118 protein-coding genes and 2 tRNA genes (1 of these 120 running past the window's edge) are annotated in these 115343 nt (G+C 35.8%); 79 read left to right on the top strand and 41 right to left on the bottom strand.

From position 1 onward, the window contains the following. The 3 genes from MBBTH_RS01505 to MBBTH_RS01495 all read left to right on the top strand — a co-directional run. Nucleotides 1-230 carry the end of a DUF6891 domain-containing protein gene (locus MBBTH_RS01505; RefSeq protein ID WP_116591361.1) on the top strand. The gene continues 364 nt to the left of window position 1, outside the view, so the window shows 230 of its 594 coding nt (coding positions 365-594); the start codon falls outside the window, past its left edge; the stop codon is at nucleotides 228-230. Next, nucleotides 227-823, top strand: a complete 597-nt coding sequence (locus tag MBBTH_RS01500) for a hypothetical protein (RefSeq protein ID WP_243409616.1) — start codon at nucleotides 227-229, stop codon at nucleotides 821-823. Before MBBTH_RS01505 ends, MBBTH_RS01500 begins: the two co-directional genes overlap by 4 nt. A 239-nt stretch (nucleotides 824-1062) precedes the next feature. Beyond that, nucleotides 1063-2082 carry an adenylosuccinate synthetase gene (locus MBBTH_RS01495; protein WP_116591277.1) on the top strand — a complete coding sequence of 340 codons (1020 nt, stop codon included), beginning with the start codon at nucleotides 1063-1065 and terminating at the stop codon, nucleotides 2080-2082. A gap of 107 nt (nucleotides 2083-2189) precedes the next feature. On the opposite strand, the gene MBBTH_RS01490 is transcribed toward MBBTH_RS01495, so the two are convergent. From MBBTH_RS01490 to MBBTH_RS01480, 3 genes are all read right to left on the bottom strand, one after another. Continuing rightward, nucleotides 2190-3374, bottom strand: coding sequence for a coenzyme F420-0:L-glutamate ligase (locus MBBTH_RS01490; RefSeq protein ID WP_116591276.1), 1185 nt, complete (start codon nucleotides 3372-3374; stop codon nucleotides 2190-2192). Between the two features lie 374 nt (nucleotides 3375-3748). Then, the gene (locus MBBTH_RS01485) at nucleotides 3749-4504 is read right to left on the bottom strand and encodes a HesA/MoeB/ThiF family protein (RefSeq protein ID WP_116591275.1); all 756 of its coding nucleotides are present in this window, start codon (nucleotides 4502-4504) and stop codon (nucleotides 3749-3751) included. Nucleotides 4505-4509: 5 nt separating this feature from the next. Beyond that, entirely contained in the window at nucleotides 4510-5523 is a 1014-nt protein-coding gene (locus MBBTH_RS01480) for a 7-cyano-7-deazaguanine synthase (protein WP_116591274.1), read from the bottom strand. Between the two features lie 498 nt (nucleotides 5524-6021). Between MBBTH_RS01480 and MBBTH_RS01475 the strand changes: the two genes are divergently transcribed. Continuing rightward, the gene (locus MBBTH_RS01475; RefSeq protein ID WP_116591273.1) at nucleotides 6022-6222 is read left to right on the top strand and encodes a MoaD/ThiS family protein; all 201 of its coding nucleotides are present in this window, start codon (nucleotides 6022-6024) and stop codon (nucleotides 6220-6222) included. Nucleotides 6223-6225: 3 nt separating this feature from the next. On the opposite strand, the gene MBBTH_RS01470 is transcribed toward MBBTH_RS01475, so the two are convergent. Further along, nucleotides 6226-6840 carry a class I SAM-dependent methyltransferase gene (locus MBBTH_RS01470; RefSeq protein ID WP_116591272.1) on the bottom strand — a complete coding sequence of 205 codons (615 nt, stop codon included), beginning with the start codon at nucleotides 6838-6840 and terminating at the stop codon, nucleotides 6226-6228. Nucleotides 6841-6889: 49 nt separating this feature from the next. On the opposite strand from MBBTH_RS01470, the gene MBBTH_RS01465 reads away from it, so the two are divergent. The 5 genes from MBBTH_RS01465 (at nucleotide 6890) to MBBTH_RS01445 (ending at nucleotide 12678) form a co-directional block, all read left to right on the top strand. Further along, complete coding sequence (locus MBBTH_RS01465) at nucleotides 6890-7825, top strand: ABC transporter substrate-binding protein (RefSeq protein ID WP_116591271.1); 936 nt, start codon at nucleotides 6890-6892, stop codon at nucleotides 7823-7825. 113 nt (nucleotides 7826-7938) lie between these two features. Next, complete coding sequence (locus MBBTH_RS01460; protein ID WP_116591270.1) at nucleotides 7939-8736, top strand: class II glutamine amidotransferase; 798 nt, start codon at nucleotides 7939-7941, stop codon at nucleotides 8734-8736. Continuing rightward, nucleotides 8729-10129 carry a glutamate--cysteine ligase family protein gene (locus MBBTH_RS01455; RefSeq protein WP_116591269.1) on the top strand — a complete coding sequence of 467 codons (1401 nt, stop codon included), beginning with the start codon at nucleotides 8729-8731 and terminating at the stop codon, nucleotides 10127-10129. Before MBBTH_RS01460 ends, MBBTH_RS01455 begins: the two co-directional genes overlap by 8 nt. A gap of 39 nt (nucleotides 10130-10168) precedes the next feature. Then, nucleotides 10169-11557 (top strand): glutamate--cysteine ligase, encoded by a 1389-nt coding sequence (locus MBBTH_RS01450; RefSeq protein WP_116591268.1) that lies wholly within the window; start codon nucleotides 10169-10171, stop codon nucleotides 11555-11557. Nucleotides 11558-11706: 149 nt separating this feature from the next. Further along, the gene (locus tag MBBTH_RS01445; protein ID WP_116591267.1) at nucleotides 11707-12678 is read left to right on the top strand and encodes an ABC transporter substrate-binding protein; all 972 of its coding nucleotides are present in this window, start codon (nucleotides 11707-11709) and stop codon (nucleotides 12676-12678) included. A 40-nt stretch (nucleotides 12679-12718) separates the two neighbouring features. Here MBBTH_RS01445 and MBBTH_RS01440 read toward each other — a convergent pair whose 3' ends face one another. From MBBTH_RS01440 to acs, 3 genes are read right to left on the bottom strand one after another with little or no spacing between them, the layout of a single operon-like run. After that, nucleotides 12719-13345: a DUF447 domain-containing protein gene (locus MBBTH_RS01440; RefSeq protein WP_116591266.1), complete on the bottom strand. Its 627-nt coding sequence runs from the start codon at nucleotides 13343-13345 to the stop codon at nucleotides 12719-12721. Further along, the gene (locus tag MBBTH_RS01435) at nucleotides 13335-13697 is read right to left on the bottom strand and encodes a hypothetical protein (RefSeq protein WP_243409614.1); all 363 of its coding nucleotides are present in this window, start codon (nucleotides 13695-13697) and stop codon (nucleotides 13335-13337) included. Before MBBTH_RS01435 ends, MBBTH_RS01440 begins: the two co-directional genes overlap by 11 nt. 58 nt (nucleotides 13698-13755) lie before the next feature. Beyond that, nucleotides 13756-15852: an acetate--CoA ligase alpha subunit gene (gene acs, locus MBBTH_RS01430; RefSeq protein WP_116591265.1), complete on the bottom strand. Its 2097-nt coding sequence runs from the start codon at nucleotides 15850-15852 to the stop codon at nucleotides 13756-13758. A gap of 298 nt (nucleotides 15853-16150) precedes the next feature. Here acs and MBBTH_RS01425 point away from each other — a divergent pair, with 298 nt between their 5' ends. Continuing rightward, a complete protein-coding gene (locus MBBTH_RS01425) occupies nucleotides 16151-17071 on the top strand; it encodes an MJ0548 connectase family domain-containing protein (protein ID WP_116591264.1) in 921 nt (306 codons plus the stop codon). Nucleotides 17072-17084: 13 nt separating this feature from the next. Beyond that, nucleotides 17085-18035, top strand: a complete 951-nt coding sequence (locus MBBTH_RS01420; protein WP_116591263.1) for an MBL fold metallo-hydrolase — start codon at nucleotides 17085-17087, stop codon at nucleotides 18033-18035. Here the strand turns inward: MBBTH_RS01420 and aroC are convergent. Next, nucleotides 18011-19105 carry a chorismate synthase gene (aroC, locus tag MBBTH_RS01415; RefSeq protein WP_116591262.1) on the bottom strand — a complete coding sequence of 365 codons (1095 nt, stop codon included), beginning with the start codon at nucleotides 19103-19105 and terminating at the stop codon, nucleotides 18011-18013. The genes MBBTH_RS01420 and aroC overlap by 25 nt on opposite strands. A 119-nt stretch (nucleotides 19106-19224) precedes the next feature. Then, nucleotides 19225-19641, bottom strand: coding sequence for a hypothetical protein (locus MBBTH_RS01410; protein WP_116591261.1), 417 nt, complete (start codon nucleotides 19639-19641; stop codon nucleotides 19225-19227). A 139-nt stretch (nucleotides 19642-19780) separates the two neighbouring features. On the opposite strand from MBBTH_RS01410, the gene hemB reads away from it, so the two are divergent. The 11 genes from hemB (at nucleotide 19781) to MBBTH_RS01355 (ending at nucleotide 28494) form a co-directional block, all read left to right on the top strand. Next, complete coding sequence (gene hemB / locus MBBTH_RS01405; RefSeq protein WP_116591260.1) at nucleotides 19781-20785, top strand: porphobilinogen synthase; 1005 nt, start codon at nucleotides 19781-19783, stop codon at nucleotides 20783-20785. Continuing rightward, on the top strand, nucleotides 20782-21660 hold the full coding sequence (locus MBBTH_RS01400) for a triphosphoribosyl-dephospho-CoA synthase (RefSeq protein ID WP_116591259.1): 879 nt from the start codon (nucleotides 20782-20784) through the stop codon (nucleotides 21658-21660). The genes hemB and MBBTH_RS01400 overlap by 4 nt, the downstream gene beginning before the upstream one ends. 285 nt (nucleotides 21661-21945) lie before the next feature. Continuing rightward, nucleotides 21946-22269 (top strand): DUF2085 domain-containing protein, encoded by a 324-nt coding sequence (locus tag MBBTH_RS01395; RefSeq protein WP_116591258.1) that lies wholly within the window; start codon nucleotides 21946-21948, stop codon nucleotides 22267-22269. Between the two features lie 14 nt (nucleotides 22270-22283). Beyond that, on the top strand, nucleotides 22284-22811 hold the full coding sequence (locus MBBTH_RS01390) for a hypothetical protein (RefSeq protein WP_116591257.1): 528 nt from the start codon (nucleotides 22284-22286) through the stop codon (nucleotides 22809-22811). Between the two features lie 15 nt (nucleotides 22812-22826). Beyond that, nucleotides 22827-23564: a hypothetical protein gene (locus MBBTH_RS01385; RefSeq protein ID WP_116591256.1), complete on the top strand. Its 738-nt coding sequence runs from the start codon at nucleotides 22827-22829 to the stop codon at nucleotides 23562-23564. Between the two features lie 129 nt (nucleotides 23565-23693). Further along, the gene (locus MBBTH_RS01380; protein ID WP_116591255.1) at nucleotides 23694-24311 is read left to right on the top strand and encodes a TetR/AcrR family transcriptional regulator; all 618 of its coding nucleotides are present in this window, start codon (nucleotides 23694-23696) and stop codon (nucleotides 24309-24311) included. A gap of 1 nt (nucleotide 24312) precedes the next feature. Further along, nucleotides 24313-24927 carry a GNAT family N-acetyltransferase gene (locus tag MBBTH_RS01375; RefSeq protein WP_165814005.1) on the top strand — a complete coding sequence of 205 codons (615 nt, stop codon included), beginning with the start codon at nucleotides 24313-24315 and terminating at the stop codon, nucleotides 24925-24927. 2 nt (nucleotides 24928-24929) lie between these two features. Next, the gene (locus tag MBBTH_RS01370) at nucleotides 24930-25661 is read left to right on the top strand and encodes a flavodoxin family protein (protein WP_165814004.1); all 732 of its coding nucleotides are present in this window, start codon (nucleotides 24930-24932) and stop codon (nucleotides 25659-25661) included. A 35-nt stretch (nucleotides 25662-25696) separates the two neighbouring features. Next, on the top strand, nucleotides 25697-26080 hold the full coding sequence (locus tag MBBTH_RS01365) for a putative zinc-binding protein (protein ID WP_116591252.1): 384 nt from the start codon (nucleotides 25697-25699) through the stop codon (nucleotides 26078-26080). Nucleotides 26081-26179: 99 nt separating this feature from the next. Next, nucleotides 26180-27721, top strand: coding sequence for a phenylalanine--tRNA ligase subunit alpha (pheS, locus tag MBBTH_RS01360; RefSeq protein WP_116591251.1), 1542 nt, complete (start codon nucleotides 26180-26182; stop codon nucleotides 27719-27721). Beyond that, nucleotides 27721-28494, top strand: a complete 774-nt coding sequence (locus MBBTH_RS01355; protein WP_116591250.1) for an exodeoxyribonuclease III — start codon at nucleotides 27721-27723, stop codon at nucleotides 28492-28494. Before pheS ends, MBBTH_RS01355 begins: the two co-directional genes overlap by 1 nt. A gap of 10 nt (nucleotides 28495-28504) precedes the next feature. Here MBBTH_RS01355 and MBBTH_RS01350 read toward each other — a convergent pair whose 3' ends face one another. Further along, on the bottom strand, nucleotides 28505-29200 hold the full coding sequence (locus MBBTH_RS01350) for a TIGR02253 family HAD-type hydrolase (RefSeq protein WP_116591249.1): 696 nt from the start codon (nucleotides 29198-29200) through the stop codon (nucleotides 28505-28507). A 36-nt stretch (nucleotides 29201-29236) separates the two neighbouring features. Next, on the bottom strand, nucleotides 29237-29920 hold the full coding sequence (locus MBBTH_RS01345) for a DNA polymerase domain-containing protein (RefSeq protein ID WP_116591248.1): 684 nt from the start codon (nucleotides 29918-29920) through the stop codon (nucleotides 29237-29239). A gap of 188 nt (nucleotides 29921-30108) precedes the next feature. On the opposite strand from MBBTH_RS01345, the gene MBBTH_RS01340 reads away from it, so the two are divergent. From MBBTH_RS01340 to MBBTH_RS01310, 7 genes are all read left to right on the top strand, one after another. Next, nucleotides 30109-30453, top strand: coding sequence for a hypothetical protein (locus tag MBBTH_RS01340; RefSeq protein ID WP_116591247.1), 345 nt, complete (start codon nucleotides 30109-30111; stop codon nucleotides 30451-30453). Nucleotides 30454-30521: 68 nt separating this feature from the next. Beyond that, a complete protein-coding gene (locus MBBTH_RS01335; RefSeq protein WP_116591246.1) occupies nucleotides 30522-30821 on the top strand; it encodes a hypothetical protein in 300 nt (99 codons plus the stop codon). Nucleotides 30822-30825: 4 nt separating this feature from the next. Beyond that, nucleotides 30826-31062 carry a hypothetical protein gene (locus tag MBBTH_RS01330; RefSeq protein ID WP_116591245.1) on the top strand — a complete coding sequence of 79 codons (237 nt, stop codon included), beginning with the start codon at nucleotides 30826-30828 and terminating at the stop codon, nucleotides 31060-31062. Nucleotides 31063-31255: 193 nt separating this feature from the next. Beyond that, nucleotides 31256-31630 carry a 30S ribosomal protein S8e gene (locus tag MBBTH_RS01325; protein ID WP_116591244.1) on the top strand — a complete coding sequence of 125 codons (375 nt, stop codon included), beginning with the start codon at nucleotides 31256-31258 and terminating at the stop codon, nucleotides 31628-31630. Nucleotides 31631-31742: 112 nt separating this feature from the next. After that, nucleotides 31743-32762 carry a hydrogenase expression/formation protein HypE gene (gene hypE / locus MBBTH_RS01320; protein ID WP_116591243.1) on the top strand — a complete coding sequence of 340 codons (1020 nt, stop codon included), beginning with the start codon at nucleotides 31743-31745 and terminating at the stop codon, nucleotides 32760-32762. Nucleotides 32763-32771: 9 nt separating this feature from the next. After that, entirely contained in the window at nucleotides 32772-33167 is a 396-nt protein-coding gene (locus MBBTH_RS01315; protein ID WP_116591242.1) for an RDD family protein, read from the top strand. A 29-nt stretch (nucleotides 33168-33196) separates the two neighbouring features. Next, a complete protein-coding gene (locus tag MBBTH_RS01310; RefSeq protein WP_116591241.1) occupies nucleotides 33197-33835 on the top strand; it encodes a hypothetical protein in 639 nt (212 codons plus the stop codon). Here the strand turns inward: MBBTH_RS01310 and MBBTH_RS01305 are convergent, their stop codons facing one another. Together MBBTH_RS01305 and cas4 are read right to left on the bottom strand one after the other, a co-directional pair. Then, entirely contained in the window at nucleotides 33836-34285 is a 450-nt protein-coding gene (locus MBBTH_RS01305) for a thermonuclease family protein (RefSeq protein ID WP_116591240.1), read from the bottom strand. Further along, nucleotides 34282-34968 carry a CRISPR-associated protein Cas4 gene (gene cas4, locus MBBTH_RS01300; RefSeq protein ID WP_116591239.1) on the bottom strand — a complete coding sequence of 229 codons (687 nt, stop codon included), beginning with the start codon at nucleotides 34966-34968 and terminating at the stop codon, nucleotides 34282-34284. Before cas4 ends, MBBTH_RS01305 begins: the two co-directional genes overlap by 4 nt. Nucleotides 34969-35032: 64 nt before the next feature. Here cas4 and MBBTH_RS01295 point away from each other — a divergent pair, with 64 nt between their 5' ends. Both MBBTH_RS01295 and MBBTH_RS01290 read left to right on the top strand, forming a co-directional pair. Next, complete coding sequence (locus tag MBBTH_RS01295) at nucleotides 35033-35893, top strand: SPL family radical SAM protein (protein WP_116591238.1); 861 nt, start codon at nucleotides 35033-35035, stop codon at nucleotides 35891-35893. Nucleotides 35894-35917: 24 nt separating this feature from the next. Then, nucleotides 35918-37195, top strand: coding sequence for a DEAD/DEAH box helicase (locus MBBTH_RS01290; RefSeq protein ID WP_243409613.1), 1278 nt, complete (start codon nucleotides 35918-35920; stop codon nucleotides 37193-37195). On the opposite strand, the gene MBBTH_RS01285 is transcribed toward MBBTH_RS01290, so the two are convergent. Genes MBBTH_RS01285 through MBBTH_RS01265 form a run of 5 tightly spaced genes read right to left on the bottom strand, consistent with a single transcriptional unit; the run spans nucleotide 37196 to nucleotide 41606 of the window. Continuing rightward, a complete protein-coding gene (locus MBBTH_RS01285) occupies nucleotides 37196-37999 on the bottom strand; it encodes a DUF7839 domain-containing protein (protein WP_116591359.1) in 804 nt (267 codons plus the stop codon). It lies immediately after the preceding gene. Nucleotides 38000-38059: 60 nt separating this feature from the next. After that, a complete protein-coding gene (recJ, locus tag MBBTH_RS01280; RefSeq protein ID WP_116591236.1) occupies nucleotides 38060-39469 on the bottom strand; it encodes a single-stranded-DNA-specific exonuclease RecJ in 1410 nt (469 codons plus the stop codon). Between the two features lie 2 nt (nucleotides 39470-39471). Beyond that, nucleotides 39472-39741, bottom strand: a complete 270-nt coding sequence (locus tag MBBTH_RS01275; RefSeq protein ID WP_116591235.1) for a signal recognition particle subunit SRP19/SEC65 family protein — start codon at nucleotides 39739-39741, stop codon at nucleotides 39472-39474. A gap of 4 nt (nucleotides 39742-39745) precedes the next feature. Then, nucleotides 39746-40840, bottom strand: a complete 1095-nt coding sequence (gene glf / locus MBBTH_RS01270; RefSeq protein WP_116591234.1) for a UDP-galactopyranose mutase — start codon at nucleotides 40838-40840, stop codon at nucleotides 39746-39748. A 4-nt stretch (nucleotides 40841-40844) separates the two neighbouring features. Continuing rightward, the gene (locus tag MBBTH_RS01265) at nucleotides 40845-41606 is read right to left on the bottom strand and encodes a uroporphyrinogen-III synthase (RefSeq protein WP_116591233.1); all 762 of its coding nucleotides are present in this window, start codon (nucleotides 41604-41606) and stop codon (nucleotides 40845-40847) included. Between the two features lie 127 nt (nucleotides 41607-41733). Between MBBTH_RS01265 and MBBTH_RS01260 the strand changes: the two genes are divergently transcribed. The 4 genes from MBBTH_RS01260 (at nucleotide 41734) to metK (ending at nucleotide 45692) form a co-directional block, all read left to right on the top strand. Continuing rightward, nucleotides 41734-42198 (top strand): flavodoxin, encoded by a 465-nt coding sequence (locus MBBTH_RS01260; RefSeq protein ID WP_116591232.1) that lies wholly within the window; start codon nucleotides 41734-41736, stop codon nucleotides 42196-42198. Then, entirely contained in the window at nucleotides 42191-42706 is a 516-nt protein-coding gene (locus tag MBBTH_RS01255; RefSeq protein ID WP_116591231.1) for a flavodoxin family protein, read from the top strand. The genes MBBTH_RS01260 and MBBTH_RS01255 overlap by 8 nt, the downstream gene beginning before the upstream one ends. Nucleotides 42707-42905: 199 nt before the next feature. Further along, a complete protein-coding gene (locus tag MBBTH_RS01250; protein ID WP_243409607.1) occupies nucleotides 42906-44336 on the top strand; it encodes a DUF3100 domain-containing protein in 1431 nt (476 codons plus the stop codon). 180 nt (nucleotides 44337-44516) lie between these two features. Continuing rightward, the gene (gene metK, locus MBBTH_RS01245) at nucleotides 44517-45692 is read left to right on the top strand and encodes a methionine adenosyltransferase (RefSeq protein ID WP_116591230.1); all 1176 of its coding nucleotides are present in this window, start codon (nucleotides 44517-44519) and stop codon (nucleotides 45690-45692) included. A gap of 63 nt (nucleotides 45693-45755) precedes the next feature. Here metK and MBBTH_RS01240 read toward each other — a convergent pair whose 3' ends face one another. The 7 genes from MBBTH_RS01240 to MBBTH_RS01215 form a co-directional block, all read right to left on the bottom strand. After that, nucleotides 45756-46154: a hypothetical protein gene (locus MBBTH_RS01240; RefSeq protein WP_116591229.1), complete on the bottom strand. Its 399-nt coding sequence runs from the start codon at nucleotides 46152-46154 to the stop codon at nucleotides 45756-45758. 316 nt (nucleotides 46155-46470) lie between these two features. Beyond that, nucleotides 46471-46623 carry a hypothetical protein gene (locus MBBTH_RS10850; RefSeq protein WP_165814003.1) on the bottom strand — a complete coding sequence of 51 codons (153 nt, stop codon included), beginning with the start codon at nucleotides 46621-46623 and terminating at the stop codon, nucleotides 46471-46473. A gap of 23 nt (nucleotides 46624-46646) precedes the next feature. Next, complete coding sequence (locus MBBTH_RS01235) at nucleotides 46647-47105, bottom strand: hypothetical protein (RefSeq protein ID WP_116591228.1); 459 nt, start codon at nucleotides 47103-47105, stop codon at nucleotides 46647-46649. 428 nt (nucleotides 47106-47533) lie between these two features. Beyond that, complete coding sequence (locus MBBTH_RS01230) at nucleotides 47534-48295, bottom strand: Cys-Gln thioester bond-forming surface protein (protein ID WP_116591227.1); 762 nt, start codon at nucleotides 48293-48295, stop codon at nucleotides 47534-47536. Between the two features lie 1056 nt (nucleotides 48296-49351). Beyond that, nucleotides 49352-49918, bottom strand: coding sequence for a hypothetical protein (locus tag MBBTH_RS01225; protein ID WP_133241924.1), 567 nt, complete (start codon nucleotides 49916-49918; stop codon nucleotides 49352-49354). Continuing rightward, nucleotides 49911-50639, bottom strand: coding sequence for an ImmA/IrrE family metallo-endopeptidase (locus MBBTH_RS01220; protein WP_116591225.1), 729 nt, complete (start codon nucleotides 50637-50639; stop codon nucleotides 49911-49913). Before MBBTH_RS01220 ends, MBBTH_RS01225 begins: the two co-directional genes overlap by 8 nt. Further along, complete coding sequence (locus MBBTH_RS01215; protein WP_116591224.1) at nucleotides 50632-50964, bottom strand: helix-turn-helix domain-containing protein; 333 nt, start codon at nucleotides 50962-50964, stop codon at nucleotides 50632-50634. The genes MBBTH_RS01220 and MBBTH_RS01215 overlap by 8 nt, the downstream gene beginning before the upstream one ends. A gap of 1392 nt (nucleotides 50965-52356) precedes the next feature. On the opposite strand from MBBTH_RS01215, the gene MBBTH_RS01210 reads away from it, so the two are divergent. The 5 genes from MBBTH_RS01210 (at nucleotide 52357) to MBBTH_RS01190 (ending at nucleotide 56018) form a co-directional block, all read left to right on the top strand. Further along, nucleotides 52357-52596 carry a DUF2188 domain-containing protein gene (locus MBBTH_RS01210; RefSeq protein WP_116591223.1) on the top strand — a complete coding sequence of 80 codons (240 nt, stop codon included), beginning with the start codon at nucleotides 52357-52359 and terminating at the stop codon, nucleotides 52594-52596. A 35-nt stretch (nucleotides 52597-52631) separates the two neighbouring features. Continuing rightward, nucleotides 52632-54353: a DUF6119 family protein gene (locus MBBTH_RS01205; protein ID WP_116591222.1), complete on the top strand. Its 1722-nt coding sequence runs from the start codon at nucleotides 52632-52634 to the stop codon at nucleotides 54351-54353. 470 nt (nucleotides 54354-54823) lie between these two features. Continuing rightward, a complete protein-coding gene (locus MBBTH_RS01200) occupies nucleotides 54824-55105 on the top strand; it encodes a hypothetical protein (protein ID WP_116591221.1) in 282 nt (93 codons plus the stop codon). 26 nt (nucleotides 55106-55131) lie between these two features. Then, complete coding sequence (locus MBBTH_RS01195; protein ID WP_116591220.1) at nucleotides 55132-55569, top strand: hypothetical protein; 438 nt, start codon at nucleotides 55132-55134, stop codon at nucleotides 55567-55569. A gap of 5 nt (nucleotides 55570-55574) precedes the next feature. After that, nucleotides 55575-56018: a hypothetical protein gene (locus MBBTH_RS01190; protein WP_116591219.1), complete on the top strand. Its 444-nt coding sequence runs from the start codon at nucleotides 55575-55577 to the stop codon at nucleotides 56016-56018. Nucleotides 56019-56026: 8 nt separating this feature from the next. Here MBBTH_RS01190 and MBBTH_RS01185 read toward each other — a convergent pair whose 3' ends face one another. From MBBTH_RS01185 to galU (MBBTH_RS01145), 9 genes are all read right to left on the bottom strand, one after another. Then, nucleotides 56027-57025 (bottom strand): DUF4238 domain-containing protein, encoded by a 999-nt coding sequence (locus tag MBBTH_RS01185; protein ID WP_116591218.1) that lies wholly within the window; start codon nucleotides 57023-57025, stop codon nucleotides 56027-56029. 31 nt (nucleotides 57026-57056) lie between these two features. Next, nucleotides 57057-58703 carry a UvrD-helicase domain-containing protein gene (locus MBBTH_RS01180; RefSeq protein WP_116591217.1) on the bottom strand — a complete coding sequence of 549 codons (1647 nt, stop codon included), beginning with the start codon at nucleotides 58701-58703 and terminating at the stop codon, nucleotides 57057-57059. After that, complete coding sequence (locus MBBTH_RS01175; RefSeq protein ID WP_165814002.1) at nucleotides 58696-60666, bottom strand: ATP-dependent nuclease; 1971 nt, start codon at nucleotides 60664-60666, stop codon at nucleotides 58696-58698. Before MBBTH_RS01175 ends, MBBTH_RS01180 begins: the two co-directional genes overlap by 8 nt. A 294-nt stretch (nucleotides 60667-60960) precedes the next feature. Continuing rightward, a complete protein-coding gene (gene galU / locus MBBTH_RS01170; protein WP_116591215.1) occupies nucleotides 60961-61803 on the bottom strand; it encodes a UTP--glucose-1-phosphate uridylyltransferase GalU in 843 nt (280 codons plus the stop codon). A gap of 457 nt (nucleotides 61804-62260) precedes the next feature. Further along, on the bottom strand, nucleotides 62261-63205 hold the full coding sequence (locus MBBTH_RS01165) for a Kiwa anti-phage protein KwaB-like domain-containing protein (protein ID WP_116591214.1): 945 nt from the start codon (nucleotides 63203-63205) through the stop codon (nucleotides 62261-62263). After that, complete coding sequence (locus MBBTH_RS01160; protein WP_116591213.1) at nucleotides 63192-63779, bottom strand: hypothetical protein; 588 nt, start codon at nucleotides 63777-63779, stop codon at nucleotides 63192-63194. Before MBBTH_RS01160 ends, MBBTH_RS01165 begins: the two co-directional genes overlap by 14 nt. A 145-nt stretch (nucleotides 63780-63924) precedes the next feature. Beyond that, nucleotides 63925-64794 (bottom strand): hypothetical protein, encoded by an 870-nt coding sequence (locus tag MBBTH_RS01155; protein WP_116591212.1) that lies wholly within the window; start codon nucleotides 64792-64794, stop codon nucleotides 63925-63927. Then, the gene (locus MBBTH_RS01150; RefSeq protein WP_116591211.1) at nucleotides 64791-65258 is read right to left on the bottom strand and encodes a hypothetical protein; all 468 of its coding nucleotides are present in this window, start codon (nucleotides 65256-65258) and stop codon (nucleotides 64791-64793) included. Before MBBTH_RS01150 ends, MBBTH_RS01155 begins: the two co-directional genes overlap by 4 nt. A 191-nt stretch (nucleotides 65259-65449) precedes the next feature. Beyond that, entirely contained in the window at nucleotides 65450-66292 is an 843-nt protein-coding gene (gene galU, locus MBBTH_RS01145; protein WP_116591210.1) for a UTP--glucose-1-phosphate uridylyltransferase GalU, read from the bottom strand. A gap of 420 nt (nucleotides 66293-66712) precedes the next feature. On the opposite strand from galU (MBBTH_RS01145), the gene MBBTH_RS01140 reads away from it, so the two are divergent. Beyond that, on the top strand, nucleotides 66713-67756 hold the full coding sequence (locus MBBTH_RS01140) for an acyltransferase family protein (RefSeq protein ID WP_116591209.1): 1044 nt from the start codon (nucleotides 66713-66715) through the stop codon (nucleotides 67754-67756). A 31-nt stretch (nucleotides 67757-67787) separates the two neighbouring features. On the opposite strand, the gene MBBTH_RS01135 is transcribed toward MBBTH_RS01140, so the two are convergent. Further along, a complete protein-coding gene (locus MBBTH_RS01135; protein WP_116591208.1) occupies nucleotides 67788-68786 on the bottom strand; it encodes an acyltransferase in 999 nt (332 codons plus the stop codon). A 114-nt stretch (nucleotides 68787-68900) separates the two neighbouring features. Here MBBTH_RS01135 and MBBTH_RS01130 point away from each other — a divergent pair, with 114 nt between their 5' ends. Then, entirely contained in the window at nucleotides 68901-69947 is a 1047-nt protein-coding gene (locus MBBTH_RS01130; protein ID WP_165814000.1) for a glycosyltransferase family 2 protein, read from the top strand. Between the two features lie 9 nt (nucleotides 69948-69956). Here MBBTH_RS01130 and MBBTH_RS01125 read toward each other — a convergent pair whose 3' ends face one another. Continuing rightward, nucleotides 69957-71387: a flippase gene (locus MBBTH_RS01125; protein WP_116591206.1), complete on the bottom strand. Its 1431-nt coding sequence runs from the start codon at nucleotides 71385-71387 to the stop codon at nucleotides 69957-69959. Nucleotides 71388-71536: 149 nt separating this feature from the next. Between MBBTH_RS01125 and MBBTH_RS01120 the strand changes: the two genes are divergently transcribed. The 13 genes from MBBTH_RS01120 to MBBTH_RS01060 all read left to right on the top strand — a co-directional run bounded on the left by MBBTH_RS01120 (nucleotide 71537) and on the right by MBBTH_RS01060 (nucleotide 84821). Further along, nucleotides 71537-72376 carry a LicD family protein gene (locus MBBTH_RS01120; protein WP_116591205.1) on the top strand — a complete coding sequence of 280 codons (840 nt, stop codon included), beginning with the start codon at nucleotides 71537-71539 and terminating at the stop codon, nucleotides 72374-72376. A 33-nt stretch (nucleotides 72377-72409) separates the two neighbouring features. After that, the gene (locus tag MBBTH_RS01115) at nucleotides 72410-73378 is read left to right on the top strand and encodes an NAD(P)H-dependent glycerol-3-phosphate dehydrogenase (RefSeq protein ID WP_116591204.1); all 969 of its coding nucleotides are present in this window, start codon (nucleotides 72410-72412) and stop codon (nucleotides 73376-73378) included. 12 nt (nucleotides 73379-73390) lie between these two features. Further along, nucleotides 73391-74086 carry an IspD/TarI family cytidylyltransferase gene (locus MBBTH_RS01110; RefSeq protein ID WP_116591203.1) on the top strand — a complete coding sequence of 232 codons (696 nt, stop codon included), beginning with the start codon at nucleotides 73391-73393 and terminating at the stop codon, nucleotides 74084-74086. A gap of 31 nt (nucleotides 74087-74117) precedes the next feature. Next, nucleotides 74118-74939, top strand: a complete 822-nt coding sequence (locus MBBTH_RS01105) for a LicD family protein (RefSeq protein ID WP_116591202.1) — start codon at nucleotides 74118-74120, stop codon at nucleotides 74937-74939. A 123-nt stretch (nucleotides 74940-75062) separates the two neighbouring features. Next, nucleotides 75063-76370: a phosphoenolpyruvate mutase gene (gene aepX, locus MBBTH_RS01100; RefSeq protein WP_116591201.1), complete on the top strand. Its 1308-nt coding sequence runs from the start codon at nucleotides 75063-75065 to the stop codon at nucleotides 76368-76370. Beyond that, nucleotides 76367-77098, top strand: coding sequence for a metallophosphoesterase family protein (locus tag MBBTH_RS01095; RefSeq protein WP_116591200.1), 732 nt, complete (start codon nucleotides 76367-76369; stop codon nucleotides 77096-77098). Before aepX ends, MBBTH_RS01095 begins: the two co-directional genes overlap by 4 nt. 9 nt (nucleotides 77099-77107) lie before the next feature. Further along, complete coding sequence (locus tag MBBTH_RS01090; RefSeq protein ID WP_116591199.1) at nucleotides 77108-78112, top strand: NAD-dependent epimerase/dehydratase family protein; 1005 nt, start codon at nucleotides 77108-77110, stop codon at nucleotides 78110-78112. Nucleotides 78113-78121: 9 nt separating this feature from the next. Next, entirely contained in the window at nucleotides 78122-78892 is a 771-nt protein-coding gene (locus MBBTH_RS01085; protein ID WP_116591198.1) for a DUF6564 domain-containing protein, read from the top strand. Between the two features lies 1 nt (nucleotide 78893). Continuing rightward, entirely contained in the window at nucleotides 78894-80075 is a 1182-nt protein-coding gene (locus MBBTH_RS01080) for a saccharopine dehydrogenase NADP-binding domain-containing protein (RefSeq protein WP_116591197.1), read from the top strand. A 12-nt stretch (nucleotides 80076-80087) separates the two neighbouring features. Further along, nucleotides 80088-81206 (top strand): phosphonopyruvate decarboxylase, encoded by a 1119-nt coding sequence (gene aepY, locus MBBTH_RS01075; RefSeq protein WP_116591196.1) that lies wholly within the window; start codon nucleotides 80088-80090, stop codon nucleotides 81204-81206. 19 nt (nucleotides 81207-81225) lie between these two features. Further along, nucleotides 81226-82065: a LicD family protein gene (locus tag MBBTH_RS01070; RefSeq protein WP_116591195.1), complete on the top strand. Its 840-nt coding sequence runs from the start codon at nucleotides 81226-81228 to the stop codon at nucleotides 82063-82065. Nucleotides 82066-82123: 58 nt separating this feature from the next. After that, a complete protein-coding gene (locus tag MBBTH_RS01065; RefSeq protein ID WP_116591194.1) occupies nucleotides 82124-83176 on the top strand; it encodes a UPF0104 family protein in 1053 nt (350 codons plus the stop codon). A 154-nt stretch (nucleotides 83177-83330) separates the two neighbouring features. Beyond that, on the top strand, nucleotides 83331-84821 hold the full coding sequence (locus MBBTH_RS01060) for a sodium-dependent transporter (protein ID WP_116591193.1): 1491 nt from the start codon (nucleotides 83331-83333) through the stop codon (nucleotides 84819-84821). Between the two features lie 48 nt (nucleotides 84822-84869). On the opposite strand, the gene MBBTH_RS01055 is transcribed toward MBBTH_RS01060, so the two are convergent. Further along, nucleotides 84870-85073, bottom strand: coding sequence for a hypothetical protein (locus MBBTH_RS01055; RefSeq protein ID WP_133241923.1), 204 nt, complete (start codon nucleotides 85071-85073; stop codon nucleotides 84870-84872). A 99-nt stretch (nucleotides 85074-85172) separates the two neighbouring features. Here MBBTH_RS01055 and MBBTH_RS11060 point away from each other — a divergent pair, with 99 nt between their 5' ends. The 8 genes from MBBTH_RS11060 (at nucleotide 85173) to MBBTH_RS01015 (ending at nucleotide 92334) form a co-directional block, all read left to right on the top strand. Continuing rightward, the gene (locus MBBTH_RS11060; RefSeq protein WP_243409604.1) at nucleotides 85173-85550 is read left to right on the top strand and encodes a flagellar protein, FliL; all 378 of its coding nucleotides are present in this window, start codon (nucleotides 85173-85175) and stop codon (nucleotides 85548-85550) included. Nucleotides 85551-85555: 5 nt separating this feature from the next. Then, nucleotides 85556-85840, top strand: a complete 285-nt coding sequence (locus MBBTH_RS01045) for a hypothetical protein (RefSeq protein WP_116591191.1) — start codon at nucleotides 85556-85558, stop codon at nucleotides 85838-85840. Between the two features lie 117 nt (nucleotides 85841-85957). Further along, nucleotides 85958-86686, top strand: coding sequence for a phosphoribosylaminoimidazolesuccinocarboxamide synthase (purC, locus tag MBBTH_RS01040; protein WP_116591190.1), 729 nt, complete (start codon nucleotides 85958-85960; stop codon nucleotides 86684-86686). Further along, the gene (gene purS, locus MBBTH_RS01035; RefSeq protein ID WP_116591189.1) at nucleotides 86687-86953 is read left to right on the top strand and encodes a phosphoribosylformylglycinamidine synthase subunit PurS; all 267 of its coding nucleotides are present in this window, start codon (nucleotides 86687-86689) and stop codon (nucleotides 86951-86953) included. A gap of 8 nt (nucleotides 86954-86961) precedes the next feature. Next, nucleotides 86962-87606 carry a phosphoribosylformylglycinamidine synthase subunit PurQ gene (gene purQ / locus MBBTH_RS01030; RefSeq protein ID WP_116591188.1) on the top strand — a complete coding sequence of 215 codons (645 nt, stop codon included), beginning with the start codon at nucleotides 86962-86964 and terminating at the stop codon, nucleotides 87604-87606. Nucleotides 87607-87615: 9 nt separating this feature from the next. Next, a complete protein-coding gene (gene cobA / locus MBBTH_RS01025; RefSeq protein WP_116591187.1) occupies nucleotides 87616-88332 on the top strand; it encodes a uroporphyrinogen-III C-methyltransferase in 717 nt (238 codons plus the stop codon). A 5-nt stretch (nucleotides 88333-88337) separates the two neighbouring features. Next, entirely contained in the window at nucleotides 88338-90122 is a 1785-nt protein-coding gene (gene glmS, locus MBBTH_RS01020) for a glutamine--fructose-6-phosphate transaminase (isomerizing) (RefSeq protein ID WP_116591186.1), read from the top strand. 352 nt (nucleotides 90123-90474) lie between these two features. Continuing rightward, nucleotides 90475-92334 carry an MSCRAMM family protein gene (locus MBBTH_RS01015; RefSeq protein ID WP_116591185.1) on the top strand — a complete coding sequence of 620 codons (1860 nt, stop codon included), beginning with the start codon at nucleotides 90475-90477 and terminating at the stop codon, nucleotides 92332-92334. Here the strand turns inward: MBBTH_RS01015 and MBBTH_RS01010 are convergent. Continuing rightward, the gene (locus MBBTH_RS01010) at nucleotides 92324-93541 is read right to left on the bottom strand and encodes an MnmC family methyltransferase (RefSeq protein WP_116591184.1); all 1218 of its coding nucleotides are present in this window, start codon (nucleotides 93539-93541) and stop codon (nucleotides 92324-92326) included. The genes MBBTH_RS01015 and MBBTH_RS01010 overlap by 11 nt on opposite strands. 157 nt (nucleotides 93542-93698) lie before the next feature. Here MBBTH_RS01010 and MBBTH_RS10800 point away from each other — a divergent pair, with 157 nt between their 5' ends. The 10 genes from MBBTH_RS10800 (at nucleotide 93699) to MBBTH_RS00965 (ending at nucleotide 102970) form a co-directional block, all read left to right on the top strand. Beyond that, a complete protein-coding gene (locus tag MBBTH_RS10800) occupies nucleotides 93699-93914 on the top strand; it encodes a hypothetical protein (protein WP_133241922.1) in 216 nt (71 codons plus the stop codon). A 328-nt stretch (nucleotides 93915-94242) separates the two neighbouring features. Then, nucleotides 94243-96222, top strand: coding sequence for a tRNA guanosine(15) transglycosylase TgtA (tgtA, locus tag MBBTH_RS01005; protein ID WP_116591183.1), 1980 nt, complete (start codon nucleotides 94243-94245; stop codon nucleotides 96220-96222). 8 nt (nucleotides 96223-96230) lie between these two features. Beyond that, nucleotides 96231-96899 carry a class I SAM-dependent methyltransferase gene (locus MBBTH_RS01000; RefSeq protein WP_116591182.1) on the top strand — a complete coding sequence of 223 codons (669 nt, stop codon included), beginning with the start codon at nucleotides 96231-96233 and terminating at the stop codon, nucleotides 96897-96899. Between the two features lie 77 nt (nucleotides 96900-96976). Next, nucleotides 96977-97050 (top strand) — tRNA-Gly (locus MBBTH_RS00995). A 10-nt stretch (nucleotides 97051-97060) separates the two neighbouring features. Further along, nucleotides 97061-97134: transfer RNA gene (locus MBBTH_RS00990), tRNA-Gly, on the top strand. Between the two features lie 145 nt (nucleotides 97135-97279). Beyond that, on the top strand, nucleotides 97280-98317 hold the full coding sequence (locus MBBTH_RS00985; protein ID WP_116591181.1) for a hydroxymethylglutaryl-CoA synthase: 1038 nt from the start codon (nucleotides 97280-97282) through the stop codon (nucleotides 98315-98317). A gap of 12 nt (nucleotides 98318-98329) precedes the next feature. After that, nucleotides 98330-99487 (top strand): thiolase domain-containing protein, encoded by a 1158-nt coding sequence (locus MBBTH_RS00980; protein ID WP_116591180.1) that lies wholly within the window; start codon nucleotides 98330-98332, stop codon nucleotides 99485-99487. Nucleotides 99488-99514: 27 nt separating this feature from the next. Beyond that, nucleotides 99515-100360: a DUF1848 domain-containing protein gene (locus MBBTH_RS00975; protein ID WP_116591179.1), complete on the top strand. Its 846-nt coding sequence runs from the start codon at nucleotides 99515-99517 to the stop codon at nucleotides 100358-100360. A 190-nt stretch (nucleotides 100361-100550) separates the two neighbouring features. Beyond that, nucleotides 100551-101489 carry a DUF1848 domain-containing protein gene (locus MBBTH_RS00970; RefSeq protein ID WP_116591178.1) on the top strand — a complete coding sequence of 313 codons (939 nt, stop codon included), beginning with the start codon at nucleotides 100551-100553 and terminating at the stop codon, nucleotides 101487-101489. Between the two features lie 179 nt (nucleotides 101490-101668). Next, nucleotides 101669-102970 (top strand): hypothetical protein, encoded by a 1302-nt coding sequence (locus MBBTH_RS00965; protein WP_116591177.1) that lies wholly within the window; start codon nucleotides 101669-101671, stop codon nucleotides 102968-102970. A gap of 161 nt (nucleotides 102971-103131) precedes the next feature. Here MBBTH_RS00965 and MBBTH_RS00960 read toward each other — a convergent pair whose 3' ends face one another. Further along, nucleotides 103132-103749 (bottom strand): DUF3800 domain-containing protein, encoded by a 618-nt coding sequence (locus MBBTH_RS00960; RefSeq protein ID WP_165813999.1) that lies wholly within the window; start codon nucleotides 103747-103749, stop codon nucleotides 103132-103134. Nucleotides 103750-103895: 146 nt separating this feature from the next. On the opposite strand from MBBTH_RS00960, the gene MBBTH_RS00955 reads away from it, so the two are divergent. Further along, nucleotides 103896-104876, top strand: a complete 981-nt coding sequence (locus tag MBBTH_RS00955; RefSeq protein WP_116591175.1) for a coiled-coil domain-containing protein — start codon at nucleotides 103896-103898, stop codon at nucleotides 104874-104876. Nucleotides 104877-105170: 294 nt separating this feature from the next. On the opposite strand, the gene MBBTH_RS00950 is transcribed toward MBBTH_RS00955, so the two are convergent. Beyond that, nucleotides 105171-105962, bottom strand: a complete 792-nt coding sequence (locus tag MBBTH_RS00950) for a hypothetical protein (protein ID WP_133241921.1) — start codon at nucleotides 105960-105962, stop codon at nucleotides 105171-105173. Between the two features lies 1 nt (nucleotide 105963). After that, nucleotides 105964-110688, bottom strand: coding sequence for a right-handed parallel beta-helix repeat-containing protein (locus MBBTH_RS00945; protein WP_116591173.1), 4725 nt, complete (start codon nucleotides 110686-110688; stop codon nucleotides 105964-105966). A 601-nt stretch (nucleotides 110689-111289) separates the two neighbouring features. Here MBBTH_RS00945 and MBBTH_RS10970 point away from each other — a divergent pair. The 5 genes from MBBTH_RS10970 to MBBTH_RS00920 all read left to right on the top strand — a co-directional run. Further along, nucleotides 111290-112483 (top strand): hypothetical protein, encoded by a 1194-nt coding sequence (locus MBBTH_RS10970; RefSeq protein ID WP_207773303.1) that lies wholly within the window; start codon nucleotides 111290-111292, stop codon nucleotides 112481-112483. 1 nt (nucleotide 112484) lies between these two features. After that, nucleotides 112485-113588, top strand: a complete 1104-nt coding sequence (locus MBBTH_RS11055; RefSeq protein ID WP_243409601.1) for a hypothetical protein — start codon at nucleotides 112485-112487, stop codon at nucleotides 113586-113588. A gap of 51 nt (nucleotides 113589-113639) precedes the next feature. Continuing rightward, nucleotides 113640-114038 (top strand): hypothetical protein, encoded by a 399-nt coding sequence (locus MBBTH_RS00930; RefSeq protein WP_116591172.1) that lies wholly within the window; start codon nucleotides 113640-113642, stop codon nucleotides 114036-114038. Nucleotides 114039-114110: 72 nt separating this feature from the next. Beyond that, a complete protein-coding gene (locus MBBTH_RS00925) occupies nucleotides 114111-114389 on the top strand; it encodes a hypothetical protein (protein ID WP_116591171.1) in 279 nt (92 codons plus the stop codon). 152 nt (nucleotides 114390-114541) lie between these two features. Continuing rightward, nucleotides 114542-115343: transposase (locus MBBTH_RS00920; RefSeq protein WP_133241920.1), on the top strand; the 802-nt coding region annotated here is incomplete at its 3' end.

Genomic DNA, 115343 nt, shown 5'->3' with positions numbered 1-115343 from the left:
AGCTGAAAATCACCTTTGGCGATTTTGAAAATGATGAAGCCAAGGCGTTGGAAATCGGAAAGACAATTTCAAGATATTTGAAAGAGGAGAATTTCACCATCGATTGGGATGAAAGCGTTAACAACCAGATTGAAATTAATCCTTTTATATGGGACAAGTCCTATGATGGTGATAAGGAATATGAGATTGAAGGGGCATATGAAGTGTTTACAGCAAATCAGGTGTTATGATGAATGTAAGATCTTTAAAACTAATCCGTGATGTAATCATCAATTCAGGCAAATGGACTTCCATAGAGATAGCTCAGGATTCCGTATATCTTGAGTTCAAGGATGTGGAGCTTGGAACTCCCAAGCATGATGAGGAATTCTCACTGACCGTAAGGTTTGCGGAGGATTCATTTTTTACAGCTTTTTACAATAACATTTGGGACATTGATTTCCTCTCCAGGTATGATTATAAGAATCAGCTGTTGAGTGAGGAAGTGTATTTTGAGGTCAAGGACATCAAGTTCATTGACTTTGAATATCTCAATACCTTTTTCTACAATTTCAAAAGGGAAAAGACAGTTTCAAGCCGTGACGATTTTGATATTCACAACATCCGCAATGACTTTTTCCTGCTGGTCGAAACAAAGGAGATCGCTTTTGTCGCCGGCGGAAACTATATGGATTTCTTCACACCATCCGAAAGGCTTGATGATGCCTCATTGAGGGAACTGTCCAATCAGTGGATGCTTTACTTTTTGAATTACCACATGAAAAGGAACCTTATCAAGGACCCTATGTGTGAAAATCATCCGTTGATGCATACAAAGAAATAACTTTATTTCATTTTTTTCCATACTTGTCATTAAATCGATTTGACGAGTATTTAATTTATTTTATTTTTGTTTAATTATTGAATTATTCATTATTACTTTGAATAAATGAATAGTTATCGGCAATCACCATTCCGTTTTTTGAAGTATATTCAAAAAGTTTTTTAATTATAAATGACATAATATTATTGTTATGGAAATTCAATGAAATTTTCAACATTAATTTGATAAGGAGTTATTAAATGACTTGTAGTATTTTAGTTGGTGGCGCATGGGGTGATGAAGGTAAGGGAAAATGTATCACTTACCTCTGTGACAACGACAAGCCGAACATTATCGCTCGTGCAGGTGTTGGACCAAACGCAGGACACTCCGTTGAATTCAATGGAGAGAAGTACGGTTTGAGATTAACCCCATCAGGTTTTGTACATACTGACGCTAAACTTATGATTGGTGCAGGAGTTTTAGTTAATCCAGATGTGCTGTTCAATGAATTTGAAAACTTAAAAAAATATAATATCAAGGAAAGAATGTGCATTGACCCGAGATGTGCAATTATCACAGAGGATCACATGAAAAGGGACAAGGCATCAGAACATTTATCTAAAAAGATTGGAAGTACAGGTTCAGGTTGCGGACCTGCAAACTCAGACAGGGTATTAAGAACTGTTGGACTTGCAAAGGACGTTCCGGAACTTGAGGAATACCTTACAGATGTGTCAGTTGCATGTAATGAGGCTATTGACAACGGTGAAGAGGTGTTCATCGAAGGCTCACAGGGTTTTGCCCTTTCACTTTACTACGGTTCATATCCGTATGTGACAAGTAAGGACACCACAGCATCAACATTCGCTGCGGACGTTGGTGTGGGACCTACCAAAGTCGATGAGGTCATCACCGTATTCAAATCCTACATTTCCCGTGTCGGTGAAGGACCGTTCCCAACTGAAATGACTCAGGAAGAGGCAGAAAGCAAAGGTCTTGAGGAATATGGTGTTGTAACAGGAAGACGCAGAAGAATCGGTTACTTTGACATGGAACTTGCAAAGGAATCATGCAGAATAAACGGTGCAACCCAAATCGCATTGACTTGTGTCGACAAGCTCTTTGACTGTGCACGCGTTCAGGACTATGGCCAATTGTCTGCTGAAACAAAGGCATTCATTGAGGATATTCAAACCGAAACCGGCGTACCGGTAACCATCATTTCAACCGGACCGGACTTAAAAGACACAATCGACTTGAGAAAAGAATTATTATAATTCTTTTTCATACTTTTTTTTTTTAATTTCAAACTATTTTTAAAAAGAGATTTTTTGTTTTTGAAACTATTTTTTATAAAAAATAAAAAAAGAGAGGGTTTCGACATTTAGTCGTTAGCTAAATTATCGAAGTATCCTTGAATGAAGATAACTGGTGTTCCCTTATCTCCGGAACCGCTGGTCAGGTCACATAATGAACCGATTAGGTCGGTCAATACTCTAGGAGTTGTTCCTTCGGTAATCATTTGTCCAGTTAAATCTGCATCTTTGTTTTTGATTTCTTCTTTAATTGCTTCTTTTAATTCGTCGCCTTTCAAATCAGCGAACTTATTATCAGAAACGTATTTTAATTTAATTTCATTTGGATATCCCACTAATCCACTGGTATGTGCTGGTGAAACGACAGGGTCAGCCAATTCCCAAATCTTTCCAACAGGATCCTTGAATGCTCCATCACCGTAAACCATGACTTCAATTTGCTTGCCTGTAATGTCGATTAATCTTTTTTGGACTTCGTTTACTATTTTGTCACCTGTTATTGGGAATAATTTTAATTTTTCTTCTGTTGCTTTGTTGGAACCGAGTAATCCGAAATCAGGGTTGTGGCCGGAATCTCCAATTGGTTCAGTTAAGATTTGGTATAATCCGTAAACGTTGGCACCTAAGTCTTTAAGAGTCTTGGTTGACTTTTCTCTTGTGTGGATATCACAGGTCAATACGTCTGTGTTATAGTCAAGGATTGTCTTTATGTCATTTGAGAATACGAACTCAACTTCACAGTCTTCACTTTCAATCAGTTCACGGTAGAAGTCAATCATGTTAATTCCGGTGAAAGGGTGTATCCATGTGCCGAAATGTTCCTTGTATTCGTCTTCGGAAATGACGCTTGCCAGATTGAATTCGCTTTTGTCTAAAAGGTCTTCGTCTAGAATTCCGTTTCCAACTTCGTCTGCAGGGAAGGAGGTCAATAATGTGATTTTATCCATTCCTCTTGCAATACCTTTCAAGATGATTGAAAATCTGTTTCTGCTTAAGATAGGATTTACCACTCCAATGTTTTTGGATGGGAACTTGTTCTGCAAGTCTTGTGCTACATCATCAACAGTCACATAGTTTCCTTCTGAAATACCTACAACTGCTTCGGTGATTGCAACGATATCCTTATCTTTGAATTCAAATCCTTCACTTTCCTTTGCTGCCATCAATGAATCTACAACTATTGTGGCCAAATCATCATTTTCTTTAATAATCGGTGTCCTTATTCCACGTACTACAGTACCAACACATCTCATTTTTTATTACTCCTAATAAAGTATTAACGTTATGCTGGAATGAAACTTCCAACAACCTATTAACTTTATATTTTTAATCCATATATAAAGGTTAAGATTTATTGGACATTTGTGCGGATATGTTCAGCAATGTAATTTGTAAATTATTGGGTGTTATTCATATAAAATTGAATTAAAATTCTATATTGCTTCATTGGATAATATAATGGTGGTTATTTATTTAATATCACTTAAAAAATACTTTAACCATAAAAACAAGATATGAAAAGAGGTTATGAATGATATTTGTTGTTCAATTTAATCTTCATTCTGTTCTTGAATGTTAAGGACTTGGTTGGTGTTGAAAAGATGGTGGTAAAAATTAAAAAAAGAATTTAGAGTTCATCTAATGAGAATGAACCTAAATCAAGTAAGTCAAATGTCAATATTTTTGGAGCTACGGTGACTTTGCCGACTCCGGTTATTATCTTATAGGCTTCCATTGCCTCAAGACAACCTATTAAGTTTGGAGTAGGTCCTATGACCGGTGGAACGCCTGATGTGACATTTTTCAATGCTTCAACTGTTTCATCATTCAGTTCCTTGCCGAGTGAAGGAAGGTTGAACATTTCCTCGTATGTCTTGTCGCTGTTAGGCAGGAATACAGTGATTTGGCCGAGGGTTCCGTGTATTGCTCCGTGGATGTATGGTATTCCCTTTTCCTTTGCTTTTCTTGACACGATGACTCTTGTCAGGACATTGTCAAGGGCGTCAATGACAATATCGGAATCTCCAATGACCTTGTCGATATTGCTTTGATCAACATGCTCATTATATGTGGTTACTTTTACATAGGGATTTATAAGTCTGACCTTTTCAGCAGCGACAGCTTCCTTATCAAGGCCCAAATCAGCTATTGAAGCCATGGTCTGCCTATTCAAGTTTGACAGGTCAAATGCGTCCTTATCAACAAGAACCAATTCTCCGATTCCCATTCTTGCAAGCATTTCAATGGTTTCTCCACCGATTCCGCCACAACCAATAACTGTGATTTTTGCGTCTTTAAATCTTTCCTGTTCGCTTCTAGTTACTATACTCATTTGACGGGAAGCTATTTCCCAGTATCCGTCACCTATGTATCTTGTTGGCATGTTATTCACCTAATATTTCTTCTTAATTTTGATAAGATTTCCATAAATGCATCTAATGCATCCTCATAAGTTTCATAATTGTTTCCACTAATCAATCCGTTTTGGTTAATTGTAATGTTTTCTAGTTCTATTTTGTTTTCGCTTTCATTAATAATTTTGTCTTTAATCTGCTTTCCTGTCTCTTCAATGTTTATCGTGAACGGTAGTTGATATGAAAATGACAGGTTCCCATAGTCAATGGCTATGTCCTCATCATCATCAATTTCGCACAGGTTTAAAACGATTTTCCCAAAGCCCTGCTCTTTTAATTCATCATTGATTTGATTATATTTGCCATCTTTGAATATTTCATCCAAACTGTCCACTTCAACAATCGCAAGTTCATCATTGTCCCTGACCTTGACAATTTCACAGTCTGTCTTGAATAGGATGTAATCCTCACAATGGCTTATCCTTTCGATTTTCTCATTTGTGGTTTTGGTGTTTGTCGGAATTCTGGTTGCAAGGCATGTTGTTGATCGGGAATATGGAATGCCGTTCTCATTGAGATATTCATGAATCTCCTTTGAAGTCAGCTTGGCTTCAATTAAAGGTGTTTCAAATTCCTTTGCATATGTAACAAGAATTCCTGGCCTGTCTATGACCAAATCGCTGATGTTGTTGCCGTCGCAGACGAAATCAAAACCCTTTTCGATTGCAAGCTTTTTGATTTCACTGTACATCAGGTTGCGGCATGTGAAGCATCTTTTTGAGTCGTTTGACAGGAAATACTCGTCATCGTAAAAGTTGATGTCGATTATCTCATGTTTAATTCCAAAAGATTTTGTAGCCTTTTTGGCATTTTCAATGAAGCCGGTAGGGAACAGATGATTGTCTATTGTTATTGCCAATGTGTCTTCAGCCACTTTTGAGGCCAGATAGGCTATAAGTGTTGAATCTGCTCCTCCTGAAAAGCCAATCGCTACCTTTTTATCTTTTAGGATATCTCTAACAATATTGATTTTCTCTTCTATGCTCATTGTATCATTTCTTATATTTGTCATTGAAAATTTAAATAGTTGAGAGCATCAGGTTTTGATGCTCTTGAATTAATGAGTTATGGAATCATTATTTATGTATTAATTTTTTAAGGAGTTAATAACTCATTAATCAGATTCAGCTATAACTTGGTATTAGTGATCTTCCTGTTGTTTTAATGGGAATTGCGGAATTGGCAGTTATTTTCAAGTTATAGCTGTTAATATTGCCCGAGATTATGGAAAAAACTGTTTTGACATTGAAATATAATTATATAACAATAGTTATTTTTTCCATGTCATTAAGTTAGTATATATTCATATATAAATATTTTGAATTTTTTAATCAAGCATAAATGTGGGAGTGATTTTTTTGACTTTGTTTACAATGCTATAGAAATATTTAAAAAACAAGAGAATAATATAACAATTGTTAATAATCATGATTTGAATTTTAGCCCTAATGGCTATTAAAACACAAATCGAATCGTAGGTGATAAGATGGATTTCAACTTAAAATACAAGCAAATCAATGAAAAAAGACAACTGAAAGAAAACTACACCATTAAGGACCTTCTGGATGACCTGGAATTGTCCTCCCAGACAACAGTTGCAAAGCAGAACGGTGAACTGACAATAGAGGACAGCACAATAAATGACGGTGATGAGATTCAATTGGTTCAGATAATATATGGTGGATAGTAGTTATTTTTGTGCAATAACTACTAAAATGTAATCGTTTTCCTTAACGTAACTTTCAACACTTTTAAAACCGGCATCAAGAAGATATTCTTCAAGTTCAGGAGCGGTGTATACGCTCATTCCCTCAACCTCGGCCAGCCATTTTTCATCATCGGGATGATTGCCGTCTGTTCCCTGTGCAATCATGAACTGTCCATCGGGCTTTATGATTCTTGAAACTTCTTTGAATGTATTTTTGATGTCAGGCCAGAAGTAAATGGTTTCAAATGCACTTACCAAATCGTAACTCTCATCATCGATTGGCATGTCGCTCACATCCGCCTGGATAACGTTGCATCTTCCGTTTTCCACGGCTTTTCTGTTCTGTTCAATGGATGCCTTCACAGACACTTCTGAATAATCCAATCCGTCAACATTGTTTTTTGTCAATTTCAAGAATTTCTCGATATTCACTCCTCCGCCACAGCCTATATCAAGGATTTTATCATTATTTCCCACATTAACGCATTCAAATGCAAATTCGGAAATCTCCTTGTGGTTTTCGTTCATATTGCTAATGGTTTCAAAGCCTTCCTCGCCGTGAGGCTTCATGCACTGTGTGATCTTTTCAGCTACCATAATCAAAACCTTTAATAATTTTTCAAATATATTTAATATTGGTGATTAAATGGATAATAAAATTATCGCAATTATTATAGCAATCATTGTGGTTGCTGTCGGTGCATTCCTAATATTTGGAGGTGGCGGTGAAGAGGTGACAATCGGTTACCTGCCATCTGACCACGATGCGGCACTTTTTGTTGCGGATGCACAAGGTAAATATGCAGAAAATGGAATTAAGACAAAGCTTGTCCAGTTCAACAATGGTGGGGACTTGATGACCGCCATGGCAAGCGGTGATGTTGACGTGGGTTATGTCGGAATTACTCCTGTATTGTCTTCAATAGCCAAGGGAGTTCCGGTCAAAGTGATTTCAGCAGCCCAGACCGAAGGGTCCGGAATTGTGGTTGCCAAGGATTCAGGAATATCTTCCGTTCAGGACTTGGCAGGCAAGAAAATAGCGACACCTGGTGAGGCCTCAATCCAGCACATGCTGCTCACATATTACCTGGAGCAAAACGGCATGTCAATTGATGACTTGAAAGTTTCAGCAATGAAGGTTCCTTCAATGAATGACGCACTTAAAACAGGTAAGATTGATGGTATGATCACTTTCGAACCATACGTGTCAATTGCCGAGAAGAACGGAGCTAAGGTTTTAACAGATTCAGCAGACATTTTGCCTAACCATCCATGCTGTGTTGTTGTAGCTTCCGACAAGTTCATTGAGAACCATCCTAATGAGACCCAAAAAATATTGGAAATCCACAAGAACGCAACCGACTTCATCAACAGCAATCCTGATGAGGCTGCAGCATTGCTTCCGAAAGACATTGTAAGTGATGTTGAGGTTGAGAAAAAGGCCATGGCTGGCTTCCCATTCATATCCGGTTTGGATGATTCATATAAACAGGATGTAATGGACTTCATGGATTTGGAAGTCGATTTGGGTATCTTGAAAAAACCTATTTCTCAAGATAAGATTTTCTGGGAAGGCAGTTAATTCAACTGCCTCTCAATTCTTTTTTTAGCAATATTTATATATGCCAAAATTTAATATAACATATGTTATTGCAATATAACAATTGTGATAAACCAATTATAGGAGGAGAATCAATGTGTGAAATTTTTTGTTTTAATTCAAATACGCCAAAACAAATAAATGAATGTCTTGAATGTTTTTATAATCACTCTGAAGACCATCCCCATGGCTGGGGATTGGCAACTATGAAATCAAATGAATTTGTTATTAGAAAAGAACCTATAAAAGCAACATGCAGTCAGAATTTAAAAGACATATTGTCTCATCCTGTGGTTGGAAAAAACGTATTCGCTCACATCAGGTTAGCTACGGTAGGTGAAATAATATCTCCCAATTGCCACCCATTTATCGAAGCAGATGATAACAACAGGTCATGGATGTTAATACACAACGGAACCATTTTCGATTATCCGGAACTTGACAAGTACGCGGATAAGGAAAATGGAGACACTGATTCTGAGCGAATATTACTTTACATTATTGATAAGATTAATGAATTTGAAAGCTCAAAGGGAGCTCCCTCAACCATAAAGGAACGCTTTAACCTATTGACAGATATAGTTGAGGACCTGTCAAAAAACAATAAGCTGAACCTGATGGTATATGATGGGGACCTGACTTACATTCATTCTAACATGAGAAATTCTCTATACTACCTAAAAAGTGATGAAGGCTTTTTGGTGGCTTCAACTCCCTTGAATGATGATGAGAATTGGAAGGAAGTTGAATTGAACAAATTATTCGGTTTAATCGATGGCAATATAATTTTTGAAAGTGGGGAACATGAAAACGAGTTCATTTTTACAGATGCTCACCAAAAGGCCATTGAGGAATTTTTAAAAACAGTCCATAAGGATGATATTGATGATTAATGAAGAGAGAATTAGGGATAAGCTTTATGAGGAGTTTATCAAACCGACCAATCAGGATAAGAATTTCATAGGCATTGAAATCGAGATTCCCATAATCAATCTTGACAAGAAGGCGGTGGATTTCGATGTCGTTCACACAATCACAGACAAGTTTCAAAAGCAGTTCAATGATTTCAAGGCGGATGGAATTGACTATGACAGCAATGTCTTTGCCTTGAAAAACCCTAAAAATGAAGATATAGTCTGCTATGACTGCTCATACAACAACATAGAGTTTGCAATGGGTCGTGAAAAGGAGCTGTTTTCAATAAATGAAAGATTCAGCGAGTATTATGCATTCGTTAAGGAATCATTTGAAGAGTACAACCATACGTTAACAGGAATGGGAATCAACCCGTACAGGAAATATAACATCAACGAGCCAATACCTTCAGAAAGGTATCTGATGCTTTATCATCACTTGAAGTCATTCAGCAATTATGAAAACATCCCTATGCACTTCCATAAGTATCCGGAATACGGAATGTTTTCATCAGCCTCCCAGGTTCAGCTGGATGTCACAAGGGAGAATCTGATACAGACAATCAATGTCTTTTCAAAAATTGAACCGATCAAGGCGTTATTGTTCTCCAATTCCGTGTTGTATGGTGAAGATGATAAATACACCTGCTTCAGGGATGCTTTGTGGGAATATTCCACCCATGGGGTAAACCCTCACAATATCGGGGTCTATGATGTCGACTTCAAGGACATCAATGACCTTCAGGCATATCTTGAATCCCTGAACATCTATTGCGTGATGCGCGATGGCGCATACATCAACTTCCCGTCCATGAACCTTCTGGAATACTTCAAGCAGGATTACGTTTCAGGCGAAATCTATTGCGACGGAGAATATCGTAAAATCGATGTTAAACCTTTAATCAGTGATATAAAATATTTAAGACCATTTAAATTCATCAACCTGACTTTCAGGGGCACAGTCGAATTCAGAAGCATTTGCACCCAACCGATCAGGGATTCCATGTGTGTGGCTGCATTCCACATGGGATTGAAGGACAAGCTGGATGAGCTGGAGGAAATTGTCAGCAAGGACAACGTGTTGTATCACAGGGGATATACCGCAGGCGAACTCAGAAAGCTTTTGATTCAGGACAAGCTCCCGGAATTCATAAATTTAGACTGTCTGTGCGACCTGTCAAGGGAAATCGTTGACTTGGCATGTGACGGGCTTGAGCAGAGAGGCATTGGAGAGGAAATATTCCTGAATCCGTTATATGACCGCATCAAAAGACGCTCAAATCCGGGAAAAGACGTAATCAAGTCAGTGAATAACGGAACAGAAATCGAAAAAATTATTGAAGATTACGGAAAATTGGGCATAACTATCTAAACAATGAAATACAAACTTTAACTTAAGTGGTGAGTTTAAGTGAATTTTAAAAGTTTAACCAAAATACCCACAAATGAAATATTGGAAGGTTCATTTGGAATAGAATGGGAAAGCCTGCGCGCAAATGGGGATGGTGAGTTGTCATTAACACCTCATCCAGAGATATTTGGCGATAAATTTACAAATCCTCTCATCACAACTGATTTTTCAGAAAGCCAGATTGAAATTATCACTCCTGCATTCGACACAATCGATGAGGCATTTTCCACATTTTCACTGTTATCCGATTTGGTTAACTCATCCCTTCCGGAAGACGAGTATCTTTGGTTCCAGTCAATTCCATGCATACTGCCCTATTGGGACAAGATTCCCATAGCGCAATACTCAGAGGAGGGTGAAGCCTCTCAAAAGTACCGTGAGGAACTGGCCAAGAAGTATGGAGTCAAAAAGCAAATGATTTCAGGGGTGCATTTCAACTTTTCATTCAGCGACAACTTTCTTAGGAAACTGCACTATCTTGAAGACCCTGAATTGCCTTTCCAGGAGTTCAAGAATAAGGTTTACCTGAAAATAGCCAGGAATTACCTTAGGTACTGCTGGCTGATTATCTATTTGACCGGATGTTCAATCGGGTCTCATAAAACCTTTTCCAATGAGTGCATTCACCTTATGGATGCCAAGGATGAGTACGGCAGCTATTATTCAACCAAGGGACCTTCATTTAGAAACGCTTCCTGCGGATATAAGAATTTAAAGGATTTGTATCCGTCATATGACTCCGTTGAGGATTTCACCAATGACATCCAGAAGTTTATTGACGATGGGGACCTCTCAGAGGCCAAGGAGCTGTATACTCAAATCAGGCTTAAACCTAAAAATCCAAAGGACATGTTGAATTCCTTGAATCAGGATGGAATCGAGTATATTGAGATAAGGACCCTGGACATCAATCCGTTTTACAAGTGCGGTCTTGTCCTTCATGACATGACATTTCTGCATCTGTTTTTAATCTACATGTACATCAAGGAGGAGTCCGATTATCCGCTTTGGCAGGAAGAGGCCAAGATAAATGAGGAGAATGTTGCCGAAAAGGCATACGTTGACTCAATGAGGCTGTTGAGGGACGGCGAGGAGGTCACCTTAAGAAGTTGGGCCGCCGATATCATAAACGAGATGTATGGAATGTGCGAGGTTTTGGGAATTGACCACATGAAGACATTGAGCATGATGATGAACAGAATTGCAAATCCTGACCTGACATACGGAAAGAGGCTGTTGAAGCTGATTGAGAAGGAAGGATATATCAACGTGCACATGGAACTGTCCAAAAACAATAAGAATGTAAGCATTCTTAATTTGAAGAACATCGGTGAGGTTGATTGTGCAGAGTATGAAAAATATGTCAATATCGCCTTAGTTGGCAAATAATTTTTGCATAAAGTATATATATTAATTTTTCAATAGTTTTAATGGGGATTCAAATATAACAATTGTTAATAAATTTAGGCAATTTATATATAACAGTCTACTTAAAATTAATAATTGTAAATTAATTTAAATTAATTACGGTGAAAAAAATGAATAAAAAGATTACATTTGTTTTAGTGTTGGCACTTGCAGCATTTCTCGTAATGGGTTCTGCCAGTGCAGGTCTCTTTGACTTTTTAGGTGGAGGAGACGACACTGTAAAGATCGGTTATTTACCTTCCGATCACGACGCTGCCTTATTTGTGGCAGACGCACAAGGTTTATATAAAGAAAAAAACATTTCCACTGAACTTGTTCAATTTAACAACGGTGGAGATTTAATGACCGCTATGGCTAGTGGAGACGTCGATGTGGGTTATGTGGGAATTGCTCCTGTGCTGTCCTCAGTATCATCCGGCGTTCCTGTAAAAGTGATTTCCTCCGCTCAAGTAGAAGGTAGTGGAATTATTGTAACTGATGATTCCAATATCAAAAGCGCTCAAGACTTAGCTGGAAAAACTATCGCAACTCCTGGTGAAGCATCCATTCAACACGTATTGCTCTCAGCATACTTAAAAGCTAATGGAATGTCTTTAGATGATGTTAACGAGTCTGCTATGAAAGTTCCATCTATCAACGACGCTTTAAAAACCGGTAACCTTCCTGCAGCTATTACTTTCCAACCTTATGTAAGTCTTGGGGAAACCGATGACAACATTGATGAATTAGTTGATTCATCCGAAATCATGCCAGGACACCCATGTTGTGTTGTTGTAGCATCAGACGACTTCATTAAAAATCATGAAGACACTGCAAAAGATATTGTAGCAATTCATGAAAATGCAACCACTTTCATCAACGAACAAATCAAAGCTAATAAGACTGACGACATAGTCAAATTATTACCTGAAGACATCGTTGCTGACCCTGCTGCTGAAGCTGACTCATTACAAAGCTTCCCATTCATCTTTGGTTTGGATGACACTTACAAAGCAAACGTGGATGCATTCCAACAATTAGAAGTTGACTTAGGAATTTTAAACGAAACAATTTCCCATGAAGATTTATATTGGGAAGCATAGTTGATTCAAACTATGCTTTTATTTTCTTTTTTTTTAAAAACTAGTTTTTTTCGTATTCGGCTCTCAGTTTAGCCATGGCTTTCTTTGTTTTTTCGTCTGAAACCTTTTCGATAACCCTCTGGTTTTCGATTAGTCTGTCCATATACGCCTTTCTTTTTTCATCATCGACAATCTTGTATCTTGAGAAGCTGACAAGCCCCTCAATAAGACCGCTCATTCCACGGTTGTATGCCTGTGCATTTTCATCGTTTATGACGACTTCCCTTATCTTTCCGTCGATGAAGTATATGCTGTTGTCCCCCTTGATTGGGAAATTTTCAGGGGTCTTGGCCTCAACGTTTTCAACATCCACAATAATGTAAGCAGGGGTGTTTTTAATGATGGCTATGTCCTCATCACTGGTGAAATATTCATCGCCTAAGCAATCTAATGTAGCATAGGTGAAAACCAATGGATCTTGTGTAACGTTAACTACATATTCATTAGTATATAGGATATTTTTCAATGTTTTTGACCCTTCGAAGATGTGGCAGTGAACCTTGTCACCACCCAAATAAACAAATGCGAAAGCCGCCGCATTTTTGACTCCATCCCTGCTGACGGTTGTTGTAATGCATTCGTATTGCAAGTCCTTTTCAATACCTAGTTTACTCAAATCAATAGTCATTCAAATCAATTCCTTTAAATTCCTTGGCAATCTTGTTTAGGTTTTCAAACACGTTTAAAAGCGATTTCACCGAACTTTCCAATTCATCGTTGTCGATGCTTTTCAGAGCATCTATGTATTGTGGGAATGCCTGTTTTCCGTTTGCAAAGAACAGGTAATACTCGTTTAAGTTGACCTCATCCTGATTCAAGTCATCGACGATGTCCAAATATATCTTTTGCAAATCCTCATAGCTTTCCTCAAACAAGCTTCTGATTTCCAAAACATCCGCATTGTCCTCCAATTTCTGAAATGCAGTGTTCAATCGGATTATGGAAATGGTATATGATTCCAAATCTATTTCACCATACATAATGTCACCGGGCATGGTTTAAAAAAATAAAAAAAGAGTAATTTCTCAAAATGAGAAATTATAATTTGATTTTAATATCGAGAGCGGATGAACCTTCTTCGTATACGAATATTGGGTTGATGTCCAGCTCGGATATTTCTGGGAAGTCTAAGGTCAATCTGGCTACTCTTTTGATAGCTTCCTTAACCTCTTCAACATCGCAAGGTGCTTCTCCACGGTATCCTTCAAGCAGTTTGGATACTTTGGTTGAAGCAATTTGCTCTTCAATTTCCTGTGAGCTCATTCCTTTTGCAAGGTTGAATGATACGTCCTCAATAAGGTTAACGTAGATTCCGCCCATACCGAATGCGATCATAGGACCGAATTGTTTGTCACGAATCATACCTACAATGACTTCTTCACCGGAATCCATCATTTTTTGCACTTCCACTCCGTCAGGAACGATGTCAGGGTGTGCAGCCTTAGCATTGGCAATGATTTCCTCATATGTTGCCTTTGCCTCTTCGGCGCTGCTGATTCCAACTTTTACACCACCGATATCTGATTTGTGCAGAATCTTGTCGGATGCGATTTTGAGCACGACAGGGAATTCCATTTCTTCTGCAAGTTCAGCTGCTTCATCAGCACTTGTTGATAATTTGATAGGTGCTGCTGAAATTCCGTAAGCTTCAGCTACAGCGTATGCTTCACTACCGAGTAGTGTGTCTCTGCCGTCTGCTTTAACTTTGTCGAAGATCGCTTTAACTGCATCCTTGTCAACGTCATCAATCTTTTCGATTACATCATCGTATTCGCGTTCTTCCAGTCTTGCGAATTTGACCATTGCTTCTAAAGCGGTCACTGCGGTTTCAGGGAATACGTATGTTGGAATACCGTTTTCTCTTAAGGCGTCGTTTGCATCTTCGAAGGATGGTCCTCCCATGTTGACGACAATTACAGGTTTGTCAAATTTGTTTTTCTCTTCGATGATTGCTTCGGCAATTCCATCAGGGTCAGCGGATGCTGTTGGACAGACCATTACGATTAGGCTGTCAACGTCATCATAGCCTAAGACAAGTTCTAATGACTCTTTGTATCTGATTACAGGTGCGTCACCCAATACGTCAATAGGGTTTTTCGCACTTCCTTCTTCAGTAACGCATTCTTTAAGTTTTGCAGTGGTTTCCTCATCAAATTGAACAAGGTTTAAACCGGCTTTTTCCATTGCGTCCACGGTTAAAACTCCTCCACCGCCTGCGTTGGTAATGATAGCTACGTTATCTCCTTTTGGAAGTGGTGCTTTTGAGAATGCCAAACCGAGGTCGAAGAGTTCAGCCATAGTTTCCACACGCATGATTCCTGATTGGTGGAATGCTGTATCGAATGCAAGGTCACTGCCCGCCAATGCTCCTGTGTGTGAGGATGCAGCTGCTGCTCCAGCACTGCTTGAACCGGATTTGAGCACGATAATCGGTTTTTTGTGTGCGGTTTCCCTCATGGTTCTTACAAAGTCATCGTCATCTGAAATGGATTCTAAGTAACAGATGATAACATTGGTCTCATCGTCTTCAGCCAGGTATTGCAATAGCTCGATTTCTGATACTCCGGCCTTGTTTCCTAAACTTATTACTTTACTGAATCCAATTCCGGAGGTTACGCTCCAATCGATAATAGCCACCATCATTGCTCCACTTTGGGAGATGAATGCCATGTTTCCGGTTGGAGGCATCATTTGTGAAAATGATCCATTTAATGGAGTGTGAGAATCGGTTATTCCTAAACTGTTTGGTCCGATAATATTTATACCGTATTCTTCACCGAGTGCAGTTAATTCAGCTTCTAATTTTGCTCCTTCTTCACCCACTTCTTTAAAACCAGCAGTAATAACAACCATGTTTTCTATACCGACTTCACCACATTCCTTAACGGCAGTGTTTACAAATGGGGAAGGAATAGTGATAATCACTAAATCAACTTTTCCAGGTACGTCCTTAATGTTTGGATAAGCGGTTTTTCCAAGAATTTCTCCACCTTTTGGGTTTACCGGATATATTTCTCCCTCGAAACCATCGTTAATGAGGTTATCAACAATGATATATCCTACTTTTCCAGGGGTATTGGAAGCTCCAATAACAGCCACAGATTCAGGTTTAAACATCTTATTGAGATCTTTCATAAGTTTTTCTCCTGTCGTTTTTTGTATATTCATGTTAAATTATCATGATAAATAATTAACAATTAATATAATAATATATAGGTCATGTTATTATTTAAAGATATTGCTTATTCTTTCAAAATTCCTAATATTTTTGTTCTAACTGTTTTAATTGTTTATATTTATTTTTAAAATCAATGAAATCAACGTTTTTTCAAACTTATCATTAAACTATATAATGTATGATAATTAAAAATATATATAAATAATAAATTAATGATATTTTAAGAATTTTAAAATATCAATGTTAGGAGATATTATGAGCTTAATTATCGCTTATGTTGGAAAAAAAGGATGTGTAATGGCGAGTGATAAAAGAAAGATAGGATATTTCGGTGATAAAGAAAATTTAAAAAAATTAGAAGACGAATTATACAGTGGAAAAATTACTGCAGATGAGGATTTCCTGAAAAGGGCGAAGGAACTGGGAATTTCAATAAAGATTACTGACGATGCCAGCAAATTGAAGATAATCGGAAACACCATTCGTGGAGAAGTAAGCACAAAAGGAACATTTGAAACAAGAAGAAGACGTATCTACGGGACCACATCTGGTTACCAGATTATAGAGCTATTGGGATCAGACACACAATCCCGTAAGGCAGGAAAGAACGGAGTCATCATCTTCGGTAATGACTATGCAAAGCGTATGGCTGAAACATTTATTAAAAGAGAATGGAAATCTTCCCAAAGCCTAAGGTACATCGGAGAGATCTTCCAGGGCATAATAGAGGACGTCGCCTCCAAGACACCTACTGTCGGAAAGAATGTCGACGTGATGATTCAGCATCCTGAGTTCAATGAGAGGGAAGCCCAAAAGCATCTGGACATCACAATAGACCATGACATAAAGGTCTTGACCAAGTTCAGACAGGAGCTGACAGAACAGATTGTCCAGCAACAGATTGAGATTGACATGGTCAACAAGATCATGAATGAGGGCACAGTCGGAAAAGTGGTCAATATCGACGACAACATGCTTTTCGTGCAGTTGGACAAGAAGGTTCAGGCTGTTGACGAGAACTGGAAACAGCTTGCGGGCCCAGGCCAAAACGTTTTAATGTTTACAGAAAGTGATAACGTAAAGATAGGAGATAAAGTTGTCATTGAGAATGAAGACCTGTGCCTCAAGAAGGACAAGTCCTCTCTAAAGTGTGATGTAATTTTATGCTCATTATGAATGGGGTTTTTAAATGAAACTTACATTTTTAGGAAGTGGTGGTGGAAGGTTTTCCGCCATCAGCCAGCGAAGAATGACTGGTGGATTCAGAATTGACAACTTGGGTGGCAAGAACTACCATGTTGATCCTGGTCCTGGCGCATTAATCAGAACATACCAGTTCGGATTCGATCCGCGTAATTTGAGTGGGGTCATAGTTTCACATTCCCACACTGACCACTACAACGATGCGGAGATTCTGATTGAGGCAATGACCAAGGGAATGACCAAAAGGACAGGTACAATCATAGGAAGCGAAAGCGTCCTGAAGGGATATGAAAAGTGGGGCCCTTGCATTTCAAACTATCACAAGTCAAAATCAGATAAGTTGGTTTTAAAGCCTGGTTTCACCAACAAACTGGACAACATTACCATTAAGGGTACCAAAACCACTCATGGAGATCCAACAGGCTCAGGATTCCAGATAGACTACAACGGCTTCAAGCTATCCTATACCTCAGATACAGGCTACTTTGATGGTCTGGCAAATGAGCATAAGGGTGCTGACATTCTGATTGCAAGTGTCTTAAGGCCGGGAAACAAGTCCATCAACGGACACATGTGCACACGCAATTTCATCGATTTGATCAATGAGGTCAAGCCGAAGGTTGCGGTCATGACACATTTGGGGCTTAAGATGATTTCAAGCAATCCGGTTACTGAGGCAAAAAAAGTGTCCAAGGTCACTGGCGTCAAGACAATAGCTGCATTTGACGGATTGTCATTCAATGTGAATTACAATAATCCGAAAAGATTCAGGCTGATTTCACTTAAGGATGTCCAGTCATCAATCCACAGTACAAGCCACAATCTCTATGAAAGTGAAAAAAAGAATTCCTATCAGCTGGCTTTCAAGCATCAGGAATTCGATGAATTGTCCATTATCAAGAACAGTAAAAATCAAAATTCCAAGTTTGAAGGATGAATGAATCCTGAACGAATCATATGGTCTGCTAGGATGATTGCAGTGCTGGATTCAGCCACAACGGTCACTCTAGGACATATGCAGGGATCATGTCGTCCCTTAATTTCTATTTTTTTGTTTTCCATCTTTTCAAGGTCAATGCTGTCCTGACATTTGGAAATTGATGGTGTAGGCTTAACGGCAATTCTGGAAACGATAGGCATGCCGTTGCTCATTCCGCCAACGATGCCTCCTGAATTATTTGTTTTTGTTGTAACTTTGCCGTCATCTATTTGATAAGCGTCATTTATTTCAGAGCCGGTATGTGCAGCAACGTCAAATCCGAGGCCAATCTCAACACCTTTAACCGCTCCGATATTCATTAGGATTCTTGCGAGGTCTCCGTCAAGTCTGTCAAAGACAGGTTCTCCAAGTCCTGCAGGAACATTGACTGCAATGGTTTCAACGATTCCTCCAACGGAATCTCCTTCCTCTTTTTTGGATAAAATCAGCTCTTCCATTTCTCCTGCAGCATCAGCATCACCGCAGCGAACAGGATTTTTCTCAATATTCTCCTTGATTGTATTGAAGTCCTGTGGTTTTGCTTTTATGTCTCCGATTTGGACAACATGTGAGACAATCTCAATGTTTTGTGTTTTCAATAGTTTTTTGGCTATGGCTCCTCCAATAACATGTCCGATAGTTATCCTGCCGCTTCCACGGCCGCCGCCATTGTAATCGTAGTTTCCGTATTTCATCATCCAGCCGTAATCCCCATGGGATGGGCGTGGAGTGTTTTTGAACATGGAATAGTCTTTTGAATGTTGGTTTTTATTGAAAATAACTCCTGTGATTGGTGTTCCATCTGTTTTGCCTTCAAATATTCCTGAAAGAATCTGGATCTCGTCGGCTTCCTTTCTAGGTGTGGTCACACCACTTGTGCCAGGTTTTCTTTTATCGAGTTCCTTCTGGATATCTTCGGCAGTCAATTCTAAGTTTGCAGGGCATCCGTCAACAATGGCTCCGACCGCCGGGCCGTGACTTGCTCCGAAACTTGTGATTCTAAATTTTTCTCCTATTGAATTTGACATGTTTGACCTCTTTTGTAAATATATCTTTTAAATCATATTTAAATTTGTAAAAATTTCAAATAAAAACAGTTGCTTTGCAGGTCAAAAAAATGAAAAGGCAGATTGATTTTTCAATCAATCTAAAAATCTATTGTGTCCAACATGGATTCAACGTCTTTAACTTCCATTGTTGAGTTAATTAAGACCAAATGTGATTCATCAATATATGATACCAGTTTGGTGCCGTCTGGGAATTCCATTACACTGTAATTTCCGTCTTCATACATTTTGGTTCCGGCATCCGCTGTAAATGATGGGAAACTTCCGGAATAGTCTTCCTTGTCGGTGTATGAGACTGTAATGCTATTTTTTTCATCAATGTATACTGCTCCACTTTCATATGTGTCGTTCACTTTCTTGAATGATGCATCTTTTGGAACATCCATCTTGAAATGGCCGTCAAAGTCGTGGGTTTGCAAATCAATCGCACTGACTGCGGTTAAGAGAAACATTGCGACGATTGCCAATACCAGTAGATAACTTGTTGTTTTCCTCATTTTAAATCACCTTAATTGATTTTTTGTTGATTTTCAATAATTAAGTTATGTGAAATATTTTTTTTACATCAGATAAGCAATTTCATCATGTGAAAAGTTAAATAATTTTAAAATAAATAAAGTTAATTAAGTGATTATTATGGTTTTTCCAATTACAAGAATGAGAAGATTAAGAAAAAATGCAAAGATAAGAAACATTGTCCGTGAAACTAAGCTTGAAAAAGACGACCTGATTTATCCAATCTACTTTAAAGAGGAGCTCACAGGCATGGAAAAGGAGGAAATCTCTTCCCTTCCAGGAGAATACAGGTATTCTTTAGATAGCGGTGTCGAATTTGCAAAGCAGCTTGAGGCTAAAGGATTGAAATCAATAATTGTATTTGGAATTCCAAAAGAGGACACAAAGGATGAGATTGCAACCCCTGACTATTCCGCAACAGGAATCGTTCAAAAGGCGGTCAGAAGGCTCAAGAAGGAAACCGACCTTGTTGTAATTACAGACGTGTGCCTATGCCAGTACACTTCACACGGCCATTGCGGAATGATTGTTGAAAACGACGATACCGATGACGGCATTGAAATTCTCAATGACGAATCCTTGCCTTACATCGCAAAAGTGGCCCTGTCCCATGCCGAAGCGGGTGCGGACATTGTTGCGCCTTCAGACATGATGGACGGAAGGGTTGGCGCAATCCGTGAGACATTGGATGAAAACGGATTCTACAATGTAATGATAATGTCCTATTCAGCAAAATACGCTTCAGCATTCTATGAGCCGTTCCGTGTGGCTGCATGCTCATCACCACATGCCGGAGACAGGAAATCCTACCAGATGGATCCTGCAAATGCGGTTGAGGCAATCCGTGAATGCGAACTTGACGTAATTGAGGGATGTGACTTCCTGATGGTGAAACCTGCACTTCCATACCTTGATGTTGTCCGCATGGTAAGGGACGAGTTCATGTTGCCGTTGGTTGCATACAACGTAAGTGGGGAATATGCAATGCTCATGGCAGCCATTGAAAAAGGATTTCTAACAGAAAGGGCAATCACCGAATCATTGCTTTCAATAAAAAGAGCTGGAGCAGACTTAATAATCACTAACTTTGCACCATACTTACTTTTGAATGATGTGATAGAATGAAGGCGTCAGAAATTGCAAAAATAGCTCAGATTGCATCAGCACTTGAGGTAAGCGGATATCCTAAACCTGGAAATGTCCACAGGACTCGTGATTATGATGACATGGTCTTTGAGGACTTTGTGATAAGTGGAATAGTAATTGGAGACTCAATACGTGAGGCATGCACTGATGTGGATGTTGAAAACCCTCAATTGGGTAAATACATTCTTCAGGCAGTGGCCGAAACCGACAAGTGGATTAAGAACAACACCAACTTGGGAATTGTCATGATGACAACCCCGATTGCGGTTGCAGCTGCAATCAGTGACTCATTCGATGAGATAAGGGAAAACATCAAGTTGGTCATGGGAAACACTTCAGTTGATGACGCATGCGATTTGTATGATGCAATCAACATTGCAGATGCCGGTGGAATGGGAGATCAGGATGAGTATGACGTTGCAAGCGACAATGCTAAAAACGAACTTAGGCAGAACAACCAGACAATGTATGACGTTTTGAAAATCTCAGCTCCTTGGGATATGCTTGCCCGTGAAATGACCAGCGACATGCCTGCTGTTTTTGAGATAGGATATCCTATCTACCATAAGCTGAAAGAGGAAAAGACCCAAAACGAGGCTTGCCTTTTGACATTCCTGACAATACTGTCACATGTTCCTGATACATTGATTTCAAGAAAATATGGGGATGAGGAAGCCCTTAAAATATCATTGATGACTCGTGACTTGCTTAAAATGAAGGATTCTGATGATTTCATGGAATTGGTTGGCCAATTTGATGATTATCTCTTCAGCAACAAGTATAATCCGGGAACAACTGCGGATTTGACAGCGGCTTCAATTTTTGTAAGTTATCTTAAATCCAATTTTGAATGATTGTTCAGAGAAATTCTCTGAATATGTTTTTTTTAACTTTTTTTGACATATATTTTTTACATTTCAACTATGATTGACCTATAAAAGTATATAACTTTAAATATTTTGCTAAATAGAGTATTATATATCTTAAAATTGAATATTTAAGAGGATAATCAATTGCCTTTTTAATTTTTATAAATTGGAGAGGTAAAAGAAAATTGACTTAATTATAGTCGGCATATGGTAGTTAAATGTAAATCGCACTTCATGATAGTGTATATTTCCTAATGATTTTTGATTAGAATGGATGTTACATATTTGATTTGTCATAGAAGGCCTGAGAGAAGTTTTCATATTAAGGGACACCAATTTCCGGTTTGTGCCAGATGTACAGGATTCTATATCTCAGTTATTCTGTATTGCATATACGCTTTTTTTAATTATATAGATTATTCTATGCAGTTCCTGATTTTTGCAGTGTTGCTATTGATTCCTGCTGCAATCGATGGTTTCACTCAATATTTTGAGCTTAGGGAAAGCAACAATACGTTAAGACTTATTACAGGCTTGTGCGGCGGTTTAGGTTTGATTATTCTGATCAAGGCATTTAAGTTTTATTTTCTTTAGTGTGGAGGAATTTTATGAATAAGGTTATAAAACTTTTGTTTTACAAAACTTATGAAGATAGATTGTCTAAACTTAAAGTAATTTCCTTTGTATGGTTTATTTTTTGCTTTATTGTGTACGCCGTCCAAGGTTCTATTTTAAGGGCGCTTTTCGGCGCATTAATGTGGACAGTTCCTATATTTTCAATAGGTTTGATAATTCGAATATTGTTTGTAGATAAGGATGAGGCTCCTTCTCAGATAGAGGCTCAATCTAATGTAGTGACTGAATCCAGTGTAGAAACTCAACCTAGTGTTGTGACTGAATCTATTGTGGAAGAAGAATCTAGTGTTGAGGCTGAATCTGGTGTTGATGTGGATTCTAGTGTTGAGGCTGAATCTGGTGTTGATGTGGATTCTAGTGTTGAGGCTGAATCTGGTGTTGATGTGGATTCTAGTGTTGAGGCTGAATCTGGTGTTGATGTGGATTCTAGTGCTGTGGAGGAATCTATTGCAGAAGAGGAATCTAGTGCTGAGGATGAATCTAGTGAGGATTCTCAATGATGGATGTGATTACATATGAGTTTAAAGGATTTTAGAGACGATTGGGAAACTTGGAGCAAAGGTAAGAAAATTGTATCAATCATTATTGGATGCTGTATTTTGACTTTAGTCTTTTCAGCCATCTTCGGTATTTTCACACCGGATATGAATACTTATGAGGATAGTGGCGATTTTAACAGTGATCCTGATGCTTTCTTCGAGATAAATGAAGAGGACATTCCGGTTAAAAGTTCTAATATTGACATAACTGACCAGCAAACAAAAAGTAGCTCTTACGCTTATTTCTATGAGAGTACAGGGGAATATGCTGAGGCAGCATATACAACTTACACTGCTGAGGATATCCTGGTTAAAATGGACTTGAGCAAAATCAAATTGACAAACAACAGTGTGACTGAATATTCCGTATTCTTCGGCGATCCTGATGTCTACAATACAACTAATTTGGTTGACGACCTTTCAACACTGATCAAATCTGACGATGTGTCCATATCTTTGGATTGTTATGATAAAAAGGATAATTTCGAACGTTCATATGATCAGAATGATTTGAAGGTTTCAGTGAAAGATGGAATACTGACCTTGAAGTTTTCCGATTCAAGTACTTCCGATTTCCATACCAAATACAGTCATGATGTACACCTTGATCATGCACGTGTAAAAATCAGTGGAGTATTGAACAGCACCGACTATTCTCGTCCGGTAGACTTCTACCTTGTTTCAGAGGATATGCCGATTACAGCACATACATAATGGATAATTTTTAAATTATCCCTTTTTTTTCTTTTCTTTTTTTTAATTTCACTATCACTAAACTAACAATCGTTAGTTTTATATGTCCCATCAATAGAATATTAACTAACAAGCGTTAGTTTTGATATCATGAACAACAAGGAAAAAATTTTTCAAGTCTCAATCGAACTGTTCTCAAAATATGGATTTGATGGGGTGTCTGTCCGTCAGATTGCTGGAGAAGTTGGAATAAAGGAAAGCTCAATATACAATCACTACTCAAGCAAACAGGAGATATTGAATGCCATCTTTGAGTATTACATTGATGAAATGGTCAGCGATGAAATACCTTTGGAGCAGGCAAGCCTGAACCTGGACAAGGGCTTTGACTTTTTCTACAAGGCAGGCTCCGACGCATTCCTCTCCAAGCTTAAGGAAGAGAGGATGATGAAGATAACACGATTGCTTTTCATAGAATCCTATCACAACGATGAAGTGAGGGATTTCCTAAAGAAATCAATAATTGAGGCACCAGTCGAGGGATGGATTTCCCTGTTCAATCTGATGAAGGCGAAAAATCTAATCAGGAAGGATTGCGATGTGCGCCAGCTCTCAGAATCGTTCTTCTACTATGGAATGTTCTTGTTATATGAACATTTCTTCTTGAACTATCCTGAAGACGATGAAAAGTTTCTTGAGGAATTTCTAGTCAAGACCGAAAGGCATGCAAGGACAATTTTCGATTCTGTTAAACTGGGGGATGATTAACATGAGGATTAGGCTTGAAAGTGAAAACGATTACATGGAAGTTGAGGAACTTGTGAGAGACTCCTTCTGGAACGTATATCGTCCGGGAGCATATGAGCATTTCATAGTGCATAATTTGCGTGATGATGAAAGCTTTTTAGAAAATCTGGCATATGTCATCGAAGAAGACGGAAAGATAGTGGGCCATATCAATTATTCAAGAGGCACAATCAGCTATGAAAGCGGAATTGTTCCTGCGGTCGTATTGGGTCCCCTTGCAATCAAGAAAAGCTGTCAAAATCATGGATTGGGCTCAAAGCTGATCGATTACACATTGCAAATAGCTCAAGGCGATGACATTCCATTCGTTCTTGTGATAGGCGATGAGAATTACTACTCAAGATTCGGTTTTGTGAGCGCATCAAAATATGGACTCTACCTGGACGGAACGGATTTGGATGATGAGAACCCCTTTTTCATGATTAGGGTATTTGATGAAAGTAAGGTCAAAAAGGAATTGGGAATATTCAGAAATCCCGATGTCTTTGATGTGGATGACGATGAGGTTGACGAGTTTGACTCTCAATTCGAATATAGGGAAAAGCTGGTTCTTGACACACAGCTTAAGGAGTTATGATTATGAAATATGTTATTATTAATGGTTCACCAAGGCGTAAGAACACCTGGAAAATGGTTGAGCAGGTAAAATCCAATTTAAATGGGGATTTTGAGGAAATACATCTGATGAAGGAAAAGATTCCGTTATGCAACGGATGCTTCAAGTGCATTGTCGAAAGTGAGGAGAAATGTCCCCACAGGGACATAATCAAGCCGATAGTCGACAAGATGATGGATGCCGACGGCATCATCGTTGCCAGTCCGGTCTATGCAATGAACGTGACAGCCCTTCTGAAGAATTTCCTTGACCACACTGCCTATTTCTATCACAGGCCCGAATTCTTCACCAAAAAGGCATTGGTGGTGGTTTCCACTGCGGGGGCAGGCCAGAAGGACGTGGCTAAATACATCGATGAGACCTTAAGGCACTGGGGCGTTAATAAGGTCTATAAGATCACTTACGCCTGCGGAGGAAAGGACTCAATTGATGCAAAGGCCATCAATGAGGTTTCACGGAAGTTCGCAAGGGATGTGGAATCAGGGAAGCTGCACAATCCAAAGCTTGGAGACATTGTATTTTATGACGTTTGGAAAGCCATGGCATGCTCAAACGAACCTATTGAAGCGGATAGGGAGTTTTGGATTAAAAATGACTTGATTAATAATGACTTTGCTCCCGAAATCAAGCTGAATCCTCTGAAGAAGGCATTTTCAAAAATGATGTTTTTCGTTTTAAGCAAATTTATTAAATAGTAAAAGAGATAATAAATATTTTCCAAGGTGATATTATGGTGGATAGGATTGCTTTGGCTCCCTGCAACGGCATGAGCCCCAATGGATTGGTGTCCCGCGTTGCTGTTGGGGACTGCAGAAATGAGAATGATAATGCAATATCCATTTGCATGGGTTCCACTTCAGCCGACATCGAGGGAAAGAATGATGAGATGCTTAAGAAATATCCGATTGTTGCTGTCAATGGATGTCCCAACGGCTGTGTAAACAAGATTCTGGCAAACAAGGGAATCGATGTGGCAGGAACGGTTGCTGTCAATGAAATCCTGGAGGGATTTGATGTATCTGCAAGGGACCCCTTCAGATTGGACAGTGAAGCCGAAGAGTGTGTGAAAATAATCAAGGATGAATTAACCAAAACAATCAATAAAATTTCATGATTGTTTATTTTTTACTTTTTTTTCAAATTTAGCACTATATTTATAAATTAATTTAAACATATATTATCATATTATTAATCTATAAATTATGGTGTTTAAATGAGTGAGGATATTAAAAAAACCATTAGTGAATTACATATCTATGAAAAGAAACTTTTAAAGGAACTGGAAGCAAATCCAGAAGCAACCCCGAGTCAAATTGCTGAAAGTACAGGCATGGACATCAAATCAGTCATGAGTGCGGCAGGGTCACTTGCATCCAAGGACATTATCGAAATGCACAAGGATGTACAGAAAATCTATTCACTGACCTCTGACGGACTTGAATATGCCGAGCATGGACTTCCTGAACGTAGGATATTGGAAGTCTTGGCTGAAAAGAAAGAAATCAGCATGAAAGACTTGTCCAAAGAGGCGGGCATCGATAAAAAAGAGGCAGGAATTGCTCTTGGATGGCTGCGCCAAAAGAACTGGGCTCAAATTGATCAGGGTGTATTGAACATCACCGAGTTGGGTAAGGAATTTGCAGACAAGGCTGGCGTTGACGAAAAGGTTCTGGATTACCTTAAGGCAAATGCAGATGGAGTAAAATTATTCACTGATGATTTATTAGATGGTTTTAAAAAATTGACCGGTAGGAAAAACATTTTAAATGTAAAAAAAGAAACCTCACATTCTTTTAAAATCTTACCGAAAGGTGAAGAAATCCTTAAAATAGGTTTCACCATTAAAGAACAGGCTACACAACTGACTCATGAACACTTAAAGGACGGAGAATGGAAAAGCCTGGAATACCGTCCATATGACATTAATGCAGAAGCACCATTGGTTTTCGCAGGTAAAAAACACCCATTAAGGGAAATCATTGATGAGATTAGGGAAATTTTCCTGAACATGGGTTTTGTTGAGGACAATGGGGAATATGTGGAATCCGCATTCTGGAACTTCGATTCACTTTTCCAGCCACAGGACCATGCAGCCCGTGAAATGCAGGACACATTCTATCTTAAAAATCCGTTGACCTGTGACTTGCCTGACGATGCCCTTGTAAAGCTCACAGCCGAAACTCATGAAACCGGTGCAGATACAGGATCCATCGGTTGGCAATACGACTGGAGTGAGGACATTGCACGCCAAAGCGTCTTAAGGACCCACACCACAGGAATATCCACTAAACACCTCTTCGAGCATGAGCCACCAATCAAGATGTTTTCAGTCGGCAGGGTGTTCAGAAGAGAAACCTTCGATTACAAGCACTTGCCTGAATTCCACCAGGTTGAAGGGCTTGTCTGCGGTGAAGGAATAAGCTATCAAAACCTTTTGGGTACATTAAAAGAGTTCTATAAGAAGCTAGGTTTTGAGGTAAGGTTCCGTCCGGCCTACTTCCCTTACACATACCTGTCCACAGAATCCGAGATTTATCTCGAGGAAAAGGGAAGCTGGATTGAGCTCGGTGGTGCAGGAATGTTCAGGCCAGAGGTATTGAAGCCTTTAGGCATCAACCAGCCTGCACTTGCATTCGGTATGGGTATCGAAAGGCTGGCAATGATCAGATACGATGTTGAAGACATCCGTATGCTTTACAAAAGTGACATCAAGTGGCTTCGTGAAGTCCCTATCGATAGGGGAGTTAGATTATAATGTCCATTAAGCTGGTTTCTTGGAATGTGAACGGCATCAGGGCGGTTTCAAAAAAGGATGAGTTTTGGGACTGGTTTGACAATACCGATGCGGACATTATCAATTTTCAGGAAGTTAGGGCTACCCAGGATAAGATTCCTAAGAAATTGGCTGACATAGATGGATTTCATCAGGCATTCAATGAGGCTGAAAAGAAGGGATACAGTGGAGTCGGAACATACTCCAAAATTGAGCCTGTCGAGGTCGTCAAGGGCCTTGGCGTTGAGGAGCTTGACAGTGAAGGCAGGGTCTTGAGAATAGAGTATCCGGACTTTTTCCTATACAACATTTACTTCCCGAACAGTGGAATGAATGCCAAAAGACTTGATTTTAAGGTTGATTTCTGCAATGCATTGCTGGAACAGCTCGTCGAGCTGAAGGACGAAGGCAAGAACCTTGTCATAACCGGCGATTACAATATTGCACACCATCCTATTGATGTTTACAATCCTAAAAACTGTGAAGGAAAATCAGGCTATCTTCCTGAGGAACGTGCATGGTTGGATGAATTGGAGCAAGCCGGATTTGTTGACACCTTCAGGCTCTTTGATGAGGGCGAAAACAATTTTACATGGTGGAGCTACCGTACCCGTGCCCGTGAAAGGAATGCCGGTTGGAGACTGGACTATTTCTATGTAAATGAGGAAATAAAAAATAATGTAAAATCAGCCGAAATATTGGCTGACATATATGGCTCCGACCACTGTCCGGTAACCTTGGAACTTGAATTTTAGATATTGCCGGCTATAATATGGTGTTGACATCGCCGATATCTTCAACTATTGTGATGTCAAGTTTTTCTCTTTTTATGTATTCTCTGTCCTCTTCTGTAACGTCAGAGTTTACAAGGATGGCTCTCATTCCCGCATTGACTGCACCCAAGGCGTCCGGTTTGAATTTGTTGCCTATCATGACGGATCTTTCGGGATTTCCTTTCATTTTTCTAAGGGCAACATCAAAAATAAGTTTATTAGGTTTTTCCTTGCCCACTTCTTCTGAGGTTATTACCTCATCAAAAAATGAATGTACGTTGAGCCTGACTAGTTTTTCCCATTGTTTGATGGTCAGTCCGTTTGATATGACCGCTAGACGGTATCCCTGACTTTTGAGATATATCAATGTGTCGATGGTTTCAGGGAATGGCCTTAAAAGCGCCATCTTAACGTTGTGGTATGTTATCATTCCAAGTGCCACAAGCATAGGGTCCTCATGGCCCAAAACGACCTGGGTCAGCACATTGAAGTGCTTGCCGTAATTGGATCCCTTTTCACGGATGATTGTCTTTAAAACACCGTATGCCTCATCCTTGTCAAGCGGCAATCCGTTATCGACCATAAGTCCGATAGCTGCTTTTCTTGCGGTTTCGGCAAAATCTGAAGTGTCAAGCAATGTTCCATCTATATCGAAAAAAACTACTTTGTCATCATCATTCTTAATCATATGATGTTTATATATATTTTAAAAATATTTAAATTTTTAGAAAAATGCGTCAAGACTTTGCTGGACTTCACCGGCGGCCATGTCCTCAAGGTCCTTTTTAGTATAGCCGAATGAGTACATGATCCTTTCAACTGCAGGAATCAACTGATTGTTGATGTAGTAGTCCTTGTCGTATTCGTATCCTTCGCTGTATTCGTATGGAACTGCCCTTTGGCTTATTGAGCCTTTTCCCTTAACGATTATGTATTGTATGATGGTTCCTCGGCTCACTCTGATTCCGTGCTCCTCTATTTTTCGGGCGGCCACGACATGCGGTCCTACCTGCTTGTATTGGTTCAATGGCTTGGTTATCTGTGTGTGGATGATGAGCTCCTTCTTGTCAACATCACCTTTCTTAAGTCTTTTTAATACTTTTTTGACTTCCTTGATGGCTTTGTCGGAATCCCCTTCCTTGAGGATTGCCATGAGTATTGCCTCTTGTGTCTTTTTGACAATTGGCGCCCAGTCTCTTCTGACCAGTTCAAGTCCCTTAGCTATGATTTCGCCGTCTTCAATCACGGCATATCTTTTTTTGCTGACAAAGAAGCCTCTTCTGTAGAATCCCTCATATTCCAGTTCCATGCTTTCCGGAAGTGTTGAATTGAGATATGCGAGGAATTTCTGGGCCTGCTCCTTGATTTCAGCCTCAAGAGCCAATTGTTCTTCAGTCTCTACAACCATTTTGACACCTAATTCTACTATATTCTTAGTTGTTATAATATTTTTCTAATGCAATATTTTTCACTGGGAGCAATTTTATTGCTTTAATTGTTAATTATTGTCCTTAAATTTATTCTTATTACTTTCCAAATGCTCTCGGACATTCGTTATATGTTATAAGAGATATACTATGTTTGAGGTTTGATATTATGGAAAAAAGATTGATTTCAAGCTATGACGAAGAAAGTGACACCTTTGTTGGAAAGGTTGTCGGCGAACATGGATACGTTGCGGATTATGGCATTTCCGACGATATCTTTTTAAATATCGATAAGAACAACATGCCAACTTCCGTTTTTGTAAGAAATGCATCAGAGGTTTTCAATGTTTCAGGAAAATCTTTGCAGGACGGCAACGTTAGGATCTGCATCAGCTGCAATGATGAATGCCTGTCATTCAGGATGTTTGTTGAAAACTCTGAAATCTGCTCCTTAAGGCGCAGGAATGATTTCGGCATTCCGAGTTTGCAATATCTAATGGACTGTAACATCTAAGTTACATTCCATTCTATTGCTTAACGTTTAAATATGACTTAATTAAAAATATAAAACGAAGTGATAATATGAAAGATGAAAATGTCAATATTGATTCTGTTGATGAAATAGTTATTGTCGTACCCGAAGAAGCCATCAAGGACGGGGAATTGGAAATAGATTTGGATGAATTGGGAATTGATGTTGAAGAGTTAGGCGAAGACGTTAACATCGTGATTCAAGTTGAAGGCGAAGGAGAACTTGAAGGGGATATCCTGGTAGACGATGATGATGGGGATATGCTCGACGAGCCTAATGAATGGTACTTTGATGATGATCCGTATAATGTAGTTTACTACGAATTCCCTGATGAGGACGATGAGGAGTAGTTGAATGCCACAGGAAATCCCATACTACTCTCTTGACGAGGAAGGCAACTCACAATCCCTCAGTTATGGCGAGGCATACATCGACGATGGAGATTTGAAGGAATTGCTCCTTGAGCTTTTGGGGGATGACGTTTCCCAGGAGGAAATCCAGAAGATTCTTGAAGCCGCATCCGATGAGAATCTGAGCGAAGAGGAATTCGACGAGTTGCTCGATGAATTCATTTTGAAAAATCAACATTGATTTTCTTATTTTTTCTGTAAAAAATAAAACATTTATATATAATGATAAATTAATATTTTATTATCATTATTCTTTAAGGCTCTTTTTTGCTCTCAATAATTAAGCTATTAATAATCTTGCAAATAGCCTAATTGAAAAGAGACTTACAGACAGCGATTATTATATTACATATTATATTTATTTAGGTGAAATAATGGCAATTTCTCAAGGAAAATCAACTAGAAGTCCATCCGGTGCAAGAAATGTTGCAAACCGTGGAAAAAGAAAATCAGAATTAGGAAGAGACCCAGCTGAAACTAGGTTAGATGAAAAAAGATTAAGAAAAATCAGAACCCGTGGTGGAAACGAAAAACTCAGGTTAGCTACCGGCAATAAAATCAACGTTACCGACGCAAACGGTAAAACCAAAGTCGTTGACATTCTCGGAGTAGTTGAAAACACCGCAAACCCTAACTACGTAAGAAGGAACATCATTACCAAAGGTGCTATCGTAGAAACCCCTGAAGGTAATGCTAAAGTAACATCCAGACCTGGTCAAGACGGTGTTATTAACGGAATTTTAATTTAAGGATTCTATCTTTAAATTCTCTTTTTTTATTTTAACTTTTTTTTCATAATTTTATATACTTGTTTTAACAAATACTATTTCATTAATATTATTTTTAATTATAGGAGATAAAATGTCAGAAGATAAAATTAGTATGAATCATGGTGCTGGCGGAGAAGTAATGGCTAATTTGATATCCAGCACAATTTTAGATAATATCACCAAAAAAAGTGTCAATGGTGGTATTAGCTTAGACGCCTTAGATGATGGGGCTTCCATCCCAATGGGAGATTATGAGATTGTAATGACCACTGACGGTCACACAATAGATCCTTTATTCTTCCCTGGTGGGGATATCGGAAGGATTTCCGCCGCTGGAACAATCAACGACGTTTCAGTTATGGGAGCCAAACCGTTGGCTATTTCAAACGCAATCATCATGCAGGAAGGATTTCCGATAGAGGATTTGGATAAAATCATAAAGTCCTTGAACGAGACCTGTGAGGAAGTTGATGTGGCAGTAATTACCGGAGACACAAAGGTAATGCCTCAGGACAAGCTTGACGGCATCGTGATGGTGACAACCGGTATTGGAATAGCGAAAAAAGGCGAAGTAGTTCGTGATTCAGGTCTTGAAGTCGGTGATAAGATAATCGTTACCGGAAGCCTTGGTGACCACGGAATGAGCCTGATGTCATTCAGGGAAGGTTTCGGATTTGACACCGATTTGAAATCAGACGTTGCTCCAATGTGGAATATAATTAAAAGTGCTTTGGAAATTGGTGGAGTTACCGCAATGAAGGATCCTACCCGTGGAGGATTTGCCAATGCAATCAATGAGATGGCATCAAAAGCGGGCGTGGGAGTCGTTCTTGAACAGGAAGCTATTCCAATCAGGGAGGAAGTTCATGCGGTATCTGAAATGTTAGGCATTGACCCATTTGAAGTAGCCAACGAGGGCAAAGTTGTCATGGGCGTTAAGGCAGATAAGGCCGAAGCGGTTCTTGAAGCAATCAAAGGCGAAAAATATGGTGAAAATGCAGCAATAATCGGTGAAGTTGTCGAAGGGGATTATGTTGTTGTAAACACCCCTATTGGTGGTGAAAGGATTCTTGAGGCACCTATAGCGGATCCGGTTCCAAGAGTTTGTTAAGGTGAAAATATGAGTGTTTTTTCAAAAAGAGTTTTTGCTTACATTCTTGACTTTATTGTGGTTTCAGCCCTGATGTGGGTTGTGTCCTATTTCATTTACATGCTTGTCGGTGCAGGCAATGTTCATACAATATATGATTATTTACCTTTCTTTGTTGCTGTCGTGATATTGCTATATTTCATTTTATGTGAGAAATTAGCCGGCGCAAGCATGGGTAAGGCTATAATGAGGCTTGAAGTCAGGTCCAAAAATGGAGCTTATATCTCCTGGCCACAGGCTATTGTACGCAACTTGACTAAGATTTATTGGATTCCAATCATTTTCGATTGGGCAATCGGTAAACTCTTAAAGACAGATAGGGTTTTAAATAACATTACTAGAACTGTTGTAATTGACGTGAGTTAATTACACTTTTTTCTTATTTTTAGAGAGTCATGATTAAAAGGGTTCAGGTCTTGTGGTATCTCAACAAGGAAGATTTGGAAAACTATTGCATTGATTTTAAGGAATACAAGTCCCATAAGCTTGACGGATACGAAATAGTCGATGTGGATGAGGATTTAATCTATGACCTGTGTGACCGTGATCCGGACAGGTTGGAGCCTTTGGGATATTTTCAAAACGTAAAGGAACTTGAAAATTACCTTGCTGAAAGCATTTCCAACAATGAGTGGGAATTGGAGCTTGATTCTCCCGAGCTTAAGGCAAAAATCCAGAGGGCCATCGATTCGGTTGAATTCGACGGTGAGGATTACTACATTTCCATCGGTGACGGCATAGGTGAGAAAAACAATAGGATTGCCAGCTGGTTTGATTCCCTTAGACGTGAGTATAACTCATCATCAAAGGACAATGTTTGGGTTTTGGCGGTAACCGGCTATGACCCATATGACTTGTCATTGACAGGCAAGACCCTTTCATTTGTTCTTGCCGACATCCTGAACGTTAACGAGTCTTCACTCGACAAGCTCATTCCGAACAAGGGCAGGATAAGCGTTGAAGAGTGGAACGAGATTCTGGACAGGGTGTATAAGAAAAACAAAATCCATTTGGGATTGAATAGGGTAGTATAATCAGACTTCTCCTTTTTTGAATTCGCTAGGCTCGAAATATGACATTTTGGCAAGGCCATTGTCAAGAAGCTCTCCGTTTATGTCGCAGTCCTCAGTGTATGCTATGGCCAGTGTTCTTCCATAGTCGTCCTGTGGCTTTTTATCGTCGATATCCAGATACACTGTTTTTCCAAGACAATTGTCCTTGACGAACTGTGTTGCCTCGGCTGTGGGTGAGCCCACCTGTGTCAGCTGCACCTTTCCGACGCCGTATACCTGTATGGTGTTTCCATCAATGACCTCCACGCATTTTCCTGACTTTTCATAGGACACTGTCCTGTTTTCTATTGTCAGCGTGCCTGTTTGGTTCTGTGATGTATTGTTCTCACTTAGGAATGTGTTGGCTACCGTGAATACGATTGTGATTAGGAATATTGCCAGTAGGATTATTGATATTGTTTTCTTGTTCATTTTGCATGCTCACAGTTGTTTTTGAATCTGCAGGATCTGCATTTTTTAGGATTTTTTGTCGGAACGAATGGTCTTGTTCCGTCAATGAGCCCCTGAATCCTGTCGATTGTGAACTTGATTTGCTTTTCGACTTCAGGTGTGAATATTTCTATCCAGAAGAGGTTTTCCGTTCCCCTTTCCCTAAGGGCTCCTTTTATTTTTCTTTCTTCACCTGTCATGTCCTTATATGCAAGGCAGTATGCCCTCACCTGGTTCATTGTTGACTGGTATGGTGTTCTTCCCGGTTTGTCGTCGATTATCACAATCTCATCAGGTTTCATCCATATCTCGTCAATGTCTCCCCTTATTCCGTAGTTCGGAGCGATGACTGTGACTTCCCTGGACATTGATGCCTCTGTCTTTGATGCCTCGACGGCGTCCTCGAACTTTGAGGGTGTTGAGTCCTGCTTGAATATCTCCTCAAGCTCGTGGTGTATCTTGCTTCCCTGTGTCATTGCAGGTGTAGGTTGTGTTTCTATTCCTTTCATGTTTTCGAGATATAGCTGGTACTCGCAATATCCTTGCTGGTTGAGCCAGCTAATCGGGAAATTGTTTTGACCTTCAATTATCTTGACACCTTTTACTGAAGGATGGTCTTTAATCTCATATTCCTTATCGTATTCGGTAATGTTTTTTTGTTGCATAATTTAGTATCTGTCGATTTTAGTATAAGGCATTTTTTATAGTAGTATATGTAAATGTTAATTCATGCATTATGTAACTGCAAAGGGCATTTTCACATCTGATTATGGAATCAACATGTACCGTGGCTGCACCCACGGATGCATATACTGCGATTCAAGAAGCAAGATTTATCAGATGAACCATAAGTTTGAGGACATCGAGGTTAAGGAGAATGCCATTGAACTGCTGAAAAAGGAGCTCATCAAGCGCAAGCCCTGCATGATTGGAACCGGCGCAATGACCGACCCGTACATTCCTCTTGAAAGTAGACTGGAGTTTGTTCGAAAGGCCCTCAAGCTGGTTTACAGATACGGATTCGGATGGGCATGCATCACAAAATCCGATTTGGTGCTGAGGGACATTGACCTTCTTAGGAAAATCAACGAAAAGACAAAGGCGGTGGTTCAGGTGACCATAACCACAGCCGACGATGAGCTGTGCAGGCTTGTCGAGCCCAATGTATGTCCCACATCCCGCCGTGTTGAAGTCTTGAATAAGCTCAATGAGGCAAACATTCCCACAGTGGTCTGGCTATGCCCGATATTGCCCCACATAAACGACACCGAGGAAAACATCAATGCGATTCTTGACTGGTGCATCGATGCCAATGTCAAGGGAGTGCTGAACATGGGAATGGGCCTGTCCTTGAGGGAAGGAAACAGGGAGTACTTCTATGAGATGCTTGACGAGAGGTTCCCCGGCGTGAAGGAGAAATATATCGATGAATTTGGAGATAGCTATTTCATCCACAGCAAGGACAACCGCAGATTGAGGTCGATTTTAAGGAAAAGGTGTGAGGAAAATGGAATAATGCATAATCAGGATGAGATATTCTCATATATGCACGAGTTTCCGGAAAAATCCGTTCAATCAAAATTATTATAAACTTGTTTTTTAAATATTATATTAATGAATTTCAATGATTTAAACATTTCAGACGAACTGAAAAATGCCATTGAGGATATGGGCTTTTCTCAATTGACTCCAATTCAAAAACAGTCAATACCTCATGCTTTAAAGGGCAAGGACATTATCGGTCAGGCCCAGACAGGTTCGGGCAAAACCCTGGCCTTCAGCATACCTATTCTCAATAAAATTTTCATTCCCGACAGGTCCCCTCAGGCCATTGTCATGTGTCCGACAAGGGAGCTGTCCATGCAGGTTGCCTCTGAAATCGAGAAACTTGCATCCAAGATTAAAAAGTTCAAGGTGCTTGCCGTCTATGGAGGACAGCCAATCGGAAAGCAGACAAGGGTGCTGAAGAAGGGAGTCCATGTTGTTGTCGGAACTCCCGGCCGTGTAATCGACCATATCGAAAGGGGAAACCTGGATTTGATTGGTGTTGAAAGCGTTGTGCTTGACGAGGCCGACGAGATGCTTGAGATGGGTTTCAGGGAGGACATTGAGATAATCCTTTCAAAAATCCCTTCACAAAGGCAGACACTACTGTTTTCAGCAACAATACCGTCTGAAATAAAGCAGATTGCAAAGAAATATCAAAAGGACCCTGAATTCATCAGGATTGCCGATAAGAAGAAAAACATTCCAAAAATCAAGCAATACGCATTCAAGTGCGATATAAGGGATAAGTTCGACGGATTGACAGGGCTGATTGATGCCTATGACGTCAATCTGGCATTGATATTCTGCAACACCAAGAAGAGTGTGGATTATGTTGCAAAACATTTGAAAAAGCAGGATTTTGCCGTTGACAGTCTACATGGGGACATGACCCAGAAGACACGCGACAAGGTGATGAACAAGTTCAAGAATGGCAATATTTCTATTCTAGTTGCCACCGATGTGGCGGCGCGTGGCCTGGACATTGACGATGTGGGTGTCATAATAAATTACGATGTCCCTCAAAATCATGACGATTATGTTCACCGAATTGGAAGAACCGCCAGGGCAGGCAAAAGCGGTCTTGCATTCATGCTGGTTTCAAAGGATGAAGTTCAGCGCTTTAAGAATATCCAGAAGGCAAACAACACCAAAATCATTGAAAGGGAATTGCCCACGCCTCAGGAATTAAATGAAATCAAAAATAGGCAAATATTGAAAAATGCTGAAAGAGTAATAAAAAATGAGAATATTGAAGAATATATTGAAATAATTAAGCAATATTCTTCAAACGATAGCTATTTGGAGATATCCGCAAGCCTGTTGAAAATGATGAGTGAAAAATAACTATAGTGCGCCATCAATGATGTTATATTTGATTTTTTCACTTTCAAGTTCACGGGTGAATGCTTTGCTCATGTCACCTACGACGATTGCAAGGACATTCAAACCTTTACGGGCGGCATTTGCGGATGCCTGCGGTGCGGCATATTCAATGTCTATGCTTATTCCTAACTTGTTGGTGACTGCACGTGATACTGTACCTGCCACTGCAACCTTGTTGAATATTTCATTGTTATTTGTGCCTTTTTCATAAACGTTTTTAATCAAGTCCAAGTCACATTTTTTGGATCCGCCGTCCTTGATGGTCGGAACGTTGATGACAGTAACTTCACCGACTTTCATGTCTATGATTCCGGTTAGGTTGGTTAATGAAACGTCCATATTCTCTTCAGCATCGTCTAGAACGATTCCTGTTGCGTTTTCTTCTTTTTTATGAGCGTATAAAACACCATCGTCCATGTATAATCCTACAATGTCGTCCTTTTTAAGTTCTTCTTTTGCGATTGCAGGCCAGATGGTTTTATAGTGGTTCATTGTTTCAAGCACTGAATCGGAGTATTTCCTAAGACTTATTGCGTCTTTTTTGACCTTGTCAATACCTGATTGTGTAATCTTATATGGTGATCTTCCGTCTTTGGAAGTTATATAGCCCAATTCGGTTAATGTTTTTATGTTTTCTGAAACTGCTTGTATTGTAATCCCTAATTTTTTAGCCAAATCTTTTTGTTTGAGATGAGGGTCTTGTTTGGATATTTCACTTAGTATTTGGAAATGTGTAAGAGCTCCTCTTTTTTTAAATGCCTTCATCATTTTCATTCCTCAATTGTAATTGATTAATTACTATTTTTATCTTTATAGTATATAAACTTAATTTATTAATTTTCCATTAAGTTCGTTGTTAAATCTTGATAAAAATTCTTCTTTTTTCTCAAGAGGAATGTAAGCTCCGCAAGCCATTGAATGGCCTCCTCCTGTACCTCCGACATCACCTGCCACTTGACGAATGATGTTACCGAAGTGTATTCCATCGTAGGATAAGAGTCTAGAGCATCTAAGTGAAACTTTTAGCCCGTCACTTTCTGTTTGGGTAAATCCTATGATTGGTTTTTGCCAATTACAATATCCTAGTATCATTCCGGTGATGGTACCCACAATCTCTGGCTTAATGCCAGTTCCGTCAAAGTATTGGAGGTTTTCGAGTTCAATTATATTTGACTCAGCATCTGCAGTCACTTTTTCAATTGCCTGGGCTATGTTTCGTCTGTGTTCAAGGCTGACCGCTTCAAGGTCATCAAGTGATTCGATTCTATCTCCTTTCAGCACTTCCATGGCAATCTCCTCTTTATGGTTTCTTCCGCAAGCGTTCATGGCTGTTGAAAATTCAGAAGCGTCCCTCAGGAAACTGCCTTTATCTTCCTGTAGGAATGTGTAGGAATCCCCAAGTATGAGCCTTGAGATGTATTTCACATATTTGCCCGGAACGGCCTGGGAAATGCTTCTTGACAGATACTGGTAAAGCTTTTGCTTATCCTCCATTGTAAGTTGACCCAATGTTTTTCTCTTGTGCTTTTCCTCAATTCCAAGTTCCTCCAAAACCGCCATGGTCTCATTGGTGTTGTTTGTTATCGGAAGCTTGACGTCACTGAAATAGGATAAGGCCACGAATAACGGTCGTGTCTGCCTTCCATAGATGTTGAGGTCGTTTTTGTTCACTTCAAGGTATCCTCCGTCGATTGCGTCCTGCTGGATAATCTCATTCAGACCCTCGAAATGGCCGGTGGTTGTGTTTTGCATGTCTCCCACTGCTGAGAGTAGTCCAATCCAGCTTAGGTCATCATAACCGAATTCCTTTGAAAGGAAATAGCACAGTCCCCCTCCGCACACGCAATATGAGCCGTCAATTCCATGATGAATAGGATTGATTTCAAGGTATGTGTAGTCCTTGCCTTCCCTATAGTCAAGGTCCCTGAGGGGAGGGTGGTGGTCCAGGATGATGATCTTCTGGCCATTTTTGGCGTTCGTATCGATTCTCTGTCCGGAACCCAAATCGGAGAATATTGTCAGCTCATGTGTCAGCTCGATGTCATCCAGCACATCAAGATTGACAAATTCGATTTCATGTTCCTTGTTCTGTCTGTCCAGTATTGTTGATAGTATTGCGCCTGAACATATTCCATCACAGTCGATATGTGAGTACACTTTAATGTCATCTGATGAGGTGATGATTTCACGCGCTTCGGCGTATTGTTCAGACATTAGTTGTGGCATTTGCATAATAATCAGTTTCTCATTTTCTTAATTTCCAAGCTTATTGTTCGTATCAATTCGAGTTTTGTTCCTTCCCATTCAACAAGCGCCCTTCCTGACTTTTCATACCATTTTCCAGGATAGGCGTTTTCTTTTTGGATGCTGTGGGAAAGGTTAAGTCTTTTAAGTGCTCTTTCAATGTCGTTTATTGTAGGGTCTGAAACGCAGTCGTCCTTTGCGATCTTACGACCTTCATTAAGTGTCAAGTTTTTATTCATGTACTGTGGCCAAATTGCAATCATGTTATCACTTTATCTCGTTTTCAAATATTTCCAGTGCATCTTTAACAACTAAATCCATATTGTAGTATTTGTATTTAGCGAGTCTTCCTGCAAAAATCACGTTTTCTTCCTTCTCCATTTCCGCTTCGTACAACTTGAATTTGTCAAGGTATTCCTGGGTCGGATATGGGTAGCATTTCTCACCATTGAATCCGGGATATTCCTTCATAATGGCGGTTTTTCCCTTAACTTCCTGTCCAGTCAATTTTTTAAACTCGGTTATGCGGGTAAAGTATGGATGGTTTGGATAATTTACAACACCAACTTCCTGATAGGAGTCTTCGTCCAGTATTTCATAAACGAAGTTCAAACAGCGATAAAGCAGTTCTCCGTATTTATAGTCATAGAAGTAATCGATAGGTCCAGTGTAAATCAGCTTTTCATAGTTGATTCTGTGGATGTAATCCTTATAGTCAGCCTTGAGTCCGACATGGATCTTGTCGGATTTAATCATGTTTTCACACATCTTTGTAAACCCTTCCTTTGGCATTCCCTGATATGGGTCGTCAAAGTAGCGTGTGTCATGATTGAAACGGAATGGTATCCTTGATATTACAGAGGGGCTTAGATTTGCTGCGGATGTTCCCCACTGCTTTTCGGTGTAGTTCTTGAAGAGCTTGTTGTATATGTCCCTTCCTGCATTCTTTAGGACGACATCTTCGGAACTTTTAACCTCATCAATGTCTTCCTTGTGCTCATCTATCCATTCACGCATTGAGTTTTCATCCAAATCAAGGCCATATAACTGGTTCAATGTGTCAATGCAGATCGGCATGGGCACGAGTTTGCCGTCAACGCAGCTCAGGACCCTGTGCACATAATCTGTCCATTCCGTGAATTGGGACAGGTAGTCATGAACCTTTTTCTCTTTGGTATGGTAAATGTGAGGACCATATTTTTGGATTAAAAGACCGTCCTTGTAGAAATCATAGACATTTCCACCGATATGGTCACGCTTTTCAATAATTAACACTTCTTCATCCAATTCATTTGCAATTCTCTCAGCTATTGTAAGTCCGGAAAGCCCAGCTCCGACAATAACGTATTTATAATCACTCATATAATCATCCATTTAGTTTTTCGAATAATAATTCCATCATATCCGGAACGGTGTAGGTATCCGGGTAAATGTAGGCAATGTCATACTTGTCCAAAACCTTTGCGGTAATCGGACCGATGCTTACGGTCAATAGATTGTCATTCAGCAATTTAGCAAGCTTTTCCTTGTCGTCAGCTATCTTGAAGAAGTTTTCAACTGTCAGCGGGCTTGTGAATGTTATTGCGTCAATTTCCATGTTTTCGATTTTTGAAATCAGTTCCTTGACCTTCTCGTCATCCATTGGGAAGAGTGACTTGTAGGCTTCTGCAAGAATCACTGTGTTTCCAAGCTCCTCCAATCCTTCAGGCAAGGTTGATCTTGCGGAGGCGGTTCTTGGAATTCCTATTGTCTTGTCTGTTATTCCTCTTTTGGCAAACTCTTCAACCAGGCCTTCCGCTGTAAAGTCATCAGGCATCAAGTCAACCTCAACGCCCTGCTTTTCAGCCAGTTTTCCTGTCTTATTACCTATGACTGCTAGCATGCAGTTCAGATTTTCAATGAAACCCGGATAGAACTTGTTCAGGGAAACGATTGTTGTCGGTGAGGTGAAAACAATCCAGTCCAGTTCGTCTTTTCTGGCCACCAGCTCCTTCAGGGATTCGGTGTTGACCGGTTCCAAATCAAGTGTCGGTGCGAGAAAGGCTTCTCCACCCAATTCCTCAACAATCTCACAGGCCTTTTGCGCCCTGTCGATTGGTCTTGTTATTGCAATGACGGGTTTTGACATTTTTTATTACCTTCACTAATTTAATAATGTAATATATTATCTTTTAGGTTGTTTATATTATTTTTTAAAATTGTTGTGAATGTAAACAATTATATAATATGAAATCATATTTTTACATGGTGATAAAATGAGTAATGTATTGGTAGCATACTTCTCCGCAAGCGGAGTAACCAAAAGAGTGGCTGAAAATATAGCAGACGAAAACGGCTATGATTTGTTTGAAATCAAGCCTGTGGAACCGTACACTGCCGCTGACTTGGATTATATGGATAAAAAATCAAGATCAACAATTGAAATGAATGACAGGGAATTCAGGCCACCTATTGTAGAGTCATGTGACGTGAGCCAGTATGATACTGTCGTCATCGGATTTCCAGTATGGTGGTACACCGCACCTACAATCATCAACACCTTCATTGAAAGCGTTGATTTGAGCGGAAAGACCATCAAGGCCTTCTGCACCTCAGGAGGAACAGGAATCGACGGATGTGTCAATGACCTGAAAAACGCATATCCTGAACTCAACTTCGCAAAGGGAATGAGATTCATGGGCAATGTGAGTGCTGCAAAGGAATGGATTGAAAATGAGTAAGAAGGTAATTGTAATAAGTTCATCCCCAAGAAAGGGGCAAAATTCAGATACATTATGTGATGAATTCGTCAGGGGAGCCCTTGATGCAGGTCACGATGCCGTGAAATACTTTTTGGAGGACATTGAATTCTCATCATGCAAGGCATGCTATGCCTGCAAGACCCCTGAGATGAAATGCGTTCAGGACGATGGAATCGCACCGATTCTTGAGGACATGCTCGAAGCTGACGTGGTGGTCTACGCAACTCCTGTCTATTACTATGAGATGTGCGGAACCCTGAAGATGTTTTTCGACAGGTGCTATCCTGTATTCAGGCATCTGGAAAATCAGGACTACTACATCATCATGGCTGCAGGAAGCAGTTGCGGCGATGCTTTGATTGGCATTAAAAGCTTCATCGGCTTTTCAGTTAATCCAAATATAAGGGAAGTCTTCGAAGTCTTTGGAAACGTCAAATCACAAAAGGATGTTTTAAAAGAAGTTTATGAAGCAGGTAAAAACTGTTAATCATTAAAGTGGGGAAAATTAGTTTCCTCAATCTATTTTTTTTAGTTTACAAATCCATTTGTTCAACTGTTTTTTAGATTGAATTTCAATCATTTAGTAAAATTTTTATGTTATGTTTGCATTAACTTTAATTGTCTATGAATATTTTAATAGAATATGATAATTTAGGAGGTATTCTATTTCCGATGAGAAATCGCACATGCATGAGGTTCAGAAGTACGGCAAACACATGCATGAGCAGAAATTTAAAGAACAGCGCATGCGTGCAATAAATAGATTTAAACTTCACAGATACAGAAGACGAGCGGATGTTATAATCAAAAGGAGGCCTCCATGGAGAGAGAACCTTTTAAATATTGTAGTGTTGATTCTGGTTATCATTTCAATGTCCATTGGTGTCATAGAGATTAAGATTACTGACACAATCAGTTTTTTATTATTGCCTTTAATCTACGCTTTGGTATTGGGTTTAGCCCTCTTTTTGGCAAAGCCATTTAAATATATTGATGTTGAACAGGCTAAGGTGGCTGAGGGGGCCATGGTCATACTTATTGGTGTTTTGATATGTAAGCTGGCTATTTCAAGTGGCCAGTCCATCGGCGTCATTTTAAAGGTGGGTCCCGCTTTAATCCTTCAGCTTCTGGGTGATTTGGGAACTCTTATAGCATTGCCGGTTGCATTGCTTTTAGGTTTTAGAAGAGAGGTAATCGGTATGGCAAGTTCAATCTGTCGTGAACCTAACCTGGCAATCATCATTGACAAATACGGTTTCAAATCTCCTGAGGCACGTGGGGTTCTGGCCATTTTCGTAATCGGATCAATTATCGGTACTCCTTTCATCAGTTTCCTGTCAAGTATGTGTGTTTCAATTATACCTTTCCACCCTTATGCCTTTGCAATGGCATCAGGTATAGGAAGTGCAAGTATGAATGCTGCGGCATTGGTTCCGCTGGTGCATATGAATCCGGGCATGGCTACCCAGCTGGAAGCTTTTGCAGGATGCAGTAACATTCTCTCATTCTGTCTGGGAATTTACATGTGTCTTTTCATTTCATTGCCTCTTGCGGAAAAATTGTATAAGTGGCTGTCTCCGGTTTTAGGTGACGGCAGCGCAAGCATTGCTGATAGTGAATATGATGAAAGTGAGGATGTTGAAGACGATTCAGTGGACGGTTTGAGTTTCGGAAAACTTAAAAGATGGTCAACATTGCTTTTGGCATTTTCAATCATTGTGGCCGTTGGTAGTGTTGTAGGTTATCATGTGTCATTTGTTGATGCGTTCATTGCAATGATTATCATTTCAGTCATTACAATCATAGGTATGTCTCTTGAAAGGATTTTCCCTTTCCACGTTCCATCAATCATCTTTATAAGTTTAATTGGTTTGATCGTGGCCATACCGGGCGTTCCGACTGCTGATTTCGTTACTCATTACGTTTCCCAAGTCGAACTGACCACCATCTGTACCGCATTCCTTGCTTATGTCGGTATTTCAATCGGTAAGGACTGGGAGGCATTTAAGAAAATCGGTTGGAGAGGAATCATTGTTGCTTTGATTGTAATCTGCGGAACTTATCTTGGTTCAGCAACAATTGCAAACATAACATTATTCTTAACAGGTATGATCTAACCTGTTTTCTTTTTTTCTTTTTTTTTAAGATGAACTATTTGGTTTATCTATTTAGTGGGGAGTATTTTTTTAAATGTTTAAATATGATTTAATACAAATATTAAAATAATATATAATGATTATTGCATATTTTACAAATGAAATAAATTTGTAACATTTAATGCTTTTATTGGTGATAAAATGAGCGAAGTATATAGAACATTTACATCAGAATCCGTAACTCAAGGACACCCAGATAAGGTTGCAGACATAATCTCTGATGCAATATTGGATGCATATATGGCAGGAGATAAGAATTCACACGTAGCATGTGAAACCTGTGTGACAACCGATTTTGCTATGGTATTCGGTGAGATAACCTCAAACACTGATTTGTCCGATGAAGATATCGAAAAAATCATAAGGGACACAATCATTGAAATAGGTTATGACAAGCCGGAATTGGAATTTGACGGACATTCCTGTGAAGTCAAAAACAGGCTCCATGCACAATCCCAGGACATCAACCAGGGAGTTGACAGGGGAGATGAGGAAACCGGTGCAGGAGATCAGGGAATGATGTTCGGTTTTGCAACCAATGAAACCGATTCATTAATGCCATATCCAATTGATTTGGCACGTAAATTAACCAATAAGTTAACAGAACTTCGTGAAAGCGGAGAACTTCCATACTTAAGACCTGACGGTAAGGCACAAGTGTCAGTTAATTATGATAAGGATGGAAACGTATTGTCCCTTGATGCAGTGGTATTGTCCACCCAGCATGACGAGTCAATGTCAGACAATCAGGAACAATTGCACGAAGACATTAAGGAAAAGCTCTTCAAGGCAGTTATCCCTGAAAAATTGATGACTCCTGATACCAAATATCACATTAACCCAACAGGAAAATTCGAAATAGGCGGTCCGCATGGTGACGCAGGTTTGACCGGACGTAAAATCATCGTAGACACCTATGGAGGATATGCAAGACACGGTGGAGGTGCATTCTCAGGTAAGGACTGCACAAAAGTGGACAGAAGTGCATGTTACATGGCAAGATACATCGCCAAGAACATCGTTGCAAGCGGCCTTGCAGAAAAATGTGAAATCCAGGTATCCTACGCTATTGGAGTCGCCGAACCGACTTCCATCATGGTCGACGCTTTCGGAACCGAAAACAAAATAGATGACATCAGCTTTGAGGACATTGTGCGTGAAAACTTCAAGTTGACTCCTGACGGAATCATCGAAACCTTAGGTTTACGTGACACCCAATACAAACAGACCGCAAAATACGGTCACTTCGGTATTGAAGGTCTTCCATGGGAGAAAACCGACAAAGCTGACGACTTGAAAAAATATCTTAAAAATTAAATAAAAATGGAACTTACTTTTCAGTAAGTTTCTAAAACACTTTTTTTTAAAATTAGTTAACTTCTAATACTCATTTTCATCGGCTGAAAAATCAGCAAACAAATCATTTTCAACCGTATCCTTAAGTTTCAGGCTTTTTTCAACATCCATCGCCAATGCGTCACAGTCGGCCTTGATGGCATCAAGGTGCATGAGAATCCTTTTCTTTTCCTCGTTGATCCTTTCGATGTTGGTGTATGGGTATATGCATTCCTTGAGCATTTCGTAATCTATGGTGGTGTATGGGTAATCGTTCAGCTGCTTGCACACGTTTACCAGTATGCTGTACAGGAACCTGTTCATTTCGACCTTTACTCGGTCCTTGATCATCTTGTCGGAGTCAAGGTTTTCCCTCATAAGGCGGTACACTTCATTTTTCGCAAAAGGCAATTTCTCTTTTTCATTGTTTATATTCTCAGGCATGGTTTATTCCTCATTTTTTGATGGTTGGACACTTTTTTTATAAAAATAGTAGCTACATGTGTCTAATATAATATATGTTTTAGGTTATATTTAAACCTTTTCTTTAAATTAAAGGAATGATTATTTATTCTACTACTTAATGATATAAAATATAAAATAAATTAACCTATAATTAATAATTCTTATAGTTGATGACTTGGGAAATGTTCATTGTCATGGATGTCAACGGTCATGGTTTTAAGGATTATTTGCTAGGTGTATTGAAAATAGATAGAAAAAGTTAGAGGGGTGATGGTTTTTGCCGTGTTTTCTTGAATTATATGCCTAGTGCATTTAATGCGGTGAATATTGCCAATAAAGCCAGTATAATGATTGTAAGGGTTTTGTGTTCCATATCAGGTTTTCTTATAAGCTCCACTACACCCACTATAATGATGATTATACTTGCTATTGTTATTATCGGGGACATGTTTGGACCTCCTATTGATTAAGTTAAGCTATTAGAAACTCAGCAATTGCATTCTTGTCATTGCTTGTAATTGTTACTAAATAGTTTGAATCCTCATAATTGAAGATGTATGTGTCTCCCTCTTCGTCGGCATATCCTGCAATGCCTGAAATGGTGGTTTCATTACCTAAATCAGTGCGATTTTGCAGTAATTCCATGCAGTTGGTGTAATTTCCAACAACGATTTCAACATCTGTTCCATTGTTCTGGAATGCTTTTCCTTCCACAGTATAGTTGCCTGTGCTAAAATCATCGCTTGTCTGATTCATGAATTCTGATTCGACTTCCTCATAACCGTCGGGAATGGTGAAATTGATTCCTCCAATTGTTACCTGTTCGCTGTTGTTGGTGCCGAATAGGTCGCCTAAATCAAATGCAGAAACTGCACTGACGCTTGCAACTATGGCAAACAATAATAATATAGTGAATATCTTCTTGTTCATAAGTTACCTCCTTATTTAATATTTTCCTTTGATGTAATATATATTATGCAGTTAACTTCTGTTTTCAGGAGGTCTTTTCTTCTCAGTGCTGGGAAGATATGAATTGGAATGGTTCAACAGAAAATATGCGTAAGATTTTTTACACAACTTACTTAGGTTTATTAAGTTTTTATTTAGTTATTATTTACACTTATCCCTTTTTAGTAACAATGTTTTTTCAGAAATACGTATATTTCTGCTTAAAAAAGAATATGGAGACTAAACTCCACTATTGTATTACATAATCAATCTTGCTTAATGTATGGCTCATCCATGACGGAATTGTTAGTTAAAGATAATTTGAAGAATATTTTTGATAGTTAGTAAAATCAACCCACAACCGACTGATATAATCAGCAGTTACCTGAAATGGAGATTTCAATATCCTATCAGTTTCTTCTTTTAAAAACCAACACTGCCAGGGACAATAAAAGCAACACAAGAGGATTGCCTGTCTCATAACTTCCATTCACTTTGGCGAATCTGGTCTTTTTAAAGGATGCGTTTGTGTGATTTTGTGTAAGGTTCTCTTTGATGTTTGTCTGGTTTGTAGTGTTTTGGGAAGTGCTGTCTGATCCATTTCCTGTTGAGTTTTGAGTCAGGTTGTTTTGAAGAGTTATGTTTCTGAAATATATCTTGTATGCGAAGTAATTCTGATACTCGTTGATGTTGGATATGAAATTTCGGAAACTGTAAACCATTTCAGTGGTGTCGTTGATCTTCAAGACACCGTCATTGGGCACCTTGACAGTTGCGGATTTCTCGATGATTTTTTCATACAGTGTCTGATTGAACCTGCTGAACTGCTTGTTGTCGGTGAATTTCCAAATCATATGCTGGGTGGCAATGACGTCACGCTGTGACTCCTCATAGAAATATACGAAGAATGTTTTTATGTTGTTGTCGACATCCCCGTCATGGACATAGAACTTATCTCCCTTTTCAGCTGAATGCTCACCCCATTCAATACAGTATCCCTTGTATCCGTCGCTGAAGCTAATGTTGGAATCTCCACTTTCAAGCGCTTCAGTCATGGGCTCATCTGATAGGTACTGAGTAGGATTGTCCACAACAGTCGTGTTGTTCCCGGCCATGACCGGGGAAATTGTTATTACCAGTATGGCAAAAAGGAGAAGCAATTTCATTTTCATGGTGATATGTATTTTGGGTATTATATAAATTATTTTCCATATATTTGGAAAATTCTAAAACAGGGAAAGTGGGTTAAATTTAACTGATTATATTGGCTTTTAGTAAATGAGTGTTTTTGTGCATGAAATTCATCATTAAAATCTTAAAAATAAATTTTTTCACATGAATACATAATATCAATTAATTAATGCCATATTGTAGAGAAAAATCTCCACAATAACCACATTGACATTAAATTAAAGATTTTTGCTCTCTAATAGAGGTTTACTTGAAAGTAACTCTCTTGTATAATTGTATTATCATATACAATATATAAATTTAACGAAATTCTGAAAATAGGTAATTAAACAGTTGGCCATCTCCAGGGAAAAGACCTCGTGAAAACAGAAGTTTTCAAAGACCTTCATTGACTTGTTTATACTTAATTACCTAACTGAGGTGAAATGTAGGCTATTATCTTCTATCTATATATGGGATTATCATTGTCATAATATTGAAACAATATGTTCCTATGATGAAGATAATTAACTCCACAGTTTTCACCTCCATTTGAGAGCATGGAAAGAACACCAAAACAGTAATGTGGTGAAACTGAAACGGTTAATAAATAAACATGTGTGTAAATATTTTTCATGAATATCTACCTCCTTCCGTAATCTTATTTTGAGGTCTTTTCAAGAGTTAATATATGTATTTAACAGTATATAATCCTTTTTGAAGTCATTTTGAAAAATTGTAGTCATTGAAACATAATATATAAAGTTTTTGATTTGTATTTTTTAAAAATAAGAATTATCAGCATCTTTTTAGTTAAAAGATACGTAAGAAAAATTTTACTTTTAATTGGGTGGATAAAATTGAAATCAGTTAAATTTTTTACGCTGATGTTAAACATTTGTTGGATATATTTAACTTTTCAAAGGTCATGTTTAAATAGTTCTAAATGAATATTATTATTTGACTTATTATTGTTCTACATAATTAGTTCTGTCTTTTTTTATAAGTCATTACTATTGTCGGCTAGTTTAGTAATGACCTAATTAAAAGACTGATATCTAATTTAACCCCATAAATAACATATCATCTAAATATAATTCATCATAATACTGTGTAAATGAATTGACATTGCGAGGTAATGATCTTTTCCGACCATTGTTTATCATATCTTTCCAAATTTTATCTAACTCTTCTTTTGTTTTTAAATGATTTTCATAAGCTATTGCCAGTATGAATGCGGTTGTAATCAAGTTCAAATCATAATCCTCAACATAATCTTTAACATCTCTGAGATTATTGCTGGCAATCACTCCACCATTTTCTTGATTTAAAGCGATAACTGCGGCTTCACCATCTCCCATGAATTCATAATCTCTTTTAATGTCATTGAAAAGTTCATGTTCAGAAGAACCAACTTCCATTCCACGAACTTCAACAAAGTCTAATTTAACCAAATCATTAAAGTTGTCCTTAATATGTTGAGGTGTGCCTTTTTTTAAAATTTCATGCGCCACTACTCCAGGAACTATTATTTTGGAAAATAATTTCTGTAAAATTCCACACTCCCTTACGGCCAAAAAACAACTTAAACAATCCGAATCATAAAATACGTCTGTTTCAAACAATATCATCATCCTCATTAAGGGTGTTATAGACCATATCACCCCTAAAAATGTTTAGTAATATTTCGTCATATTTGCCTCCAGTAATCATATTATTATCATAGGCCATGCCGGATAAGGGGATTATTTTTCCTAATGTATAATGTTCATTAGTAGGTTCATATAGGCTTAAATCGTATCCTAAATTCCATGCTGCTGATTTAACACCGGATTTAAATATTAAATAGTCATCATATGAAATCATATTTTCTCGTCTGAGTTTACATAACATTGCAGCATGGCTGATTTGAAAATATTGTTCACATTTAATAATATCATTCAAACTCCAATCATCAATATTATTTCTTTTAATAAATTCATATAATCCTATATTTGGAATTAAAAGGCATTCTGCAAATTTATTTGCATTTTTTTCACTTTCATCTGATGAGTTGACATTACAAACAAAAGAGTCCTTTTCATCCTCATATAATAAATGATACAACTCATGGGCAAGAGTGAAGTTTTGCCTTCCTTTTGAATGCTTGGAGTTAATGCAAATAATATTGTCGTCTTCTGTTTTGCTGCAACATCCACTTAACTCGTCAATCATTGGAAACCATAATATTGTTAAATTATTAATATTTCCAAGGGCACTTTGTAAAATGTTCAAAGGACTTGTATTATCAATGTCCCATGATTTTCTAAGTATTTCTGCTTTAAAAATTATATCTGGATTAATCATTTTCAATTTTCCTCTCTACTTTTCTTAAAAATTTTAAATAACCAATTACCTGATTCATTTTTGCAATAGCAAATAAATCAACACTTTCATCAGACCTAAATGCTAATTTTGGAGACTCATAATCATCAGATTTTCCTAAAAGATAATCCGGTGAACAATTATATAATAGGCAAAGTTTATTAAAAGAAATTTCATTCAAATTTCTTTTTCCTTTTTCTATTTTGGAAATATAACTTTGATCCATTTCCAAATAATTTGCGACTTGTTCTTGACTATAATTATTTTCCTCCCTTAGTTGTTTTAATCTTTCATGTATACCTGCCATTTTTTCACCTATCTTAATTAATTATCTTGATGTCGTATTTAAAGTTTTAACATCGTTGTTTGATATATATTCTTGGGTATAATATGTTCTGTCCTAAATTATATATAAATATTTTTATTAATTATGACAAAATTGGAAAAATTAAAATATGACAATTTTTAAAATTAAATTAAAATGATTTATATTGATTTTCAGACTTTTATTTATTAGTATTTAAAATTAAATATAATTTAATTTATTATAATATGAATTTATTAGTTAAATTAAGAAATTAATAAAATTTCTTTATTATAATGTATTATGACAAGTAAGTATGATTGTTCTATTTCTAGTTGTCTCGTATTGTTGAAGTTTGGAATAATTACTATTTAAATGTGTGTATATGTTGTGGGCAATATTGTTTTTATTTTGAATATTTATTTATTTATGGCAAATTTTAAATTTCAGTATTATATTATCAAATCAAAAATCTTTGAAAATGAAATTCATTAAAAAGAGTTAAGCATATTTGTGCGAGTAAGATACGTTAATTTTTTAGGAGTGATGTTCCTTGGGTTGTGTTAGGTGGCTTTGTAGAATTTTGTAATTTAATTTTCACTTCAAGTTGAATTTTAAAAGACATTAATGGCTAGTATTGGATGAATTGATTTCTAATGTTGTTACGTCCTCAATACTATATGTGGGGGACAGATTTTTAAGTTGAATTTTTGAAAAAGGTTCTGGAATGATTGTTTTTAGGAATCAATATTCTATTTTATAATAATTGATTGAGGCATTATTTTTCTTAAATCATCATATTTTGAACTATAATAAAAATCTGATTATTATATGTGATACTGAATCATATTGGCTATTTGTTGTTTTGCTTATGATACTTGTATGTTGACAATTACGATATAAATATAAAATTTTTAATTGATTTTTGAAAATATATTTTTTGGAATTCAACATATAGATTTGGTTTAACATTTTTTTACAAGAAAAATTAAGATAGTTCTTTTTTATCATTTTGAAATGTAAGAAAAATCTTATTTTTTCATAAAACTGTTAAAAATTAATTAATTTTTATTTTAAATATTTGATAGTTTTTTGTAGTCAAAAATATTGATTAAAAAGCAGTTTTTACCGAAAAATTTATAGTATATAAAAAATAATAATTAAAGTTATGTGATTACAAAAGATAAACAAAAAAATTAACGGTCTAAATGTAGATCATTACTGAATCCTACTAAAGTAATGACCTATCAAAAAAGACAGAAACTATATCATGAAAACATAATAAGTTAGATTTAATATCGATTTTAAGATATTTAAATATAACTTTTTTTTATAGTTTCTAATTTAGTTTTTACACTTTTGTTTAGTTGCATAATTAATTATAGCGGTAAAATAATGGCTAAAAAAGAACAAATTCATGTTGTATATACTAAAGAAGGAAATTGGGCGACAAAAAAGCCAAACAGCAAGAGAGCTTCAACACTAAGCAATACTAAAAATGAAGCTATTGGAAAAGCAAGGGCTCAGGCCAAAAACCATGGAAACGCTGAAGTGAAAATTCACAGGAAAGATGGAAAAATAACTGAGTCAAATACTTACGTTAGGAAAAAAGATCCTAAGAATATTAAAGGGTAAAATTTAATTTTTTTTACCTTTTCACTGGAGAAAAAATGTCAAGAATAAATATCTATAAAATTAATAATGATTTGGAAAACCAATTAATTCAGGAGTTAACTGATGAAAATGATTATGAATTATCTGATGAGGAATTTAATTTTGAGTTAGAAAGTAATTATCTAGAAAATATTCAATATAATTTTTCTATGCATTTGTATTACAAGGATGAACAGCAAGAAAAGGGTCTTTCTTGGAATTGGGTTAGGGAACAATTTAATTTAGGGGATGTAAATTATTCAGTTAAACCAAAGGCGGTTCTTTTAATAAATGAATATAAAATTGATGTCACAAAACCAGATGAATTTGAAGATAATATTTATGCTGTTTCTTTTGGTTATGCATTTCACACTCTTAAACATTTTTCAGATAAAGATTGGCCTATAAAATTTGCAGAACATATTACTTTAAATAAAGTTAAATCTATGACTGTTCTCTCACCAAATTCAGTAATTAATAAAAGAATTAATAATTATGTAAATTTTAAAGATATATTATTAGATAGTGGTGAGGCATTAAATCAATTGAGTGCAAATTTAGAATTAGATGATGATTTTAATGATTTTAAAAATAGTATAACAATTTCTAATTCTATTATTTTTGATGTAACCAATCCTAATTTAGAAAGTTTGCCTTATATTATTGATTACATTACATTTATTAATGGGAGTGATGAAATTGTAAATTCTATTCCTTATTTTAAAGAAGTTCAAAGTAAAATTAAAAAAGAGGAATTGGATAATGAGTTAATTGGAACTATTTTCGCTGATATTGAAGAAAAGCACGAAACTCCTTGCATTGATATTTGTGAATTTATATTAGTTGATGGTGTTCTAAAATTTTTCAATCAATTTGATAATTTTAAATTAAAGTATAAACGCTTATCTAAAGAGAATATAGGTTCTTTAACTGTTAATGAAATTTATAATTTCATTGAAGAGAAATTAGATGATGAAGATAATCCTTTGGAAATAAAAATATTTTTCGAGGATAGTGAAATTGGAAGTTCATTTGTTAAATTAAAAGACATTATAAGTTATGATAGTTTTGAAAGTCCTGCTATTTTAGATGGAGGAAGTTGGTGGGTATATAACTCAAAATATATGGATGATTTGAAAAATTCGATTAATGACTTGGATGTCGAATATGAAATAGGCTTTGATTTTCATGAAGAAAATTATTTAAGATTTGTAAGGGGTAAAGCCCAAGAAGAAGGATTGGATTTTGACAATATGGATGATAACACTAAAAAACGCTATAAACAGAAATGGTATAAAGAAAGAGTATTCAATCTTTTACGTGAAGAAGATGGATTTATATGTAATGATAGATTTAAAGACTACGTGGACAGTTATGATATTGAAGTTGCCGATTTATTTAAATTAGATGAAAAAAGTATGTTTTCAGTTAAAATTGGTGGGGCTTCAAATCTCATTTATGTTGTGGACCAGTCTTTAATTCCACTTAAACTGATTGATAATGGGGAAATAAGAGATATTGAAAATGATGAGATTCCTGAACTAAATAAAGACAGTATTAAAAATGTTTATTTATGGTTAATACTGACTAGGAAAACAAAATTGCCCGTTCGTAATGGGAAACCAGATTTAAATGAAATTAATTCTATATCTCTAAAAAATCGGATTGACTACTGGAAAAAGGAGGTGATAAAATCAAGACGTAATCCTAAAATTAGAATTAATTATATTGATTTTTAATTATTAGATTGTCCTTAATAGTTATTTGAATAAATGATTAAATAAACTTTTTAGATGTTTAACGAATACTTGTTATTTTATTCTAATTATTAATAATTTCTATTGATATTTCAGGCACAACACATCAATTATTGTCATTTAGACTTATCAAACAAATGTCGAAGATGTGATTATTACGTGGTAGTTATTCTAGGCATGTCACTTGAAAATAATAAAATTAAAGTTTATACTTCCTAATTTGAACCAAAATTAAATAACTAAATGAACAAATATTTAATGGTATATAGAATAAAATTAACAATCTTAAAGAAACAAATAAAAGCATAAAATTAATTAATAAAATATTTTGAAAAAAATCAATTAGCAAAATATATATGCAACCTGAATTATAATTATAGAATATAATTAATAATCCATGTTTTTGATTTTTTTAGTGATATGATTAATTAAATTTATGGTAGTGTTTTTTCATGGCAGAACAAAATAAGGATATTATCCCGACTCAATTTATTAAAAAAGATTTTGATTTATCTAAAAAAATTGATTCAGATTTTCTTAATTTAATTAAAGATAATTTTGGAAATGATGTTTCTGTAATTAGTTTAGCAATTTTAGTTAATAATCCTGAAGATGAATCTAAAAAAGAGTTAATCTCATTTAATTATCGGAATGATAAAGAACAAAAGAATAATGAAATTATTGTTGATATTTCAAATCCTAATTCTTTTGATAAACTTAGAAGAATTTTATAAATAATTAAAATTAGGAGACTTTTCCTATGAATTTAACAGCTAATTCAATTGAAAAATTAAATAACCCTTCAGATTTTAAGAGGGATATTTTAAATCCATTTTTAGAAAATTCTAAAATGCATTATCCTAATTCTATTATTGAATCAAATTCTCATAAAGTGAATATAATTTTACTTAAAAAATTTCCAGAAAATAAATATAGTTTTGAATATGAAGAGGCTATTAGCTTAATTTTTAAATTTCTTAAACAATTAATTCCTAAATATAATTTAAGAGATATTAAATTTTTTGAAAATTTAGAGTATGGTTTCAATCCATCATTTAAAATCAAAGTTTCAAATTCCATTTCATCTCAAGACTTAACAAAATTATCAGATGAAATTTTTAATAAAGTTGGGGATTTTGCTGAGTCAAATGATATTGAATTTATATTGGATGATTTATCTATTATTTTATGCAGGTAATTTATATGGATGATTCTTTTGAATTCGATGATTTTATTGCATTTTCTCAAAACTTGCTAGAAAATAAAGATTGTTTAATTAAAGATAATTTTCAGTGTATTTATAGGACTATTTTAAGTAGAGTATATTATTCTGCATTTCATCATGCAAAATACTGGTTAGAACTTAATCATAATTTTAGCACTAGAGAATTAAATTTGGAAACCGGAAAATTTCAAAATAAAAATGGTTTGAGTGAACATGTTCAAGTTTTTAAAGAAATTAGGACAATTGCTAAAGACCAAAAAAATTTAAAACACAAATTTAGGAACGCTGCTTCTAAATTAGAGAGTTTGTTTGATAAGCGTGTTGATGCTGATTATAATGAAGATATAACATTTAAAGAGATTGAAGTTACTGATGCTATTCAAGATGCAATTTATATTATTCAATTATTGCATTTTAATTAGTTTATTATTTAATAAAATTCTTTAAATTCAAAATTAAGATTATCATTAGGGTGACTAAAAACCAGTATGTCATTCCCATTTTTTGGATTTTTTAAAACTTTCATTTTTACTCTTTCTCGCTCATTAGAGGGGATTATTTTTTTATGTTCTGTTAAATATTTAATTCTATCAAAATTATCATTTTTTGAAAAAATATGTTGTGTTGCATTCATTGCCTGTAAATCATTTATAAAATTGATTTCATCTATGGAATTAATATTATGTTCTTTTGTTTTCTGAATATTCAATATAATTTCATTATTTTTAAATTTTTTAGGTTCTTTGTAATTGGAATAGTTTTCTGGATCCAATAAGCATAAACATAATTTAGGATTTATGGGATAGAAAATATGAATATGTTCACATGCAAATCCTAATAATCCATTAGAATTATGGAGTACAATAGGGTTGTCTGATGTAATGAAATCGATTTCAGTTTTATTCTTTAAAACTATCCATTTTTTAGAAACTAATGAAGCAGTCATTTCTTGTGAAGATTTATTAATGAAGTTTATTTGGTGATGTTTAATGAATTTTTTATCTATTTGATCATTGAACATTTCCATTTTAGTATTCATGGGGTATTTTTTTAAATGGTTTGATATTTTTGAAAAATTCTCTAAAAGATCTTGACGCATTTCATTGGTTCTAAAATATTGAACAGACATAAAAAATGATAATTTATATCTATTTCCAGAGATATTTAACGGTTTGATTTTCTTAGTTTTAGATAAATTATTAATAATGGGGCTTGCTAGTTCTTCGGTATTTTGAAAAAACTCTTCAAAATTTTCCGAACCAATTTTATAAAAATCTTTTTCTTCTGCAATATTTCTAATATTTGCAGGGTACTGTTTATTTTGATTAATATCATAACAATAGATAAAAAATCCATTCTTATTTTTATTGGCAAAGTTTTTTAAATAAAATTGAGGTACATAATGTTGTTTTTTTGTTTTATTGGACATGTTATCTTATTTTGGTATAATTTTTAGTAAATTATTTAATAATCTCCAAATACTTATAAAAAGGTTTTAAAATGCAAGTCTCATGGTTTCTGTAATCACGCGTACTTGTTAAATATAACTGTTTTTTACTTCTGGAAACTGCAACATTTAATAAGTTCAAACTCTCTTTGTTTAACTCGCCAGTTCTTTTATAACAATTTCTTTGACAATCTTTATAAAATGGGATGGAACCGCTGTTTAAATTGCATACGAAACTCACATCAAACTGCATTCCTTTAGAACCATGTATTGTTGATAAAAATACTTTATCTTTTAAGAAATTATTGTTTTTAAAAAAATTGTCGTAGTTCCATATCATATGATTTATAAAATTTGAAAGCCTATTTTCAATTTCTAGATTTGGATTTTGCATGTCAATTTTTTTTGATTCTTTTAATATAACCTCTTTAAAATAATTATGTATCTTTAAATTGGAAATAATCATATCATGCAAGTTTTTATATTCGCTTAAATCGTTTTTGCCCAAATTAGTTAATCTTCTAATTTGTACATCCCATTCGTCCTTATAGTCACTGATAAATATAAAATTTTTAAAGTTTAATAGTTTCATCATGTTTATAATATTATTCAAACTTTTTTTTGTGGGCGATAATATGCATATATTTTCATATTTGACGCCTTTATGTTTTAAATCATTTATTTGGTTAATTATAAATTCGTATTCCTCTTGATTTTCATTAAAAATGAAATATTTTGGAAGATTTTCCTTAATTGTTAATTCTGAATTACTTTCTCTATTTCCATCAATATAATTGCTGATGGATTTAGAAAGCTGTTCAATAGCCTTGTTTTCAAAACGATGGCACTCGCTAAGTTTTGCCTCCTTGCAGTTAAAATTTTCAATGGCTCTCTCGTGATTTTTATAATCAGCGCCTTGAAATCCATAAATGGACTGTTTTGGATCAGTAAATATAAAAATGTTCTTTTTATTATTGGCACTGCCAGTAACCATTAAATCCAAAATTTTAAATTGCAAGGAATTAGTGTCTTGAAATTCATCAACCAAAATGATTTTAAAGGGAGATCCGTAATATTCTAAAATTGGCTCATGATTTTTAAATAATTTGTATGTAAAAATCAATAATCCGTCATAATCCATCATATTATTTTCAATTAAAAGATCATAATAATATTTTAAAATCCTTAAAAATTGCTCATTATCATTTTTTCCACATTTCAAAACATACTTTAATTTCCATTCATTAAATTTATCATTATCGTAATCTAAGCCGAAGTGTTCAAAGGCATGTGCTAATCGGGGATTGTATTTAGGATTATAGGTATACATTTCAAAATTCCTGTTCAATCCAATGTAATTTCCATAGGCGTTAAGAACATCGAAGCAAAATCCATGAAATGTTGTAATATGAAATAAGTCTTTAGAAAATCTCATTTCATCGGAAATTTTCTTTTTCATTTCATTTGATGCGGCTTTGGAAAATGTCAATGCTAAAATTTTATAGGGGTGCTTGATGTAGCCTTGATTTATCAAAAAACCAATTCTTTTAGCCATGATGGTGGTTTTGCCGGCGCCTGGAGGTGCTGAAATTATTTTGGAAGTGTTAAAATCAGAAAAAACCACTTCTTTTTGTTTATCATTTAATTTAATATTATCCATAATTTTCCTCAGTTAATTTAATCGCATTTTCAAAGGCTTCCTTGAATATGGGTGGTATTTCGGAAGGGTCTAACTCTTCTGCTAAAATTCTTGAAAATAGAATATTCTTTTTTTGTGTCATATAATTCATAACTAATCGTTTATAATTTGAATTTTCTTTATATTCCTCTAATAATTCTTCTGAACTTTCATCAAGACTATCAAATCCATCAAACTCAGGAATTATTTCTTTAATTTCCTGTATGCGATTTCTTGAAAGTGAGGGATAACTCAAATCCACTGCCTTAAAAATCTTGTAATGAGGAGCATTTTTATATAATTCCAATTCAAAGGCACCATTTTTTGTAGAGTCTTCACCTAAAAATGAAATATGGGGGAGATGTCCATATTTTTCTTTTTTATCAGCATCAAGAATAATATATGTATGAATTTTAAATTCTTTTAATATATTTAGAAAAAGTTTTAATCTGTCTGCTCCCTCTAGGTTTAATAATGTAATACCATATTGGTCTAAATTATATTTTAATTTACTTGCTAAAATAGGAAATGCTCCAAATTCACTGTCACCTTCACATAATATGGTTCCTTTACTAAAAAACACATCTGAATAATTTAATAAACTGTTAATGACATTATTTATTTTTTTTATATTGTTGAAACTACATTCATCATCTGAATAAACTTCATGACAAATTTTCTGAATATAGTTTTCTTCCAACTTAACTGAAATAATATTTTCTTCATTTTTCCGTATAATGTTTAACTCCGGAATCTGTAAATTTGAAACAATATATGGGGAATGGGTTGATATGAAAAATTGGATAAATATATTTCTTTTTTCAAATAACTCCTTAAATTCTTTTAAAGATTTAATGAAATTTCTTTGCATATGTGGATGCAAATGAGTTTCAGGCTCTTCTATAATAACAATAAAATTACATATGTCCACTTCATTGCTATTTTTAATCTTAATTAATTTTGATAAATTAATAAGAAGGTCAATGAAATTTTGATAACCGTCGCCCTGTTTTAATATGGAATCTCCATGTATGTCCATTGAAATGTTTTTTAATAATTCAATGTCTTCAGTTGGCATTACATCAAATTTCAACTCATCATTATTCAGGAAGGTTGAAAAAAAGCTATTCACCGTATTTTCGATTTCAGTTAAATTATAATATTCTTTATGGTTTTCATTAAATTCTAACAAATCATTATTGATCTTGATTTTTTGCTCATATATATTGTTATAATTATCTATTTTATCGCGAATTTCGCAAACAGACTCTGATTCATCTTTAATTTTTTTCAAGTTGTTTAATATGTTCTCTGTTAACTTTTCATTGTTATTTAATAAATTCTCAATATCTTGCAAATTAAACTCAAAATCCATTTCATTCAGTTCTCTGAACTCCTGGATAATTTCTTGTTTTAGTGAATCCAATGGCATGGTTTGATAGGGAGCAAATAATCGTAATAACTCAAAAATACCTTTTGAATCCATATTTTTACTATAGTTTCTATGTGCTGAAATATAAAGGCTGCCTAATGTTTTTCTAAAAGATTTAGTGACTGGTTTAACTTCCTGTTCCTCTTCTTTGAGGTCTTTTCGAATAAAATTGACTGAAATATCCGCATTGCCGATAGTGCTTCTCCAAGTCCCTATGGTTTTTATGGTAATGTCGTTATCTTTAGGATTATAAAGTCCTTCAAAATCAAAAAATGCGGCTTTGTCTTCTTCAGAAAGGTTATTGAAACTCAACTCAATAATGATGGGCTTTTCAAGAATTTTAAAATCATCCTCTTTAAAGTAAACATTTTTACTCAAGACTTTATTAATCGCAGTTAGGATATTGGTTTTTCCAATGTTGTTTTCTCCAATTAGTACATTGAAGTCTGAAAAATTGATATTAATATGGTCAATGTTTCTGAAATTTTCTATATATGCTCTATATAATAACATTTTTACCTCCATTGGATTTAATATATAATATTAGATTTGTTTTAAAGGGGTATTTAAATTTCAAGAGAGCGTGTGATTAGTAATCGTGATATAATCATGTCGATAAAGCGAACTAACTCGTATTTATATTATTGTAAAATATTTTTTATTTCATCTACATTAGTTTTCACGTTTCTTTTGAGTAGTGTAATGTTGTTATTAAATTTAAAATTCAACTTGATTAAATTAAACGTTCCATGTTATATGATATTTTAGTTGACTCTACCTTCAAGCATTGTTATGTCTTTTTCACATCTAAATGTAGCCTTCCATGTAACTGACCAAATCATCTTTAAACTCATTATCGTCCAATGCAAACTCAATTGAAGTTTTAAGCCATTCAAGACGGTTTCCAATGTCATAGGTTTTGCCTTCAAATGTGACTCCATAAATTGAATCCAGTTTTTGAAGGGCATCTGTAAGCTGGATTTCACCGCCAACTCCGGGTTCTGTCTCTTCAATCTTGTCAAAAATATCAGGGGTCAGCACATATCTGCCCATTATTGCAAGGTTGGATGGTGCCTTGTCCATTGGTGGCTTTTCAACCAGTTCATTGATCTTGTAGATGTCTTTTTCAACTTCGCTTCCTTTAATGATTCCATATCTTTCAACTTTTTCTGGTGGAACCTCTTCAAGTGAGATTGCAGATGCATTGTACTTATTGTAAACATCTATTAACTGTTTGGTACATGGGGTAGGGCCTTTAGTGATTGAATCGCCTAAAAGAACAGCGAAAGGTTCTCCTCCAATATGTCTTTGTCCGCATTTGATTGCATCGCCCAATCCGTTTTGTTCCTTTTGTCTGACATAACAGATGTCTGCCAGGTCAGTGATTTTTCTGATTTCCTTAAGTTCACGGTCTTTTCCTGCCTTTTGAAGGTTGTATTCAAGTTCATAGTACTTGTCGAAATGGTCTTCAATGGATCTTTTGTGTCTTCCTGTGACTATGATGATGTCATTGATTCCTGAAGCCACTGCCTCTTCGACAACATACTGGATGGTTGGCTTGTCATAGACCGGTAACATTTCCTTTGGCTGTGCCTTTGTTGCGGGAAGGAATCTGGTTCCTAATCCTGCGGCGGGAATAATTGCTTTCATGTATTTATATTGTCTTTGGCTATGGATAAATTATGTGGAAAATCTTGGTTTTGATTTTGTGTTATAAAGACACGGCGGATGATTTTTTAACATTTTATGGTGGTTCCCATTTGCTCACAAGTTTAGTTTTTTTAGACACAAGTTAGTTTAGGTTTATTCTTTTTTAGTAACAATATTTTTAGTCACAGGTTAATTTAGGGTTATACTTTTTTAGTAACAATTCTTTCATGAACATTGGTTTTGCAGAATATTTTGAATGAAATTATACGTTGGATGATTTTTGAATAAGTTTTATTAAGCAATTATTAAGAGTTATCTCTTTTTAGTAACAAGGTTTTATATTATCATGCAACAGAATACCCTGCGCAAGATGACTGTTGTAAAATTTTCTTATTTAATCTTGTAGATTTATTTATTCTTTTTAGACATTATTATGGATTCTTTTTATAGTAATTTTTTATAAATCTATTTTATTTGAAGTTTTGAACGGTTTTTGGGAGAGTATTCCTTCAAGATAATCATCATTTAATAAATTCAGAATCTTTTTAACATCTTCAAATTCATCTAAACGGATCTCTCCATTTGATCGGTTAAACTTGATATTTTCAATTTTTTCTTCAATTTTCCTTATATTCTCTTCAGTTAAATAGTTGTAATTCTCATTATTTAGTATCATGTATAATTTTTTCAAACTTCTCTGATTGTTTTCAATTTTTGAATATAACTTGTTAACATCTAATTTCACTGATTTGTCAGTTCTGCTTTCAAATTTATCTAATTTTTCTTTTATTTCCTTTCTAAATTTTTCTTCAAAACCGAATATTTGTTCAAAATAATAATTGTGGAATATAAACATTATAGGATTATCCTCGTTTAATGAGCATATACAGTCAATTTTATTTTCTAAAGGCAATAGTGGTTTGTTAAATTTTTTTATATTTTCGCCCACAATTAATTTCATTTTATCATTTTCCAAAAATGTTTTATTACGTATTTTTTGGAAAGCCAATATTTTATTTTCACCATCGTCCATTACAATAGCAATTATCCATAAGCTATGTCCTTTGGTTAATTTTGTTTTAGAGTATAATGTTGGATTTCTTTCAATATCCTCTATAAACTCAGATAATCTGTATAATTCATTACATTCAATTTTTTGAACAATATGTTTGTCATTAATGAGAGGATTATAATCCATTGGGTCTTCTGTTTCTTCATTAATAATATAATCATGAATTTGATTATGTATGACAGTTGTTAACTCTGAAAGTATTTCTAAATCAGTTATTTTTGTTGAAAATACTTCATAATCAATCTTACTTTTTGCTTTTGAAAAAAGATATAAATTCACATGTTTTGATTCTATATTATGTACTTTTTCTAAAATATTATTCATCATCATCACTTACCATATATACCTTTGTACTAAGTTGCTTGGCTCCAATTTTTTTATTAAGTCTTCTGTTAACATCAATTTGCGATATTAAAAGAATATTTGTGTTTTTTGAGTAAATTTTATAAAAATTATATCCTGAAAATATAAATAACGGATTAATATATAAAATTTCTGAATTAATATAAATCATAAAAATAATTAAAAATATAACAATGCAGCATATAAATTCTTCAAAACTGTTAACAGAAACGAATGAAAAAAAGTAGGGTACTAAATAAGTTAGTATTATGTCATTTTTATCTTCAATTCTATTCACCTCAAAAAACTTTTCCGTTTCTGATTTTGAATTGTCAATAATCTTTTTGAAATAATGAATTAATATGATTATAACTATTAAAATTGTAATTGGAATAATTGGTATGGGGATAATTAACTTTAAATAAGGTATATGTATATAATAAATTAATTTTAAAAAGTATTTGATGCCAATAATTATAAATAATGGAATATATGCACTTAAAAACAATATCAATTTTGCTAAACCAATTTTTCTCAATATTGTTATGGGATTTAAAATCATATGTCTTAAAGTATATTTTTAATTTAATATAATATTGTATTTATTGTTGTCAAATTCTTTCTTTTTTATAATAATTCTGTGCTTTCTAATATTTTAGGCTTGTTTAGATTCTGATTTTTTTTCGTTTTGAACAGGGTTTGTAAGTTTATTTTAATTTTACAATTTCTTCTTCAACATAACTCCAGTACTCGAAACCTAAAAATGTTTTATATGTAAATTGCGCATAAATCATTAAGTCATTAGGAACTTTAAGTGATTCTGGGTTATCATTATTGTTTTCTATTCCTTCAACTTCAAAATTAACAAATTGATTTTCCTTGATTTCTCCATCTTCTGGAATGTCAACTTCCAATTCGATTGTTTTTCTTTCTTTGGATTTTATTGATTGGATCAGTATTTTCTTATAAATTAAATATCTTGAATACATTTCTTCTCGATATATATTAAGGTTTTTATTCTGAGGCAATGGATTTGCTGCAAAAGATTCAATACGTATATTGATATCTCTGATTTCATGGGATTTTTTATTTTCAATTATCAACTTTAATGTCACTTTTCCTCCTTTAACTCCTTTTTTATCACATTTAACTCTAAATTCTAGATTTTGCGGTTCAAAAGTATGTGTTAATAACAATAGTAATTTTTCATCTTCAGTTTTTATTATTGGTTCTACATTAATTATTCCAGATTCATAAAGACAATCAGTGCATCTAATTTTTCCATCATCGCAGTAAAAAATTGGTTTTCCAATTTTTAACTCTTGTTCTGCATGTTTGCATGGCCTATGTCTTGAGATCCATTTTTTATCAGTGTAAAATTTGTGATGTGTATCTCCAATGCCTGCACCACCAATCCCAGTATTAATTCGGGTGAGTTGATTATCTTCAATTCTTAAAAAGTTTATTTCATTATGCTTATGCTTTATTGAGCAGTTCATACAATAGTATTTTTCACATTTTTCACAAAAGGCAATTATATCATCTTCGAAGGTTTTTCCACATGAATCACATTTCATAATATCGCAACACATATAATTAATGTTATTATAAAACAAATAAAACTGTAAATTGAAATTCTTAATTTTAAAACGATTTTATCATTGATGGCATGGTTTGTAAAAATTGAAGGTAAATACTGGTCAACCAATTCCTTTTCAAAAGTTTCATCATCTATTTTAAAATAATTCTCAAATTTGTTAAAATCTTTTAATTCGATGGGATGATGGTAATTTGTTGGCTTAAAAATGGAGATACATTGCCCTATACATATTATAAATGATAAAGCAAGTATAATCAATAAAATTATTCCTAAATTTGAATTGAAATCAATATTTGAGTTTAAATAGGTAGATGATATTGTAACAATTATAGATACAATACCTAAAAAATAGGAAGCTTTATTTTCTAGATTTTGTTTTCTTGTGTTTTCTCTTTCAAAAAGAAGTCGTAACTCCTCAATTTTCAAATTTGATTTGTCCATTTCCTCTCTTGATTAAAAATATATTTTAATAGTATTTAATATTTTCTCATGCACATATTGTCTCACGCAATTCACTGAAAATAATGAACTGATTCTATTAAATAAATTTTAGATTAATTTAAGTGAAGTTTTAGCATCAACTAGTAGTTTGGTTGATGCTACCTCCAAGCATTGTCATATCTTTTCCACATCTAGATGTAGCTTTTCATATAGTTGACCAAATCATCTTTGAACTCATTATCATCCAATGCAAACTCGATTGATGTCTTGAGCCATTCAAGTCTGTTTCCAATGTCATAGGTTTTGCCCTTGAATGTGACTCCATATATTGAATCAAGCTTTTGAAGAGCGTCAGTTAGCTGAATTTCACCGCCAACTCCAGGTCCTGTCTCTTCAATCTTGTCAAAAATATCCGGTGTCAGCACATAACGTCCCATTATTGCAAGGTTGGATGGTGCCTTGTCCATTGGTGGTTTTTCGACCAGTTCCTCGATTTTGTAGATGTCCTTTTCAACTTCATTTCCTTTAATGATTCCGTATCTTTCAACCTTTTCTTGAGGTACCGCTTCAAGTGAGATTGCTGAAGCGTTGTACTTATTGTAAACATCTATTAGCTGCTTGGTGCATGGAATTGGTCCTTTGGTGATTGAATCTCCTAAAAGGACTGCGAACGGTTCGTCTCCGAGATGTCTTTCACCGCACTTGATTGCTGCTCCCAGGCCGTTTTTGTCCTTTTGCCTGACATAGCAGATGTCTGCAAGTTCTGTTATTCTTCTGATTTTTTTAAGGTCACGGTCCTTTCCTGCCTTTTGAAGGTTGTATTCAAGTTCATAGTACTTGTCGAAATGGTCTTCAATGGATCTTTTGTGTCTTCCAGTGACTATGATGATGTCCCCGATTCCTGAAGCCACCGCTTCTTCCACCACATACTGAATGGTTGGCTTGTCATAGACCGGTAACATTTCCTTTGGTTGAGCTTTAGTTGCGGGAAGGAACCTGGTTCCTAATCCTGCAGCTGGAATGATTGCTTTCATATGGTTATATTGTATTTGGCTATGGATAAATTATGTGGCAATGTTCGTTTTGATTTTGTGTTATAAAAGTTAAAATATGTTGTGTCTAAATATGGATGTAATTTGGATTGAATCATTTTAGTTAATAAGATACGGAAACTATATGTTGTACAAACTGTTCGCTGATATTAGATAGTGTATGTTCATCTGATGTTTGGCAATTTAGTGCAATATAAGTAAGTAGGTGTATAGGATTAGAACCTGAGAAGTACTAAGCAACATGCTCTTAACCTAGACTGCTCTGACACACGAATATGAAAAAATTAGAGGTTATTTTGGTCTGTAATTCAGATTTAAATACTTTATTGGCAGGTATTGGTTCACTGTCACCCAACACAATAAGCTACCAGATGAGTTTTATTTCAAATGGCATTACTCTAAATTATTAATATTATTTTAAACATATCATATCATGGTGATATTATCAAAAACAGGATTGCGTATTATGATCAGTTAAGGGTCTTGTCCATACTTGCCATCATTGCAATTCATGTATTCCAATTATGGCATCATGGGGAGCAGGTCTTTAACGTATACATTTACATGTTTTCTGAATTTGCAAGATTCGGTGTTCCGGTATTTCTGATGTTGAGCGGAGCTCTTCTACTGAATCGTGACATTGAAATAAAATCCTTTTTGAAGCGTAAGGTGCCTAGGATTGCTTATCCATTCCTGTTTTATTTTATAATATTTTGGCTTAGTTCATCCTTATTGAATAGGGAATTCTCATATACCATCTTCACTTATAACTGGTACTTCTGGATGATTTTAGGAGTTTACCTGTCCGTTCCAATCATCAACAAGTTTATCCAGCAGGCCTCTGAAAGTGAAATAGAGTATTTCCTGGCAATATTTGTATTAGCAGCCATATTCTATCAAATAACTCTCATTTTTGGCATAGAGCATTACTTTGATTTGAATTTCTTTGTGGCTCCTATAGGTTATCTTGTTTTAGGATATTACTTGTCAATAAAGCAATTCAATATTGATTCAAAAAAACTGATAATATTAATGGCAGTGATATTTCTGACAGCTACCTTTTTCAAAATGCTTGAAACCGGAGCGGTCTTGCCGAAAAACTCAATTCTAAATTATGTTGCAACACAGACTGCAATTGTAGGCTCATGGGTGGATATGAGCATCTTTGAGATACTTCAGGCTGGATCCCTTTTCGTATTGTTCAAGAATTTGAATTTGCATATCATGGATAAGGTTATTGTTTCAATCAGTAACGTGAGTTATGGGATGTATCTGTGCAACTCATTGGTGATGTCCTTTTTGATTCCGATTTTCACACCGATACCATCCAACGGAATTGAGATTTGTGCGATTATCATAGTGATGATACTGGTAGTGTTTGTTGTTTCATGGATTTTGGTCACATTAATCAGCAGGATTCCGGTCATTGGAAAGTACTGCACATGATATTTTGAAAAAAAAAAATAGAATGTGGAGCTTAAACTCCACTGACTGTCTTGACATAAGGTATTTTGCTAAAGATATAAGGCAGCAACCATGATAGGAATATTGTTAGTGCAAACATCACCGGAAACATCAAGTGGCTGTGAGGATTGTGGTATGACAAGAATTTAACCACTATGACATGGGAGAAATACATACCATAGCTGCAGACGCTTAATGACAATATTGCTTTTCCAATGAAATTATTTTTAATTGAATCAAACTTATGCAGCTTGTCCAAGTATTTGACAAACAGGAACAGTCCTGATCCCATGAATATTATCGGAATGTTTTGATAAATCAGACCAATCCAATCGCTTCCAATATAGTTCAGGTAAACGAACACTGACAATGAAATCAGTAATGTGACAAGCCCTATAAAGCAGACTTTCGCATCGCTCATGCTGAATTTTTTGGTTGAAAGCCAGTATCCAAGAATAGGATAGCCTATATATCCTGCAAACATGTTCAAATCAAAGTATTGCCATAACGGATATGAATTGAAGGTTCTAAGAATCATTGTGATGAACCATATCGCTAAAAAGTACCTGATTCCCTTCTCCCCATAGGCTTGGATGAATGCATTTATGACTGGAATGAATAGATAAATCCCAATCAGTGTCCAGAAGTACCATGTGATTGAAGGCTCGCCTATAAATACTTTCCATAAGTGTGTTGAATTGTATTGATAAAGGTATAATTGGCCTAAAATCAGGATAATCCAAAAGATGAATGGATATATGATTCTTGCAAAACGCTTTTTAAGGAACTGTCCCAAATCAGGATAGTCACGGTTTAAAAGCAATGCACCACTGATCATTAGAAAAATCGGAACACCAATCCTTCCGATGTCATGGAAAGTCATTTGGGCTATAACCTGTGTTTGACTTGTGAGCGGTCCAAAGAACATGTCAACATGACAGATGATGACTGCAATGATAGCGAATGCCCTCAGCACGTCATAATAAAAAATTCTCTCTTTTTTTGTTTTCATGATAAAATGTTTAGTTTTATTGTAGTTAATTCTTATTATTTTTAGGAGAGTATAAACTTATTAAGTATAACTTGCAATATAAATAATGATAATATGTATAAAATAAGTGTCATCATGCCGGTTTACAATGCCGAAAAAACATTAAGAAGAGCTATTGATTCCTTAATCACTCAAAACTGGAAGGGGGATTTTGAAAAGGATATAGAAATACTAATGGTTGATGACAATTCCTCTGACAATAGTCTAAACATTATTAAGGAGCTTTCAGATAAGCATTCCAATATTCATTACTATTCCTTTGATAATAACTCCGGTTTTGGTGGAAGAGGTAGGAATAAGGGAATTTCAATGGCTGAAGGAGAATACATTGTACTGATGGATAATGATGATATTTACCTGCAGGATGCACTGCAGACTTTTTATGATGCAATCACTGAAACTGGCTCTGATATAGTTCTGGCTAATTATGAGACTGATTTCTTTACACATAAAAGATTATACTGTCCAAAGGGATACAATAAAAATAGGACATTAAATCCAACTGAAAGTAAAAAAATGTTTGAGATTATAACACATAATTGTTCTATGGCTCCTTGGGCAAAAATTTACAGAAAGAGCTTTTTACAGGAAAATAATATTAAATTTGTGGAAGATTCTCAATTTGATGATGCTGATTTTTTTATAAAATGTATGCTTGCATCTACTCAAATTACTATTTTACCAAACAATTATGTGTATTTATATAATACTTATGATGATTCACAGGTAAGAATTCATGATAAATCTCATTTTGATGCAAGAGTTAAAACAATGAAAAATATTGATTCAATGGTGGAAAGTAAAGGATTTTCTTGTAAATTCTTTACTAGAGCTAATTTAATGGAATTATTTTTAATAATAGCTAATTCAAATGAATCAAAAGAAGATACTTTTTCAATGTTTGAGGATTTCCGCGAATATCAAAGTAATTTGGGAGGACTTCATTATTCCAGGCCTGAATTAAATTTTTTAAATAAATTTATCATGACTAAACATTATACTATTTCTTATTATATTTCTAAATTTTATGCAGTATTATACAATAATGATCTAATTAGAAAAGCATACAGATTCAGGAATAATACCTCTAAAAAATTTATAAAAGAATTTTATGAAAACTAAATAGTTTTATTAATTTTTACCTAAAATCTCTTTTATGACGTATTTGTCGTCGTTGTCAAAGAATCTTAAAAGATATATTGCTACAAGATAAATTATTATTCCAACAGGTATTGCAACCCATATGTTCATATTCAAAAGGTATAGTGCAATTCCTAAAACTCCTGAAGCAATGATGATTCTTCCAACATCTTGATATAATCTTTTGTTAGGTCTGTGGCCGAGTTTGTAGATTACATAAGCCTGTATAATGACAATTAAAATGTCACTTAAGACAGTTGTGATTGCAGCACCATCATATGAAAAGTGCGGGATCATGAAAAAGTTCAGGATAACGTTAAACACTGCAGCTATTGCATAAATTTTTGTTACTGAAACCTCTTTGTGTGATGCATTTAAAAGTGAGTTACATGCTCCGCTGATGAAAAGCAAACAGACCGTCCAGATTAAAATTGATAAAACTGATGCTCCTCCTTTGTAGCTTTGACCATAAATCAAGTGCATTACCTCTGCGGAGTAAAATGCTGTTGCAACAGCCAATGGGATAATCACAAGCATCAGGTATTTGATTGATTTTTCAAAACTTATTAAAAGCAATGATTCATCGTTCTTATAATATCTGCTCATTACTGGGAAAATAACAGCAGTATAAACGGAGTAGAATAATGTCAAAACGGAAATTAATTTGTATGTTGCGTTATAAATCCCTGTTGCATAGCTTCCAACCATGTTGGTCAGCATTACAATGTCTATGGAGTAATAGATAGTATATAACAGTCCTGTCACTGCAAATGGAACTGACAATAATGTAATTTTTTTACAAAATTCCTTATCCAGTTCGTATTTTGGTTTTGTAACATGTTTGGTAAGCATATAATATTCATAGATAAATGCAATTGCATTAGCTAATATGTAGGAAACAGCTATTCCATAAAGGCCTAAATCGGTAAATATAGCAATTAAAATGAAAACCAACAATATTAAATGCAATATTGTATTTCCAATTCCTTGGTATTTTCCTTCTTCAAATGCTTGGAAAGATCCATTAAACAGATTAACATAAGATTTGATAATCATTTCGAGTGTAAAAAGCAATGTAACCTTAATTACCAGTTCATTGACGTTCATGATTATTAAAGCTATCAATGTTATTATGGTACATGCAATTGAAAAAAGGACCTTAAGAGGGATTGCATTTCCAAGATATTTTGGAGCAGAGTCGTAATCCGTCGCAATATGCCTAACAATATGAGTGCTGATTCCTAAATCAACAATGATTACAAGAATTGCGGTGAAAGATGTAGCAAAACCAAAAATACCATATCTCTCAACTCCTAAGTATCGGGCCATAAGTATTGTCCAAATAAAACCACAAACACTTGCGATTATTTGTGAAACTAATAACCAACTCATATTCTTAAATATTGTTCGGACTTGACTCATAAAATCATCTTATTAATTTTTATTAATGATTATTTGATTTTTTACGAAAGAAAATAAATAATTTATTTGATTTTATTTATTATTTCTAAGTATATTATTGTTTTTGATTTATTTAATGTTTATATATAATTTTAAATAGATTAAGAAATATGACTGTAGGCGAATTTAGAAAATATACTGATGACGAGATAAAACACTTGCAAGATGTTGAACTAATGATTCTTAAAGATGTTGTAAAAGTCTTTGATAAACATAATTTAAAATATTTCATGTATGGTGGTTCTCTTTTAGGAACAATCAGACATAAAGGTTATATTCCTTGGGATGACGATATTGATGTTATTTTATTTAGAGAAGATTACGATAAAGCCTTAGAAGTCATAAATAATGAATTATCTGATAAATATAGTGTTGTTCAGATGGATTATATTGAAGATTGTTTCAGTTCAATGGCTGTTATCTCACTTAAAGGAACTACTTTTGGTCGTTGGTATTCTAAATATGTCAGTCACGAAATAGGGATTCATATTGACTTGTTTCCACTTGATAATATCCCTAATAATTATACTTTGGGTAAGATCCAATATTATTTATATAGATTCGCCTATCAATTCGTTATCAATTCAATCATTAAAATGGACATGTATACAAAATTCATGACATTGATGCATCATATGGTTTATCATATTTTGAATTTCCTTCCAATTAACCCAAGAACATGGAAGAAAATACTTACAAAAACAATGACCTTTCATAATAAAAAGGAGACTGAAAAAGTTGTTGATTGGTTTAATTTATGTGGTTTTATGCCTTATGAAAGGGATTATTTTGAACCAGCACTTAATGCCCAATTTGAAGACTTTGAAGTTAGAATTCCAAATAAATATGATGAGCTTTTAACTCAAATTTATGGAGATTATATGAAAATACCTCCTGAAGAGGACAGGTATAATGCAGCTCCTGATGTTCTTGATTTTGGAAAGTATTAATTTTTTTATATGATTATTTAAAAATATTAAATCATGTTTTCAAATATAAGTGTTGTTGGCGCAGGTGCAATGGGGACTGCAATTTCACAAACAATTTGTGAAAATACTAAACAAGTTCTACTTTATGCTAAAAGAGCGGAAGTTGTAAATTCAATAAATAAAACTCATTTTAATAAAGATTATTTTCCTAATATTCGATTAGAAGATAATATTATAGCTACTAATGATTTAAATGAATTAAAAAATGCTGAAATAATTTTTTTAACTCTACCTTCATCTGTAATACGAGAAGTTACCCGTAAGTTAAAGGATATCATTTCTTCTGATTGTATTTTAGTCAATACTGCAAAAGGGATTGAAAAAAATTCTAAAAAAAGAATGAGTGAAGTTATTCAAGAAGAAACAGGAAAATCCGCAGTTGTATTATCAGGGCCGAATATTGCAGCTGAAATGGTTGAGAGAACATTTTCTTCAGCATCTATTGCTTGTGAGAATAAAGAATATCTTGATAAAGTTGAACAGGTTTTATCAACTCCTAAATTTAAAGTTTCAGCAAGTAATGATGTTATTGGGGTAGAGTACTGTGGTGTTATTAAAAATGTAATTGCCATCTCTCAAGGAATTTGTGAAGGAATGAAAATTAATGATAATGCACGTTTTTCAGTATTTACAAAAACATTCGCTGAAACTAAAGATTTAATTGAAAAATTTGGCGGCAAGAGGGACACTGTTGATGATTATTGTGGTTTTGGCGATATTATTACTGCGTCTACTTTGAATGTTAGTAGAAATCATACATTGGGTGTTTTGTATGGTCAAAAGATTGTTATTGATGAAAAAGCATCAGGTGTTCTTTTTGAAGGGAAAAATACTATAATTACACTTAAAGAATTGTGTAAAAATAATAATATTGATTGTGCAACAGTAGATTTCACTTATGATGTAATTATTAATGGTATTAATCCTAAACGGGCTTTTGAGGAGTTTTGGGAAAAGTTGTAAGGAGATGTTTTGATGATTTGTGCAGCTATGTTGGCTGGAGGAATAGGAAGTAGATTAAAACAAGGAAAACCAAAGCAGTTTGTTAAAATAAATAATAAACCAATTTTAGTTCATTCTGTTGAAACCTTTTTAAATGTTTCAGAATTAGATAAAATCATTGTATCTTCTCCAAAAAAATGTATTAATCAAACAATAGAACTGATGGAAGATTATTTTCCTAATAATGATCGAATTGTTGTTATTGAAGGTGGAGTTACACGTAATGATACTATTTTAAATTCAATAAAGTATATGAAAGATCAAAACTGTGAAAAGGATTCAATTTTAGTAACTCATGATGCATCACGGATATTTGTTTCAGAAATATTAATTGAAAATAGTATTAAATATGCTGCTGAAGTGGGTGCGGCAAGTCCGGTAATACCGGCGACTGATGTGATATTTGAATCAAAAGAAGAAGGAAAACTCACAAATATTCCATTAAGAAAAAATTTATGTCATTCACAGACTCCGCAATCATTTAATATTGATAAATTCATAGAAATTTATGAAGATTTATCTGAAGAAGAAATAAGTAAATTAGATGAAGCTATGATGCTTTTCCATTTAAGGGGTGCGGATGTAAAATTATTCCCTGGTGAACAAGGTAATTTTAAAATAACTCGTCCTTTTGATATAACTATAGCAGAATCTATTTTTAAAGATTAATTATATATGTTTTAAAATTAAAGTGATTAGTATGGCATTAAATTTTAGAGAATACACTCCTGAAGATTTAGAGCATCTTCATGAACTTGAAATCATGATTTTAAAGGATATGATAACCGTTTTAGAGAGGAATAATATTCCTTATTTTGCTTATGGTGGTACTCATATAGGTGCTGTAAGACATGAAGGTTTCATTCCTTGGGATGATGATGTGGATATTGTTCTATTCAGAGATGATTATGAAAAAGCTATTGATGTTTTTAATAAGGAATTGGATCCTGAAAAATATGAAGTGTTATCTCCAAGATTAATTGATGATTGTTTTTATTTATTTTCAATGGTATCTTTAAAAGGAACTAAATATGCATTCTGGTATAGGGATTATGTCAGTTATAATGTTGGAATCCATATAGACTTTTTTGCGTTGGACAATGTTCCTGATAGTGATTTTAAATGTAAAATATACTATTATAAAACCAGGATATTGAATCATTTGCAAACCAATGCTATTATTGACATGAAGCATTCAAAGATACATCATTTAATTCATAAAATTCTTAAAATTTTCCCGATTTCAAATCAAAAGTGGAAAGAATATACGTATAAGGCTATAACAAAGTATAATAATCAAGAAACTAAAAGAGTTGCTGATGCAGGAGAAATTAGTGGATTTTTTGCTTTTGATAGGGATGGTTTTAAGCCAGCTGTTAAGACTAAATTTGAAAATATAGAGGTTGCTATTCCAAAATCTGATAAAATTTTAGTCCAACTTTTTGGAGATTATATGCAAATTCCTCCTGAAGAAGACAGATATAACTCTGCTCCTGAAGTTCTTGACTTTGGAGACTATTAATTAATCGTTTTGTATTATTTTTTAATTTATTTAATTAATAATTACCATTCTTTATTTGTTAGAAATTTTTAAATATTTCTTTTTTAATAAATAATAATATTATATAATAAAAAGGTAATTATTATGGGTTCTGATAATTCTATTGTTTATACTTGTTTTTGTACTGACATTATCCATGAAGGACACTTAAACTTAATCAATGAAGCTAAAAAGTACGGTGATGTTGTAGTTGGTGTTCTTTGTGATGCTCAAATGGTTAAATATAACAGATTTCCATTGAAATCCACTTCCGAGCGTGTTAAGCTGGTTGAAGAGATTCCTGATGTCAGTAAGGTGATTATTCAAGATCAAATTATGTATGATAAGGTAGTTGAGGAACTTCGCCCAGATTACATTATCCATGGGGATAACTGGTCAGAGGACTCAATGAAAGTAATTAGGCAAAACATTGTTGATGTTTTAGATAAATACGGTGGAGAACTGATTGAGGTTCCATACACATTCAATGAAAATATACAAAAGGTCGACAGGCAAATGAGAGAACAACTGTCAATGCCTGAGCTTAGAAGAGGAAGACTTAAAAAACTGTTGGATATGGTTCCTGTCGTCAAGACAATTGAGGTTCACAGCGGTTTAACAGGTTTAATTGCAGAAAAGACTGTAATCGCTGATGAGGAACACATTGACCAGTTCGATGCAATGTGGGTTTCAAGTTTATGTGACAGTACAGAAAAGGGAAAGCCTGACATCGAGCTTGTAGACATGACCTCAAGGTTTAGGACAATCAACGATATCATGGAAGTTACAACCAAGCCGATTATATTTGACGGGGACACCGGAGGAATCGCAGAGCATTTTGTCTACACTGTAAGATCCCTTGAGAGAATGGGTGTTTCAGCTGTCATCATTGAGGATAAGATTGGTTTGAAGAAGAACTCATTGTTTGGTACTGAAGTAAAGCAAACCCAGGATGAGATTGGTCACTTCTGTGAAAAGATTGCTGCGGGTAAAAACGCACAACTGTCTGATGATTTCATGATTATTGCAAGAATTGAAAGCCTGATTCTTGAACAGGGTATGGAAGATGCACTTAAAAGGGCATTCGCATTCAGGGATGCAGGTGCAGATGGAATCATGATTCACAGTAGAAGAAAAGAACCTGATGAAATCCTGGAATTCTGTGACAAGTTCAGGGAAAAGGATAAGGAAACTCCAATTGTAGTAGTGCCTTCTTCATACAATACAATCACTGAAGAGGAATTAATCAAGCATGGAGTAAATATTGTAATTTACGCTAACCAGCTGTTAAGAGCAGCATTTCCTGCAATGCAAAATGCCGCAAAAAGTATATTAAAGCATCACAGGGCTCACGAGATAGATGAGGAATTATTATCAATTAAAGATATCATTACATTGATTGATGAATTATGAGTAAGATAGCTATATTGTCAGATATTCATGGGAATTTGCATGCCCTAAAAGAGGTAATAAATGATTTGAACAGTCATGATATTGATTCAATTGTTCTTTTAGGTGATTTGATAGACTACGGAATGCAATCAAATGAATGTGTTGATTTAATTCGAAAGGAATTTTCCTCAAGGGTAATATGCAATATTTGGGGAAATCATGAAAACGCTATTTTGACTGAGGACTTTGATCATTTTTCAAGCCAACGGGGTGTTGAATCAGCACAGTTCACAGCATCACAGTTAAATGATGCTGTTAAGGATTATTTAAATGATGAACTGATCCATGATGGCAGACTTGAATTCAGGATAGGCGATTACAAGGCATTGGCGATACATGGGTCATTGGTTGACAGTTACTGGAAGGCAATATTTCCGGATAATCTCAATGGAGAATATTCAGATTTTGACATTGTATTTTCAGGACATTCACATTATCCGCATGTCTTTCAGAAGTTCTATGAAGTGGACAATCCCGACATGAGGAACAAGAAATCAGTCTTATTTATTAATCCTGGATCAGTGGGACAGCCTAGAAACCACAATCCAAATGCACAATATGCAATTTTGGACACTGAAACGAGGGGTGTTGAATTAAGGGCTGTGGAATATCCTGTTGATGAGGCAATGGATTTATATGATGGTAGCATTGATGAATTTTATCAAACAAGATTAAAGAATGGAATTTAGGGTGAATTTATGAAAGTTTTATATGTAATTAGTGGGGTTACCGGAATGACTGGTAACGAGTTGGTTCGCCAACTTCTAAACCAGGATGAAGATGAAGTAAAAATCATAGGTTTCGATAACTTTTATGCATCTTCAATTGACACAGTCGCCGATTGTTTGGATGATGAAAGATTTGAATTTTATGAATATGATTTAAACGATGAAAAGCAGATGGATGACATTAAAGGCATGGTATTTGACATTAAAGACAACTTTGATGAGGTTGTATACATCAACTGTGCAGCTGTCGTTCACACAGAGCATTTCTACAAGGTTTATGAAACCTATCAAACCAATGTTGTTGGTATGAATGACTTTTTGGATCAAGCTATTGATGTTGGAGCTGAAAAATACATCAACTGTTCCACCTCTGAGATTTACTCAATGAACTCATGGAATGAAGACGGAGGGGTTAAGGAATCTGATTATATCACAATGGCCGATGCGGAACACAGTCAAAGAACCAGTTATGCAACCGGAAAATTACTTACAGAATTTTTCATGAAAGATGCGGTTGACAATGGTAAGATTAAAGGCTGTTCCATACGCTTTGCTAATGTTTACAGTAAGGATGAAAAATACCCTAAGCATATTATTCCACACATCATTGACAATCTGAAAAACACAGGTGAGGTTGTCCTGCTTGAAAATTCTAAAAAGAATTGCAGAACATTCTTGAATAACTATGACAGTTGCAGTGCGGTAATTGAATTGATCAAAAGCGATTCAGCATTGGACGGTACGATTTACAATGTTGCAACTGACGAGGAAATTTCCATCATTGATTTGGTAAAATTGATTGGTGAAAAGATGGGCATCAATGAGCCGGTCATCAAGTTTGAAGGCTATCGTGAATCAGATCCTGAAAGAAGATTGTTATCAACTGAAAAGATAAGGTCAAGAACCAATTGGGTCCCTATAGTTGACCTTGACAAAGGATTGGCTGAATGCGTTGAAAACTATACTAAAAATTAGGTGAACATTTTGAAAATTGTTATTATTACAGTTGCAGGGGTGTCAAGCAGGTTCAACAAGGACATTCCTGAAGATGAAAAGATATTGAAATGCTTATATTTTGAAGAGGATTCAAAAGACACTTTAATTTATCAGATGCTTAAAAAATCTAGCTATGCGGATGAGATAGTTATTGTAGGAGGATATAAGTATTCCGATTTAGAATCCTATATCGAAGAGGTTCTTCCTCAAGATTTAAAGGATAAGGTAACATTGGTTTACAATGAACATTACAGTGACTTGAGCTCAGGATACAGTCTATACTTGGGAATAGACTGTGCATTGGCCAGATTCGACAATATTGACGAAATACTATTTGTGGAAGGCGACTTGGACATTGATGAGGAATCCTTTTCACAAGTTGTAAATTCTCCTAAAAATGTTTTGACATTCAATCATGAGCCGATCTATTCAAACAAGGCTGTAGTATTGTATCAAAATGAAAATGACAGATACTGTTACCTTTTCAATAGTGACCATGGATTATTATCAATGAATGAACCATTTAAAGCTATTTTTAATTCTGGTCAGACCTGGAAGTTCCAAGATATGGAACTGCTTAAGGCAGCTAATGACAATTTCAAGGAAAACCTTATAGAAGACACAAATCTTGGAATAATTCAAAAATACTTTGATTTGGTTGAAAACACCGACGATATCGAAATAATAGGATTGGATCGTTGGGTAAACTGCAATACACGTAATGATTATCAAATAATTAAAGAATACTGGAGGCAATAAAATGAAAACTTTAGATGAAAGATTACAAGTTGTTGAAAAACATGTAAAAGAGGATGATATAACTATTATGATTATAGGTTTAGGAAGTGTTGGAACCTATTTATTGGACTTTTTAGTAAGTAAAAATGACTCTGCGATAAAAATCGTCGTTGTTGGAAGAAACCAAGAGAAAATGCAATCTGATGTTAATATCGTACGTGTTGCAGGTCTTATTCGTGAAGTCAACAAATCCGAAATCATCGTTGAATCAGGAGTTGACTTAAATGACATTGACTCAATTGAAAAGGCAATCTCCAAATACAGTCCTGATTTCATTGTAAACTCAAGCAGAGCATATGCAGGAATTAAATACGGAAGCATTTCCTGGCATAACGTACGTGCTTATGGTATTTGGACTCCATTATCTATCAAGTTTACTAAAAACATTATGGAAGCATGTGATAATGCAGATACAAATGCGGTTGTCATTAATACTTCCTATTCTGATGCGGTTATTCCATGGCTTAAAAGTGCAGGAAAAGCATATCCTGACTTCGGTAGTGGAAACCTAAATCATTTGATTCCAAGAATGAAGTTTGCAGTGGCAGACATGTTAGGTGTCGACGATTTCTGGAATGTTGACTTTAATTTTGCTGCTGCTCACTTCCATGATGTTGTAATCAGTAAGGAAGGACAAACCGAAGGTGTTGACTTGCCTCTTAAAATCTACTACAAAGGTGAGGAGCAAGACCTCTCACATGATGAAATATTCTCACAATGTTCCATCAGCATGCCTGTGGACCAAAAAAGGAACATGATGAATGCATCAAGTAATTATCGTATTATTTCAGCTGTTATTGATGCAATCCGTACTGGTGAAGAAGAAAAAGTGTTCTCTCCAGGAGTATTCGGTCACATTGGAGGATATCCTGTTAAAATTGGTTATAAGGATGGAAAAATTTCCGCTTGGATTGATGAATCTGTGTTCACCTTTGAGGAAATGGATAAGGCTAACCGTGAATCATTAGGTCTTGATGGTGTTGAAGACATTAGGGATGCTACATTAATTTACACTGATGATTTAATTGCAAAGGTTAAGGATGTATTTGGCGAAGACTTGCCGAAAGAAGTCAAATATGATGACATTGAAAAAACAGCTGATTTCCTCATTGAGAAAATCATTACTCCTCAATTAAACAAATAGGAATCATTATTTATGAAAGTTGAAGATTTTGTTGACGTTTTAGGCTGTGACTTTTACACTGGTGTTCCAGATTCACAGCTTAAGGCATTATGTAATTATTTGATGAATACTTATGGCATTGATGAAAATCATCACATCATTGCCGCAAATGAAGGAAATTGTGCAGCTCTGGCAGCAGGATATCATTTAGCTACTGGAAAAGTTCCTGTTGTTTATATGCAGAACAGTGGTGAAGGAAATATTATCAATCCTGTTGCATCACTATTAAATGACCAGGTTTATGCCATTCCTGCGATTTTTGTAATCGGATGGAGGGGAGAGCCAGGCATTCATGACGAGCCTCAACACATCTATCAGGGAAAAATCACCTGTGATTTGCTTGATTTGATGGATATTGAGAATTTTGTAATTGACAAGGACACTTCTGTTGATGAATTTCAAAGTGTAATGGCTCAATACAAAGAAATTCTTGACAACGGGAAAAATGTGGCTTTTGTTGTGCGTAAAAACGCCTTGACTTATGATGAAAAGGTAGAATATAAAAATGACAATGATATGGTTCGTGAAGACATCATTGCTCATATTGTTGATGTAACCGGTGAAGATCCTATTGTTTCAACTACAGGTAAGGCAAGTCGTGAGCTGTTTGAAAACAGGACAAATTCCAATAAGTCTCATAAATATGATTTTTTAACTGTCGGTTCTATGGGACATTCATCTTCCATCGCATTGGGTGTTGCAATCAACAAGCCGGATAAGCGAATTTGGTGTGTTGACGGTGACGGTGCGGTATTGATGCATATGGGATCTATGGCAGTTGTTGGAAATGTCAATCCTGATAATTTTGTTCATATTGTCATAAATAACGGTGCTCATGAAACCGTTGGTGGAATGCCGACAGTAGCATCTAACATGGATTTGGTGGCCATTGCAAAGGCGTGCGGTTATAATTACGCAGTGTCCGTTGACAATTTCGATGACTTGGATATGGAACTTCAAAAGGCAAAGGAAATGAATAAGTTGTGCTTCATTGAAGTGATGTGCTCCATTGGTGCACGTGACGATTTGGGAAGGCCAACAACCACTGCAATTGAAAATAAGGAAAACTTTATGGAATTCTTAAATCAATAAAATTTAAATTAGTGATATCTTGAGTTATAATGAATATGATGATAAAATCTTAAATCATCTGCAGGAACTGGAATTGATGATTCTAAAAGATTTTATCAAGATTTGTGAAGAGAATGATTTGACCTATTATATGTATGCAGGTTCCCTATTGGGGGCAATTAGGCATAATGGATTCATTCCATGGGATGATGATTTGGATGTTATCATGTTCAGGGATGACTTTGAAAGGTTCAAAAAGATTTTCATTGCTTCCAATAATGATAAGTACGAATTGCTGTGCAATGAAACCAATGAAGATTATTTCCATTTGCTTGCAAAACTAATGCTTAAAGGTACTAAATTTGAGGAGCCTTGGGTTAGTCAAGTTGATTTCCATATTGGAATCAACATGGATATCTTTGTTCTGGATGACTTGGCTGAAGAGGGATTTAAAAGAAACTACCAGCTTAAAAAGTCATTTTGGTACAATAAGCTAATGATAATGTCTAAAATTAAATTGGATAATTTGCCTATTGTTACAAAGGTAATCACTCATGCAGGATATCATATTCTAAATTTATTCAGAATTAATCCCTCCACATTAAATAGGAAATGCTTAAACTTTCTGAAAAAATATAAAAATCCTAATGCGACTCATGTTTTTGATATTTCCGCTACTGCGGAGGAATATCCTCAAATATTCAGAAAAGAGGATTTCAAATCAGTAACTAGGGTCAAATTTGAAGATATTGAAGTGAATGCTCCTATTAATTATGATTATATTCTAAAAAGTCTTTATGGAGATTATATGCAGTTGCCTCCAGAAGAAGACAGGTATAATCACATCACCGAAACCTTGGATTTCGGCCCATACAAATAACAAATTTCTATTTTTTAATTCAAAATTATTATAATGTATAAAATGTTATATATTAACCATGGACAAAAAATCTGCATTTTTTATCATTTTAAGCATAGCAATTCTGGCGGTAATGCTTTATTTTGTAGGGATTGATAAGATAATCGAAACATTGAAAAACGCCAATCCCGCATTAATCGCATTGGCAATAGGTGTGCAGATTTTCACTTATTTGCTATACAATCTGCGCTGGAAATGGATTATCAACATCACAGACATCAAGGTGAGCTTCGCCCAGTTGCTCCCAATCACAATGGTGGGCCTTGCGGTGAACAACATCACCCCTTCCGGTCGTGGAGGCGGAGAGCCTGTAAGGGCATACATCCTTGCAGAGCAACATGACTCCTACCTTAAGGACACCTTGGCTACTGTTGTGGCCGACAGGATGCTTGACACATTTCCGTTCATTGTCCTTGCAATAATAACCATTGCGGCTACAGTCTTCTACTTCCAGATGCCTACATGGCTTTTAATCATTCTTATTTTGGCGGTGATTGCAATCGTTGCAATCCTGGGCATTCTAATCTACTTATGTATCAATCCGAATTTCGGATACAAGATTGAGAAATTCATTTTAAGGATTGTAAACAGGGTGTACAAGAAGGGATCTGAGAACATGGAAAAGACTATCCACGACAACATCTTCGGATTTCAGGACACCATGAAGGTGCTAATCTCAAACAGGAAGGTTTTGTACTACACAATCCCATTGTCATTCGTGATATGGGTGTTCGAGATTCTGCGTGTATACATCGTTTTCCTGGCCTTCGGAGCCACTTTGAATGTCGTCGTAATCGGTGAGGTTTTCATCATAGCTTCACTTGTCGGTATGATTCCTTTATTGCCTGGAGGTCTTGGAGCGGTCGACGGTGTGATGGTAGGGTTCTATTCAAAGGCAGGAGTTTCAATGTCACTTGCAGCGCCGGTCACATTGATTGAAAGGCTCATCTCATTCTGGATGGCAACAATTATAGGTCTTGTGATATTGCCTCACTACGGCTCATCAGTCCTTGACAGGATTTCAGTGGGAAGTTCCGCCGAGAGTATGGACAATCCGCAGGATGATGCCTAATTTATTTTAGATATGTTTAATTTAGACCAATAATTTCATTGGTTTAAATTGATTTTTTCATTTTTTTTAAAATTAAACTTCTTTTTTCAAATATAAACCTTTTTAACTTACTAACTACAAAAATACTTGACATAATAGTATAGGAAAATTAATTATGTCACAAGATAAAAATGAATGGGGCAGCAACCTGTCATTCATTCTCGCAATGATTGGTTCTGCCGTTGGACTTGGAAACATTTGGAGATATCCTTATGTACTGTACTCTAATGGGGGAGGGGCATTCTACATCCCTTATATTGTGGCAATTCTTTTGATGGGAATTCCGTTTTTGATTTTGGAGTATGGTGTCGGATATAATTTCAAATCTTCTTTTGCAAAGGCCGTAAAGAAGATAAACTCCAAATGGGAGTATTTGGGCTGGTTCCTGCCGGTCGCAGTTTTTATGATTATGATTTACTACTCAGCTATTCTTGGTTGGGACGGCATTTACATCATATTGAGTTTCTTCAAGGGTTGGGGGGCTGATCCTAATGTTTACTTTACAACAACCCTTCTTCAATCTTCAGATTCTTACATGGGATTATTGCAGTTCATTCCACTCATTGCCGTTGCAATGCTTGTCGGTTGGGTAATCATTTGGTTTATTTCACACAGGGACCTTGAAGAGGGTCTCGGTAAGGTGTCAAAGGTTCTCGTGCCTTTGCTGTTCGTCATCATGGTAATTATTGTCGGGTTCTCCCTTACCCTGCCTGGCGCTTCAATAGGTTTGGCGGAGCTTTTCAATCCTGACTGGTCGCTTCTGGGCAATTTTGAAATATGGATGGCTGCATTCGGTCAAATCGTGTTCTCCTTAAGTTTGGGTATGTCAATAGCATTCACATATGCAAGCTACACCAAGGATGACGCTGACCTGATTACAAACACCATCTCAATTGCGCTTGCAAACTCACTGTTTGAGAACTTTGCAGCATTGGGAGTTTTCTCAATATTGGGTTACATGTCCCTTCAGTCCGGAACACCGGTGGCTGAGCTGGTAACTCAGGGAACCGGATTGGTGTTCGTCGTATATCCTACAGTATTCAATGTATTGGGCCAATGGGCTTATGTATTGGGACCTCTGTTCTTCCTGACAGTTTACCTTGCAGGTCTTACAAGTATCCTCTCCACAATCGAGCCGTTGTCATTCTCAATCCAGAACAAGTTTGGATTGACAAGGTCCAAGACCATGACAATTCTCATCATATTCGGTGCGGTCATCTCAATGATGTATGCAACCGCTTACGGTGGCTCCATACTTGGATTTGTGGATACCTTCATCAATCAGATTGCAATTCTCTTTGGTGTTATCCTTGAATGTATCATATTCGCTTGGATTTTCAAGGCTGAAAAGTTCATTGACTTTTTAAACTCTAAAAGCAGAACAATCAAACTTGGAAAATGGTGGCTTCTGATTGTCAAGTACATTCTTCCGATTTTCATCTCTATCGTCTGGATTGGCGGAATGTTTGACGTGATTAAAAACGCGTCCTTTGATCAGATGCTTTTCACAATCCTCGCAGCGGCAATACTGTTAATCACAACACTGGTATTCACAGTGCTTCCGGCTAAGAATCCCGAGTGGGAAAACACCGAAGAAAGAGTTTAGGTTAATGATATTGACCTAAATTTTATTTTTTTTTAGCTGGCCTTAAGGTCAGGTGAAGAATTTTGAATAATCATTTTTTTCATTTTTTTCAAGGGTAATGGTCAAGACACCGTCGGAATCCTCATAAATCCTTTCGTAACTGCCTTTATGAGAGTTCTCACTACTGATGTCTTCTGAGTAGTAGATTCCAATTATCAAACCTATTATTGAAAGCAGGAATATCAGCAGTATTAATGTGTCCTTCAACTTCATGTGTATTAATTTTAATTTCACATCATATATAAATGGAACAGAAAAGTATTTTAAGGGCATTGGCCATATAACTATTGAAAAGCTTAAAGAGGTGAAAATATGAAAGGCTTTATTTTAGTTATTTTGGCAATAATTGCGGTTGTGATTGTTGCTGGTGGCGCCGCAGCACTTCATGTAATGAACCAGGCAGGTATTGGAATTGAGGATATCAATCCAAGTAATGTGGGTGATGTTGTGGATAAAGTAAGTAATGTTGCATCTTCTGATTCAAGCAGCTCTTCATCTGGTGATTCAGTGGTTGATAAGGTAAGCGATATTGTAAGTGAAGAAGTGAAATTCAACGCCCAAAACGGTGAGGGATACTATCGTGAGGTCACATACCGTGATGGCGGATTCAGACAATACGATACTGAAACCGGTGAGCTTATAGGTTCATCATACGATTCAGATCAAGGCAAGCTTCCAAGCATGGAATGATAATCATGATTTTAAAAGAGCTTCTGGAGCATTTTGACATTGATGTTGACTTGCCGGACTATCTTTTAAATCAGAGATTCAATGAGGTATTCCTTGATGGTGATTTAACCATTAAGGACAATGCTTTTCAAATAGCCGTAACAACCCGTCAGGACGTGACCCACAACATGTTCATAAACCCTGACAGCGAGTTTCCGGTTACAATACTGTCTGAACTTCCCAATGGACGTTTGAACGGCATGAAATTCCCTCAAAGAGAACATGTTGGGATTCCGATAGACAGATTATAACTTTTTTTCATTTTATTTTTTTCTGCAAGTCCATGACATTCGAAAATCTTTAACTATTTTTATATAATATTAGAATCAAAAATTATATCATAATAATTTAATAATTCTGTTGATATCATGAACAAAAAAGAGTTAATAAATAGTGGAAAAGTAAAAAGCGTATTCACCACAGATGACGACGATAAGGTAATCATCGAGTTTAGGGATGACATGACTGCAGGCGACGGTGAACGCAAGGAAGTAATGAACAAGAAAGGAGCTTACAATGCGGTTATTTCAGCTAAGATCTTTAAGGTTTTAGAGGAAAACGGCGTGGAAACCCAATTCATTGACTTGCCTGAACCTGACGTTATGCTTGCCCGCAAGCTTGACATGATTCCGATTGAAGTTATTGTGAGAAATATTGCAACAGGCAGTTTAATTCGCAAATACCCAATCGCAGACGGTACAAGACTTGAACCGCCAATTGTACAAATGGATTTCAAGGCTGACGAATACCATGATCCGATGTTGAATGATTCAATCATCAAGGCATTAGGAATCGCAACACAGGAAGAAATCGACACCCTAACCGAAAAGGCATTGAAAATCAATGAAGTGCTCAAGGAATTCTTCGCAGATGCAGGAATCATCCTCGTGGACTACAAGGTCGAATTCGGTAAGGACAAGGATGGAAACATCATTTTAGGTGACGAAATCTCCCCGGACAGCTGCAGATTATGGGACAGTGAAACCCTGGATATGCTGGACAAGGAACTGTTCAGGAAAGGAAAGGACGATGAAGTGATGGAAGCTTATGTTGAAGTGTACAATAGAATTATTCCAGATGATGAAAAGGTGATTTAGATGTTATTTGATATTGAAGTTAAAATCTCTTTGAAAAGCGGTATGTTAAACCCTGAAGCAACAACAATCGAAAGATCTCTCGAATTGCTTGGATATGAAGTGTCCAACATGAAAACCGTTGAAATCCTCAAGTTCCAAATGGAAGGGGAAGACAGGGAAGCAATAAGAGAAAACGTCGTTGACATGTGTGAAAGATTGCTCTGCAATCCTGTAATTCACGATTATAAAATTAACGTTATTCCACAGAACATGGCTTGCGGTAAATAGGTGAGAGCATGAAAATTGGAGTGATAAGATTTCCAGGAACAAATTGCGACCGTGATGTTGCAAAAGCAATAGAACTCGCAGGCATGACTCCCGAATATATCTGGTGGAGTGAGGAGAAGCTCACAGACTATGACGGTATCGTTATTCCTGGCGGATTTTCATATGGGGATTACCTGAGGGCAGGTGCCATGGCATCCATTACCCCAGTCATTGATGGAATTAAGGAATTGGTGAAAGAGGAAAAACCTGTTTTAGGAATCTGTAACGGTGCACAGATTTTGGGTGAAATCGGACTCGTTCCGGGGATTTTCATCACAAACGAGTATCCTAAATTCAACTGTGAATGGGTTGAGCTCAAGGTTGGAACCTCAAGGACACCGTTCACAAAGGCATTCAAGAAAGACCAAATCATCAGGCTTCCGATAGCACACGCTGAAGGAAGGTTCTACACCGAAAACATGGACCTTCTCAAGGATCAGGACCAAATCGTATTGCAGTTCGAAGGCAAAAACCCTAACGGTTCAATGGAAGCAATCACAAGCGTCTGCGACGAGTCCGGCCTTGTATGTGCAATGATGCCTCACCCTGAAAGGGCATGTGAGGAACTTTTCGGTTCAGATGACGGTTTAAACTTCTTTAAAGGATTCTTATAAAGTGATAAAATGGTAGTTTATTTAATTGGTGCAGGACCTGGAGATGCTGATTTAATAACTCTTAAGGCCGTAAAGGCTCTAAACAAAGCTGATGTTGTATTGTATGATTATTTGGCTAATGAAGAAATATTGGCTCATGCTCCTGAAACTGCAGAAAGAATATATGTGGGTAAAAAAGCAGGAGAACATTACAAAACTCAAGACCAAATCAATGAATTGATTATAGCCCAGGCCGAAAAGCATGAGAATGTGGTCAGGCTCAAGGGCGGAGACCCTTTTGTCTTCGGTCGTGGAGGAGAAGAGATATTGGCTTTAATGGAACATGATATCAAATTTGAAGTAATTCCAGGTGTTACTTCAGCTATTGGAGCACCAACCTCTCTTGGACTACCTGTAACCCATAGGGCAGTGGCAACATCCGTCACAATCGTGACCGGCCATGAGGACCCTACAAAACCCGAAAGCCAGGTGCACTGGGATTATACTGCAGACACATTAATCATATTAATGGGAATAGGCAACATTAAGGAAAATACTGCTGAAATAATGAAATACCGCTCAGCCGACACACCGGTATGTGTGGTTGAAAGCGGAACACTGCCTGATGAGAACCTGGTGTTCGGAACATTGGGAGACATTTCAGACAAGAAAATCAACACTCCTGCAATAATGATTATAGGGGATGTTGTTAACATGTATAAGGAAATTTACGAATATCAAAGGTGATAATTATGTGTGGAATCGTAGGCTGCATATTGAAGGAAGATGAAGATGTGGCGCCAATACTCTTTGACTGCATATCCAAATTGGAATACCGTGGATATGACTCCATTGGCCTTGCTACCTTCAGTGGAGATAAAATACACATCAAGAAGGATAAGGGAAAAATAGAAGAGGTGGACAAAAAGCTCAATCTAACTGACATGCCTGGAAACTTCGGTATAGCACACGTGAGATGGGCAACACACGGTGACCCATCAAAACTGAACTCACACCCTCATGTTGATGAAGACAGCACTATAGCGGTGGTTCACAATGGAATTATTGAAAATTATTTGGAAATAAAGGAAAAGCTGATACTTGAAGGGCATGTTTTCAAATCAGACACAGACACTGAAGTCATCCCTCACCTGATTCAGAAGTTCATGGCCGAAAAGTTCGACCTTGAGCATGCCGTGAGAAAAACAATCGATGTCATTAAGGGGGCATACGCAATAGCCGCAATCTCCAAAAACGAACCTGACAAGATTGTCGCAACACGTAAGGACTCCCCACTGATTGTTGGAATAGGTCAGGACGGCTATTACCTTGCATCAGACTCACCTGCTATCCTTAAATACGCAAGAGACATAATCTATCCCGAAAAGGGAGAGATAGTCATCATCGATAAGGATGGAGTCGTTGTTCATGACGAATTTGACAATGTGGTCAACAAGGAGATAGACACAATCAACTGGACACCTGAAATGGCCGAGAAGGAAGGCTATGACCATTTCATGATTAAGGAGATCAATGAACAGGCAACTGCCGTCAGAAACACATTGACTCAAAAGGAGAGCATTCAGGAAATAATCGATGATGTGGGCGACCTTCAAAGGATATGCTTTGTTGCCTGCGGAACATCATACCACGCTTCCCTGACAGGAAAATATCTGATTGAATCCCTTGCGGGTATTCCTACAGATGTAATTCTTGCATCAGAGTTCAAATACTCTGCTAATACCTTGAATGAGGACACATTGGTGATATTCATATCCCAATCAGGCGAAACCGCAGACTCACTCAAGGCATTGGACGTTGCAAACCAGACATCCAAGACACTGGGAATAGTCAATGTGGCAGGTTCATCAATAACAAGAAGGGCCCAATATGTCATCCAGACACAGGCAGGGCCTGAAATTGGTGTGGCCGCAACCAAGACATATGTTGCACAGCTGACAGCAATTTATCTCTTTGCAGCATTGATTTCCAAAAATGCTGAACTCCTAAAAGAGCTTGACAAGGTTCCGGACTTCATTGATGAGGCATTGGAAAGCGTTGAGCAGGTCAAGGAACTGTCAAAAAGATATAATTATGCTCGTGACTTCTTCTACCTCGGAAGGGGCTACTCATACCCTACAGCACTTGAGGGTGCATTGAAGCTTAAGGAAATCACATATATTCATGGTGAAGGATATGCTGCAGGAGAGCTTAAGCACGGTCCTTTGGCCTTGATTGACGAAGGAATTCCTGTAGTGGTTGTAATTCCTCCTGGAGACAATTACTTCAAGACAATGAGTAATCTGGAAGAGGTCAAGTCCCGTGGAGCAAATGTGCTTGCAATAGGATCTGCCGATGACGAGTCACTCAAGGCAAAATCAAGTGACGTAATCGGAATCAATGCTGAGGTCAAGGAAATAATTGCGCCTCTGGTCTACATTGTGCCATTGCAACTGATAGCATATTACATCACTCTTGAAAAGGGTCACGACCCTGACAAGCCTAAGAATTTGGCGAAATGTGTAACTGTTGAATAATAGCTTAAAAATTAATTTTAAGCTATAAAATTTTCTTTTTTTAAAATCAAACAATATCTACTTAGTAATTTGATTTTTGACTTGATATCTAATCTCAATTCTTCATGTTAATTAATTTTCATATCTTTTGGTTAGTTTCATTTAAGACTTTTTAAAATACATTCATTTCAGATGGAATTAGCCTTTTGATAATTATTCCAATCAGTTTTACCTTGTTATACTAATTATTAACTTATTTTGACTTATTTTTTTAAAATCTAAAAGTATTAAGCTCTTTTTAAAAATCAAAAGCTTTTTATACATTAAACTAATAATAGTTTAACACGAACAAATGTTAAATGGAGTTAACGTTATGTTTAATAAGAAAATTACTTTAATTTTAATGACACTTGTTTTCATGTTGTCAATATCAGCAGTTGCTGCAGTTGACTCAAACTCAACTGACGACATGGCCGCAGGTGAGTTGGATGAGGAACCTCCATCGGCTGATGTAGAGGTATTATCCGCAGATGAAACTGACGCTGCTCAGGAAAATTACACTCTAAAGGGTAGCGATGTCAGTATGTATTATAAGGGCGATTCCTCTTATAAGGTAACCCTGTATGACGATGAAAATCCGGTTCAAAATACAAATGTCACATTGAAACTCAATGGTGAAGAGTTCGTTAGGACAACAGACTCTTCAGGTCAGGTTTCACTGAAGATCGATTTGAATCCGGGAACATACACAATTTCAGCTATTTTTGGCAATATAACAACTACAAACAAAATTAAAATATTGCCTGTAATCAAGGGCCAGGATGTTACAAAGCCATACAAGAGCGCAAAGAAATACACTGCAACTTTCTTGGATTCCAACGGCAAGCCATTAAAGAACACTGAGGTCAAGTTCAAGCTCAACGGCAAGACATATACCAAAAAGACAAATTCAAATGGTGTCGCAAGCCTTGCATTGGATTTGAAACCAGGAAAATATGTGGTCTATGCAATACATCCAAACGGATATCAGATTTCAAACAGCATAACTGTAAAGTCATCAGTTACATCATCTGATTTGAAAAAGTATTATAAAGGCTCTAAAAAGTTCAAGGCCAAATTCTATGGTGCCAACGGCAAGGTTCTTAAGAAGAAATATGTCAAATTCTATGTTAAAGGATATTATATATACAAGAAAACCAACAGTAAAGGTGTTGCGTCAATTCCGGCAGGATTCGCACCGGGAACATATAAGATCATATCAATAAATCCGAAAACCGGTGAGAAAAAGACAAATACCATTACAATCATGAAACCTTTATCTGCAAATTCCATGACAGTATTTACAGACAAGACTTCAAAGTTCACCGTGACTTTGCATAAGCCGGACGGTAAATTGGCCAAGAATAAGAAAATGACCATTTATGTTGATGGTGCTAAAAAGACTGTCAAGACCAACTCAGATGGTGTTGCAACCGTCAAGTTCAAGATGGAAAGGGGAACTTACGTCTTCAAGTCAGTTGACCCATACACCAAATACACATTGAGCAAGAAGGTTACAGTCAAGCTGGCTTCCGTCAAGGCTGTTGACATAGGAGCCATTGAAAACACTCCTTCAACATATCAGGCAACACTCCTGCAGCAGAACGGTAAGGTTGCAAAAAACACCAAGATGATGATTTCAATCAATGGTGTTGAGCATATAGTCAAGACCGATTCCAAGGGAATTGCTAAGGTCGCTTTCAATTTGCCAATCGGTAAATACAAGGTTGTATGTAAGGATTTGGATACCGGTTATTCTGTAACCAGGCAAATTTCCGTCATCAGGCATGAAACTGGAATTGCATACAATCAGTATGGTGTTTCAGAAGATGGAAGAACCCTTCTAGTGGTCGGAAGACCGTCCGCCGCTGGTGAAGAGAGCACGTATGGATATAAATTCTACATGACTGAATTCGACAGGACCTGTCCGTACTGTGGAAGCCATGAAATTTACTGGGGCATATTCTGGGCGGGATCTGAAACCGCCGATGAGGGAGTATTCCCTTTCACTGGTAAGGTGGAGCAAGGCAGTGCAGAGGGCAATATCTTCTGTATAGATTGTGACTGTGACTTCTCAATATTCGGACACAACCATGACGGTTCCGGAAGGGACTTGACAGTCATCTGGGGTCCAGAACCATCTTCAAAAGAAGTGGCATACATACTTAAGAGTGGAAATTACATTAAAATATAATTTCCTCATTTTTTACTTTTTTTAATCTTTTTTTCATTTCCAAAATGCGATTTGTTGAATTGTTCTCGCCGTCCTGTTTTTCATGATAGTCATCCTCAACTTCAACGATGTATCTGGCTTCGTCGGAGGTTGTTGATGGAATGTTCATCTTGGCAAGATTTCTCTCAACGCGTCTTTTCAGCTTCTCGTCATCCATTTCATCGCCCAGAAATATCGGTGTTTTCACAGCAGATGATATTCTGGTGTTGTGACGTGCGTTGTGCCTTTCCTCGGTTCTCCTCTCCAGGATGTCCTCGCTTGAACCGTTCAATCCAGGGTCCCTGAATGGTATTCCGACATCGGACAATGCTATTCTTATCTCATCATTTCTCGGAAGGGAATGCTCAAGCATTGAGGGGTTTGGGCTTGCAAGTGTTCCTCCCTGCTTTCTTCCGAATATCGGGCCCAGGCCAATGTAGAAGCCCGCATCGATGAATCCTTCCCTAACGGGCGCTGATGAGGTATAGGTTGCAACTATTCCGTCATCCTTGATTATGCGTCTGAATTCCTTGAAAAATTCGACAGAAAATAGTTCGGGGGCCATGTTTTGGCTGAACGGGTCGAGAAATATGGCGTCATAGGTGTTGTCAGCCAGATTCTGGACGGTCTGCCTTGCATCCTCAATGTACACGTTAATGTTGATGTTTTCTGGAATTTCTGTTTCCTCAAGGCTCAATGTAGCATAATCCTGTGCTATGAGCTCATCCTCAATTGCCCTTTTGGTTATGTCATGTTCAGGTATCGGTGAAGGCACGAGAAGTCCGCAGGCGAATGTTGCCTTTGATATTTCAACCATATCTATGGTGAGGTTGGCATTTGAGTTTTTAATGAAGTCAGCTATTGCAGCTGATGAATTGTAGCCCAATCCTGCACATATGTCCAAAACGGCAATGTCTGAGGAGTAGTCGAATTTCATCGGCTTGATGAATTTCTCAAATGACTCACTTATTGCTCCTGTAGATGTATGTAGCGTTTCAACTTTATGATTTATTTCCTTTGAATTAATAGAATAGGATCCATCATCCGTTAAAACAAAGTAATCATTGTAAGTATCAAAAAAATTAACTCTACTTTCAATATTTCGGGTACTTCTTTCCTGACGGAAACATTCATTGACCAATTCAAAAATGTCGTCGCTGATTATTCGGGCATCGTCTTCATAACTCATTGTATCTAGATAACATTTTAGGTCTTCATCAATAATAATTGTTTAGTTGTAACATTTTTTCAACATAGGCATTTATATACTACTTCTAATAATAGTATATTGGCAATTGTGAATCTTAACAGTTCACGGTTGTCCGAAGCATTTTTCCAAAACTGCTTTGTCTGAAGTATCCTCAATTTGCGGATATGGATGGGACGATCAAATGTCTTTAAAATATGTGACCAACCATGGTTTTGCAAATCTGTGTGTAACGTTGCAAGATCATGATGATGTTAAAACTCAAATAGAAACATATATTCAAGGAAAAAACACAAAAAGCTATGGGCTATACGGATTGAAACATGAAAGTTCAGCTGGTAATCTGAGAGGTTAATCATATCCCTAATGGCTAATCTGAAGGTTGCTGGTGCAAAAATGAATTTCTCCTGAAAATAATTCAAATCGCAATGTAGTGCTCATGGCAAAATGGTGTCTGCAGGAAAAACATGCGAAAATTCCTCCCGTCTTTGCATGTCGAAAAGTATTATTGTAAACTCCCTATATATTTGTATGCAGACGCTGTGAAATTGGTTAAGTATCTACTTAACCCAATTTTTTTCTTTTTTTTCTAAGTCAAAATCAATTCTTACCAAATCCTTGAGCAAAATTTATATAATTTTTAATTTAAATTTAACTTTAATAAAAATAGTAAGGTAAAATAAATGTTTGAAATTAAAGCAAAAGATAATATGGGCCGTGTTGGAGTCTTGAAAACCAAACACGGTGACGTTAAAACACCCGCACTGATGCCGGTTATCCATCCGAGAAAACAGGCGGTGGATGTTGCCAAATACGGTGCGGACATCGTAATAACCAACGCTTATCTAATTTATAAGGATGAAGACCTAAAGGCCAAGGCGGTCGAGGAGGGCATACATAAGCTCATCAATTTCGACGGACCGATAATGACCGATTCAGGATCCTTCCAGCTTTCAGTGTACGGGGACGTTGAAATCACCAACAAGGAAGTCCTTGAGTTTCAGGAACTGATCAAGACCGACATAGGAACCAGCCTTGACATTCCTACAGCTCCATTCGTCGACCGTGAAAAGGCGGAAAGCGATATGGAAATCACCCTTGAAAGGGCACGCGAAGCTGTTGAGTTCAAGAAGGAAAACAACATTGAGATGCTTCTCAACTCCGTTGTCCAGGGCTCAACATACCTTGACTTGAGGCGTGAATGTGCAAGGGAACTCACTAAGCTGGACGCTGACCTCTACCCGATTGGAGCGGTCGTTCCTCTTATGGAGTCATACCACTACAGGGACCTCGTTGATGTCGTGATGAATTCAATGAAGGAACTGGGAGACGACACACCCCGCCACCTCATGGGAGCGGGCCACCCTATGATTTTCGCATTATGTGTTGCGATGGGATGTGACCTTTTCGATTCAGCGGCATACATCCTTTATGCAGAGGATGACAGGCTTTTGTCCACAAGGGGAACATACAAGCTTGAGAACCTTCAGGAAATGCCATGCTCATGTGAGGTATGCACCAAATACACTCCAGATGACTTAAGGGCAATGCCAAAAGAGCAAAGAAGGGACCTGATAGCTCAGCACAACCTTCACGTGTCATTTGCTGAATTGAGACTTATCAGACAGGCAATATATGACGGAAGTCTGATGGAACTCGTGGAAGAGCGCTGCCGTGCACATCCGGCACTTCTTGAGGCAAGAAGGCAATTGGGACTGTACTCAAGGGACCTGGAGAAGTACGACCCAAGAAGCAAAAAGTCAGCATTCTTCTACACAGGACCGGAATCCCTGCTTAGGCCTGAAGTGATTAGGCACCTTGAAAAGCTCAGGGAAATGCCTAAAAAGCGTGACTTGATAATTCTTCCTCCAACAAGAAAACCTTACTCAAAATTCACAACAGGAAAACTCGGCGAGTTCTACATCTACGGCGAACAGCATGAGATAGACCTGGACGATGCAGACTTCATGGTGCTGGACATTCCTTTCGGATTGATACCATTGGAAATCGACGAGGTCTACCCGTTGAGCCAGAACGACTCTCCTAAAACCCGTGACGTCGACAGCATAGAGTTCATCGAGGATTTCATAAACGAGTTTGTGGAATACTACGACCAGGTGCTGATACATTCAAGGGTCATCAAGGACCTGGACATAGGCCTATATGACAAGTACGAGTCATCACAAGACATCAGGTACGCCAAGGATGACGTCAAGAAGGTCAAGGCGATAGCCGACTACCAGTTCGGTGTTGGCGCCGGCGAGGCACTCTTTACAGGCAACATCAACATAGAAAAGAGTAAGAAGACAGGAAAAATCAGGCACATCTACGACGGAAAGGTCCTGATTGTCAACATGAGGGCATCAGACTCATACCTGATACTGTCAAAAGAGGGAGCAAAAAGGCTCCACAACAAGATGCCGTACCCTCAAAACAGGGTGGTTGTCAACAAGGACTCAGAACCATTCGCACTTGAAGGAAAAAGCGTGTTCTGTAAGTTCGTGGTTGAATGTGATGAGAACATCCGCGCTAGGGATGAGGTCTTGGTAGTCAATGAGGAGGACAAGCTCCTTGCATACGGTAAGGCAATGCTTGGGGCATGCGAAATTTCCCAGTTCAACACAGGACAGGCCATCAAGACACGTAAAGGAATGAAAAAATAGGTGATTCGATGAGTGAAAACGATAAGGTGAATACAGGTCATCACATTGAGGATAAGGAATTGATCAAGAACGCCAGAAAGCCGGTGGGCGAGCTGGGCCATCAGATCCTTGACAGAATGAACAAGTCCCATGAGTCCATGGCAAGCTGGGGAGTGACCCATTTTGAAATCCAAGAAGACAGCAAAATCCTTGATATTGGCTGTGGCGGTGGAAGAAACATTGAAAGGTTCGCCGAACAGATTTCCGATAACGGAAGGGTTGTCGGAATAGACTATTCAGAGGTGAGCGTTGAAAAGTCAATCAAGCTGAACCAGGAGGCCATTGACAGGGGAATCGTCAACGTGCTTCAGGCATCCGTTTCAGACATGCCGTTCTATGATGAGACATTTGACATTGTGACCGGCTTTGAAACAATTTACTTCTGGCCGGATTTCATCAACGACCTTGCTGAAGTCAACAGGGTTCTTAAAAAAGGTGGATTGGTGTTTTTCTGTAATGAAGCGGTTTATCGTGAAGGAGAGATGGAAAAATACGATGATCTTGTGGAACTCCTGGACATGAAGATATATTCCGAAGATGTTTTAAGGGAATCCCTTGAAAAGACAGGTTTCAAGGATTTCAAGGCATATATTGATGAGGAAAATGATTGGATTTGCATTACAGCAATAAAAATCTAATTTTTTTCATTTTTTTTAATAATAACGAAACCTTTATATATAATTAAAACATAAGTTTATTTGTTGTTAGTTTTCATGCGGTGTTAGTCCAGCCTGGTTAAGACTCTAGCCTGCCACGTTAGAGACCCGGGTTCAAATCCCGGACGCCGCATTTTTTATATGCAGTCGTGGTATAGTCTGGTTATTACTTGGGCCTTCCAAGCCTACAACCCGGGTTCGAATCCCGGCGACTGCATCTTGTATCTCATTCTTTTTTTAAAATTCTTTTTTTGTTTAAAAAATACTCCTATTTTAGTTAATTTTATATAATAATAAAAATATAATATTTATAATTAAATTAATATTTAATTTCTTTTAAGATTATAATTTAAGGTGATTTAATGGTAGGAATAGTAGGATATGGGGCACACGTGCCATCATATAGAATAAAGGTAGAAGAGATTGCTAAAGTATGGGGTGATGACCCTGTAGCTTTATCAAATGGATTGGTCGTTAATGAAAAATCCGTACCTTCTCCTGATGAAGACACTGCAACCATTGCAGTAACCGCTGCAAGATACGCACTTGCAAGAGCTCAAATTGACCCAAGTAAGATTGGTGCCGTTTATGTCGGATCCGAATCACACCCATACGCAGTAAAACCAACCGCTTCAATCGTAGCAGAAGCGGTCTGTGCAACTCCAAAGTTGACCGCTGCAGATTTGGAATTCGCATGTAAGGCAGGAACCGCAGGCATTCAAATGACTATGGGATTAGTCGAATCCGGCATGATTGAATACGGATTGGCAATCGGTGCTGACACATCACAGGGAGCACCAGGGGATGCTTTGGAATACACTGCATCTGCCGGAGGAGCTGCTTATGTCATAGGTAAGGACAATACAATTGCTGACATTAACCATACATGCAGTTTCACAACAGACACTCCCGACTTCTACAGAAGGGAAGGTCAGGACTACCCATCTCACGGTGGACGTTTCACAGGAGAGCCAGCATACTTCAAGCACGTTTTAAGTGCTGCAAAAATGCTCTTTGAGGAAACCGACACAAAACCTGAAGATTATGATTACGCATGTTTCCACCAGCCTAACGGTAAGTTCTACCTTAGGGCAGGTAAAAAATTAGGATTCACTTCCGAACAAATCAAACAAGGATTATTGACTCCTAACATTGGAAACACTTATTCCGGTGCGGTACCATTGGCTTTATCCAACATTTTGGACGTGGCTGAACCTGGAGATAACATTTTTGTAATCTCATACGGATCAGGTGCGGGAAGTGATGGTTTCACCATTACAGTTAAAGATGAAATAGTTGAAAGAAGAGAATTAGCTCCAAAAACACAAAGCATCATTGATCAAAAGACCTATGTTGATTATGCTGTGTACGCTAAATTCAAAGGTAAAATTAAAATGTAAGGGGGCTTGAAAATGAGAGATGTTGCGATTATAGGAGTATCACAAACAAAATTCGGTGAATTATGGGATTCATCCTTTAGAGATTTAATTGCAGAAGCTGGAGTGAAGGCTTTGGTTGATGCAGGAATTGACGGTGACGATATTGAAGCAATGTTCGTTGGAAACATGTCCTCAGGACTCTTTGTAGAACAGGAACACATTGCAGCACTTATCTCTGACCATGTGGGTCTTAACCCGGTTCCAACCACAAGGGTAGAAGCCGCTTGTGCATCAGGTGGACTTGCGTTAAGACAAGGAATCATGGCCGTTGCATCAGGTTTCCATGATGTTGTAATTTCCGCAGGTGTGGAAAAGATGACTGACGTTGTCGATGCAACACCAGCTATTGCAACCGCATCAGACCAGGAATGGGAAGCTCAACAGGGCGCTACTTTCCCATCATTGTATGCGATGATTGCAAAAAGGCACATGTACGAATACGGAACCACCCGTGAACAATTGGCACAGTTTTCAGTTGTAAACCACAAGAACGCATCCAAAAACCCAAATGCACAGTTCCCATTTGAGGTTACAGTTGATAAGGTAATCAATTCAACAATGGTTGCAGACCCATTGACACTTTTAGACTGTTCCCCTGTAAGTGACGGAGCAGCCGCAATCGTAATGGTGCCTGCTGAAGACGCTAAAAAGTACACTGACACTCCAATTTACGTAAAAGCTTCCGCACAAGCTTCTGGAACATTGACCTTACACGACAGAAAAGATATCACTACCATTGAATCTACAAAAGTGGCTTCCAGAAAGGCTTATGAAATGGCAGGAGTTACAACAAAAGACATTGACTTGACTGAAGTGCACGACTGTTTCTCCATCAACGGTCTTTTGGCTGTTGAGGACTTAGGATTTGCCGAAAAAGGTAAAGGTGGAATAGCTATTGAAGAAGGACAAACTGAAATCGATGGTGACTTCCCAATCAACACTTCCGGTGGTCTTAAAGCACGTGGACACCCATTAGGTGCCACAGGTATCGCTCAGGCTGCTGAAGTCGTATGGCAACTCAGAGGAGAAGCCGGCAAACGTCAAGTGGACGGTGCAGAAATCGGTATGACTCACAACATCGGTGGTACCGGAGGTACTGCAGCTGTACACATTTTCGGAAGAGATTTATAAATCTCTTTTACTTTTTTCTTTTTTTTCATGATACTCAATACAGGCACAAGAACCGACATTCCCGCTTTTTATTCAAAATGGTTCCTGAACAGGATTGATGAGGGTTTTGTAATCAGCAAGAATCCCTATAACAATCAGATGTATAAGTATAATTTCGACCCTAAGACAGTAGATGTCATATGCTTCTGCTCTAAAAATCCGAAGCCCCTGGTGAAAGATTTGGATAGGCTATCCGATTACAGGCAATTCTGGTTTACCACAATAAATCCTTATGATCGAGACATTGAAGTTAATGTTCCAAATTATAAGAGAGTTATAGACACATTTAAGGAGCTTTCTGAAGCTTTAGGAAGAGACTGCGTTTCCTGGAGATATGACCCGATTTTCATTACAGAAAAGTATTCCCTTGACTTTCACATTGATAAGTTTGAGGAAATGGCTTCAGAATTATATCAGTATACTTTGGATTGCACAATCAGCTTCATTGATTTGTATCAGAAGGTTTTGAGGAACTTTCCTGAAGCCAGTGAAGTTACAACTGAGGAACGCTTAATCATTGGCGAAAATTTCGCAAGGATTGCAAATGAATACGGCATTCAGATGAAAACCTGTGTTGAGGGCACATTGCTTGACCAGTTCGGTTTCGATTCATCAGGATGCATGACCCAGCAGGTGCTGGAAAAGGCTATTGGAAATAATCTAAAAGTGCCTAAAGGAAAATATCACAATCGAGAATGCAACTGTTTAATGGGAAGGGATATTGGATTATATAACACTTGTATGCATGGATGCAAATATTGTTATGCCAATAGTAACGAAATTATCTACTACTTTTCTCTCACTACAAATAATAATATTATTCTTCCTCAATAATTAAAGTTTTGGAAATTCGTTCAAATCGTAGAATTTTAACATATATTCAGATATAAAATAAAAACATTGGTGAATGTATAGAAATAAAAATGTTGTCTTGAACAGTTATTATTTATCAGAAGTGGTTACATAAGGCTGGTCAAAACACAAATAAGAAATGTTAATGTCGCCAGATATAGTAAGTGATAACATGATAATAAACGTCGGCGGAAGAACAGATATAGTGAACTACTATACTCCATGGCTATTGAACAGGCTTGAAGATGGATATGCATATTCAAGAAATCCATTTGCAAGAGAGAATGTTTATAAGTTAAGCTTAAAGCCTGAAGATGTGGACTGTCTTCTGTTCTGCTCCAAGAACTACCAACCTATACTGAAACATATAGGTGACATTGATGAAAAGTACAATATATTGTGCAACTACACGATTACTGCATACGGCAAGGACATAGAACCTAAAGTCCCGTCAATAAATCAATCTATTAAAACGTTGAAAAGATTATCTGATATTGTTGGTGGGAACAAGATTCTCTGGAGATATGATCCGATACTTCTTACTGAAAAATACACTGTTGAAAAACATTTGGAAACTTTTGAGTATATGGCCGAAAAGATCTCACCATTAGTTTACAGATGCATATTCAGCTTTGTTGATATGTACAAAAAAGTTGAAGAGAACATGCCTGAGATAATTCCGCTTGCTGAGGAAGATAAAGTGAAGCTATTGAAAGGGATTGGTGAGATATCAGAGAGATATAATCTTTACACTCAATCATGTGCAACAAATGAAAGCTATGAAAAATATGGTATACATGCTGCAGGATGCACCACTCGTGAAATTTTGGAGCAGGCTCATGGTGTAGTCTATAAAAATGTTAAAGGAACTGAAATTAGAGAAAACTGTCACTGCATTCCATCAAGAGACATAGGAGCATATAATTCCTGTTTAAGTGAATGTAAATATTGCTATGCTAACCGGAAACCTGAAATTCCCAAAAATGTTATAAAACTGCATGATGAGAAATCGCCATTATTGCTTGGACATCTTAAGGAAGAGGATAATCTAATTGAAACAAAGGTAATAAGATATATTGAACCTAAACAAACAACTTTATTTGATTTTTAAATTAGTTGTTTATTAAATGATGGTCTATATCAATTATAAAATTTATCAACTAAAACTATCATTTTACTTTTTTTGAGATTTTTGCAAATATTATAATAGTTATTCTCAATAAGTATATTACTTATTTTATATAAAAAATATAATAAATAATATAATAAATATATTTGGAAATGATTATTATGGGAATTACTTCTTTCATAAAAACTAGACTATTGAATAATAGGGTCGAACAGTACAACACCAAGTGCAGCTATTGGGGCGAGGATGAAAGGCAGCCTAGAACTGACGGAATAAACACAGGCCTTGACTTAGTTGATGCACTTCCGCCAGTAATCAACAAGACAATAGCAAATGCCCGTTATGCTGTCAAGCTTGACGGCTACACTTCAGGTATTCTGAAAAACAGAATTGATAAGGCTAACGTTAATGTGGTATTGGTTGACAAGGAAAACAGGCTCTCCAAGGAGCAGAAGCTCACTTTAATCCTTTGGGCAAGAAAAATCGACATCCGCCAGGTTGCTAAAGAGATATTGCAGGGAGGAATGGTTGACGGTGAAGGACTAATCAAGCCTGTCGAGAGGTGGGACAAAAGCATAGGAAAATACATCAAGCCTATATTTCTTGAAATAGGTGCCCATGGCTACGGATTGAAAAAGGAATTCAATGATGACAATGAGGTGCAGCTGTATCTTCATGAAATGCCGAAGGATGTTGTAAACGGAACTCCGGAGGACTTCAACAACTATGTAAGCGTTGAAGAGGGAACATTAACAGTCAAGTACGAACCGGAACAGGTAATCAACTTCATGTACAATGAAATATACTCGGAAGCCCAGAGCATTATCCTGAATTGCCTTGATGACATCTATCATAAATGTAACTTGGAGAGAAATCAGGTCGAGAGAATCAACAAGGACAATATCATTGAAGTCAAGCCTTCACTTGATGCAAACGGCCGTCCGTACATTATGGAGCTCTCTTCAACTGCAAAGGAAAACCTGTATGCAGATTACGGAACTACGGCTGACAGCAATGTGGCTATTGTGCCTCCGGGAATTGAATCCAAAATCTTGGGCGGTAACAACTACCAGTCAGACTATACAAGACAGACCGAGATTTTTAGAAACAATATCCTGAGGACATTTGTAACTCCACAGTCTCAGGCAGGTAATGAAAGATCCAATCAGAACGTTGCAGAATACATCAACGACTCGGCCATTACAGGGTTTATCGTTAATGTGGCCAATGACCAGAAATGGGTATTGAAATACTGCAATCAGCTGTTGAATATGCAGCTGGAACTTATGGGCATTGATGAAACATTGAATATCTATTTCAGCTATTCAAGAGATGATGTATTAAGATACATTATGGAACTTACTGCTGAAGGTGATGAAATCTACAAGAATTATTTAACCAACTTCGAAGAGGAACAGCCTGTAGGTGAAAGGATTATCAGCGACAGTGGTGTTGAAATATAAACATGTCACTTAGCAAATATTTATATGCAATAGCATACATAATATAACTTGAATATTATAGAAGGTAAAAACTTCTTTTGAAGTTCAGCCTGTATATCCTTGTCTCGACGAGGGGCGAATTAGGTGGTATACGGGTTCTTCTATCATTCATCAAATCACTTCTAATTTTCATATACTAATTTTACTACCTTATTTTTTATCATATCTAAAAATTCATGATTGTCATTTTCAAAATTTTGAAAAGTTGACCATGAAATCAAATCAGCCATCTGCAGACCTTTGTAATGCATTGAATCGGCATGTTCTATCTTAATCGGCTGTTTTTTAATATTATTTAAATTATTTAAAAAGAGTTCATTGAAACTATCAATCTCTTCCTGTTTGTTTTTTGATTTGTCAATGAATATGAAAGTAGGTTTGTCAATGTTAATCAATTCAGCTAACCTTGAAGCTAAAATATCGTAGGCTTTTTTATTGTCTCCATATCCGATTTTATATCTGTTTTCTTTGTCAAAAACGATTATGTAAACTTCATAGTCTATGTTTTTTAATTTTTTAAGGATTTTAATTTTTAAATCATATGGAAGATTTCCACCTTTGATTTCATTGGAAGTCAGCATTTTCTTTGTAAAACTTCGTCTGGTTTTCTTAATTATCTTTTCTAGCTTTTTTGAATCCTCAACTTTGATGGCAGCCATGACAAAATACTTTGAACTGCCCTGTTTAGTTCCTAAATCTCCACTTTCATTAATATAAATATAAGATATGATAAAAACCAAATTTGAATTAATTTTACAACTTTTAATATTCTATTTTTTATCATTAATTAATATTTTCATCAGAACAGACGTGTTGAAATATAATAAAAGTTTATATAAAATAAGTAATAAATTATATAATAAATCTTATAATAAAATGTGATAACATGAAACATGAACTTTTTGAAGTCGGACTCTATGACTATTCGGATCTGGACAGGCGTCTCAACAAACCTGTCAAATGGACAAGTGATGATTTAAGACAGATTGCTGAAAACTACCGTGGAGGAATCCCTTTAACCTCAGAGCACGACAAGGTCTACATAGGCATTGGAAACAATATCGTGTTTGAAGAGGATAAGGGAAAGCTATTCATTGACCTTCCGGATGAGCTTGACATGAAGGGCAAAGGACTGTCCCCTAAAGTTGATGTTTTACTGAAAGATAACGGAGATTCATTTGGAATTGATACTATGAACCTAATAGATGTTGGCGTAACCAAAAACCCAAGAAAAATTACATTGCTGAATTCTGAAATAACTGGCCAAACCGGAGAGACCGGTGAAACAGGTGCAACTGGAAATCCTGAACCTGCACCACAGCCGCCTACTAGTGAAAATCAGGATGTTAATGTTGCAACCAATTTACTCCTGGAAAAATTGCAGGGGAAGGATGCTGAAATCGGAAAACTGCAGGATGAAATCAATAGCTTAAAAGAGGAATCTGAAAAATATGAAGAGATTAAAAAAGCTATTGAAGAGAATAAGGAATTCATAGACAATAAGGAAGACATCCTAAATGAACTGTCTGAACTTAGAAAACATGAAAACGAAAGGAAGATTAAAGAGTACGAAGCCAAGTACAACTTTAACTACAATGAGAACCAGCAGGACAAGGAGATAATCGATAAATTATTGTCTGGTGATGTTGATATGGAACTTATGGAGAAACTGGCTGAAAGGAGAATTAAAATTGAAGCTGCCAGTGACGGTTCCACACCTGGAGGAAGAAATCCCCAGAACTCCGGTGATGTAATTGAAACCGGATCAACCGGAAGCACTGGAAGTGAGGACGGACCTTCATTTACAACTCGTGAAGAATACAATAAGATATTAAAGGACATGGGATTCAATAGAACCAGAATCTAGCTATGATGGTGTTTTTTGCTTTTTCCACCGGAGATAGTGTTTAATCATTGAATTGCTCGTTGTTTAGTTCAGGGGAAGTGTTGATGTGTTCGCTTCCCCTCATATACCTTATTTTCATAAACTTAACCCTACGGAACCGACCTGCGGGGGTCGGTTCCTCACTATAATATAGTTATTTATTTTATCAAATAGTATGGAGGATTTGAAGTTGAAATAAGTATTGTTAACTTAAATTGCTCTCCATAAAATTATTTATTTCATGTCATTTGCATAGATTTTATATCAATCATGTTTTTACCAACTTACAAAGAATATACTCATTATTGTCATAAGTATTATTCCAATTATCAAGAATTTTTTTAACCCATTGCTCCTTTTTAATTCAAAAGGCAATATTTTATTTGCTATATCTGGGGATAATATGAATGATACAATTAGTAATGAACAAATAAAGTAAATTAGATAAATTATATTTAAATTACTTTCCACAATGCTTGTTATAACTTTCATTAATGAAAATCCTATGATATGGCAACTTATAAGACTCCCAAAAATATAATAAATTCCTGGATGATATCCAATCACTTGTTCTGTGATTTTATTCCCGTTTTCATCTTCGGTTAATATCTCACGGCTATTCTCATTTTTATATATGTTCATTCTTAAAAACATGAAAAATGCAGGATATAGGGCTGATAAACTAAATGAAATAGCAGAGTATATTCCTCCTTGGTTTAAACCCATTGGAAAAATTATAAACGCAAAAGCAATACTCGTAGGTATGAAAAATAAGACTAGTCCTTGATAAGATAATCCTTTATATTCATTATAAAATAATCCATATTTTTTATCAAGATAATCACGATTATAAACAATGGCTGCGGATAATATTGTAAGAATCGTAAAACCCATTATCACATAACTCACAAATGAAAAAGGCAAATCTAGAATCAGATATAAAACTATTGATATAACAAGTCCAATTAGTTCTAAAAAAATGGATCCTGAAATCATATAATATTTTAATTCATTTTTATCTAAAATTGACCAATCCTTACTAATATTTTTAATTAATTTTTCAAGCAAATTAATCACCTTTATTATATTCTTCATTAATGAATAATTTAATAAATTCTCTGTAATAATCGTTGTTAATGATATTATAAATACTATCTATGGTGGGGTCATTAGGAATATGGAACTTTTTAGAACCAATTTGAATATATTTTTTAGTAATTTTTATTGAATATTTTTTTAAAAATTGTACATTTGTTTTAACAATTGCTTTTTCAATGATAACTTTTGTTGATTTGGAAATGATGTTAAATGATCCTCCTGTAGGATTTATTGCTAATATTGAATCAACAACACCAAAAATAAAATCGATTATAGTTATTTCACCATCAAACCATCCGTCAGAATAAAGAATAAGTGATTCTCCTGTGAGTGCTAAAGAAATACTGCCAATAATTAAATATGGTGATGAACTTTCAATTCCTGTAGCAAGACCGAGGATACTAATTGAAACCATTTCACTACCTACAAAACCAATTGCAAAATTTATAAAAAATTCATTCCAGTCTATATCTTTTAAAAAATCATATCCCTCAACTAAAAGATCAAATATTGAATTTGAATTTGAATTCATGGTATCTGAAACATTTGTTGAATAGTTAGAAATAATAATCAAATCTTTGTATTCTTTACTGTCATGATTTAATAAATTTGTCCCATAGTTCCATGCATTTTCAGTAATATTGTCATGATAACAAGGCATTGTTCCCAATAAACCATAATAACTGAAACAATCTCGTATAATACCAGTTTCCAATTCTAAAAATAACAAAGTATTATTATTGTCTTCATGTTTAATAAAAGTATAACCATTACTTGTGATTATCTCCAAAGTTCCATTATTCAAATAGCTCTCAATCAAACCAAGAGTAACACTGCCAATAACGGTTGTATTCCATACATTATTGCCAACCAACTGCTCAATAAGGCTGAAACTGAAACTTGTTGCAAAGTTAAACTTCCAAACATTACTAAGGTTTCCTATGGCTTCACGACCCATATTGTGGTCTGATTCACCAGTGATGTACAAACTATTATAGTCATTACATAATGAAACACATGCTGGACTAATACGATTCCAAGTTACATTAAACTTGTTTGAAGATTCATCAGCAACACGATCATTTTCGTAAATCACAATTAATGGTGTTAAGAAAGTACCATAAGCTGCTTTCATCAAACCAGGTTCATATAATTCTTTTTGATCTAACCAATAACGTAAATCAGTATTTGTTAAATTGTTTTTTACAACTGCAAAACTGCGCATGCCTTCATAACCAATGCTAATATTGTTTTCATCTTCAATATCTGTGTAATAAATATTGCTTATACGGTAAGCATAGCTGGATGGTGGATTTAACAGTTTAGGGTTTCCTTCATATTCAAAATTAATGTCTGGAGTTACATCGCCATGATAATCAACAATCATCTCAATCATATCAATAAAATAACCATTATAATTTTTAACGAAATCTAATTCTGAATCCGTTAGTTTATAATCCAATTGAAGATAATTTAAGAATCTATTATAAACTAAATTAACATTACTTGGATTAATATTTGCTGCTTTTGCAAAACTTAAATAATAACCATTAGGTTCCCAAACACCTTCTTTCATACTTGCAAAAACATTATTTAAAAATTTAATGGCTTCAAAAACCTTTGTTGAATAATTATTTTTAAAATATTGGTAAAAAAGATTGTTGATATTAATTTCATCAATAATTTCTCCATTAACTATCATATAAATTTTACCAGAATATAATCCTGTTTCACCCCAACTAAAAGTAATCCAAGAGGCATTATTACTAAATGGGATATGATATGTTTTGTTTACAAAATAATTATTTTCAACGTCCCATGCAGATGAAAATAATGTTATGTCTATTGTTGCATTCTTATTAAATGTGTTAACAATTTTTTCATTATCAAAAATAGCCATAACTGAAATGTGGTCATGGTTTGCAAATAAACTACTTAATTCAAAATCAACAAATGCTTTTCCGTCTTTTAAATAAGTTGTATTAAACTTTTTATTTCCATCAACATTAAATACAGAAATAAAAGATTCAAGATTATCTGGAATATATCCTAATGAAGATAATTTATTTCCCAAATTATTATAAGTTAAATCAACATAGAATTTAGCTCTTTCAATTTGACTATATTCATTTACTTTATAAGATGATGAAAATAAATGTGCAACCATCCATGTGTTCATTATTAAATTTCCAGTAGCATTATAAATATTAGCAAGAACATTGCGGCTTGTAGAAATTTTAGGCGTATTTTCTCCCCACCAGTTATTATCTATAACATAAGAGCAATTTGCTTCGGAATAAAAATCATATTGGCCATTATCACATAATCTATTTAAATAAAATGAATCCGCATATGATAAAAGGGAGGTGTCTAAAACAAAACCGCATAATTTATTATCATGAATATTATTAAAAGCATAAGTATTGTTAACTGAAACTCTTAAGAATACTCCATATTTATTGTTTTTAAATTCATTATAAAGCACGTGGGAGTTATAAGAGATTACATATAATCCTGTATCAAAATCTGAAATATTATTGGAATTTATATTTATATTCGGACAAAGAATATATAATCCAATACCATTTAACTTGTTTTTATTGATAATATTGTTGTTAACAATTGAAATATTATTTGAAGTATTATTTAAAACAAGAATCCCTCCGGCACCCCTATTAGAATTTAATAATATATTATTATTTAAAATCATAAGATTATCGGATTTTCTAACACTTATGCCGCTCATGGAATTTATGAACTTATTTGAATCAATTGAATTATAAGCAATCAAAGTATTTGTATCACAATCAGTTTCTATAGAACTAACTACATTAATAAATTGATTATTAATGAGAGTAACATTTTCTGCTTGATAAATTACAATTCCAAAAGTTGAATCCTTAATTTTAAATCCACGAATAACGCTATTGCTTCCTCCATTGGTAACTCCAATAACTGGATGAGTAGAGTCTATGCCTTGTAATGTGGCGTTAATTGCTATTAAATTGATAAATTTATTTACAGTTATTTGTTCATTATATAAACCTTCACTAATTTTAATTACGTCTCCATTATGAGTATTTGCATTATCAATTGCTGATTGAATTGTTGTGTATCCTTTACCTGAATTTAAATTACCTACTTTTTCAAAAATGTAATTGCAGGTTATTAATTCACTTTTATGCCCATTAAAATCAATTGCATAAAATCGTAAAGAGGTAGTTTTGGAAATACTTAATATATTTTCATATAATCTGAAATTTGTTTCATTTAATGAATAATAAATTTTCGGGTTTTGATCAAGATTATCCCAGCTAGTCAAATTTACAAGAATGGGTGAACTATATAAATCTGAATCCAGATTGCTCCAAACGAGTGGATGTTTATTGTCAATTATATAATGTTCATGGTAAATGCTGCCGGTTCCGTTGCTGTAATATAAATCATAAATGCCATTTGTTAAGATAAATGTCTTTGATTTAGTAGTTTGGTTCCAATTATTATTGTCCCAGCTATATTTAATTAATTTAGCATTATTTATGTTTAATGATAAATTTAGATAAGAGTTATTGTAGAATCCCCCATCATAATTCACTGTTGGGTGAAATGATATTATATTTACATTAATCTTTTTACTAACGCTTGCATATGGACTTTTAGCAAATGAAACCTCAACATTATAGGTTCCAGGTTTCTCTTCTATTTTAATTCCTGCTCGCCCATTACTGTCACTAACTACATTTGTACATTTATCATTGATTTTAAATGTGATGGTTTGCCCACTTAAAAATTTATTGTTCTTGGTGTCTTTTAAAGTTGCATATAAGTATGTATTGCTGTCATCATAATTACAAGTTAAATCACTCACTGTTAAACTTGTGGGGATACTGTTGACTGTTACGGTTACTGTCTTTTTACTTGTTACATAATTTGAATTTGTAAATGATATTGTTGTTGTGTATTTTTTTGGTCCGGCTCCAATTGTTAGAGTTGCTACTCCTTTGGAATCAGTTTTTTGATTATAGTTTTTACCATTAAAATTAAAAACAACAGTTTTATCTGCTAAAACCTTTCCATTTTTATCTTTTAGTGTCGCTTTTAACTTATTGTTGCCATCACCATATGTGAATGCAAGATTATTTGCGGTTAATGTTGTTGGCATTTTTTTTACTGTGACTTTTGCTGTTTTGCTGCTTGTTTGGTATCCGCTTGCTTTGAATGTGAATTTCACGGAGTATGTTCCTGGTCCTTTTTGTACATTCCAACTGACACAGCCTTTGGAATCGGTTGTACGTGAGTAAGTTTTACCAGAATAAGTGACTGTAATCTTTTTCCCTGTTAATACTTTGCCTTTTGAGTTTTTCAAATAAGCTTTAAGTGTAGTTCCATCTTGGTAATATTTGGTCACATCTTTTGCAGTAATTGTTGTTTTAACTGTAGAACTAGCTTTTTTTATAATATTATTAGGTTTTGAGATATTGTTTTTAATTTTAACCTCTGAATTTTTAATTTTTTCATCAACATGATTGTCATCTGATGAAACCTCAATACTATCAGAATAGATATCATCTGATTGATAATCGACGCTTAACGTATCATTTTCGACTGCATTGTCTGAAACTGCATAGGTGCAGTTTAAACAAATTATAAAACAAAAAAATATTAATATACATAAAAATTTATTTAAATTCTTCAAATTTACACTCCTTTATAATTGAATAGTAATAAAGTTTTATGTATTTATTTTATGACATATATTTTTTACGGATGGGATAATAATGTGGGAGTGTTAATTTTTTTGAAATAAGTCTGTATGGAAATTGATGCATTGGTGACAGTCAATTAATAATATTGATTGCAGGAGTTCTAAATCTAATATCTGCTCTGATAGAACTACTAACTACAATCTTAAAAAATAGATGGGAGTAAAAAAATTACTCCTCCACCTATCTTAAATTTTATATTTTTTTTTATTTAAATTTTTACACACATCAAAAAAGGAGATAAAAACATGTTTGCAATATTCTCCTATAATCATTAAATGTTTTTGTAATATTACTAGTAAAATATTGTAAAAAAATAGTTTCATGTTAATCTTGTAGAAATTATTGTTAGAAAAACTGGATTTGCTTCTAATGCTCCGTATTTGCTCCTTTTCAAAAAACTAGTTTCCGTTAATAAATGGTTGGTGTTAATATTATTTTAATTTGATTGGGTGTTGAAATCGTTAATGCGAATATGTAATATTACATTTTTTATTATATTATTTATATAAATTAAATAATAAAAATTAAATCATGACATTGCAAGATGAATTACAAATAAACATCGTGATGAGTAATTACAATCAAAGGAGCGGTAGCTATTCGGGAAACTATGATTACATCTATTTAGATAATCTGGCAAGTAGTTCTTATTCTAATCTTTTCAGAATTGACTTGAAAAACCTGAAAATCAAAACCCTGGACAAAACAGAATGCCGGGTATTATACATTCCAGCATATGGTTCACAACCTGCAGCAATACTTGTGAGAATTCCAACAGGTAAGATCTCCCAAACTACAAAACTATTGCTGGATGTTTATGACAGATCAACTACATTCTCAAGCACTTTAACAACTGGAAGTGAAGTGCTGATGTTTGATGCAAACTATGATACATACTCACAATATTTCATGAACTACTCAGGTTTAAGTATCAACAATGACTCAACAGATAACGGCAGATTTTTAAGAGCCAGATTCGTTCCAAACATTGGCGGGGGAAATCCAAGTAGTTTATATACAACATTTGCTTCAGGAAATAGCTTAAGAAATGGCCGTGTTACTGTAGCAAGATTTAAACATATTAACGGTAATGTGGCCGTTAATGATAATGGAACATTTCTTGATTCAACCATCGGAAGTTACATGATGCAATCAGATTTTAATCTCACAATGTATCAGGAAGATATCAAAGAAACAAGTCTGAATCTGGGATGCAAGACAAAATCCTATTGTATGTTCATCGGAGCTAAAACATTAGTTATGGCCAGTTCATTTGATGCATATTCATCAGGACATGATGATGAAGGAAATTGGAAACAGTATCATATTCATGGCCGTGTAGGTACCGGAACATCAAGTTCGTCAGATTACATTGAAGGATTCATTAGAAACAATCCAACTAAAATATATAAAAATGAATATGCCGAAATAGAAATTTCTCCAACATGGTATGCAACAACAGACTTTGAAGAATTCAATTATGTTGACCTGAAATGGCTATTGATATTTCCATCACCAATATTTGCAGCTAACGGCATTCCAGAAATCACAGTAACAGAAAAACAATCCAAGAATGGAATCAGATTATACAAAGGTGAACACGAATATCCTAAAGCATATAAAGGAAGCAAGCTATTGTGGGATGCTAATGATGAGTCAATGGATAATACAGGATTATATATTCCAGATAAGATAATCAACAAGGATTGGGACTGGGTGTTTTAGAATGATTGAAGAATATGGAGAAACAATTGGACATGGACGTGGATATCCAACAGGATTAGGCCATGAAGAAAAGATGGATGTCATTGCATGTTTGCTTGATGAAGGCGAAAGGACATATGTTAATGAAGAGCATACTGCTTGGATTTCATCTAATCAATGCAGAGTAGGTGAAATGGTAACATTAGCTGTACAATCAACAATGGAACACACAATAGTTAAAAAAGCCAAAGAGGGAGACTTGGCTTTTGGATATCTATTGGGTAAAGTTCAGGTCCGCTCTTCAGGACATGCCTTAGTTACTGTTGCAGTTTTAGGTGATGTCTTCAGATTAAAATTAAAAAGACCTGCTCCAGCAGATATATTGCCGAACACAAGAATCTATATCGATAAAGATGGTGAATGTAATCCTTCACAAGGGCACGATTTAAGACTGCTTTCCATCGTTAACCTAACGGAAAATGAAGATGTAGAATACATCAGAGTATACCGACAGATGTCTGAAATCGAAATGTATCCTGAATCCCAGAACTGTATTGATCTTGCCGACTGCAGCTTCGAGCAGGCTGCAATCAACATGATTTTAAACAACCCTAAAGTAGCAACATATAATTATACTTCGGGCGATGACAGTGGAGTTATCATTTTAAAAGCTCAGGAGAAGTTCAAGGAGTCAGCAGGAAGTTTCTGTAACCTGAATAGCATGGCAGTCAATTATAAGTCATTGACTACATTAAAGTCTGATATGTTTGCTTCAAATAGGCAGGTGGAGCCGGTTGAGGAGATAATGTCATATTACGGTATTGACAATATTGATTTGTTGGGCACTGCAGTTTGTGACGGAGGATCTGAGATTGCCGAGAAGACCTATATCGGTATGGATTATCAAAATCCTGGAATGAAACTCCTGTATTCAAAAATCACTGGAACAACAGTTGCACCCCTTGGTCCTAACGGAGATGTGTATGACTTTTATCCTTTGATTGAATTCATGCGTAAAGATATTCGTGATGAACTGCCGATGTATACAAAGCTATTCATACTTACTTCAGTTGGTGTTTTGATGAATGCGCCTAACAGGATTATTAAAGGTAAGTTCAGAGCATAAAATAGTTGGGATTAACTTTCCCAGCTAAACTTATTATATGGGGCAATAAAAATGAAACTGATACTGGACAGTGAAAATTCACATCCGACAACAATAACAGTTAAAGGAAAGGAAATAACATTGCTTTTAATTGAATCTAGTATACTGATTGATTCATCTCAAATTGCTAAGATTTTTGATAAAAAAGAAAAGACCGTTGCCACTAAGGTGCAGAAATCGGGACTGGAGAAATACGAAACAGAAAATGTGAAGCTATTGAAAAATTATGGGCTGATGCATCAGGATGCTGTTAAACCAAGGCCTTTTTATGATTTAAGGCAAATGCTTGAGGGGCCTGCTGAATATTATTTCAAACAGATTGATGAACTTGATTTGATTGATGTAATTGTACGTGTAGCTATTGGAAAGCATCGTGAATGGATTCATAACCGAAATATGGGTAACTTTTAAATTTGTTGCGGAGATTACTTTTCAAATGCTCTCACTGATTTTTTATATACTTTCAATACATAATAATTTATTATGTTTAAAAAATTATATATAATAAGACATTTAGAAAAAGAAGACGCAGAATTAATAAATCATATTGTAGTAAAATCAAGAAATGGTTTTCGGATATGGACTTACAGTGAATTTATTGGTGGTGATGGGAACTATATTGAGGGTATGGTTTTCAAATTTGGTGATGCTAATGGGAGTAGTGAAAATTTGACTAAAGAACTTAATGATGCTCTTCTTGATGAGGTTGAAAAGGAATTTAAAGAGATTAAAGAATATTATGAAATAAAGGAGTATTCTTGATTTGTTAGTTCATTATTCTTTTTTTATTTTTTTTGAGGCTGACTCATAATTTTTGTGTTTAAATTTTTTTCTTTTTTTATTATCCTTTAATTTTATATACTAGGAAGTACAATCTATTATTAGAGTTAATTAACTTTTTGGTTGTGTTTTTTATGGTTTTAAGAGAGGATAAAATTGGTCAGCAATTATTAGTTCCTTTGGACTTAAGAGATTTGATTCCAAAAGATCATCCGTGTTATTTTATTCAAAATGTTGTTGATCAAATGGATTTTTCGAAAGTCGATGCAAATTATTGTTACAAAGCAGGTAAGCCTGCTTATTCTCGTAAAATGTTATTGAGACTTGTTTTAATGGGTGCTTTTGATGGAGGATTATCTGGAAGAGAAGTAGCTGCAAAAGCAACTACAGACGTTAGTTACATGTACTTGGCAGGCATGGAAAAGCCAGATTTCAGAACAATCAACAGATTCAAAGTAGATCATGCAGAACTAATCGATGACGCATTTAAAACAACAGTTTTAATGGCAAAAGAACTAGATTTAGTAAAACTCAAACACATAGCAATCGATGGAACAAAAATCAAAGCCAAAGCATCCATAAATAATTTAACAAACCAAGAACAAATAGATTTACTCAAAGACATCTTAAAAAAGAGTATTGAACTCGATGAAGAAGAAGATGAAATTCTTGGAGACGAATCAGGAAATTCCGTGCCAAAAGAATTAATTGACAAAAAATCCTTTGAAGAAATCTACAAAAAAGTAACTGAAACCACAAAAGGAGATAGAAACGAATTCAAACTACGAAGAAGCAGTAAAAAACTCCTGGACCAAGCAAAGAAAGATAAAAAATCTGCCAAAAAAGTTTTGCAGAAAGTCGAAAAAATCGATTCAGAACTAAAAAAGACAACAAACGATGTAATCAGCATAAACGACCCTGAATCACGATGGATGC

The sequence above is a fragment of the Methanobrevibacter thaueri genome, assembly GCF_003111625.1.
GTDB classification, from domain to species: domain Archaea; phylum Methanobacteriota; class Methanobacteria; order Methanobacteriales; family Methanobacteriaceae; genus Methanocatella; species Methanocatella thaueri.
The sequence above is the reverse complement of the archived record's forward strand: the minus strand, read 5'-3'. Positions and strand labels throughout refer to the sequence as shown.

Coding starts and splice junctions, on each gene's coding strand:
- MBBTH_RS10850 (WP_165814003.1), bottom strand. CDS start 46,623: ATGTCCCCGATAATAACAATAGCAAGTATAATCATCATTATAGTGGGT.
- MBBTH_RS00925 (WP_116591171.1), top strand. CDS start 114,111: ATGTTTAAAAAATTATATATAATAAGACATTTAGAAAAAGAAGACGCA.
- MBBTH_RS01000 (WP_116591182.1), top strand. CDS start 96,231: ATGAGTGAAAACGATAAGGTGAATACAGGTCATCACATTGAGGATAAG.
- MBBTH_RS01485 (WP_116591275.1), bottom strand. CDS start 4,504: ATGCCAACAAGATACATAGGTGACGGATACTGGGAAATAGCTTCCCGT.
- MBBTH_RS01445 (WP_116591267.1), top strand. CDS start 11,707: ATGAATAAAAAGATTACATTTGTTTTAGTGTTGGCACTTGCAGCATTT.
- MBBTH_RS01400 (WP_116591259.1), top strand. CDS start 20,782: ATGAAGGCGTCAGAAATTGCAAAAATAGCTCAGATTGCATCAGCACTT.
- MBBTH_RS01410 (WP_116591261.1), bottom strand. CDS start 19,641: ATGAGGAAAACAACAAGTTATCTACTGGTATTGGCAATCGTCGCAATG.
- MBBTH_RS01190 (WP_116591219.1), top strand. CDS start 55,575: ATGGATGATTCTTTTGAATTCGATGATTTTATTGCATTTTCTCAAAAC.
- MBBTH_RS01350 (WP_116591249.1), bottom strand. CDS start 29,200: ATGATTAAGAATGATGATGACAAAGTAGTTTTTTTCGATATAGATGGA.
- MBBTH_RS01470 (WP_116591272.1), bottom strand. CDS start 6,840: ATGGTAGCTGAAAAGATCACACAGTGCATGAAGCCTCACGGCGAGGAA.
- MBBTH_RS01475 (WP_116591273.1), top strand. CDS start 6,022: ATGGATTTCAACTTAAAATACAAGCAAATCAATGAAAAAAGACAACTG.
- MBBTH_RS01255 (WP_116591231.1), top strand. CDS start 42,191: ATGAGTAAGAAGGTAATTGTAATAAGTTCATCCCCAAGAAAGGGGCAA.
- cas4 (WP_116591239.1), bottom strand. CDS start 34,968: ATGCAACAAAAAAACATTACCGAATACGATAAGGAATATGAGATTAAA.
- MBBTH_RS01165 (WP_116591214.1), bottom strand. CDS start 63,205: ATGATGATGAATAATATTTTAGAAAAAGTACATAATATAGAATCAAAA.
- MBBTH_RS01065 (WP_116591194.1), top strand. CDS start 82,124: ATGGACAAAAAATCTGCATTTTTTATCATTTTAAGCATAGCAATTCTG.
- MBBTH_RS01155 (WP_116591212.1), bottom strand. CDS start 64,794: ATGAAATGTGATTCATGTGGAAAAACCTTCGAAGATGATATAATTGCC.
- cobA (WP_116591187.1), top strand. CDS start 87,616: ATGGTAGTTTATTTAATTGGTGCAGGACCTGGAGATGCTGATTTAATA.
- MBBTH_RS01335 (WP_116591246.1), top strand. CDS start 30,522: ATGAAAGATGAAAATGTCAATATTGATTCTGTTGATGAAATAGTTATT.
- MBBTH_RS01180 (WP_116591217.1), bottom strand. CDS start 58,703: ATGGATAATATTAAATTAAATGATAAACAAAAAGAAGTGGTTTTTTCT.
- MBBTH_RS01425 (WP_116591264.1), top strand. CDS start 16,151: ATGAGCTTAATTATCGCTTATGTTGGAAAAAAAGGATGTGTAATGGCG.
- MBBTH_RS01250 (WP_243409607.1), top strand. CDS start 42,906: ATGCATGAGGTTCAGAAGTACGGCAAACACATGCATGAGCAGAAATTT.
- hypE (WP_116591243.1), top strand. CDS start 31,743: ATGTCAGAAGATAAAATTAGTATGAATCATGGTGCTGGCGGAGAAGTA.
- MBBTH_RS01080 (WP_116591197.1), top strand. CDS start 78,894: ATGAAAACTTTAGATGAAAGATTACAAGTTGTTGAAAAACATGTAAAA.
- MBBTH_RS01045 (WP_116591191.1), top strand. CDS start 85,556: ATGATTTTAAAAGAGCTTCTGGAGCATTTTGACATTGATGTTGACTTG.
- MBBTH_RS01435 (WP_243409614.1), bottom strand. CDS start 13,697: ATGTATGGTGAAATAGATTTGGAATCATATACCATTTCCATAATCCGA.
- MBBTH_RS01310 (WP_116591241.1), top strand. CDS start 33,197: ATGATTAAAAGGGTTCAGGTCTTGTGGTATCTCAACAAGGAAGATTTG.
- MBBTH_RS01440 (WP_116591266.1), bottom strand. CDS start 13,345: ATGACTATTGATTTGAGTAAACTAGGTATTGAAAAGGACTTGCAATAC.
- MBBTH_RS01355 (WP_116591250.1), top strand. CDS start 27,721: ATGTCCATTAAGCTGGTTTCTTGGAATGTGAACGGCATCAGGGCGGTT.
- MBBTH_RS01465 (WP_116591271.1), top strand. CDS start 6,890: ATGGATAATAAAATTATCGCAATTATTATAGCAATCATTGTGGTTGCT.
- MBBTH_RS10970 (WP_207773303.1), top strand. CDS start 111,290: ATGACATTGCAAGATGAATTACAAATAAACATCGTGATGAGTAATTAC.
- MBBTH_RS01370 (WP_165814004.1), top strand. CDS start 24,930: ATGAAATATGTTATTATTAATGGTTCACCAAGGCGTAAGAACACCTGG.
- MBBTH_RS01125 (WP_116591206.1), bottom strand. CDS start 71,387: ATGAGTCAAGTCCGAACAATATTTAAGAATATGAGTTGGTTATTAGTT.
- MBBTH_RS01325 (WP_116591244.1), top strand. CDS start 31,256: ATGGCAATTTCTCAAGGAAAATCAACTAGAAGTCCATCCGGTGCAAGA.
- MBBTH_RS01105 (WP_116591202.1), top strand. CDS start 74,118: ATGGCATTAAATTTTAGAGAATACACTCCTGAAGATTTAGAGCATCTT.
- MBBTH_RS01130 (WP_165814000.1), top strand. CDS start 68,901: ATGCCGGTTTACAATGCCGAAAAAACATTAAGAAGAGCTATTGATTCC.
- MBBTH_RS01395 (WP_116591258.1), top strand. CDS start 21,946: ATGGATGTTACATATTTGATTTGTCATAGAAGGCCTGAGAGAAGTTTT.
- MBBTH_RS00975 (WP_116591179.1), top strand. CDS start 99,515: ATGATACTCAATACAGGCACAAGAACCGACATTCCCGCTTTTTATTCA.
- MBBTH_RS01220 (WP_116591225.1), bottom strand. CDS start 50,639: ATGATTAATCCAGATATAATTTTTAAAGCAGAAATACTTAGAAAATCA.
- purS (WP_116591189.1), top strand. CDS start 86,687: ATGTTATTTGATATTGAAGTTAAAATCTCTTTGAAAAGCGGTATGTTA.
- MBBTH_RS01210 (WP_116591223.1), top strand. CDS start 52,357: ATGGCTAAAAAAGAACAAATTCATGTTGTATATACTAAAGAAGGAAAT.
- MBBTH_RS01315 (WP_116591242.1), top strand. CDS start 32,772: ATGAGTGTTTTTTCAAAAAGAGTTTTTGCTTACATTCTTGACTTTATT.
- MBBTH_RS01120 (WP_116591205.1), top strand. CDS start 71,537: ATGACTGTAGGCGAATTTAGAAAATATACTGATGACGAGATAAAACAC.
- MBBTH_RS01455 (WP_116591269.1), top strand. CDS start 8,729: ATGATTAATGAAGAGAGAATTAGGGATAAGCTTTATGAGGAGTTTATC.
- MBBTH_RS01275 (WP_116591235.1), bottom strand. CDS start 39,741: ATGATTGCAATTTGGCCACAGTACATGAATAAAAACTTGACACTTAAT.
- MBBTH_RS00970 (WP_116591178.1), top strand. CDS start 100,551: ATGATAATAAACGTCGGCGGAAGAACAGATATAGTGAACTACTATACT.
- MBBTH_RS00930 (WP_116591172.1), top strand. CDS start 113,640: ATGAAACTGATACTGGACAGTGAAAATTCACATCCGACAACAATAACA.
- MBBTH_RS01060 (WP_116591193.1), top strand. CDS start 83,331: ATGTCACAAGATAAAAATGAATGGGGCAGCAACCTGTCATTCATTCTC.
- acs (WP_116591265.1), bottom strand. CDS start 15,852: ATGAAAGATCTCAATAAGATGTTTAAACCTGAATCTGTGGCTGTTATT.
- MBBTH_RS11055 (WP_243409601.1), top strand. CDS start 112,485: ATGATTGAAGAATATGGAGAAACAATTGGACATGGACGTGGATATCCA.
- MBBTH_RS01095 (WP_116591200.1), top strand. CDS start 76,367: ATGAGTAAGATAGCTATATTGTCAGATATTCATGGGAATTTGCATGCC.
- purQ (WP_116591188.1), top strand. CDS start 86,962: ATGAAAATTGGAGTGATAAGATTTCCAGGAACAAATTGCGACCGTGAT.
- MBBTH_RS01460 (WP_116591270.1), top strand. CDS start 7,939: ATGTGTGAAATTTTTTGTTTTAATTCAAATACGCCAAAACAAATAAAT.
- MBBTH_RS01385 (WP_116591256.1), top strand. CDS start 22,827: ATGAGTTTAAAGGATTTTAGAGACGATTGGGAAACTTGGAGCAAAGGT.
- MBBTH_RS01055 (WP_133241923.1), bottom strand. CDS start 85,073: ATGAAGTTGAAGGACACATTAATACTGCTGATATTCCTGCTTTCAATA.
- hemB (WP_116591260.1), top strand. CDS start 19,781: ATGGTTTTTCCAATTACAAGAATGAGAAGATTAAGAAAAAATGCAAAG.
- MBBTH_RS01195 (WP_116591220.1), top strand. CDS start 55,132: ATGAATTTAACAGCTAATTCAATTGAAAAATTAAATAACCCTTCAGAT.
- MBBTH_RS01390 (WP_116591257.1), top strand. CDS start 22,284: ATGAATAAGGTTATAAAACTTTTGTTTTACAAAACTTATGAAGATAGA.
- tgtA (WP_116591183.1), top strand. CDS start 94,243: ATGTTTGAAATTAAAGCAAAAGATAATATGGGCCGTGTTGGAGTCTTG.
- MBBTH_RS01135 (WP_116591208.1), bottom strand. CDS start 68,786: ATGAAAACAAAAAAAGAGAGAATTTTTTATTATGACGTGCTGAGGGCA.
- MBBTH_RS01205 (WP_116591222.1), top strand. CDS start 52,632: ATGTCAAGAATAAATATCTATAAAATTAATAATGATTTGGAAAACCAA.
- glf (WP_116591234.1), bottom strand. CDS start 40,840: ATGAGTGATTATAAATACGTTATTGTCGGAGCTGGGCTTTCCGGACTT.
- MBBTH_RS01490 (WP_116591276.1), bottom strand. CDS start 3,374: ATGAGATGTGTTGGTACTGTAGTACGTGGAATAAGGACACCGATTATT.
- aepX (WP_116591201.1), top strand. CDS start 75,063: ATGGGTTCTGATAATTCTATTGTTTATACTTGTTTTTGTACTGACATT.
- MBBTH_RS01380 (WP_116591255.1), top strand. CDS start 23,694: ATGAACAACAAGGAAAAAATTTTTCAAGTCTCAATCGAACTGTTCTCA.
- MBBTH_RS01215 (WP_116591224.1), bottom strand. CDS start 50,964: ATGGCAGGTATACATGAAAGATTAAAACAACTAAGGGAGGAAAATAAT.
- MBBTH_RS01500 (WP_243409616.1), top strand. CDS start 227: ATGATGAATGTAAGATCTTTAAAACTAATCCGTGATGTAATCATCAAT.
- MBBTH_RS01015 (WP_116591185.1), top strand. CDS start 90,475: ATGTTTAATAAGAAAATTACTTTAATTTTAATGACACTTGTTTTCATG.
- MBBTH_RS01185 (WP_116591218.1), bottom strand. CDS start 57,025: ATGTCCAATAAAACAAAAAAACAACATTATGTACCTCAATTTTATTTA.
- MBBTH_RS01090 (WP_116591199.1), top strand. CDS start 77,108: ATGAAAGTTTTATATGTAATTAGTGGGGTTACCGGAATGACTGGTAAC.
- galU (WP_116591215.1), bottom strand. CDS start 61,803: ATGAAAGCAATTATTCCCGCCGCAGGATTAGGAACCAGATTCCTTCCC.
- MBBTH_RS01295 (WP_116591238.1), top strand. CDS start 35,033: ATGCATTATGTAACTGCAAAGGGCATTTTCACATCTGATTATGGAATC.
- purC (WP_116591190.1), top strand. CDS start 85,958: ATGAACAAAAAAGAGTTAATAAATAGTGGAAAAGTAAAAAGCGTATTC.
- galU (WP_116591210.1), bottom strand. CDS start 66,292: ATGAAAGCAATCATTCCAGCTGCAGGATTAGGAACCAGGTTCCTTCCC.
- MBBTH_RS01200 (WP_116591221.1), top strand. CDS start 54,824: ATGGCAGAACAAAATAAGGATATTATCCCGACTCAATTTATTAAAAAA.
- aroC (WP_116591262.1), bottom strand. CDS start 19,105: ATGTCAAATTCAATAGGAGAAAAATTTAGAATCACAAGTTTCGGAGCA.
- MBBTH_RS01340 (WP_116591247.1), top strand. CDS start 30,109: ATGGAAAAAAGATTGATTTCAAGCTATGACGAAGAAAGTGACACCTTT.
- MBBTH_RS01150 (WP_116591211.1), bottom strand. CDS start 65,258: ATGGACAAATCAAATTTGAAAATTGAGGAGTTACGACTTCTTTTTGAA.
- glmS (WP_116591186.1), top strand. CDS start 88,338: ATGTGTGGAATCGTAGGCTGCATATTGAAGGAAGATGAAGATGTGGCG.
- MBBTH_RS01265 (WP_116591233.1), bottom strand. CDS start 41,606: ATGTCAAAACCCGTCATTGCAATAACAAGACCAATCGACAGGGCGCAA.
- MBBTH_RS00985 (WP_116591181.1), top strand. CDS start 97,280: ATGGTAGGAATAGTAGGATATGGGGCACACGTGCCATCATATAGAATA.
- MBBTH_RS00980 (WP_116591180.1), top strand. CDS start 98,330: ATGAGAGATGTTGCGATTATAGGAGTATCACAAACAAAATTCGGTGAA.
- MBBTH_RS01260 (WP_116591232.1), top strand. CDS start 41,734: ATGAGTAATGTATTGGTAGCATACTTCTCCGCAAGCGGAGTAACCAAA.
- MBBTH_RS01240 (WP_116591229.1), bottom strand. CDS start 46,154: ATGCCTGAGAATATAAACAATGAAAAAGAGAAATTGCCTTTTGCGAAA.
- MBBTH_RS01285 (WP_116591359.1), bottom strand. CDS start 37,999: ATGAAGGCATTTAAAAAAAGAGGAGCTCTTACACATTTCCAAATACTA.
- MBBTH_RS01305 (WP_116591240.1), bottom strand. CDS start 34,285: ATGAACAAGAAAACAATATCAATAATCCTACTGGCAATATTCCTAATC.
- metK (WP_116591230.1), top strand. CDS start 44,517: ATGAGCGAAGTATATAGAACATTTACATCAGAATCCGTAACTCAAGGA.
- MBBTH_RS01010 (WP_116591184.1), bottom strand. CDS start 93,541: ATGAGTTATGAAGACGATGCCCGAATAATCAGCGACGACATTTTTGAA.
- MBBTH_RS00955 (WP_116591175.1), top strand. CDS start 103,896: ATGAAACATGAACTTTTTGAAGTCGGACTCTATGACTATTCGGATCTG.
- MBBTH_RS01420 (WP_116591263.1), top strand. CDS start 17,085: ATGAAACTTACATTTTTAGGAAGTGGTGGTGGAAGGTTTTCCGCCATC.
- MBBTH_RS01480 (WP_116591274.1), bottom strand. CDS start 5,523: ATGAGCATAGAAGAGAAAATCAATATTGTTAGAGATATCCTAAAAGAT.
- MBBTH_RS01375 (WP_165814005.1), top strand. CDS start 24,313: ATGAGGATTAGGCTTGAAAGTGAAAACGATTACATGGAAGTTGAGGAA.
- MBBTH_RS01115 (WP_116591204.1), top strand. CDS start 72,410: ATGTTTTCAAATATAAGTGTTGTTGGCGCAGGTGCAATGGGGACTGCA.
- MBBTH_RS01290 (WP_243409613.1), top strand. CDS start 35,918: ATGAATTTCAATGATTTAAACATTTCAGACGAACTGAAAAATGCCATT.
- MBBTH_RS01365 (WP_116591252.1), top strand. CDS start 25,697: ATGGTGGATAGGATTGCTTTGGCTCCCTGCAACGGCATGAGCCCCAAT.
- MBBTH_RS01330 (WP_116591245.1), top strand. CDS start 30,826: ATGCCACAGGAAATCCCATACTACTCTCTTGACGAGGAAGGCAACTCA.
- aepY (WP_116591196.1), top strand. CDS start 80,088: ATGAAAGTTGAAGATTTTGTTGACGTTTTAGGCTGTGACTTTTACACT.
- MBBTH_RS01175 (WP_165814002.1), bottom strand. CDS start 60,666: ATGTTATTATATAGAGCATATATAGAAAATTTCAGAAACATTGACCAT.
- MBBTH_RS01495 (WP_116591277.1), top strand. CDS start 1,063: ATGACTTGTAGTATTTTAGTTGGTGGCGCATGGGGTGATGAAGGTAAG.
- MBBTH_RS01345 (WP_116591248.1), bottom strand. CDS start 29,920: ATGGTTGTAGAGACTGAAGAACAATTGGCTCTTGAGGCTGAAATCAAG.
- pheS (WP_116591251.1), top strand. CDS start 26,180: ATGAGTGAGGATATTAAAAAAACCATTAGTGAATTACATATCTATGAA.
- MBBTH_RS11060 (WP_243409604.1), top strand. CDS start 85,173: ATGAAAGGCTTTATTTTAGTTATTTTGGCAATAATTGCGGTTGTGATT.
- MBBTH_RS01160 (WP_116591213.1), bottom strand. CDS start 63,779: ATGATTTTAAATCCCATAACAATATTGAGAAAAATTGGTTTAGCAAAA.
- MBBTH_RS00965 (WP_116591177.1), top strand. CDS start 101,669: ATGGGAATTACTTCTTTCATAAAAACTAGACTATTGAATAATAGGGTC.
- MBBTH_RS01110 (WP_116591203.1), top strand. CDS start 73,391: ATGATTTGTGCAGCTATGTTGGCTGGAGGAATAGGAAGTAGATTAAAA.
- MBBTH_RS01230 (WP_116591227.1), bottom strand. CDS start 48,295: ATGAAAATGAAATTGCTTCTCCTTTTTGCCATACTGGTAATAACAATT.
- MBBTH_RS01235 (WP_116591228.1), bottom strand. CDS start 47,105: ATGAACAAGAAGATATTCACTATATTATTATTGTTTGCCATAGTTGCA.